The following is a 114,064-nucleotide window of genomic DNA, read 5'->3' on the forward strand; positions in this document are numbered from 1 at the left end:
GGCTGGCATACGCGACCGTCTTGTGCGTGACGGCGGCGGCGCTGAAGGTTGCACCCAGCTTGGCTGCCTGCTTGAGCAAGACCATGCCCGGTGCATTGTCGCCGGCCGGATCGCGCGCCTGCGCGTCGTGGTTGACGAGGTAGCTGGAAATCAATAGGCCGGCACCGGCCCGCACGGCGCCGTAAGCGTCCGTGCGCAGCTCGGCGCCCGTGCCGCGCAGGCTGCCCCGGTAATTGTCGGCCGCATGGATCAGGTGGCCAAGATTGAGTTCGCTTGCCGCATGGCTGCTCTTGAGCTGGATGCGCCCTTGCTGGTCGGTATCGTCGAACAGCAACTGGTTGTAGCCAGAGCCGGAGCCGGCGGCGCCGAATTCCTTGCTGCGGATGCCCCATTGCGCCGCGCCGTTGCGGTGGCCCGCGCTGCCGCCAGCCGCGCCATGCCAGAGCGGACTGTTGCCGCCAGCCACGTTGCCCTGCGCCGATGGCGCATGGTCGCGCGCCGGCTCGAAGACGCTGGCGTCCGCGGGCTTGTCCGTGATGCCGCCCGGCGTGGGCGCGACGCCACCCTCGCCTTGCCCGTTGTACAGGGCGCCGACGATGATGGGCCGGTCGATATCGTTTTCCAGGAATTGCACCAGCACTTCCTGGCCGATGCGCGGCAGGAACTGGCTGCCCATGCCGCCGCCGGCCGAGCGCTGCGCCACGCGTACCCAGCAGGTGGCGCTGCCGTCAAGTTGCCAGTGGAAACGGATGCGCACCCGGCCCAGCTTGTCGCAATGGATTTCGCTGCCGCCGCTGGCGCCGCCGTCGGCGCCGACGACGATAGCGCTCTGGCTGCCGCAGGCCGTCGGTTTCGGGTGGTGGCGCGCGTCGCCGCCGTCATGCACGGGGCGCCATGGCGTTGCCGCGGCAAGCATCTCGATGCAGTTGGCGTAACCGCTGGCTTTCGCCTGGGCAATCGCGGCGGCAAAGTCGGCAAAGCCGTCGCCCAGGCCTGGCATGGCTTCTTCCAGCAATTCGGGCACTGGGCCGAACAGTTCTGCCAGCGCCTGCGACGCGGGCGCCGGCAGGTTGTTGATGCCGATGCTGGCCACGCGGAGCACGACATAGTCGGACGCGGCACCATCGGCCTGCGGCAACGGCCCCTGCGTCAGGGTGAACCGCGTGCCGGCGCGCAGGGTGCGTACCGTCGAGCGCGCCTGCCACAACTGGGCGCGCGCTTCGCGCGACTGCATCTGCAACGCGGCATAGTGCTGCGCCTGCGCGCCATTCGCATACCAGTACTGGCCCGGCGTATCGTAACTTTCCAGCACGGGGGCATGCTTGCCGCCGATGGCCAGATTCGTCGGCACGCTGGCGGCGACCGCCTTCTTGGCCTTGTAATCGTAGCTCAGCACGCTACTCAGCCCGACGTGCAGGCTGCGCCGCGCACACAGCGCTTGCACGCTGTCGCTCGCTTCGCCGGCCCTGGCGCCATGAAAACGCAAGCCGCCGCCTTGCGCGCTGCTGGCGTCCTCGGGCGTGGCGCAGGGCTGGCTGCTGTCGGCGAACAAAATTAGCGTGTGCGCCTCGAAGCGCCAGGCGATGCCCTCTTCCGTCAGCAGCCGGCGCACGAAATCGAAGTCCGATTCCCGGTACTGGCAGCAATAGCTGCGCTCGCCCGCCTGCCGCATGCACTGCGCCACCTCGTCGCTCCATTGCCACAGGGCATGCGGCGCATAGGCTTGCAATACCTCGTCGACGATGGCCGTCACGCTCCGGTCTTGCCATACGCGGCTGTTACGCACTTGCGTCAACAGCCACAGCCAGGGCGTGATGCGCAAGCGGTAGCGCGCCAGGCCGCCATTGCTGCCCAGCATGGCCGCTGCGCTGATATAGCCGGAAAACTGCGTGCGCGTGCCGTCGGCCAGGCTGATATGCAGGCTGGCAGGCTGGCCCAGCAAGGAGGCCAGCGCAACATGGGCATTCGTGGACAAGGCGATAATCTCGCGCGCGCCAACCTCCTGCAGCCGTTCATCGGCGGCAAAGGCTTCGACCAGCAAGCCGCTGTCCTGGCCATCGTCGCCGATGGACAATGCATACAGGCGCGTCGCGCCATTGAAGGCGGCTACCGCGCTAACGATATCTTGTGTCAAAGGATGCTCTTCATCTGGAAAGTGGCATCGCACATTGCTTATCAAAACAATGTGCAAAATAAACAAGTCCAGGCAATTATGCGCGAGTTCTCAAAAAAGCAAGATTCAATTGAACAAGTAGTGCGCGGGGAAGACAATAGTCGATGCTTCGGGCAATGGATTCGGTACAATACTCCGGCAAGCCCATTCACTCTTTCCCGTGCAGCCATGAACCAACTCGAACAACTGAAGCAATTTACTACCGTGGTGGCCGACACCGGCGACTTCCAATCGATCCAGGCTTACACGCCGCGCGATGCGACGACGAATCCGTCGCTGATCCTGAAGGCCGTGCAAAAGGATGAATACAAGCCGCTGCTGGAAAAGGCCGTGCGCGACCATCCGAATGCCTCGACCGCCGAAATCATCGACCGCCTGCTGATCGCCTTTGGCGTGGAAATCCTGCAAACCATCCCCGGCCGCGTCTCCACCGAAGTCGATGCGCGCCTGTCGTTCGATACAGAAGGTACTGTCGCCAAGGGCCGCGACCTGATCGCCCTGTATTCGAACGCCGGCATTCCACGCGAACGCGTGCTGATCAAGATCGCTTCCACCTGGGAAGGCATCCGCGCCGCCGCCATCCTGGAAAAGGAAGGCATCCGCTGCAACATGACCCTGCTGTTCTCGCTGGCCCAGGCCATCGCCTGCGCCGAAGCGGGCGCCCAGCTCATTTCGCCGTTCGTCGGCCGCATCTACGACTGGTACAAGAAATCGACGGGTATTGACTACATGGGCGCGGAAGATCCGGGCGTGCAATCGGTACGCCGCATCTACAATTACTACCGCAAGTTCGGCTACAAGACCGAGGTGATGGGCGCGAGCTTCCGCAACACGTCGCAAATCCTCGAACTGGCCGGCTGCGACCTGCTCACCATCAGCCCCGACCTGCTGCAAAAGCTGGCCGACAGCGATGCGCCGGTGGAACGCAAGCTGAGCGCCGAAGCGGCGCCATCGACCAACATCGTGCAAATGTCGCTGAACGAAGAAGCCTTCCGCTTCATGATGAATGAAGACGCGATGGCGACGGAAAAACTGGCCGAAGGCATCCGCGCCTTCTGCGTCGATTCCGGCAAGCTGAAACAGATGATCGCGGCACTGCGCTAATCACGACGTGCGTAAAAAAAGCGGCGTCCGTGCAGTGCACGGCGCCGCTTTTTTCATGCCCGCGTGATCAGGAACAACGGAATGTGGCCACACCCTGGTAATTGGCGCCATTTGCCAGTTGCGCCTTGTAAGCGGCGATCAGCAGATAGCGGCCAGCGCCGCCGTCGCCCAGCATCAGCTGCGCGCCCGTGCCATTCGACAGGTAGCCGCCGGTGATGCTGCTCGACGCGGCCGAAGCCATGGTCGTCGAAGCCGCTACTTTACCCGTGCTGCCGCCTGCGCTGGCGTCGATGGTCAGCGCTATTTTGGCGCCGGAGGCATCGAAGGACATGCTGGCATTGCCGCTGGCGGTACCGAAGTTAGCGGTCGACGAGACGCTGCTGCCACCCGTATAGCTTGGCGCCGTGAACGTGCCTGCATCGCAGGTGAACGTGCCGGTCGCTGGCAGTGTGGCGAGCACGTTATAGGCGACGTAATGCGCACTGGCATTGTTGCCGCTCAACGTCGTGGCGCCAGAGCTATTGCTGAATGAGCCCTTGAACCAGCGTCCCTGCGCAAAGCTGGCGTCGCCGCTGATTTCACGCGTCACGGCCGGGTTGCCCGTCAAGACGATGCTGCCGATAGTGCTCAAGGCGCCGGAGGTATCCTGCACCAGCGTGCTGGCCTTGCCATTGCTCTGCAAGCCGATCGACGTAAAGACGAAGCGGCTGTTGTCGCCATTGACGAAACGGGCGCTGACGGTGCCCGTGTTTTCGCCAGTGGCGGTCGGCGTGACAGGCACCACTGGCGGCGTAACAGGCGTCACGGGTGGATTCACGGCGACTACCGGGTCAGCTGGGGAGGACGAGCCGCCACCGCCGCAGGCAACGAGAGAGCCAGCGATGAGGGTCAGAACAAAAGCGTGATTCAGTTGCATAAAATTCCAATCAAAAAGCAAGACATAAGGAATCCTTGGCACATGCCAAAAATTCAACGTCCAATATTATGCAACATTTCTCAAGAGAATGGTTGCCTTAAAGAAATTTATTAATACTAACAATGTGACTATGGCGAGTGCGATTGTGTCGTGGCGCCACGCTGGCGGTAAAATACGCGGCTACAGGCCGCTAACAACAACTCATGCAATCACCGATCACCATCCGCCTGGGCCGCCGCGCCCGCGCCCGCATTGCCGGAAACGGCTTGTGCGCGAGCGACATCGCCATCGTCCCTGCCGCCGCAGGCGGGCCGAAAGGCTTGATCCTGCACCAGCTCGATTGCTGGCTGTTCGGTGATTTTCTGGCGCAAGCGCCGCGCCCGCGCCACTTCGTCGGCGCCTCGATCGGCGCCTGGCGCATGGCCGCCGCCGTGTTTCCCGACCCGGTGGCCGCGCAACGCCGCCTGGTGCGCGCATACGTGGGCCAGCGCTATCCAGACAAGCCCGAGGCGGCGCACGTCAGCCGCACTTGCCGCGCCCTGCTCGATGCCGTCCTCGATGGCCAGGATGCGCAGCTGCTACGGCATGCGCAACATAGTCTGTCGGTGCTGGCCGTGCGCGGCATCGGCGCGCTGGCGCAGCCGGGCAAATGGCGCGACCGGCGCGGCTTCCTGCTGGCGGCCGCCGGCAACGCCGTGGCGCGGGCGCGTCTGGCCGCCTCGCTGGAACGAACCGTGTTCCATGCCGGACCGGACGGTGCCAGCTGGCTGCGCTCGCGCTTCGACGCCTTTCATTCCCACTTCGTGCCGCTGGCGCAGGACAACCTGCGCGACGCGCTGCTCGCTTCCGGCTCCATCCCGCTGGTGCTTGACGCCGTGACGGACATCGCCGGCGCCCCGCCCGGGCGCTACTGGGACGGCGGCCTGGTCGACTACCATCTGCACCTGCCCTACCAGCGCGAACCGGATCTGGTGCTGTACCCGCATTTTGCCGACCATATCGTGCCGGGCTGGCTGGACAAGGCCATGCCCTGGCGCCGCGCGCGCAGCGGCGATAGCGCACTCGACAACATGATCCTCGTCTCGCCCTCGCCCGCCTTCGTGGCCAGCCTGCCGAATGGCAAACTGCCGGACCGGCGCGACTTCCCGCACTACGGCCAGGATCATGCAGCGCGCATGCGCGACTGGCGCCGCGCCATCGCGGAAAGCGAACGCATGGCGGCCGCCTTCGCCCGCTGGGCCGAGCAGCCGAACCTGCGCCAGGCGCTCGACCTGTAGCACGGGCGAGACTGCAACAGGCTCGAAAACAAGCGTGCTTTTCCCTCGCCTATTGGTCACTTATCAGTGCATACTATGTCGCACAGGCAATTAAATCCCCTCTGCGACAGGAGCTCCAACCATGCACGCCCTCTCCCACCTTCGTATCGGCACGCGCCTGGCTGCAGGCTTCGCGCTGGTGCTGCTGCTGTCCGTGATTTCCACCTCGTACGCGCTGTACAGCGCCAGCGTGAACGCCGAAGCGACGCGGCAAATGATGGAAAAACCGCTCGCCAAGGAACGCCTCGTCTCGGACTGGTACGTGCTGATTTACTCGGCCATCGCGCGCACCTCGATGATCGCCAAAAGCACGGATGAAACGCTGTCGAGCGTGTTTGCCGACACCATCGCCGACAGCACGAAACAGGGCAGCGAACTGCTGAAGAAAATCGAGGCGCTGCTCGACAGCGACGAGGAAAAAGCCATCTTCAAATCCTCCATCGCCGAGCGCGTCAAATACCAGGACGCCAAGACCCTGGTGATGAATGCGCGCAAGGCCGGCGACGCGGCGCAGGCGGAAAGCACTTACCGCGACAGCTTCGCGCCCGCCGCCGCCAAGTACCAGAACAATGTCAAGGCCCTGCTATCGCAGCAGCGCCAGGCCATCGACGCCACGGCGCAAGCGATCGAGGCGGCCAACGGGCGCAGCTTCACCCTGCTGCTGACCTTGTGCGTGCTGGTGGTGGCGCTGGGCAGCGTCTGCGCCTGGCTGATCACGCGTTCGATTACGCAACCGTTGAAGGCCGCCGTGAAGGTCGCCGAAACGGTGGCCGACGGCGACTTGCGCACGCACTTCGGCACGCCCGCCAGCGATGAAATCGGCGACCTGATGCGCGCGCTGCACGGCATGAACGAGGCACTGCGCAAGGTAGTGTCGGAAGTGCAGACGGGTACCAATGCGATTGCCACGGCGTCGGGCGAAATCGCCGCCGGCAACCAGGATCTGTCGGCACGCACGGAGCAGCAGGCCAGTTCGCTGGAAGAGACGGCATCGTCGATGGAAGAACTGACCAGCACCGTGAAGCAGAATGCGGACAATGCGCGCCAGGCCAACCAGATGGCGGTGGCCGCCTCCGGCGTGGCCGAACGGGGCGGCAGCATCGTCAGCCAGGTGGTCGACACCATGGGCGCCATCGATACGGCATCGACGAAAATCGTCGACATCATCGGCGTCATCGACGGCATCGCCTTCCAGACGAATATCCTGGCCCTGAACGCGGCCGTCGAAGCGGCGCGCGCTGGCGAGCAGGGACGCGGCTTTGCCGTCGTCGCCACGGAAGTGCGCAGCCTGGCGCAGCGCTCGGCCGCGGCGGCGCGCGAAATCAAGACCCTGATCGGCGACTCGGTGGAGCAGGTCAACAACGGCACGCGGCTGGTGCAGCAGGCCGGCAACACCATGGGCGAAGTGGTCGACAGCGTGCGCCGGGTCACCGACATCATGGCCGAGATCACTGCCGCCAGCGCCGAGCAAAGCATGGGCATCGACCAGGTCAACCAGGCCATCGCGCAGATGGACCAGGTGACGCAGCAAAATGCGGCCCTGGTGGAAGAAGCGGCGGCAGCCGCCGAAAGCATGCAGGACCAGGCCGCGCGCCTGGCGCAAGTGGCGGCCGGCTTCCAGCTCGAACACATGGCCGCAGCGGCGCCGGTACGCACCGCACGGTCGGCGCCCACCCGGCTGGCCAAGCCGGCGGCCAACAGCACCACCGCCAGGCAGCCCAGCATCGCAACCAGGAGCGCGCCTGCTGCGCGCAAGCCCCAAGCGCAGGTGGCTGGCGAGCAGGATTGGGAAGAGTTTTAAGGCGGGCAACAGGGTCCGTCAAAAGGGTTTGACAGCGCCCTGGCGCGCGAGGATACTGGCTTCAGGTGGCATGGCGCTCCACCGGCAGCGATACGTGTTGCGCCTGACATCGTTTTGCGGGAGCACGAACATGAAAAGTATCCGCCGCGTCAGCGAACAGCTGCGCCTGGGCTTCCTGCCCCCCTTGCTGCTGTGCGCAGCCCTTGCCGGCTGCGCCACTGCGCCCACGATCCAGCTGCCGCCCAACCTTTTCAACGATGCCAGCTTTGCCGCGCCGGCCGTGCCGGTCGACCCGCAGCAGGCGTTTGCCATGAGCGAGGCCATGCGGCACTATGTGCGTGTCGATATCGCGCGCGAAGCGCGTACCAAAAATCCCCGCCGCGCGCTGGCCGATGCCCTGCACAACCGGGCGGGGCTGCAACTGGAATATGATGCCGCCATCACGCGCTCGGCGGCACAGGCGTTCGATGCACGCAGCGGCAACTGCCTGTCGCTGGTCCTGATGACGGCAGCACTGGCCAAGGAGATGGGACTCGACGTGCACTACCAGGTGGTCCTGGGAGAAGAAAACTGGAGCCGCAGCAGCGGCATGTATTTCGTTGCCGGCCACGTCAATCTCACGCTGGAACGCCGCGCCATCGGCAATACCGCCGGCTACGAGGCCGATTCCATCCTGCTCATCGACTTCCTGCCTGGCGAAGACCTCACCGGTCAGCGCACGCAGGAAGTGCGCGAAGCAACCATCCTGGCCATGTACCTCAACAATCGCGCCGCCGAAACCATGGCCAACGGCGAACTCGACCAAGCCTACTGGTATGCCCGCGCCGCCATCCAGCAAGACCCCACGTTTGCGGGTGCATTGAATACCTTGGGTATCATCCAGCTGCGCCACGGCGATACCGAACCGGCCCGGCGCACGCTCGCTTACGCACTGGAACGCTCGCCATCGAACACCGTGCTGCTGTCCAACCTGGCGCAGGCACTCGACGGCCTGGGACGCGCGGAGGAAGCGCAGCTGCTGCGGCGCAAATTGCTGGCCCTGCAGCCGGAGCCGCCCTTCCACTTTTTCAACCAGGGCCAGCGCGCCATGGAAAGCGCCAACTACCAGGAAGCGGCACGCCTGTTCAAGCGCGAGATCGCGCGTGACCCCTATTACCATGAATTCCACTTCTGGCTGGCGCAGGCGTATGCGCGCATGGGACAACCCTCGCTGGCGGACAGGCAGCTGGAACTGGCGATGGACAACAGCACCACGCGCGGCGAGCACGGGCTGTACGCAGCCAAGCTGCAGCGCCTGCGCGCCGCCAGCGCGCATTAGCGCATCAGGCAGCGTCAGTCTTCCAGGAACATCTGCTGCAGGTCATTCAGGAAGGACAATCCCAGCGCCGTCGGATGGATGACCTGGTGGTCGCGGTACAGCAAGCCTTTCGCTTCGGCCGCATTCAGCGGCTGCTCGATGGCGTTGAGGGCCAGACCCGTGCGCTCGGCGAACAGGTTCGGCGAAAAACCCTGCGTCAGGCGCAGGGTATTGAGCATGAATTCAAAACCCATTTCCTCGCGCGCCAGTTCGCGCTCTTCCTGCACGGGGCTACCGGCCAGTACCGCGTCCATGTAGGCGCGCGGCTGCTTGTAGCGGGCCTGGCGCAGCACGCGGTGCGGGAACGAGATTTTACTGTGCGCGCCCGCGCCGATGCCCAGGTAGTCGCCGAATTCCCAGTAATTGCGGTTGTGCTTTGCCTGGCGGCCCGGCTGCGCATACGCCGACACTTCATAGCGGCCATAGCCCGCCTGCGCGGCGCGCGCGGCCACCATGTCGGCGATGTCCGCGCTCTCGTCATCGTCTGGCAGCACCGGTGGATACTTGGCGAACAAGGTGTTCGGTTCGAGCGTCAGGTGGTACAGCGACAAATGCGGCGGCGCGAACGACAGCGCCGTGTCCAGGTCCTGCTGCGCTTCGGCCAGGGTTTGCGTGGGCAGCGCATACATCAGGTCGAGATTGAAATTGTCAAAGTTGGCGTGCGCGATCTCCACCGCGCGGCGCGCTTCGTCATCGTCATGGATGCGGCCCAGCGCCTGCAAATGGCGGCCATTGAAACTCTGGATGCCGATCGACAGGCGGTTGATGCCGCTGGCCCGGTAAGACTTGAATTTTTCCGCTTCGAAGGTGCCCGGATTGGCTTCCATGGTGATTTCGCAATCGGGCTCCAGTGGCAGCAAGGTGCGCACGTCCGACATCAGCCGGTCCAGGCCCGCCGCCGACATCAGGCTGGGCGTGCCGCCGCCGATGAAGATGGTGTGGATCTTGCGGCCCCAGATCAGCGGCAGCGCCATTTCCAGGTCCAGGCGCAGGGCGGCCAGGTATTCGGCTTCCGGCAAGTCGCCGCGCACCTCGTGCGAATTGAAGTCGCAATACGGGCATTTTTTCACGCACCACGGGAAATGGATGTACAGCGACAGCGGCGGCAGGGCCGTCAGGTTCAGCGCGCCCGGCTGCAGGTATTTCAGGGCCGCTCCGGCCGCGCCGGAAATGCCTTCCTGCGGCGCGGGAGCGGTATTCGGCTTGGCTGCCGACCTGGCAACGGCGCCCACCAGTTTGATCGGGATCATCGCAGCTTTTCCACCAGCGCGCGCAGGGCCTGGCCACGGTGCGACAGCGCGTTCTTTTCATCGGACGTCAGTTCGGCCGCGCACTTGCCCAGCGCGGGAATGAAGAAGTGCGGATCGTAGCCGAAGCCACCCTGGCCGCGCGGCGTGGCGATCATCTCGCCATTCCAGCGGCCATCGGCGATCACGGGCTGCGGGTCGTCCGCATGGCGCACGTACACCAGCACGCAGTAGTAATAGGCGGATTTGTCGGCATGCGCTTCCAGGTCGGCGATCAGCTTGGCGCTGTTGGCCACATCCGATTTCGGCTCGCCCGCATAGCGGGCCGAGTACACGCCTGGCGCGCCGCCGAGCGCATTGACGCACACGCCGGAATCGTCGGCCAGCGCCGGCAAGCCCGTCAGGCGCGACGCGTGGCGCGCCTTTTGCAACGCGTTTTCAACGAAGGTGTGGAATGGTTCGTCGCTTTCCGGCACGGCGTACTCGCCCTGGGCGTGGACGGAAAAACCGATGATCGAGAGCAGCTCGTTGAATTCCTTGAGCTTGCCGGCGTTGTTGGAGGCGAGGATGAGGCGTTGGGTCATGTCAGTAGTCCGGTTGAAGTGCCGACATTGTAAACCTTTTGCGCTCCCCTCACCTTGGCCCGCCGCCGAGTTCAACGGCGGCAAGTGTGGGCTTTTTGCCCGGCGCGGCGGGCAGCGATGTGTAAATCTATGTAAAGATCAGATCCCCAAAGCCTGCTTCTGCAGGGCGATCAGGTCGGCGATGCCGCCCTGTGCCAGGTCCAGCAAACGGTTCATGCCGGCGCGGTCGAAAGCGGCGCCTTCAGCCGTGCCCTGCACTTCGATGAAGTGGCCCGCTTCCGTCATGACCACGTTCATGTCCGTGTCGCAGCCCGAGTCTTCCACGTAATCGAGGTCCAGCACCGGCATGCCCTGGTAGACGCCCACCGAGATGGCGGCGACGAAGCTTTTCACGGGAATGGCGGTGATCGCGCCGCGCGCCTGCAGCTGGGAAAACGCGTCATACGCGGCCACCATGGCGCCCGTGATCGAGGCCGTGCGCGTGCCGCCGTCGGCCTGGATGACGTCGCAATCGAGGTGCAGGGTGCGTTCGCCGAAGGCCTGCAAATCAAAGGCGGCGCGCAGCGAGCGGCCGATCAGGCGCTGGATTTCCTGCGTGCGGCCGGACTGCTTGCCGCGCGCCGCTTCGCGGTCCATGCGCGTGTGCGTCGAGCGCGGCAGCATGCCGTACTCGGCCGTCAACCAGCCCTGGCCCTTGCCTTTCAGAAAACCCGGCACCTTGTCTTCGATGCTGGCGGTGCAGATGACCTTGGTGTCGCCGCACTCGATCAGCACCGAGCCTTCTGCATGCTTGGTGTACTGGCGGGTGATGCGGATGGCGCGCAGCGCGTCGACGGCGCGGCCGCTCGGGCGGGATTCAAATGTCATGGGATGTCCTGTGTGATTGGGGTTGCGGCAGCGATTTTACCACCGCGCGCCCGTGTATTTGCAGTCATGCAACAGCGCAGGACGCAATGGCGAGCCGCGCACACATGATCCCTACAATCCTGCCCCGCCAAACACAATTTTCTTTACAATGCCGTAAAACGCACACTATTCAGCAATTTTCAGGCCATCAGACCATGCGGTTCTGTTTTTGCGGCGCGGGCGGTATTGCCTGCGCTGGCTGATTAAGTGTATAAGTGACTGTATACAAGACCAAATCGGGGAATCCTTTGAGCATTTCAAGCATGACAGGCTACGCGGTTGCCACCAGCGAAGGTGCTGCAGGCACACTGACAATTGAAATCAAGAGCGTCAACTCACGCTTTCTCGACCTGCAATTCCGGATCAACGACGATCTGCGGGCCCTGGAGCCTGACTTGCGCGCCGCCGTCATGTCCGCCATCACGCGCGGCAAAGTCGAGGTACGCCTGAGCTTTGGCCGCAAGGCCGCCACAAACGGCACGCAAGCGCTGAACCTGCCCCTACTGGCAGAACTGGCGCGCCTGCAAAACGAAGTGGGCCAGCATTTTGTCTCCGCTCCCGTCATGACGGTGGCCGAACTGCTGCGCTGGCCTGGCGTCATCGAAGAAGCGCAAGTGGGACAGGAGTCCCTGCAGGCGGACGTGGGCGCGCTGACCCGCCGCACCGTGGCCGCCTTCGTCGACAGCCGCAAGCGCGAAGGCGCCGCGCTCGAAGCGGTGCTGGTGTCGCGCATCGAGGCGATGGAAGCCATCGTCAAGCGCATCACGCCATTGATTCCGCAAGTGGTGGCGGCCTTCCAGCAAAAAGCCATCGAGCGCATGCAGGACGCGCTGGGCCTGGCCAGTCAGGGCTCGAATTCGGCCCTGTCGCGCCAGGACGCCATGGAGCGCATCCGCCAGGAAGTGATTTTGTACGGCATCCGCATCGACGTGTCGGAAGAGCTGGCGCGCCTGTCGGCCCACCTGGGCGAAACGCGCCACATCCTCACCAAGGGCGGGCAAGTGGGCAAGCGCCTCGACTTCATGATGCAGGAACTGAACCGCGAAGCCAACACGCTGGGCGCCAAGGCGTCCGTCAAGGAACTGGCCGACGCCTCGATGGACTTGAAGCTGCTGATCGAGCAGATGCGCGAACAGGTACAGAACCTGGAGTAAGCGCCCTTCAGGCCAGGCGCGCTCCGGCGCGCCCCTTGTCGCTGGCAGCGATGACGACGCAGGCGACAAACAGCACGATGCTGTATTCCACGCCGCCGGCGCCATGCTCGCCCACGAACCATCCCTTGGCCGCATGCACGATGGCGATGCCGCCGATGCAGATCACCATCAGCCCGGCCGCCGCCCAGCGCGTGTACTTGCCGACGATGAGCAAACTGCCGCAAACGATTTCGACGACGGTAATTGCCCACACCACAGCCAGGCCGTAAATGAATCCCTTGTCTTCCAGGAACCCGGCAAAACGGGGGATGGTGCCATTGGCGATGCGCGTGATGGCGTGCGCCATGAACATCACGGCGATGGCCACGCGCAGCAGCAACATGGCCTGGGCAACACTGAGAAACGGAAAATTCTTCATGCGCGCATCCTGTCGGTAAATAGTTATCAAGAAAAAACCATTCCAAATTAAATAACTATTTCCTCAAGATAACAAGCAAAATATGTGCAAGCCTGGCGGCAAGGCGCATCGCGGGGCTGGCTCGCCGCCTTGCCTCTTGGTAAAATACCGAATTGGGCGGCGCCCATGCAAGTGCACACGCCGCCATCACACGCATATGGAAAGATCCGCATGAGCCACCCTACCGCCTTCTCCGGCAGCCTGTTCGTGGTCGCCGCGCCATCGGGCGCCGGCAAATCGACACTGGTCAATGCATTGCTGGCGCAAGAGCCCGGCATCAAATTGTCGATCTCGACCACCACGCGCGCCCCCCGTCCGGGCGAGCAGCATGGCCGCGAGTACTATTTCACGACGGCGGAAGACTTTGTCGCGCGCGCCGACCAGGGTGAATTCCTGGAATGGGCAGAAGTGCATGGCAATTACTACGGCACTTCGCGCATCATGGTGGAACAGCAAATGCTGGCCGGCACCGATATCCTGCTGGAAATCGACTGGCAGGGCGCGCGCCAGGTGCGCAAGCAATTTCCCCGCGCGGCCGGCATTTTCATCCTGCCGCCATCGATCGATGCGCTGGAAGAACGCTTGAACAAGCGCGGCCAGGACGAGCCGCACGTGATCACGCGCCGCCTGCTGGCGGCCGGCGGCGAAATCGCACACGCTCCCGAGTTCGAGTATGTTATTATCAATGAAGAGTTTACGGTCGCTTTGTCCGAACTGAGCGCGATCGTGAGAGCGGCCCGTTGCCGGTTTGCGCAACAAGCGGCCCGCAACGCATCGCTATTCGCCCAGCTGGGCCTGCACGCAGAATAATCGTCTCTGCACGCCAGTTCACACAGCGCCCCGCACCACGCACACAATTTAGGAGTTACTATGGCCCGTATCACAATCGAAGATTGCCTGAAGCAGATCCCTAACCGTTTCCAGCTGACCCTGGCTGCGACTTATCGCGCACGTCAGTTGTTGCAAGGCCACACCCCCAAGGTCGAAGCCAAGGACAAGCCTACCGTTGTCGCACTGCGTGAAATCGCTGCCGGTAAAGTCGGTATCGAAATGCTGAAAAAGGTCCCGATGTAGTGGGAACCCGCGTGCCGGAACAGTGCTGACCCCTGGTTCTACCGTATCCTTTATTCACACTGTGAAGCAACGCGACGTTTTATGAGTCTGACCCCAGCCGACACGACTTCCGCAGCACTGCCGCCCCTGGCCTCGCGCCAGGCGGCAAAACCACAGGGCGCTTCCGCGCCCGGCGCCGGCACGTCCGGCAGCAACACCCCCGCAGCACCGCCAGCGCCCGCCCTCGGCGTGGCCTCCGTCAGCCACCTGGCCGACAAGCTGGCCGAATACCTGTCTCCCGCCGACCTGAAAAAAGTCAAGGAAGCCTACCGCTTCTCCGACGAAATGCACCTGGGCCAGATGCGCCGCTCGGGCGAGCCGTATATCTCGCACCCGATCGCCGTCGCCGAAATCTGCGCCGACTGGAAGCTCGACGCGCAAGCCATCATGGCCGCCCTGCTGCATGACGTGATGGAAGACCAGGACGTCAAGAAGGATGAATTGATCGAACGCTTCGGCGCGCCGGTGGCGCACCTGGTCGATGGCCTGTCGAAACTGGAAAAGATCGAATTCCAGAGCCAGATCGAAGCGCAGGCGGAAAACTTCCGCAAGATGCTGCTGGCCATGGCGTCCGACGTGCGCGTGATCCTGATCAAGCTGGCCGACCGCCTGCACAATATGCGCACCCTGGACTTCATGACGGCGGCAAAAAAACGCCGCATCGCCAGCGAGACCATGGAAGTGTACGTGCCGATCGCGCATCGCCTCGGCCTGAACAACATCTACCACGAGCTGCAGGACCTGTCGTTCTCGCACCTGTACCCCATGCGCTACCGCACGCTGGCGAAAGCCGTCAAGGCGGCGCGCGGCAACCGGCGCGAAGTGGTCAACAAGATCATGGAAGCGGTGAAAAGCACCTTGTCCATGGCCGAGCTCGAGGCCGACGTCACTGGCCGCGAAAAGACCCTGTACGACATCTATAAAAAGATGCGCAGCAAGCATTTGTCGTTCTCGCAAGTGCTGGACGTGTACGGTTTCCGCGTGGTGGTGGGCAGTTTTGCCGACTGTTACGTGACCCTGGGCACCCTGCACAGCCTGTACAAGCCCATGCCGGGCAAGTTCAAGGATTACATAGCGATCCGCAAGCTGAACGGCTACCAGTCGCTGCACACGACCGTCATCGGCCCCTACGGCACGCCCGTGGAATTCCAGATCCGCACGCAGGAAATGCACCGCACGGCCGAGTCCGGCGTGGCGGCGCATTGGCTGTACAAGAGCGGCGAATCGAACCCGTCCGACTTGCAGCAGCGCACGCATGCGTGGCTGCAATCCTTGCTCGACATCCAGCAGCAGACGGGCGACTCGGCCGAATTCCTCGAACACGTCAAGGTCGACCTGTTCCCCGATTCCGTCTACGTGTTTACGCCGAAGTCGAAGATCATCGCCCTGCCGCGCGGCGCCACGGCCATCGACTTCGCCTATTCGATCCACACGGGCATCGGCGACCAGACCGTGGCCGTCAAGATCAACAACGAAACCTCGCCCCTGCGCACCGAGCTGCACAATGGCGACATCGTCGAAATCATCACCGATTCCTCGTCGCGCCCCAGCCCGACCTGGCTGTCGTTCGTGCGCACCGGCAAGGCCCGTTCGGCCATCCGCCACCATTTGCGCACGATCAACCTGCCCGAATCGATCGCCCTGGGCCAGCAATTGCTGTCGCAGGCGCTGCAGACCTTGAACATCGACGCCGACCTGCAAGCGCCATTGGTCGAACGCCTGCTCAACGAGTCGAGCGCCAATTCCATGGACGAGCTGTACGCGGACATCGGTATCGGCAAGCGCATGGCCACCCTGGTGGCGCGCCACATCTTCGGCTTGATCGGCGGCGAAGCGGCCAGCATGCCGGTGGAACACAATAGCGGCAGCGAACTCGACCCGGTCACCATCTGCGGCAGCGAAGGCGTCTCCGTGCAACTGGCGCCATGCTGCTTGCCGATTCCCGGCGACCAGATCATCGGCCAGCTGCGCCGCGACCAGGGCTTGCTCGTGCACACCAGCGACTGCTCGCAAGCGAAACGCCAGCGCGCCAAGGAACCGGACCGCTGGATCGCCGTGCGCTGGGGAACCGAACTGAACCGCCGCTTCGACTGCCGCATCAAGGTGCTGATCAACAGCGAGCGGGGCATCCTCGCCCGCGTGGCCGCCGAAATCGGCGAGTCCGACGCCAACATCATCTATGTGGGCATGGACGAAGACAAGGACAACGTCCTCGACCAGCTGCGCTTCACCGTGCAAGTCAAGGACCGCGTCCACCTGGCCGCCCTGCTGCGCAATGTGCGGCGGGTAGCGGGTGTCAATAGAATATTGCGCGAACGAAATTAAAAAACGGCTGGCCAGATTCTCTGCCCAGCCGTTTTTTCATACCGATCACATCACTTCAAGCCTCCCCCGGCGCCGGATACGTCACTTCCAGCAACTCCAGTTCCTGCTCGCCCAGCGGCGTGGTGAGGGTGATCACGTCGCCTTCGCGCGCCTTGGTGATGGTGCGGGCCATGGGCGAGACCCAGCTGATCTTGCCGTTCAGGGGATCGAATTCATCGATGCCGACGATGGTGATGGTATGCGTTTCGCCGTCGCTGGTGCGGTAAGTCACCGTGGCGCCGAAAAACACCTGGTCGTTGCCATGGTGCACGCTGGGGTCGACGATGGCGGCCAGGTCCATGCGCTTGGTGAGGAAGCGGATGCGGCGGTCGATTTCGCGCAGCCGGCGCTTGCCGTAGATATAGTCGCCATTTTCCGAACGGTCGCCATTCGACGCGGCCCAATGGACGATGCGCACCACTTCCGGACGGTCGACGTCGATCAGCTGCAGCAGCTCTTCCTTGATGCGCTGGTAACCGGCCGGCGTGATGTAGTTCTTGGCGCCGGCGGGAATGGCCAGCGCCAGCGCGGCCGCTTCTTCATCGTCGTCGTTGTCGGATTCTTTTACAAAGGCTTTATTCATCTGTCTATTGTAGCCCCGCCAGGGAGCCGCAGGCACACGCGATGCGGGGGCAAACGGGCTTTTTTGACGTATCATCGTGGCAATCGCGGCAAACCGGCGCCGCACACGGAGACGGATGAAAAAATTCTACAGAGTCAGGCGCTGGCTGTTTGCGCCGCTGGTCTACCTGGCCGCCATCTTCCTGCTGATCGAGGAATGGCTGTGGGCGACCGGGGCGCGCATCATGCAGGTGATCGCGCAATTTCCGCCCCTGCATGCGCTGGAAGCGTGGATCAAGCGCCTGCCGCCGTACTGGGCGCTGGCCATCTTCGTGCTGCCGGCCGTGCTGCTGTTCCCCGTCAAACTGCTGGCCCTGCTGGCCATCGCGCGCGGCCATGCATTTTCCGGCATCGGCGTGATCGTCATCGCCAAGCTGGGCGGCGCGGCCGCCGTGGCGCGCCTGTACAGCCTGACGCGCCCTACCCTGTTGAGTCTGCCATGGTTTGCGCGCTGGCATGGCCTGTTCATGGAAACCAAGGACCGCTGGATCGCCCGCCTGCGCGCCACGCGCCCCTGGCGCCGTGTCAGCCGCCTGTCGGCCGCACTGGGCCGCGCCCGCCGTGCCTGGTGGCAACGCTTGCGCAAGGGCACGCCAGGACGCCATAACTCCCGCCCGGCCAGGGTGCTGCGCCGTTTCGCCGCCTTCTGGCGCGCCCGCCGCTGATGAAGAAAGGCCACTCCATGCACGACACTCCCCGGCTGGCCCCCGCCATGCGCGCGGCGGCGCCGGAAATTTACCTGTACGACGCGGCCAGCTTGCAATTGCTGGACGCCAACGATGCCGCCTGCGACAACTTGCAGTATGCGCGCAAGCAATTGCTGGCGATGACGCCCTACACTCTGGCGCCGCAGCTGGACGCGCAGCAACTGGCCGCCGTGCTGGCGACCCTGGACGACAGCATCGGCGCGCAGGCCTTGCTGCACGTACAGCAGCGCCGCCGCGATGGCAGCCTGTATTCGCTCAGCCTGCACCTGTCGCGCGCCAGCCGCCAGGGACGCGCCCTGCTGCTGGCCGAGGGCGAAGACTTGCGCACGCCGCAGGCGACAGCCGCCGCCCTGGCGCAAGTACAGTCGCGCTTTAACGCCATCGTCTCGAATACGCCGGGCCTCGTGTACCAGTTCTGCCTGCATGCGGATGGGCGCGCCGCCTTCCCCTACCTGAGCGATGGCTGCCAGGCCCTGCTGGGTTTGGGGCCGGCACAGCTGCACGCGCGCCCGGAACTGTTTTACCAGTTGATCCTCGCTGACGACCGCGCCTCGTATCTGGAATCGATGCAAGCCTCAAAAAGCGCCTTGTGGAGCTGGAACTGGGAAGGCCGCATCTGGATCGATGCCTGGAAGGATGTCAAATGGATCAACCTGCGCTCCACGCCGCGCGCGCTGGCCGACGGCACGGTGCAGTGGGAAGGCATCATGACGAATATCACGGAAAGCCGGCTCGAGCAGATCGAAGTGCGCCAGTCGCGCGCCCGCCTGGCCGAACTGACCGCGCACATCGACAAGGTCAAGGAACACGAACGCACGCGCCTGGCGCGCGAACTGCACGATGACCTGGGCGGCAATTTGACGGCGATCAAGATGGCGCTGGCCATGCTGGCGCGCCGTTTGCCGCCGGACGACCCGCAACTGCAGGAAAAGGCCGACTATGTCGATGCCCTGGTCGACCGCAGCATCGACGCCGTGCACCGCATTTCGCTGGACTTGCGCCCCTCCATGCTGGACCTGGGCCTGGTCGCCGCGCTGGACTGGCAAGTGAAGGAATTCGCGCGCCAGGCCGGCATCGAATGCCAGTTCATTTCAAACCGCCAGCACATCGAACTGGAACTGGACCAGGCGACCAGCCTGTTCCGCATCGCCCAGGAGGCGCTGACGAATATCGCCAAGCATGCGCAGGCAAGCAAGGTCAGCGTGCGCCTGGCCCGGCAGCGCCAGCATATCAGCCTGTCGATCGCCGACAATGGCGTCGGCATGCGTCTGTCAGACCGCGCCAAGCCGCAATCGTTCGGCATCCGCGGCATGGCCGAGCGCGCCAGCGCGCTGGGCGGCACCCTGAGCCTGATGGACGGGCCGGACGGCGGCACCATCCTGAGCATAAAAATCCGGCTGACCACGCCGCGAGAGGCGATAATAGCGGCTGCAGCCAGCGCACCAGCGCAGAGCGGATCGCCATAAGGCCACAGGGCCGCCGCAGGGCGCAGAGATTCAGATAGGAAACAACGCAGTCATGAAAGAAAAAGCCACCATCCGGGTATTCATCGCCGACGATCATGCGATCGTGCGCGAGGGCTTGAAGCAAATCCTCGCCGACACGAAAGACATCATCGTGGCCGGCGAGGCCGAAAATGGCCACGACGCCATCAAGCTGTTCCGCGGCTCGAAATGCCAGGTGTTGCTGCTCGACATCTCCCTGCCCGACCGCAGCGGCATCGAGGTGCTCAAGCAGATCAAGAAGGAAAAGCCGGAACTGGCCGTGCTGATGCTCTCCATGCACCGCGAGGATCAGTACGCCATCCGTTCGCTCAAGGCGGGCGCGGCCGGCTACCTGACGAAACAGAGCGCGCCGCGCGAGCTGGTCACGGCCATCCGCCAGGTGGCACAGGGCTTGAAATACATCAGCGCCTCGCTGGCGCAGGAACTGGCCAACACGGTGGGCGAAGACCACGAAACGGCCTTGCACGACACCTTGTCGGACCGCGAATACCAGACCCTGGTCATGATCGCCTCCGGCAAGGCCGTGGGCGCCATCGCCGAAGAACTGAAATTGTCCGTGAAAACCGTCAGCGAATACCGCGCCCGCTTGCTGGTCAAGATGAAACTCAAGAACAGTGCCGAACTGACGCATTACGCCATCCGCAACCAGCTGGTGGATTGACGGCAAAGTGGCATGCACGCTGGCATCGGGCGAATTGAAAGGACTTCTCCTTGCTTCTCGCACAATAAGTTCTTTGCCAACTCGCATATCATGAGGATAATTAGAAATATCTAAAAAGGCTGTGCCTACATGTCCAGTAAATTGCCAACTTCACCAGCAAGCGCTCCCGCTGGCGCCACGACGACCGCCGCCGCTGCGGCGATGAACCCTGCCGATATCGCCCGCGAAGCGTTTCGCCGCCTGGCCACGCGCCGCATCGCCCCGACGCCAAGCGCCTACCGCGATATCTATAATGAAATCGCCGGCATCAGCGAACAGGCGGAGACGCCCGGCGCGCCCGCCGCCGTGTTGGCCGCCAGCGCACCCACGGAAAGCGGCGCGGAGAATGTCCTGACGCAGTTTGCCGCCAAGATGAGCGAATCGGCGGGCGAACTGGGCGACTTTGGCCGGCGCTTCCAGCGTGCCCTGAAAGCGCGCGACTGGGACAGCTATGCGCGCACCCTGGCGCAGCTGGCGGAAAAACAGGTCAAGAAAGGCGGCGGCATCGAATTGCCGCCCCTGCCGGACGGCGAACAGACGCGCACCCTGCGCGAGTTGCTCAGCCGCACCCTGGGCTTTGCCGTCGCCACCTTGCTGACGGGCACGCCCGCACTGGTGGAGGAAGCCGAATCGCTGGGCGCGGCCATCAAGCTGGCCCACACGGAAGAAGCGCTGAACGAAGCGGCCCTGCGCCTGAAGCAGCTGTGCTACCAGATCGAATTGAAAAGCGGCGACACGGCCGAGCAGCAGGAACTGCTGCTGCGCCTGTTCAAGTTGCTGCTGGATAACGTCAGCCAGTTGCTCGACGACGACAGCTGGCTGCGCGGCCAGGTCGATGCCGTGCAAAACCTGATCGCCGGCCCGCTCGACCAGCGCGCGCTGGAAGACGCCACGCGCAGCCTGAAGGAAGTCATCTACAAGCAGGGCCAGCTCAAGCACAGCCTGTCCGACGTCAAGCTGACGGTCAAGAACATGATGATGACCTTCATCGACCGCCTGGGACAAGTGGCGGCCAGCACGGGCGATTTCCATGAAAAGATCGGCGGCTATTCGGAAAAGATCAGCCAGGCGGAAAATATCAGCGAACTGAACAGCGTTCTCGACGAAGTCTTACGCGAAACGCGCATGGTGCAGAACGAAGCCTTGCGCGCGCGCGACAAGATGGTGCTGGCGCGCCAGGAAGTGCAGGATGCGGAACAGCGTATCCACACGCTGGAAGCGAAGCTTCAGCATATGAGCGAACTGGTGCGGGAAGACCAGCTGACGGGCAGCCTGAACCGCCGTGGCCTGGACGACGTGTTCGAGCGCGAGACGGCCCGCTCCGACCGCCGTGGCACGCCGCTGTGCATCGCCATGCTGGACCTGGACGATTTCAAGCGCCTGAACGACACCTACGGCCACCTGGCCGGCGATGCGGCGCTGAAACACCTGGTCAAAATCGTCAAGGAAACCCTGCGCTCGATGGATGTCATCGCCCGCTTCGGCGGCGAGGAATTCCTCATCCTGCTGCCGGAAACGACGGTCGAGGCCGCCTCATCGACGATGACGCGATTGCAGCGCGAGCTGACCCGGCATTTCTTCCTGCACGACAACGAAAAAGTCTTGATCACCTTTTCTGCCGGTGTGGCCCTGCGCCTGCCCAACGAAGACCAGGCCGAACTGGTCAAGCGCGCCGACCGCGCCATGTACCAGGCCAAGCAGACGGGCAAGAACCGCGTGGTGGTCGCGGACTGAACCCTGGCGCTTCGCCGCATGCCGTCCCGCCACCCGGCCGGACGGCACAATCATGGCAAAAACAATAATATCCTTCCCCCTCCGGCACGCCGCCAGCCTCCGCAACATATAAAAATAAAACTATTTTTACCCTCAAGTTTCTTTAAATTATGTCGTCTAGCGCGCGGCCGGCGGCAAACTGAAGGGCTAAAAATTAAAATTTAAAGCACTTTTCGCCATAAATTTTCCCGCAGAGCAACCGTTACCCTAAACAACAGCGGCTTGATTGTCCCGGAACAGCGGGGCAGGCCAAAGTGACTAGCACATAGCGCAATGTAGTACCTGTTTGGAGAATTATCATGGCTGCAGTAATTAATACCAACATCTCGTCCCTGAATTCGCAACGCAATCTGTCGACCTCGCAGTCGGCCCTGAGCACCTCGCTGCAACGCCTGTCCTCCGGCATGCGCATCAACAGCGCCAAGGATGACGCCGCTGGTCTGGCAATTTCCGACCGTATGACGTCGCAAATCCGCGGCATGACCCAAGCAACCCGCAATGCAAACGACGGCGTTTCGCTGGCTCAAACGGCTGAAGGCGCGTTGGCAAGCTCGGGCGACATCCTGCAACGTATCCGCGAACTGGCCGTGCAATCGTCGAACGCCACCAACTCGTCGAGCGACCGTCAGGCGCTGCAAACCGAGGTAGGCCAGCTGGGTTCGGAACTGAACCGTATCGCCCAAACCACCTCGTTCAACGGCCAGGCGCTGCTGGACGGCACCATGGGTACGGCCAACTTCCAGGTCGGCGCAGATGCCAATCAGCTGATTTCCGCCAGCGGCGCGAACTTCCTGACCAACACCTACGGTAACAACCGTATCGCCAACGATGCATCGGCCGTCAAGAAAGATGCGCTGGGTAATGCAGTCGTCGGCAAGCTGACGATTTCCGGCTCCATCGGCACCGCGACCGTCGACACGACGGCAGCAGCCGCCGGCGTCAAAGGCAGCACGGCCAAATCCGTCGCCGCCGACATCAACAGCCAAACGGCGAAAACGGGCGTGACGGCAACGGCACAAACGGACGTCAACCTGAACCTGGGCGCAGAATCGTATTCGTTCGCCATCAATTCGGACAACCCAAGCACAGCGCCAGTCACCGTATCGTTTGCCGTCAGCGGCACGGCGTCGACCGCCGCCGACTATGCCGCAGGCATCAACGCCATCAATGCCCAAACGGCAAAGACCGGCGTCACGGCCCAGTACGACAGCATCAACAAGGGCATGAAGCTGACCAATGCATCGGGCGAAAATATCAACCTGACGCAAGGCACGACGGCCAACACCAAGTTCGACGTCGATGGCTACAAGGCCGATGGCAAGGTCCAAGCCGCATCCCAATCGATCATCACCGCAGCCGCCGCTGCCACGGTCAACGGCCGCGTGACTTTCGACTCGCAAAACAGCTTCTCGGTGACGGAAAACACCCCTACCGGCCTGGCAGTTGGTAAAGCAACGGCACAAGGTTCGACCCTGAACTCCGTGTCGACCCTGGACGTGACGACGTTTGACGGCGCGCAACTGGCACTGAAAATTGCCGATGCAGCACTGGCAACGGTGAACGGTCAACGCGCCCAGTACGGTGCTTTGCAATCGCGCTTCTCGTCGGCGATTGCCAACCTGCAATCGACCACGGAAAACCTGTCCGCATCGCGCAGCCGCATCGTCGATACCGACTTTGCATCGGAAACGGCCAACATGACCCGCGGCCAGATCCTGCAACAAGCTGGTACGGCCATGCTGGCGCAAGCGAACTCGCTGCCAAACGGCGTCCTGAGTCTGCTGCGCGGCTAATCTCCGATTAGTCAGGCAACAGCGCAGGACTCGATTCCCCTGCCGGATTTTTTCGGCAGGGGAATTTTCACTAGGAGAGCACCATGACTATCGACACGATAGCGGCCGCCTCCGCGGCCAGGATAGACAAGAGTTATGTGTCTGCGGACACGCCGGCGGCGCGCCCGGCAGCACCACGCAACGCCACGGAAAACGCTACGGTTGCGCCACAACAAGCCAGCAAGGAGCCCAGCCGCGAGCAGCTGGACAAGGCGGTATCGGAGCTGAACCAGTCGTCGCAGATGAAGACGCAAGGCCTGGAATTTTCCATCGACGAAGACAGCCAGCGCACGGTCGTCAAGGTCATCGACCAGGAAACCAAGGAAGTACTGCGCCAGATTCCTACCAAGGAAGCCCTGGAATTGTCCAAGACCTTCGATTCGGCCAAAGGTTCGCTGATCAGTCAAAGCGCATAGCGATGGCATGGCACACGGACATGCGACATCGTGGCAATACGCATCGGCATGACCACGGGGTCCGATAGCCTGGCTATCCGGCCCCGATTTTATTGCAACCAACACAACACGTCCCCGCCCCTTTCCCGCTTTTTCGCTCCCGCTGAAAACAGCGCGGTAAATCCCCCTCTCAAGTCCTGATTGATTCTGCCGATAACAGCTTATATTAGCGTTTTCCTAGGAGTATTCAGTGGCCATCACACCTACACTTTCATCCATCGGCATCGGCGCCGGCGCCAGCGGCCTGGATGTGAATGCCATCATCGACAAGCTGATGACGGCCGAAGCCGCACCGCTGGGTACTTTTGACAAGAAAACGGCCTCCTACCAGGCCAAGCTCAGTGCGATGGGCACGCTCAGTGGCGCCGTCAGCACCTTCCAGAATTCACTGTCGGCCCTGTCGAATACCAATAACTTCCGCGCCGTCAGCGCCACGCCCGCCGATCCCCTGGTATTGACGGCCAGCGCCGGCGCCAAGGCCGTGGCCGGCAACTACAACATCAACGTCACCCAACTGGCCCAGTCGCAGACCCTGATGTCGGGCGGCATGGCCAGCAAGTTGTCGACCATCGGGCTGGGCAGCAAGACAACGATTTCCTTCCAGCTGGGCGCGCTCACCGGCGGCACCTTCGGTTTGAACGGCACCGCCCTGGGCGCCACCACGGCGCAGACCGGCATCAGCAACGGCTCGCTGATACTCAACGGCACCGCCATCCCCACCGATGCCAGCACCAAGAGCGCGCGCGCCCTGGCCGACGCCATCAACGCCAAGAGCAGCACCACGGGCGTGACCGCCACGGCCCAGCCGACGTCGAGCAGCGCCACCATGTTCGCCGGCTTCGGCAGCGTCGAAACGGGCGCGGATGGCACCTATTCGCTGTCGGTGGGCGGCATCGAGATCGTTACGCAGGGCAACGGCGTGGCCGCCAACGGCGGCATCACGGCCGCCTCGCTCGATACGACGCTCGAAGGTCCGAATGCCGTCTCGAATGCGCTGGCCGCGGCCAACATCACCGTCACCGGCAAGGCCGCCGACGGCACCCTGAAATTTACGCGCGCCGACGGTTCCAACCTGAACATCGAAGAAGTGGTGACGGGCTCGGTCAAGGGCGGCATCGGCCACGCCTCGAACTCGGTCAATGACGGCTCGAACGTGACGCTGACCAGCACCATCAACCTGGCCTCGAGCAATGCCAGCCCGATCACCATCGCCGGCAGCAATCCGGCCGCCGCCGGACTGACGGCAGGCTCGGGTGGCGCCTACATGAACACCAACTTCACCCAGGACGGCACGCAGGCGACGGGCACGGTGGTGATCGACGCCACCAACAACACCTTGCAAGGCATCCGCGACGCCATCAATAACGCGGGCCTGGGCGTGACCGCCAGCATCGTTTCGGACGGCACGGACAAGCCGTTCCATCTGGTCTTGAGCTCGTCGAAGACGGGCGCCAACTCGTCCATGAAGATCTCACTGAGCGGCAGCGACGGCCTGCCCCCGGACAGCGCCCTGAATGACTTGCTGTCCTACGATGCGAGCGGCACGCAAAACCTGAAACAGAACAGCGCCGCGCAAAACACCAACTTCAGCGTCAACGGCATCGCCATCACCAGCGCGTCGAACAGTGTCGATACGGCCATCGAAGGCGTGACCCTGGGCATTGCCAAGGTCGGCAGCACCAGCTTGTCGGTGCAGAAAGATACCTCCACCGTCAAGACCAGCATCAATACCTTCGTCAAGGCGTATAACGACCTGAATACGGCGATGGCCAAGATGACGGCCTATGATCCGGAAACCAAGAAGGGCGGCGTCCTGCTGGGGGACTCCACCGCGCAATCGATCCAGAGCCAGTTGCGCAAGCAACTGGGCGCGCCCATTACCGGCTTGAACAGCAGTTTGAGCACCCTGAGCCAGGTCGGCATTTCCTTTCAGAAAGATGGCAGCCTGACCCTGGATTCCAGCAAGCTCGACAAGGCCATCAGCGCCAACTTCACCGACATCGCCGGCCTGTTTTCCGCGCTCGGCAAGGCCACCGACAGCAACGTCGCCTTTACCAGCTCGACCGCAGCAACCAAGCCAGGCAGCTATGAATTGACGATCACCACGATGGCCAGCCAGGGCTCGATCACCTCGGCCGCCGTGATGCCGGCCACCACCACGATAGGCAGCGATACCACGTGGAGCATCACGCTGAACGATACCGAGCCCAGCGCTGCCAAGAATACGGCCCAGGTCGTCATTCCTGCCGGGACGTACACCCCGGCCCAGATGGCGTCCATCATCCAGTCATCGATCAACGGCGTGAAGTCGTTTTCCGACAACGGCTCCACCGTGTCGGCTTCCGTCGATGGTGCGGGCAAACTGGTACTGGCGTCGAGCCGCTATGGTTCCGTCTCGAATATCGCCATCAGCAGCGGCACCGGCACGGCACCAACCGACCTGTTCGGCGCATCCGCGCCCGTCAAGGGCACGGACGTGGCTGGCACCCTGGGCGGACAACCGGTGATCGGCTCGGGCCAGACCCTGACGGGCGCCGCCGGTTCGCCGGCCGATGGCCTGAAGATTGAAGTCACGGGCGGCACCACCGGCTCGCGCGGCACCGTCAGCTTCTCGCAAGGCTATGCCTACCAGTTGAATAACCTGGCCACTTCCTTCCTCGGCACGGACGGCATGATCACCAACCGCTCCAAGGGCCTCAACGAAACCATCAAGAGCATCGCGACGCAGCGCGACAAGTTCAGTGACAAACTGAACGACATCGAAGCGCGCTACCGCGCCCAGTATTCGCGCCTGGACGTGTCCCTGAATAAATTGCAGGGCATGCAAAGCTATTTGACCCAGCAGCTGGCCGCCATCGCCGCCAACCGTTAAGCCCAATCATCAGGAGAATTAAATGTTTGGAACCCAACAACGCGGCGTCAACGCCTATGCCAAGGTCGGTCTGGAAACGGGCATCGTTTCGGCCTCGCCGCACAAGCTGATCGTGATGCTGTACGACGGCGCCCTGGTGGCCGTGCTCAGCGCGCAGATGCACATGAAATCGGGCAATGTGCCGGAAAAAGGCAAGTCCATCTCGAAAGCCATCCAGATCATCGACAATGGCTTGCGCGCCAGCCTGGACAAGGAAGCGGGAGGCCAGATCGCCGAAGGCCTCGACGCCCTGTATGAATACATGAGTGCACGCCTGCTGACGGCCAACCTGCACAACGATATTACCCTGCTGGAAGAGGTGCAGCGCCTGCTCACCGACTTGCGCGAAACCTGGAACGCCATAGGCGCCACCCCCGCCGCCATGCCTGGCGCCGATCTGAAACGTATGCCCAGCCTTGCGAGCGCCTGACCCATGATGACGAATCAAGAAGTCCTGACCACTTACGAAGCCATGCAGACCCTGACGGGCCAGATGGTCACCGCCGCCACCAACGCCGACTGGGATGCGCTGGAAGCGCTGGAACAGCGCATCAGCACGCATGTGGCCGCGCTGAAGGCGAATGAAGAAAAAGTCGTGCTGGAAAGCGCTGGCCGCCAGCGCAAGGTCGCCCTGATCAAGCAGATCCTGGAAGACGACCGCAAGATCCGCGACCTGACCATGCCGTGGATGGCGCAACTGTCCAAGCTGATCAGCAGCACCGGCACGGAGCGGCGCCTGGCCAACGCCTACGGCGCGTAAGCGCCCACGGGGCAAGGTCAGCTATCATGTTGCCGAAGATGGATGCGATCGGCATGACGCCCCTGACCCCGGTCAAGGCCACGCGGACGGCCGACGCCGTCGCCGACCCGCGCCAGGCCGAGTTCCAGCGCTCGCTGCAGGGCCTGATCGGCAAATCCATGCAGGGACAGGTGCTGGCCCGCATGGGCGACGGCAGCTTCCTCGTGCGCGTGGCCGGTACGCCGGCCCGCATGCAACTGCCCGCCGGCGCCCAGCCGGGCACGGAAATCCCGCTGACCTTGATCGGCATCAATCCCCGCCCCTCTTTTCAAATCGGCAATAGCCGCGACCAACCCGCCAGCGCCCTGCTGACGTATGCGGACGCGGAAGCCGAGCCCGACGCTGCCGAAGCGCGCGGCCCCCAGGCCGGCGCCGCCCAGGCGGGCACGCGCGCCAGCAGCACGGCCGCCACCCTGCTCAGCCGCGCGCCCCTGACGCCCGCCAATCTGCTGCCCGCCCTGGCAGGCGACACGCCTGCGCCCGAACTGAGCACCACCGCGCGCGCCATCAGCAGCGTGCTCAGCCAGGCGGAAAGCGTGCCCGGCGCGCCCCTGTCCCTGGTCGGCAAGACGCCACTGATGGCCACGCCGGGCGCCGCCCCGGCCCAGGTAGCTCAGAACCTGCGCGATGCCGTCGGCAGCAGCGGCCTGTTCTATGAATCGCATGTGGCCGAATGGGCCGAAGGCAAGCGGCCGCTCGCGTCGCTGCTGCTGGAGCCGCAAATGCAGAAGGCGGCACAGGGCGACATGGCCAGGACGGGGACCGACCTGGCCTCAGCGCAACTGATCAATTTACAGCTGCACACACACGAACAGGCGCGCGTGCAGTGGCAGGGCGAAGCGTGGCCCGGCCAGAAGATGCAGTGGGATATCAGCAAGGATGCGCCGGAAGGACAGCAGCACGATGGCCGCGATGGCGACGAGGAAGCGACGGCCTGGCGCAGCAATGTGCGCTTCCAGTTTCCCCTGCTGGGCGACCTGGCCGCGCACGTAGTCTTGCAGGGTGGCCGCGTGGCCATCCAGTTGCAAGCGGGCAGCGAAGGCAGCGCCGGCACCTTGCGCCAGCATGCGGCGGCGCTGGAAGCGTCGCTCGATGCGGCCGGCTGGCCCTTGTCGTCGTTGACGATCGCCGGCAAGCCCGAGGCAGCCGAGCCAGCGGAAGCGGATGATGCTTGACGACACCAAGCGCAAGGTACCGCAGACGGCCGTCGCCCTGGCTTACCAGAGCGGCACGCCGGCGCCCAAGGTGGTGGCCAAGGGCAGCGGCCTGATCGCGGACCAGATCATCAGCACGGCGCGCGAACACGGCGTCTTCGTGCATGAATCGAAGGAATTGGTGGCGCTGTTGATGGATGTCGACCTGGACCGTCAGATTCCGCCCGGCCTGTATCGGGCGATTGCGGAACTGCTGGCCTGGTTATATCATATTGAATCTGCGAATGGCGGGCCGATCCCGCCACCGCCCGACACCAGCGTCAACCTCACCGATACATAGACAGGCATCAATGCAAGCACATATTATGGATTCCGGCCTCGAAAACTGGCATGATTTTGAAGTGGAATCGCGGCGGGAAATCATCGCCTTGCTACGCAGCATCAGTGAAAAGAACCAGCTGATCCGCATGTTGATCCACGGTGAATCCGATGTGTGCGTCACTTCCATCCTGGAAGTCGATGCCGAGCACGATACCGTCATCCTCGACCGTTCCGTGAACGCCGACCAGAACCGGCGCATGCTGGCCGCCAAGGGCATTTCGTTTGAAACCTCGCTCGACAAGATCCGCATCCTGTTTGCCAGCGCCCTGGTGGAAGAGTGCCATTTCGGCGGCACGCCCGCCTTGAAAATTGCCATTCCAGAAACACTGATCCGCCTGCAGCGGCGCGAGTATTACCGCATGACGACGCCCGTGAGCAATCCCGTGCGCGTGGCGATCCCCCTGCCGCCCTCACTGGGTGGCGCCGACACCCTGTTCCCGCTGGCCGACATCAGCTGCGGCGGCATCGCCATCCTCGACAATAAACTGATGCTGGGCGAGACCATCGGCAGGGATTATCCCGGCTGCCGCATCGACTTGCCCGACGTCGGCATCGTCACCGCGACTTTGCAAATTCGCAATTCGCTGGACATGACCTTGCTGAACAACAAGCTGAACCGCCGCCTCGGCTGCCAGTTCGTCGACCTGCCGCGCAGCATGCTGGCGCACGTGCAGCGCTATATCACGCGGCTGGAGCGTGAGCGCAACGCCCGCATGGCGGGGTTGGGTTAACACCTTACAAACCTACTGCGCGTCGCCATTTGCGGCCTGCGATGCTCACTGTACTAGAGTACAGTTCCGCTTCTCGGCCACAACTAGCTTCCGCTCGCTACGTTTTGTAAGGCGTTCGTGACGTAGCAATACACTTGCCTGTATCAAACCTGCATATTCATGATCTCGTGATATGCAGAAACCAACTTGTTTCTCACCTGCACCGTCGCCTGGAATTCGATGCTCGACTTTTGCATCGACACCATCACGTCCGACAGGCTGACCTTTTCGTCGCCCATGGTAAAGCGCTGGCCCAGGGCCGACGAGGCCTTTTGCGCGCCGCTCACGGAGTCGAGCGCGCTCTTGAAGGCATCGGCAAAATTCACCTTTGCCGCTGGCAGCTCGGTCTGGATCGCCGGTATTTTCGCCTCCGGCCGCGTGGCCGCCGACTTCAGTTGCGCGATCATCGCCTCGATCCTGCTGCTATCGATACCGCCTGTTTTCACTTTGCCTCCCGATTCTGGTCTGCTTCATATCTGTTCCATGCCTGTTGCACCCAGAGAACAAAACCCTGGCTTGCAAGGCAACGACGGGTACAATAACTTCCGTCACATGTTGCCAGGGTTCCACAATACCAGCGCCAACGCCAGCCGCTCGGCCGAGCAGGCGGCAAAAGCGCCTTCTATTTGGACGATTGAAGCGCGTGACAGTGGCGGATAATTCTGCATATCGCCCCTCCTCCCGAGGAAGCGGCCCCCGCTCATTACCAAACATACGCGCCCTGGAAGGCAATCATGGCTGTAGCCGAAGAAATCGATGTGAACCGCATACCCCCGGAACCGGCGCCTGCCCGCTCGCCCGTGGAGTCCGTGCAAGCCTTCGCCAAGACGCCGATGGGCAAGAATTTCCTGCGCGGCCTGGGCGTGGCGGCACTGGTCGCCATCGGCGTGGCCTTGTACATGTGGAACCAGCCGCCCGAATACAAAGTCCTGTTCTCGAACTACACGGACCGCGACGGCGGCGCCATCACCGCGTCGCTGGACCAGCTGGGCATCAAGCACAAGTTTTCCGAAGGCGGCGGCGCCATTCTCGTACCGTCCGAGCAAGTCCACGACGCGCGCCTGAAACTGGCCGCGCAAGGCTTGCCGAAGGGCGGCAACGTAGGCTTCGAGCTGATGGAAAACCAGAAGCTGGGCGTGTCGCAATTCCTGGAACAGGTCAATTTCCAGCGCGCGCTGGAAGGCGAACTGGCCAAATCGATCGAATCCGTCTCCGCCGTCGACACGGCGCGTGTCCACCTGGCGCTGCCCAAACCATCCGTCTTCGTGCGGGAACAGCAAAAACCGACGGCGTCCGTGCTGCTGAACCTGCATCCGGGCCGTGGCCTCGATCAGTTGCAGGTGAGCGCCATCGTGCACCTGGTGGCTTCCAGCGTGCCGGAGTTGCTGCCGATCAATGTCACCGTGGTCGACCAGGCCGGCACCCTGCTGTCGAACCAGGAAAAGGACAAGGACCGCGCCAACGGCATCAAGAGTCTGGACCCGAACCAGCTGAAGTACGTGCAACAATTGCAGCAAAGCGTGATCAAGCAGGTCGAATCGATCTTGCTGCCCATCGTCGGCGAAGGCAATGTACGCGCCGAAGCGACGGCCGATGTTGATTTTTCGCAAAGCGAGCAGGCGGCTGAAACCTACAAGCCGAACTCGCCGCCGGAAGCGTCCACCATCCGCAGCCAGCAAACGAGCGAATCGACGGGCGCCGGCAATGCCAACCCTTCCGGCGTGCCGGGCGCGCTGTCGAACCAGCCACCAGGCGTGGCGACGGCCCCGTTGACGGCCGAAGCGCCTGGCGCACCGGGCGGCGCGCCGACGGCACCGACACAGAAGGAATCGACGACGAATTATGAAGTCGACAAGACCGTGCGCTACGAGCAGAAATCCATGGGTGGTTTGCGCCGCCTGTCGGTGGCCGTCGTCGTCAACTACCGCCGCAGCTTCGACAAGGATGGCAAGGTTACGGTCAAGCCAATTTCCCCTGCCGAAATGGTCCAGATCAATAATCTGGTCAAGGAAGCGATGGGCTACAACAAGGAACGCGGCGACAGCTTCAGCGTGGCCAACTCGCCCTTCGACGGCATCGACCGCGCGCCGGAAGGCAAGCTGGAGTGGTGGCGCGACCCGGCCAACTTGCCGCTGGCCAAGGAACTGGCGAAATTCCTCATCACGGCCCTGATCCTGCTGTATATCTTCATCAAGATCGTGCGTCCGATGCTGCGCCCCGTGATGCGCAAGATCGACGATTTCGGCGCCCCGCCGCCCGTCATCGAGCCGGAATTGAGCAAGGACGGCGAAGAAAACGAAGTCCTGCTCAGCGAAGCGGAGCTGGAAGAACTGGAAGAAGATACGGCCCGCGGTTATCGCGAAAACCTGGCGATGGCCAGGAAACTGGCGCAGGAAGACCCGCGCGTCGTGGCCAACGTAATCAAAGCATGGATAGGCAATAATGACTGAGACAACGGGACTGCAAAAAGCATCGATCCTGATGCTGGCACTGGGCGAGAGCGAAGCGGCCGAGGTCATGAAATTCCTCGGGCCGCGCGAAGTGCTGAAACTGGGCGCCGCCATGGCCACCATGAAGGGCATCGCGCACGAGCAGGTGGTCGAGGTGCTCGGCGACTTCCGCGCGCAGACGGAACTCAACTCCACCGTCGGCCTGGATTCGGACGAATACATCCGCCAAGTGCTCACCAAGGCGCTGGGCGACGACAAGGCGTCCGTGCTGCTGTCGCGCATCCTGGGCGGCAAAGATGCGTCCGGCATCGAATCGCTGAAGTGGATGGATTCGCAATCCGTGTCCGAGCTGATCCGCAACGAGCACCCGCAGATCATCGCCACCATCCTCGTCCATCTGGAACGCGACCAGGCGTGCGAAATCCTCGGCCACTTCACGGACCGCCTGCGCAACGACGTCGTCTTGCGCATCGCCACCCTGGACGGCGTGCAGCCAGCCGCCTTGCGCGAACTCAACGACGTGCTGACGAAACTGCTGTCCGGTAATGAAAATATCAAGAAATCGTCGCTGGGCGGCGTGCGCGCGGCGGCCGAGATCCTGAACTTCATGAGCGGCGAGCAGGAAGGCTCCGTCATGGACAATATCAAGAACTACGACAATGACATGGCGCAAAAGATCATGGACGAAATGTTCGTGTTCGACAACGTAATCGATATCGACGACCGCGGCATCCAGTTGCTGCTGCGCGAAGTGCAGTCGGAAATGCTGATCATCGCCCTGAAAGGCGCCTCGCAGGAGCTGCGCGACAAGATCTTCAAGAACATGTCGCAGCGCGCCGGCGAGATGATGCGCGAAGACCTCGAGTCGAAAGGCCCCGTGCGCCTGTCGGAAGTGGAATCGCAGCAGAAACAGATCCTGCAGATCGTGCGCCGCCTGGCGGACGAGGGGCAGATTGTCCTAGGCGGAAAAGGCGAGGATTCGTTTGTCTAACTTGATTCCCAAAGAGCAGCAAACCGCCTACCAGCGCTGGGAAATGACCTCGTTTGGCGACGAGCGTCCCAGCGTGGTGGCGGCGCGCAAGCTGCTGGAACCGGATCCCGAACCGGAGTTCGACCCCTTTGCCGAACTGCACGAGGAAGAGCTGGCCCCGCCGCTCGAATACCCGACGCAGGAAGAACTCGACGCCATCCGCGAGGAAGCGCGCGCCACGGCCTTCGACGAAGGCCGTGCGGCCGGTTATGCGGAAGGCCACGCGGCCGGGCATGCCGATGGCCATGCCGAATCGTATGCGCAAGGCAAGGCGGCGTCCGCCGTGGAACTGGCGCACCTGCAAACCATCGCCGTCGACTTCGGCACGGCCGTGCAGCAGGCCGACGACCTGATCGCCAATGACGTGATGGAGCTGGCCCTGCAGCTGGCCAAGGGCATGCTCAAGACGGCCTTGCCCGTGCGCCCCGAACTGATGCTGCCGATGGTGCGCGAAGCCATCGAATACTTACCCGTGCTGCAACAACCAGCCTTGCTGATGCTCAACCCGGAAGACGCGCAAGTGGTGCGCGACGGCATCGGTGATGAGCTCGACAAGGGTGGCTGGCGTGTCATCGAAGACCCCAGCGTGGAACGCGGCGGTTGCAAGATCGACACGGCCAGCAACCAGATCGACGCGCAGACATCCACCCGCTGGCACCGCCTGACGCACGCGCTGGGCAAAGACCTGGACTGGCTGGCGCCGTGAGCGAGCCCGTCAAAGGCCCGACTGCCCATGCGGCGCGCTGGCGCGCCTACCTGAACGACTGTTCGGCCGTGGTCGGCTTTGTCGAACCGATGCAGATTTCAGGCCGCGTCACGCGCGTGGCCGGTCTGGTGATGGAAGCCGTGGGCTTGCGCCTGGCCGTCGGCGCCGCCTGCACCGTGCCGCTGCCGAATGGCGGCCGGGTCGAGGCGGAAGTGGTCGGTTTTGAGGGCGAACGCCTGTTCTTGATGCCGCAAAGCGATGTCGAGGGCATCGTGCCCGGCACGCGCGTGTTTTCCGTCGAACCGGCCATTCCCCGCCCCGGCAGCGTGGCGCACCCGCGCCGCCGCCCCAGCGACCGCGCGCGCCACCTGCCCGTGGGTCCGCAACTGCTGGGCCGCGTGCTCGACGGTGCGGGCCGCCCGCTCGACCAGCTCGGTCCGTTGCACACGACCGATAGCGCCCCCATCAATGTACGCCCCGCCAATCCGCTGGGCCGCGCCCCCATCGTCGACACGCTCGACGTGGGCGTGCGCTCGATCAACGCCATGCTGACCGTGGGCCGTGGCCAGCGCATGGGCCTGTTCGCCGGTTCCGGCGTCGGTAAAAGCGTGCTGCTGGGCATGATGGCCCGCTACACGGAAGCGGACGTGATCGTCGTCGGCCTGATCGGCGAACGGGGACGCGAAGTAAAAGAATTCATCGAACAAATCCTCGGCCCCGAAGGCCTGGCCCGTTCCGTTGTCGTGGCCGCGCCGGCCGACACGCCGCCGCTGATGCGCCTGCAGGGCGCAGCGTATGCGACGGCGATTGCCGAACACTTCCGCGACCAGGGGCAAAACGTGCTGCTGATCATGGATTCGCTGACCCGCTACGCCATGGCGCAGCGCGAAATCGCCCTGGCCATCGGCGAGCCACCGGCAACCAAGGGCTATCCGCCATCCGTCTTCGCCAAGCTGCCCGTGCTGGTGGAGCGGGCCGGCAATGGCGAGGAAGGCGGCGGCTCGATCACGGCTTTCTACACCGTGCTGACCGAGGGCGACGACCAACAAGACCCGATCGCCGACTCGGCGCGCGCGATTCTTGACGGCCACATCGTGCTGAACCGGCGCCTGGCCGAAGCGGGTCATTATCCCGCCATCGACATCGAGCAATCGATTTCGCGCGCCGCCCACTCGATCACCACGCACGAACACCAGCAGCAGGCGCGCAAGCTGAAACAGCTGTATTCGCGTTATGAACGCAGCCGCGACCTGATCAGCGTGGGCGCCTACAGCGCCGGCACCGACCCCGTGCTGGACCAGGCCATCGCCCTGCATGAAAAGATCGAGGCGTTTTTGCAACAGCAAATCACGGAGCGGGTCAGCATGGACGAGAGCTTGGGGCAACTTACCGCTCTATTCGACTGATTAGGGCTTGCATAGCGGGAATATAATCAGCCATGGCTTCTCCTTCCCAACTTGCAACCCTGATCGACCTTGCCCAGCGCGAAACGGATGACTGCGCCAAGCGCCTGGGCGCGGCCCTGAAAGCGCTCGACGATTGCCGCCAGAAGCTCGACATGCTGTCCGGCTACCGCGACGACTACGCCAAACGCTTCGAGGCAAGCATGAGCAGCGGCATTACGCCCATGGCTTACCGCAACTTCCAGGCCTTCATGGTCAAGCTCGACAGTGCCATCCTGGGCCAGCAGCAAGTAGTCGAACATGCGCAAGCGCGCAGCGACAATGAAAAGATGCGCTGGCAACTGGCCGAACGCAAGCGCATGTCGTACACCACCCTGAACAACCGGGCGCAGGAACAGGCGCTGAAGCTGGAAAACAAGCGCGACCAGAAAGCAATGGATGAGCACGCGGCGCGACAAGCCTATTACAAACGCTAAGCAACACTGAGGCAGCATCATGCAAACCCAGCCAACACCGATTTCCCAGATTATCTCGCCCAACGCCACGCCGGGCGCCGCCAACCGCAGCCAGCCGTCCACCAGCAGCACGGCGGGCGACTTCCAGCGCACCCTGAACCGCCAGATCGAGCAGCGCCAGGTCAGCCGCAATATGGCGCAAGCGCAAATACAAACGCCGGCGCCGGCACCGGCAGCTCGTCCCGCCAGCCCCGCCGCCACGCAGGCACCCGCCCAGGCGCCAGCCAGCGAAGCGAAAGCGGCGCAAGCAGGCACCGAACAGGCGGCCAGCAGCGAACAGCCGCCCGCGCAATCGAGCGAGGCAGCGACACCAGACACCGCCGACAGCGCCCCGGCCGAGGCCAGCGTGCCTGCCGCCCCCGCCGCGACAGTCACGCCGCCAGCCGATCCGGCCGCCGAAATGCTGGCCCTCGTAGGCAGCATCCAGCTGGCCATCCAGCCACCGGCAGCCGCCGCCGCCAAGGCCGCGCCGGAACTGCCGGCGCGCGCCAGCGTCAAGGCCGAGGGCAAGAATCCGGCAACAGGCCCCCTGCTGGCAGTGGGCCAGGGCAGCGGCAAGGCTGCCGCCACCGCCGCCGCGCAAGCCGACAGCGGCGACTTTGCCGACAGCCTGGGCCAGGCCCAGGGCAAGGCAGCCGCCACACCGGGCGCCAGCGTGCCGACCGGCAAGGCCGAACCGGGCAAGCTGGCCATCGACGCCCAGCTGGCAGCCACCGCCAAGGCGGGCGCCGCCGTGGCCGAACCGATCCTCAAGGAAACACCTGCCGACCTGAACCGCCTGGCGGCCCAGTTGCAGCCGGGCGCGCTGCAGCAGGCTGCGGCCGCCGTGGCCGTGCCGGCCGACAAGCTGACGGGCCGGGTCGGCACGCCGGCCTGGGACCAGCAGCTGGGACAGAAAGTCGTGTGGATGGCGGCTGGCGGCGACCAGAGCGCCACCCTGACCCTGAATCCGCCCGACCTGGGACCCGTGCAAGTGGTACTGACAGTCACCAATGACCAGGCCGATGCCGCCTTCATGTCGGCCCAGCCGGAAGTGCGCCAGGCGCTGGAAGCGGCCATGCCGCGCCTGCGCGAGATGATGAGCGAAGCGGGCATCGCCTTTGGCAGCGCCACCGTCTCGGCCGGCACGCCGGAACAGCAGGACCAGGGTAACCGGGAAGCATCTGGCGGACGCCGTGGCAATGGCCAGGGTGGCGGCGCATCGGGTGGCGAGATCGCCATCGCGCCGGCGACAGGCGGACGCAGCCGGCCCAGCCTGAGTGCCGTGGATACCTTTGCCTGAGGTCAATTCGTCGTCCGCAAGCCACTGGCGCGCCCCACGGCGTAACTTTTCGTCTAAAAACAGCGAGTTGAGGGCGCTTCCGCCCTCTTTTCACTGCATCCTTCTGCGCAGAATTTGCCGATAATGACATAATGGCGTCGTGATCCACTTCCATGCACTCGAGTACCATTGAAAGCAAATCCAAAAATGAAAGCAGATCCGAAAGCAGATGCAGGCCTGGCTCCCGCCGGCGCCTCGAAAAAGAAGCTTCTGATCATCGTGCTGGCCTCGGTGCTGGTGGCTGGCGGTATCGGTGGCGGTGCCGCCTGGTACTTCCTGCATGGCAAGGCCGATAAAGAAGAATCGGCACCGAGCAAGAAAAAACATGCCGCTTCCAAGGCAGGTCCGCCCGTCTTCGTGCCCATCGATGCCTTCACCGTCAATTTGCAGCCGGAAAATGGCGAGCAATACTTGCAAATCGCGTTTACCCTGCAGGCCAGCAGCCCGGAAGAAATGGACTTGATCAAGATCAACATGCCGAAAGTGCGCAGCCGCTTGTTGCTGCTGCTGTCCGGCAAGAAGGCGTCCGAACTCAATACCGTGGAAGGCAAGCAGCAACTGGCGGCCGAAATCATCAATCAGGTGAACCAGCCGTTCGAGGACAAAGGGCCGGAGCAAGACGTGACGGACGTATTATTTACCGCATTCATCATTCAATAAGCAGCCATGGCCGATAATTTCCTCTCCCAGGAAGAAGTCGATGCCCTACTCAAGGGCGTCAACGGAGACCAGGACGACGCGCAGGCGCCGGAAGATGTCACGGGAGTTCGTACCTACAACTTGGCAACCCAGGAGCGCATCGTGCGCGGCCGGATGCCGACGTTGGAAATTATCAACGAGCGTTTCGCCCGGCTGCTGCGCGTGGGCCTGTTCAACTTCCTGCGCCGCAGCGCCGAAGTGTCGGTCGGTTCCGTGCGCGTGTCGAAATACAGCGAGTTCATCCGTAACCTGGTGGTGCCGACCAATCTGAATCTGGTGCACATGAAGCCGCTGCGCGGCACGGCCCTGATGGTCTTCGATCCGGGCCTCGTGTTCCTGCTGGTCGACAACCTGTTCGGCGGCGACGGGCGCTTCCATACGCGCGTCGAAGGGCGCGACTTTACGCAGACGGAGCAGCGCATCATCCTGCGCATCCTCGACATCGTCTTCGAAGCCTATACCAAGTCGTGGGAACCGGTCTTCCCCGTCGAGTTCGAATATATCCGTTCAGAAATGAACACGCAGTTCGCCAACATCGCCACGCCGAACGAGGTGGTGGTGGCGTCCACGTTTACGGTGGAATTGGGCTCCGTTTCCGGACAAATCCACTTCTGCATGCCGTATTCGATGATCGAGCCGATCCGCGATTCGCTGACCTCGAGCCTGCAGGGCGAGGCGCTGGAAGTGGACAAGCGCTGGATCCGCCTGATGACGCAGCAGATCCAGATCGCCGAAGTCGAGCTGGTGGCCTCGCTGGGCACGGCGCGCGTGTCGTTCGATGAAATCCTGAACATGAAGGTGGGCGACATCATCCCGCTGAATATTCCCGAACTGATCGCCGCGACCGTCGACGGCGTGCCCGTGATGGATTGCACGTATGGCGTGTTGAACGGACAATATGCCTTAAAGGTTGAAAAGTTGTTGGCCAATGCCGATAACATGAATAACCACTAAATAAATACCCGGGCCGCGTTGCGGTCCGTATCTGTACAACAGGAGAAACACATGTCTGACAACCAAGACGACCAAAGCGCGGAAGACGATTGGGGCGCGGCCATTGCCGAGCAGGCCAAGGCGGAAGCCGAAGCGCTGCAGAACCAGGCCGCCAATACGGCCAGCGCGGCCAGCGCCGCCGTGTTCAAGGACTTTTCCAAGCAGGCATCGAAGTCGGAAACGCACAACGATATCGATTTCATCCTCGATATCCCGGTGCAGCTGACGGTCGAACTGGGCCGCACCAAGATCGCCATCAAGAACCTGCTGCAGCTGGCACAGGGTTCCGTGGTCGAGCTCGACGGCCTGGCCGGCGAACCGATGGACGTGCTGGTGAACGGCTGCCTGATCGCCCAGGGCGAAGTGGTGGTGGTGAATGACAAGTTCGGCATCCGCCTGACCGACATCATCACGCCTTCCGAACGCATCCGAAAATTGAATAAATGAAGCCTGGCCTGTTGATTTCCACTGTGCTGCCGCTCCTGGCGGCATGCAGCATTGCCCTGGCTGAAGCGCCAGCCGCGTCCGCACCAGCGGCGGCCAGCGCCGCCAGCGCTTCCGTCGCGCTGGCAAGCGAGACACCGCCTGCCGCAGCGGCGCCAGCAGCCTCACCTGCCACTACAGCTGCTGCCTCGCCTGCCGCCGCCCTGCCGGCCATGCCGCCAGGCGCACCGATGACGATGGCGCCGACCAGCTCGGCCGGCAGCCTGCTGCAAACTATCTTCGCGCTTGTGTTCGTGCTGGCCCTCTTGATCGGCCTGGCCTGGTTCATGAAACGCTATGGCCCCAAGGTGATGGGCGGCAACAACAAGATGCGCGTCGTCAGCTCGCTCAACCTGGGCGGACGCGAACGCATCGTCCTCGTCGAAGTGGCCGACCAGTGGATCGTCGTCGGCGCCTCGCCCGGCCGTATCAACGCGCTGGCCACCATGCCGCGCCAGGAAGGCGATCTGCCGCAACTGGCCACGGCGCAAAACGGCCCCGCGGCCGCCAATTTTTCCGAGTGGCTGAAACAGACCATCGAAAAACGCAATGGGAAATAAGCAGCAGATGGCGTGGTCCACCTTGAAGACTCCCCTGACCTGGCTGCTGGCGGCAGCCGCCCTGGCCTTGCCGCTGTGGGCCATGGCCCAGCCGGGCATCCCGGCCTTCAACAGCACGCCGGCGCCGGGCGGGGGACAGAATTATTCCTTGCCAGTGCAGACGCTCATCCTGATGACGTCGCTCACCTTTTTGCCGGCGGCCTTGCTGATGATGACCTGCTTTACGCGCATCATCATCGTGCTGTCCTTGCTGCGTCAGGCCATCGGCACGCAATCGGCGCCGCCGAACCAGGTGCTGGTGGGGCTGGCCCTGTTCCTGACTCTGTTCGTCATGGGTCCCGTGTTCGACAAGATTTATACGGATGCCTATCTTCCTTATCAGGAAAACAAAATCACCATGCAGCAGGCGATGGACAAGGGCGTCGATCCCCTGAAAACCTTCATGCTCAAGCAGACACGCCAGGCCGACCTGGCCCTGTTTGCCAAGATGTCGCGCTCGCCGGCCCTGCAAGGCCCGGAAGACGTGCCGCTGCGCATCCTCGTGCCCGCCTTCGTCACCAGCGAGCTGAAAACGGCGTTCCAGATCGGCTTTGCCATCTTCATCCCGTTTTTGATCATCGACATGGTGGTCGCCAGCGTGCTGATGTCGATGGGTATGATGATGATGTCGCCCGCGACGATTTCGCTGCCGTTCAAGCTGATGCTGTTCGTGCTGGTCGATGGCTGGCAGTTGCTGCTGGGCTCGCTGTCACAGAGTTTTTACTAGGGGAAGTACGATGACACCCGAAAGCGTCATGACCCTGGGCCGCCATGCGATGGAAATCACGCTGATGGTGGCCGCGCCCATGCTGCTCGTCGCCCTCATCATCGGCTTGATCGTGAGTATCTTCCAGGCGGCCACGCAGATCAACGAGGCGACCCTGTCCTTCATTCCCAAACTGGTCGGCATTTTCGTCGCCCTCGTCGTGGCCGGCCCGTGGATGCTGTCCGTCATGCTCGACTACATGCGCCAGGTGTTTACCGGCATCCCGAACCTGGTGGGCTAGTGCAGTCGCTGTTGCCATGCTGACCCTGTCCAGCATCGAACTGAACACGTGGATCGCAGCACTGCTGTGGCCACTTAGCCGCATCCTGGGCCTGATCGCGGCCGCCCCCCTGTTCGGCAACGCGGCCGTGCCGGCCACCGTCAAGGTGACCCTGGGCGCGCTGCTGGCCATGATCATCGCCCCCACCGTGCCGGCCTTGCCTGCCGTCAACCCGATGTCCTTGCCAGGCTTGTTGATTCTCACGCAAGAGATGCTGGTGGGCCTGGCCATGGGTTTTTCCATCCGCATCGTGTTTTCCGCCATCGAAATGGCCGGTGAAATCAGCAGTCTCACCATGGGCCTGGGCTTCGCCTCGTTCTTCGACCCGCAAACCAAGGGCCGCTCTTCCGCCATCAGCCAGTTCCTCGTCATGCTGGCCACCTTGATGTTTCTGACAGTCAACGGCCACCTGGTCTTGCTGGCGGCGCTGGCGGAAAGCTTTGTCAGCCTGCCGATTTCATCGAGTCCCATCAGCGGTGGTGGTTTCCAGCAATTGGCGGCCTGGGGTGGGGAAATCTTTCGTTCCGGCCTGCAAATTTCGCTGCCCATCATCGCGGCCCTGCTGCTGACCAACGTGGCGCTGGGCATCCTGACGCGGGCCGCGCCGCAGCTGAACATTTTCGGTATCGGTTTTCCCGTTACCCTGGGCGTGGGCTTGCTGGTGATCGGCATGGTCCTGCCCTACCTGGCCACGCCGTTCCAGAACATGTTCCTGCGCGGCATAGAAACGGCGCGTTTGCTGCCACGCGGCTTTGCCACGCGCGACCGGCCTGCGCCGCCCGTACCACCGAATCCCTTGCGCCCGGCGCCACCGGCACCGCTGCCAGCCGCGCGCTGAACAGAAGTATCAGCCCAGCGCGTGGCGCAGCAGCAGCGCCGACAGCACGAACATGGTGATACCAATCAAGCCATCGAGCACTTGCCAGGCCCGGGGCCGCGCAAACCACGGCGCCAGCCAGCGCGCGCCAAATCCCAGGGAGGCAAACCACAGCAGGCTGGCCGCGCTGGCGCCGGCAATAAACCAGGCGCGCAACGCGCCCGGCTGCTGCGCGCCGATACTTCCCACCAGCAATACCGTATCCAGATACACATGCGGGTTGAGCAAGGTAAACGCCGCCGCCTGCGCCAGGATGGCAGCCAGGCCCAGTTGCGCCCCGCCTTCGGCCGCGCGCAACTGCTGCGGCCGGCGCGCGCGCCGCAGGGCCTGCCAACCGTAGACGGCCAGGAAAGCGGCGCCGCCCAGCGCCAGCGCGCTGGCCAGCAGGGGACGCTGCCCCAGCGCACTGGCCATGCCCAGGACGCCGGCGGCAATCAGCGCCGCGTCGGCCAGGGCGCAAAACAGCACGATGGCGCCCACGTGTTCGCGGCGCAAGCCTTGTCGCAAGACAAAAGCGTTTTGCGAACCGATGGCAACGATGAGTCCCAAGCCCAGGGTCATGCCTTGGAGAAAGACGGAAAAAACCAGTGGTGTGGTGGCGGTCGGGAGTGTCATGCGGCGATCTTGCCAGCCCCACGAAATGAAGGCAAACTACCTTTTCTACAGCCAGTTAAGGAAAACTTCATTCATGCTCGATTATGCCGCCCTCGCCGCGCTGGCCGCCGTCATCCGCGAAGGCAGTTTCGAGCGCGCGGCGCGCGCCTTGCACGTGACGCCATCGGCCATTTCGCAGCGCATCCGCCTGCTGGAAGAGCGCGTCGGCTGCGCGCTGGTGATACGCGACCAGCCCTGCCGCGCCACGCAAACGGGCCGGCGCCTGTGCCAGCACGTGGACCAGGTGCAATTGCTGGAGCAGGATTTGCAGGGGACCTTGCCGGCGCTGGCAGCGCAAGGCCCCTCGCGCGCCAGCGTGCCCGTCGCCGTGAATGCCGACAGCCTGGCCACCTGGCTGGCGCCCGCCATCGCCGCCTTCGCTGCCGAATACCCGGTGCTGCTACAGGTGGCCGTCGACGACCAGGACCATACGGCCGAGTGGCTGCGCAGCGGTGCCGTGCTGGCGGCCGTCAGCGCCACGGCCCGGCCCGCATCAGGCTGCAACAGCCGTCCGCTGGGTGCCATGCGCTACCTGGCGGCCGCCAGTCCCGCCTTCGTGCAGCGGCATTTTGCCCACGGCGTGGGCGCCGCCAGCCTGGCGCTGGCGCCCAGCCTCGTCTTCAATGCCAAGGACGAGCTGCAATCGCGCTGGGTGCGCCGCCTGTGCCACCGGCACGTGGAATTGCCGCGCCATGCCCTACCTTCGTCGCACGCCTTCGTCACGGCAGGCCTGGCCGGCATGGGCTGGGGCTTGCACCCGCAGGCGCTGATCCAGCCCCATCTCGACAATGGCACCCTGGTGGAACTGCTGCCCGCTACGCCATTGGACGTGCCCCTGCACTGGCATACGGCGCGTGCCGCGTCCAGCCTGCTCGATGGCTTGAGCGGCGCCATCCTGGCCGCCGCCCGCACAAGCCTGCTGCAGCCCTGATTGGCAGCCTCAGGGCTGGTCACTGCTGAGCGCGAAGCGCCAGCGCCGCAGGTCGACATTCAAACGCAGCTGGTGATGCTTGACCAGGTAGCGCACGCCGACCAGCGCCGCCGCCAGGCCCGAGAGTGCGCCTATACCCAGCGCCCAGCGCGGGCCGAAGGTATCCGCTACCCAGCCCACGATGGGCGCGCCCAGCGGCGTGCCGCCCGCCGAGATGGCCAGCACGATGGCCATGACCCGGCCCCGCATGGCGGGCGCCGTCGACAGTTGCACGCTGCTGTTGACGCTGGTGGTAAAGGTTTGCGCGGCAATGCCGATGACCACCAGCATCATGCCGAACAGCCAGTAATTGGGCATCACGGCGGCCAGCGCGCACGCCAGGCCGAACAGCGCTGCGGCGCCCAGCAGCAAGGCCAGGGTGGGCTGGCCGCGCCCCGCCGCCAGCAAGGCGCCGGCCACGGAGCCGCAAGCCATGATGGAACTGAGCACGCCATACTGGCCGGCGCCCGCATGGAAGGCCGTCACGGACATGGTCGACAGGAAAATCGGGAAGTTCAGGCCGAAGGTGCCAATCAGGAACAGCATCAGCAAAATAGCCATCAGGTCGGGCCGCTGGCGCACGTAGCGGAATCCCTCGCCCAGGCTGGCGCGCGTGGCCTTCAGGCGCGGCGCGCGGCGCAGCAATTCCACGCGCAGCAGCAACAGCGATCCGATCACGGCGGCAAACGAGACGGCGTTGATGATGAAGACCCAGCCGCTGCCGACGCTGCTGATCAGCAAGCCGGCGACCGCCGGGCCCAGCATGCGCGCCGCATTGAACGAGGTGGAATTGAGCGCCACGGCGTTCGTCAAATCTTCCTCGCCAACGATTTCGGCAACAAAAGTCTGGCGCACGGGCGAATCGAAGGCCGTCACGCAGCCCAGCAGGAAAGCAAACACGTACACGTGCCACAGTTGTACCAGGCCGCTGATGCACAGCAAGCCCAGGCCCAGCGCCAGCAAACCCATGGCCGCCTGCGTACACAACAACAATTTCCTGCGATCCAGCAAGTCGGCCGCCATGCCCGTCAGGGGCAGCAACAGCAGTTGCGGGCCAAATTGCAAGGCCATGACGATGCCGACGGCGCTGGCATTGTGCTGCGTCAACTCGCTCAGCACCAGCCAATCCTGCGCCGTGCGCTGCATCCAGGTGCCGATATTCGACACGAGGGCGCCGCCGGCCCAGATACGGTAATTGGGAATGCGTAGCGAACGGAATGTGTTGTTCATCTGGGCGTGCGGGCTCCTTGCCGGGGTCGTGGTGAAAAATTCAGCGGATCACTCCGCCAAGCGTTTGAGTAATGCCACCGCATGGTTCAGTTCGATGACTTCGTCCGGCGTGAGCCGGGTTTCAATGGTGCGCGCCAGCCAGTCTTCGCGCGCGGCGCGGCTGGCCGCTATCCAGGCGCGGCAGCTGTCCGTCAGGGTCAATAGCGTTTGCCGGCCATCAAGCGGATCGGGCGAACCCGTCACCATCTGCGCTTCCGTCAAGGCTTGCACGGTGGCTGCCATCGACTGGGGCCGCATGCCTTCGGCGCGCGCCAGGCTGCTGGCAGTGGCCGGGCCGTCGCGTTCAAGACGGCTGAGCACGGATGCCTGCGACATGCTGACATCGCCCAGGTGCGCCTCTTCGCGCAGGCGGCGGCGCAACTTGCCGACCAGGATGCGCAATTCGCCGGCCAGTTGCAGGACTTGTTCGTGGTCTTCTTGCGGGGTGGTCATGGTAGCCGTGTGGTGGATCAACGGCCCCTACTATAACACATATGCAGGTAGACTGCACAGTTTGCCTGCATATCTTATCAAGACGGCCATCTTGCGGACGCAAAAAAGCCGGGGCGGGAGATCTCCTCCCTGCCCCGGCTTGCCGGCCATCCGATGCGGATCGCTTAGCTGATGTAGTTGAACAGCGACAAGCCCGAGATGGAAGTGAAGGACTTCTGCGCCGCCTGCAGGGTGATCTGCTGCTGGCTGAACAGGGAAATCGCCTTCACCATGTCCAGGTCCTGCAAGCCGGACAGGGTGCTCGCATATTGCAGGTCGAGGTCGTCGCCGGCGCTGTCGAGCGTGTCGAGCTCCTTCAGGCGCGAACCGACTTCCGCGCGCACCGACAGCACGTTATCGTAGGCCGTATCGAGGATATCGTGCGCCGCGTTCAGGCTGGCCGTCAGGCGCGCCTGCCCTGCGTCGCCCGAGGCAGGTTCACCTAGTGCTCCGATCAGGTTGGTAATCGTGGTAAAGATCGATTCCTTGCCGCTGGGCTCCAGGGTGAACTTGTCCAGGTCGGCCGGCTTGCCCGCGACATTGACTTGCTGGCCGTCAAAGTTGATGGCGTCGCCCGATTTATAGGCCACCGGTACGGCGGGATTCGGGATGGTCTGGCCCAGGGTCACGTCCGTCACGGTATAGGTCGTCTTGGCATCCGTGCCCGTGCCCGTCACCTGGAAGTCGATCGTGTACTTGTGGCCCGTCAACTTGGTGGGATCGGTGACGGTGCCGCCGGAAATGATGCCGGCGCCGCCGCGCGTGAAGTTGCCTGGATCGGCCGCCGTGGTGAACTTGCCGTTGCCCGTCAAATTGTTCTCGAACACTGCCGCGCCCGAGTCGCTGGTGGCCAGGAAGCGGGCCGACCCCACTTGCAGCTCGCGCTGGCCCTGGTCGCCCACGTAGGTGGCGCCGCCCGGCGTCTGGCTGAACGGTTGCGTCGTCGATTTGTAGCCGGAAAACAGATAGCCGCCCGCGTTATCGGACGTGTTGGCGATGCCCATCAGGTCCGTCAAGCGACCCTTCAGCTCCGTGGCCAGGCTCTGGCGGTCGATATCCTTCAAGGCCGGATTACCGGCCTTCAGCACCAGGTCCTGCACGTCGGCGATCAGCGAGGTGGTGCTGGCCAGGGCCAGCTCTTCCTGCGAGAGAAAATTCTTGGCATTCGAGCGGTTCGTCACGAATTGCGTGTTGATCGATTGCGATTGCGTCACTTCCAGCGCGCGCGCCGAGGCGATCGGATCGTCGGCCGGCGTCAGGTTGCGGCGATTCGCCGACAGCTGCATCTGGGTGCGGTTCAAGGCACCCTGCAGATTGTTCAGCTGCGTGCTGCCCGCGTCATAGATCATTTTGGTACTGATACGCATGATGCTGCCCTTCCTGATGGCGGCGGGGCGCTATGCGCCGCCGCCTGAATAATTAACGTCCGAGGCCGATGACCACGTCGAACAGGGTGCTGGCGATCTGCATGACCTTGCCGCAAGCCTGGTAGGCTTGCTGGTAGCGCAACAGATTGGCCGCCTCTTCATCGAGGTTGACGCCGGAGACGGCTTGCTGCTGCGTGCTGGTTTGTTGCAACAGTGCAAGACTGGCCAGGCCGCTGACTTGTACTTCGCGCGTCTTGTTGCCGACATAGCTGACAGTTTCCGCGTACGAACCCTGGAACGTGGCCTTGCCTCCATCGAGAATGTTTTTCGTCTGCAAGCCCGCCAGCAAGGCGGCATTGCGGTTGTCGCCCACGCCGCCCGAGTTCGGCGCGATGGTGAATTTGTCGCCCTGCGCGGGCGCGCCCGTCATGTTGAAGTTGATGCCGCCAAAACTGAAGCTGTCGCCTTCCGTGTACGGAATATTCGCCGTACCGGCCGGATACGTGGTGGTCGCGCCGTTCAAGCCTTTCACCGTCACGGCCTGGCCCGCCGGGAAACCCGACAGCGAGGTGGTCGCCTTGTCGTACGTCAAGGTGACGGTACTCGTCAAGGCATTACCCGGCGTCAAATACGCCTTGTCCACGCTACCTAGGCCGAGCTTGCCGCTGCCCGTGTTGCTGACGGGCGCGCCCGTGGCGATCGGCGCGCCGGCGGCCAGTTTGTTGCGGTCGGTAATCGCCACGGCCAGGTCGGAAGCCCCGTGCGCGGTTGGTCTGACCATGAAGTTATCGCCTTCGGCAGCCGCACCCGTGATCGAGAAATCCACGCCGTCGATGGTCTGCGGCACGGTTTGCGGATACGGGTTGATGGTCGTTTTCGCGCCGTCGCTCTGGCGCGTCACCACGTAATTGGCGCCGTCATACTTGACGGCATAGTCGCTGGCCGTCAGCTTGGTCGGATCGCTGACCTTGGCCGACAGCGTGGTCGTGCTGGTCGCATTGTTGCGGTAATCCGCGCCGATGACGGGATCGGGCAACTTGAAGAAGTCGGCCCCCATGTCGCCATTCAAGTCCTGGCCCAGCTTGTGCTGCTCATTGAAGGTGGAAGCCAGTGCGATGGCGACCTTGCCCAGCGAATTCTGGATACGGTCCAGGCTGCCGCTGCGGAATTCCAGCAAGCCGCCCAGCGAGCCGCCGCTGAGGGAGCTTTCCGACAGCTTGGTGATGCTCGAACCCGTCACATAGCCGACATCCAGGCGGTTCGGGTCCGTCGGCGACGGCGTGGTGGCCAGTTCAAAGTTCTTGTCGCCCACCACCAGCGGCTGGCCCGAACCGATCGAGACGGTAATCGAATTGCCGGCGCCCGGCTGAACCGTTGCCTTGACGTATTTGTTCAGTTCCGTGATCAACTGATCGCGCTGGTCCAGCAAATCGTTGGGCTGATTGCTTTCATTCACGGTCAGGTTGGTAATCGAGGTATTCAGTTCCGCGATCTGCTTGGCGTAGGAATTGATCACCTTGACGTTCGAGGTGATCTGCGAATTGACGCCGTCGCCGATTTCCGTCAGGCGGGCGCTGAGGCCCTGGAAGCGCGCGGTCAGCGAGTTTGCGCTCGACAGCAATGCCTGGCGCGACGACACGGACGAGGGATTCGAACTGAAATCCTGCACGCCCTTGAAGAAATCGGCCATCGCCGGCGACAGCCCGGCCGTGGGGTCGGCCAGCATATTGTCGATCTGGCTGATCTGCGTGTAGTACGCGTCGAGCGAGCTGGTGGCCGACTGCGCACCATTCACCTGGGCCGCCATGAAACCGTCGTACTGGCGCTTGACTTGCGACACCTCGGTACCATTGCCAACAAAGCCATAACCGGCATTGTTGAACTGCGCCGTCTGCTGCAGCACCACCTGGCGGTTGTAACCGTCCACGTTGGCATTGGTGATGTTATGCCCGGTCGTCGACAGGCCCACCTGCGCTGCAAGCAAACCGCTCTTACCGATGCTGAGTAGATTCGAAGTCATGGTGTCTTATTGGTTACCGTCAAATGTATTTACGGCAGCCGCGGCGAAAACTTGAAGCGCGCGGCCTGCACAGGGGTATGGCGGTGGCTTAACCGACCAGCGAATTTTTAATGATTTTTGTCAATTTAGCAGCGTAATTCGGGTCCGTCGCGTAGCCGGCTTTCTGCAAGCCGTGGGCGAACGTGCTGGCGTCGCCCGCGCTGGCCAGGACTTTCTCGTAGCGCTTGTTGTTCGTAATCAACTGCGCATAGTCCTTGAAGCTGTCCGCGTAGCTGTCGTAGGCGCGGAATTTTTCCACCTTGCGCTGCGCCTTGCCATTCACGTATTCCGTGGTGACGGCTTCCGTGACCTTGCCCTTCCAGTCGCTGGATGCCTTGATGCCGAACAGGTTGTGGCTGCTGCTGCCGTCCCGGGCGATGATTTCGCGCTTGCCCCAGCCCGTTTCCAGTGCCGCCTGGCCCAGCATGAACTTGGCCGGGATGCCGGTGGCACGGCTGGCTTCTTCCGCATGCACGCCCAGTTTTTCCTGGAAGGCGCGCACGTGCGGCGCCTGCGTGGCGTTGGCCTTGTCGCTCAGGGTCTTGCCGGTGGCGGCGGCGCTGCCGGCGCCATCCGTCAGGGCGCCCTGCTGCTGGCGGAAGGCGGCCAGCGCCTGCGCCATGCTCGATGACCGGGGCGACGGCGCTTCGGCGCCATCGGCGGCCAGCGCCTGGTTCGACGACGACAGCTGGCGGATCAGCACGTCCGCCAGGCCCGTGCCACGCTTGGCCAGGTTCTGGCTCGTCTGCTGGTCCAGCATCGAGGTGTACATCTTGCTTTGCTGGCTATCCATGATGCCGTCTTGCGGCGTCGCTTCGCGCATGCTTTTCATCATCATGTTGATGAACATGGCTTCGAATTGCGTGGCCGCCTCTTTCAGGGCGGCGGGGTCCTTCGCCTTGGCGGACTGGCGCAAGCCATCCATGCCTTTCACGTCATAGGCGGCGGTATTGCTGAGGTCGGTTTGACTGATCATGGCGTGTCCATCAAATGATTTCAAGTTCGGCGCGCAGCGAACCGGCCGCCTTCATCGCCTGCAGGATGGCCAGCAAGTCTTGTGGCGAGGCGCCGATGGCGTTGAGGGCTTTCACCACGTCGGACAGCGAGGCGCCACCCTTGACCAGCATGACCTTGCCCGGTTCCTTCTTGATATCGATCTGCGCCGTCTGCGTGACCACCGTGCGTCCGCCCGACAAGGGCGCCGGCTGGCTCACTTGCGGCTCGACATTGATGGTGACGGACAGGTTGCCGTGCGAAATGGCGCACGTTTCCAGGGTGACGGACTGGTTCATCACGACGGAACCGGTGCGCGCGTTCATGATGACCTTGGCCGCCAGGCGGGCCGGGTTGACTTCGATGCTTTCCAGCTGGCCCAGGAAGGACACGCGCTGGTCGCTGCCGCTGGGCGACTGCACCTGAATCACGCGGCCATCGAGCGCGGCGGCCGTGCCGGCGCCGTAGCGGCTGTTGATGGCGTCGACCACGCGGCTGGCGGTGGCAAAATCGGTGGCGTTCAATTCCAGGCGGATGGTGTTGTTGGCGCCCAGCACTGACGGCACGCTGCGCTCGACGGTAGCACCACCAGAAATACGTCCCACGCTCAGGTGATTGATGACAACGGAGCTGCCGGCCGCCTGCGCGCCCACGCCGCCCACCAGCACGTTGCCTTGCGCCATGCCATACACCTGGCCATCGGCGCCCTTCAAGGGCGTCATCAATAAAGTGCCGCCGCGCAAGCTTTTCGCATTACCCATCGACGACACCGTCACATCGAGCAACTGGCCCGGCTGGGCAAACGCGGGCAAGGCCGTCGTCACCATCACGGCGGCCACGTTTTTCAGCTGCAAACTGGTGCCTTGCGGCAAGTTGATGCCCTGCTGCTGCAGCATCGCCGCCACGCTCTGGATGGTGAATGGGGTTTGCGTGGTCTGGTCGCCGCTGCCGTCGAGGCCGACGACGAGGCCATAGCCCATCAGCTGATTCTGGCGCACGCCGGCGATGCTGGCCAGGTCCTTGATGCGCTCGGCCTGCGCCATGGGCGCCAGCAGAGAGATGGCCAGGCCGAAAATGGCGGCAAAGCGGGAAAAGGTAAAAGTTGCCATGATCAGAAAGGTAGCAGGCTGAGGAAGAAGCGCGAGGCCATCGAAGCCATCTCGGCGCGGTCGATCTGGCTGTTGGTGCGGTATTCGACGCGCGCTTCGGCCACCTGGGTCGAGGGCACGACATTGCCCGTGCCGATGGTGTCCGGATTGACCATGCCCGAGAAGCGGATGAATTCCGTGCCCTTGTTCATGGCGATCTGTTTTTCGCCGGCAACGATCAGGTTGCCGTTTGGCAATACCTCGATCACCGTCACGCCGATCGTGCCGCTAAAAGTGTTGCTGGCGGACTGGTTGTCGCCATCGGCAAATTTCGTCGCGCCATTTGCCGCCACGGTGCCGCCGAAACGGCCTTGGGCGAAGCCGGGCGTGCTGAAGCCCACGCTGCCCGACTTGTTGCCGGAACTGGCGCCCGCCTTGACGGCATTCGTGCGCTCGGTGATGGCGATCGTCATGGTGTCGCCCACGTGGCGCGCGCGGCGGTCTTCGAAGGCGGGACGGTAGGTCGACGGCTGGTAGATGGAGCCGTTGTTGACGACCACGGGTTCCGGCATCGGCGCGCGCGTGGTGGTCGGGTATTGCACGATGGACGTAGGCGTGATGGCGCAGCCGGACAGCAGGACTGCAGAGAACAAAGCGATGATGGGGTATTGCATGGCGAACCTCCGCTGCCATCCGGCGGCGGATGGCATGACGACTATGAAAATTAAAGTTGCGACAATTTCTGCAGCATTTGATCGGATGTGGTGATGGCCTTGCTGTTGATCTCGTAGGCGCGCTGCGTCTGGATCATGTTGACCATTTCCTCGGCCACGTTGACGTTCGACGTCTCGATATAGCCCTGCATCAGCACGCCAGCGCCGTTCGTGCCCGGGGTGTTGGTTTGCGCCACGCCGGAAGCGCCCGTTTCCATGTACAGGTTTTCGCCCTTCGATTCCAGGCCGGCCGGGTTGACGAAGGTGGTCAGCTGCAACGAGCCGATTTGCGATGGCGCCACCGTGTCGGGCAAGGTAACGGAAACGGTGCCGTCGCGCGCCACGGTCAGGCTCAGCGCATTGGTCGGCACGGTGATGGCGGGCTGGATGACGAAACCTTCGGAGGTCACCAGCTGGCCGTTGGCATCCGTCTGGAACGAGCCGTCGCGCGTGTAGGCGGTGGCGCCGTCCGGCATCAGCACCTGGAAGAAACCCGTGCCGTTGACCATCACGTCGCGCGAATTGCCCGATGCCTGGGGATTGCCCTGCGTATGGATGCGTTCGGTAGCCACGGTGCGCACGCCCGTGCCGATCTGCAAGCCCGATGGCAGCTGCGTTTGCTGCGACGATTGCGCGCCCGGCTGGCGCACGTTTTGATACAGCAAGTCTTCAAACACGGCGCGCGACTTCTTGAAGCCGGTGGTGCTGACGTTGGCCAGGTTATTGGCGATCACGTCCATCTGCGTCTGTTGCGCTTCCAGGCCGGTTTTGGCAATCCAAAGGGAACGAATCATGATTTTTCTCCAATAACAGCGCTAACCAGCCCTGTAGACTATTTCTATGTGACCATTATGCGGTGGCCCCTATCAATTCAAAGCGAGGATCTGGGTGGCTTTCGCCGCGTTATTCTCGGCATTCTTCAACAGGCTCATTTGCGTTTCGAACTGGCGCGCCAGGGCGATCATGCTGACCATCGAGTCGACGGGGCTGACATTGCTGCCCTCCAGGGCACCGGTGGTCAGCTTGACGGCCTGGTCGGCCTGCGCCACCGTGCCATCCTTCAGGCGGAACAGGCCGTCATCGCCGCGCACCAGTTGCTGCTCGGGCGGATTGACCAGCTTGATGCGCCCCAGCACCGTCGACGGGCCCGGCGGCACGTCCGTGGAAATCGTGCCCACCGTGCCGTCGCTGGCAATGGCCACCGTCACGCCGGGCGGAATGGCCATCGGGCCCGTATCGCCCTGCACCATCAGCCCCGACTGCGTTTGCAGCATGCCATTTTCATTGAGTTTCAAGGCGCCGTTGCGCGTGTAGGCTTCGGAACCGTCGGCCGACTGCACCGCGATCCAGCCGCCATTTTCCACCGCCACGTCGAGCGCGCGGCCCGTGTGCTGCATCGGACCTTGCGTGAAATCGGAACCGACCGTCGAATCGACGACGAAGGTGCGCGTCGGCATCATGCCGTCAGCCACCACGGGCACGGCGCGGAACGAGTCGAGCTGGGCGCGAAAACCCGTGCTGGTGGCGTTCGCCAGGTTATTCGCCGTGGTCGCCTGCTTGTCGAGGATGTGCTTGGCGCCCGAGCCGGCGGTGTAGATGAGACGGTCCATGTGTTTTCTCCGTGCAAAACGAAAGCCGGGAGCCATCCGGCAGAACGGCTCCCCTTACTCTTAACGCAGGTTGACGAGGGTCTGCAGGACCGAATCCTGCGTCTTGATGGTCTGCGCATTCGCCTGGTAGGCGCGCTGGGCCGTGATCATGTTGACCAGTTCCGCCGTCAGGTCGACGTTCGACACTTCCACCGCCGAGGCGCGCAAGTTGCCCAGGTTGCCCGTCTTGGGCTCGGCCGTGACGGGCTTGCCCGAAGCCGAGCTTTCCACCCAGGCATTATTGCCCAGCGGTTCCAGGCCGTTCGGGTTAACAAAGTTGCTCAACACCACTTGGCCCAGGCTGCGCGTCTTGCCATTGTTGTACTGGCCCTGGATGATGCCGTCGTCGCCCACGATGAATTGACTCAGCTGGCCGGCCTTGTAGCCGTCCGCTTCCGTTTTCTTTTCCGCCGTGGCGCTGCCCAGCTGGGAAGACTTGGTGAAGTCGACCTGGACCGACAGGGTCGGATTCGCGCCCGTGGCCGGGAAGATCGGCAGGTTGACGGTGACGGGCAGGGTTTGCGGCGGCGTCAGGGCCAGCATGGCGGCCCGGTCCAGGGTACCGACGGTGTTGAAGACCAGCGAACCGGTCTTGACGGCTGGCACATTGGTGACGGCGCGGATGGCCGCGTCGATCTGGTCGGGCGTGCGGCTTGAGTTGATGCCATTCGGCACGGCACTGCCATAGGTGGCGGCGATGGCGGCCAGTTGCGCCGGTGTGGCGCCTGCGGCGGCGGCGGCGGCCGAGACGGCGGCACCGGCAGCATTGCCATAGGCGACGGCGGCGGCCGTCACATTGGCCGGCACCAGCGGCACGGCCGTGGCGGCGGCCTGGTAGGCGGCGCGCGCGGCCAGCGAGGCGGCGTCCGTCTGCAGGGCGGCCGCTGCCTTCATGCTGGTCACTTCCGTGCCGTCCATGGCCGAGTAGACATCCCAGGTGTTGGTGCCCGTCTTGACGTAGAAATTCGACATGATGTGGGAATTACCCAGCGAATCGAAGACTTCCACGGGAAACGACTTGCCGTACGAGGTGTCTTCCGTTGTCTTGAACGGCACCGTGGTCGGCATGGCCGTATTCGAATTGAGGTTGACTTCCGTGCTGATCTTGGTCGTTGCCTGGGGCTTCATGTCCGACTGGTCGATCTGCAGGGGCACCATGGCGCCGGCGACGATCTTGCCGTTGGCGTCGGCCGGATAGCCGGTCAGCTGCGCCAGCTGGGCGTTGACGATGAAGCCGCTCTTGTCGACCTGGAACTGGCCATTGCGTGAGTACTGGATGGCGCCGTTGACGCTGGTACGGAAGAAGCCGGCGCCATTGATGGCGATGTCGAGGGGATTCGACGACGATTCCAGGTTACCCTGGTTAAATTGCTGGGCGATTTGCGACACCGACACGCCGATCCCCGCCTGGTTGCCGCCCACGCCATACAGCGAGTTGGCATAAATGTCGGCGAACTGGGCCTGCGACTGCTTGAAACCTACGGTCGACGAGTTGGCGATGTTGTTGCCGATGACGTCCAGCGATTTGGCGGCGCCATTCAAGCCGCTCAGGCCTTGTTGGAAAGACATTGTGTTCTCCTGGTAGAAATTAGGGGTAGAGGGTCACGCTCAGGGTAAGCGGCTTACAGAATCTGTTTCACGTCGGCCATGGTGATGCTGCCCACGCCCGGCACATTCAATTTCACGCCATTCGCGCCCGTCGACACGCTAGCGACCGATCCGAACATCAGCGCCGTTGCATCCTTGAGCTTTGTGCCACCGCGCGACGCTTCCACCGTGAAGGTGTAGGCGCCGTCAGCCAGCACGACCGGCTTGCCATCCTTGTCGAGATCGGCGGTGGAACCGTTCCAGCCCAGCGGCAAGGTGCCCGCCGCCTGTGCGCCCAGGTCGATGGAATGGACTTCCTTGCCATCCTTGTAGATGACGACCTTGACCTTGTCGGCTGGCGTGGCCAGGTCCACGCCCAGCAGTGCGGCGCTCTTGCTCAGGTTGATATCCTTGCCCGCCGTCAACACGCCATGGCCGATGATGTTGGCCGCCTGCATCGATTCGGCTTGCTGGTAGCTGGCTTTCAAGCTTTCCACGGTGGTATTGAGCTTGTTGACGCCCGTTACCGTCGACAGCTGAGCCAACTGGCTGGTCAATTGCGCATTGTCCAGCGGATTCATCGGATCCTGATTTTTCAGCTGGGTGACCAGCAGGGTGAGGAATTTGTTCGTTTCCGCTTCGACACTGCCTGGCTCGGCCGTCGTCTTCTTCGGATTCATCGTCGCCATCAGGTCGGTGATTTTAGAGGTACTGGTATCGATGGTTGCCATAATGATCAGTCAGCCTTATTGGCCGAGGGTGAGGGTTTTCAGGAGCAGCGACTTGGCCGCGTTCATGGTTTCCACGTTGGTCTGGTACGAGCGCGAAGCCGACAGCATGTTGACCATCTCGTCGACCGTATTCACGTTGGGCATGGTGACGTAGCCCTTCTCGTCGGCCAGCGGGTTCTTCGGGTCGTAGACCAGCTTCATCGGCGACGGGTCTTCGATCACCTTCTGCACCTTGACGGCCGTGGCGCCATTGGCCATGGGCACGGCTTCAAACACCACCTGCTTGGCGCGGTAGGCTTCGCCCGTGGCGCTGGTGGCGCTGTCGGCATTGGCCAGATTGCTGGCCACCGTGTTCAGGCGCTGCGCCTGGGCGCTCATGGCCGAACCGGAAACATTGAAGATATTAAATAGCGACATGATTATTGTCCTCCCTGGATGGCCGTCAGCATGCCCTTGATCTGCGAGTTGAGGAACGTCACGGCCGCCTCGTAGCGGATGGCGTTGTCGGCAAAGGCATTGCGCTCGAGATCCATGTCGACCGTATTGCCATCGACGGCGCCCTGGGCCGGCGCGCGGTACAGCAACGGCGTGCCGTCGGCCAGGGTCTCGACCTTGCCGCCACCGGCTGCGCCCGCTGCGGCGGCCACGCCCTTGCCCGGCATATGCTGCGGCGCCGTGCCCTTCAGCGCAGGCGGCACGCCGTCCTTGCGCGCCATCGCGCCCTTCAGCGCGGCGGCGAAATCGACATCGCGCGCCTTGTAGTTGGGCGTGTCGGCATTGGCGATGTTCGAGGCGAGCAATTCCTGGCGCGTCGAGCGCAGGCTCAGCGCCGTCTCGTTGAAGCGCATGTAATCGTCGAGTTTCCCTATCATGTCAGGCTCCGGAAAGATCTGCCACTGGCGCCCGAGATGGCGGAAGGATGGCGGTATAGTGATGACAGGAAACATAGTACGGCGCCCACCAGCAAGACCATCGCCGGATCAGACCGTACTTTTACCCCTTAATCGGCGCTTCGAACGGGGCGGCGCGCACTATCATGGCAGTATTCCAGAGGCCTATCACCATGAAAACACCGCTCGCTTTCTTCTTTGCTTTTGCCGCCCTGCCACTGCTGGCGCAGGCGCAAAACGCCGGCCGGCAAACGCCGGAAGCGCTGCGCAACAGCGTGGACCAGTTCCTGCAGGTGCAAAGCAACGGTTTGCCGGGCAAGGTGACCATCACCGTCGGCGCCGTCGATCCGCGCCTGAACCTGGCCGCCTGCCCCGCGCCGCAAGCGTTCATGGCGCCGGGCGCGCGCGCCTGGGGCAAGACCACCGTCGGCGTGCGCTGCACGGCGCCCTCCATCTGGACCATTTATTTGCAAGCGAACGTGGCCGTCGTGGGCGACTACGTGGCCAGCGCCGTGCCGCTGGCGCAAGGCCAGGCCATCGACGCCAGCCAGCTGGTGACGATGCAGGGCGACCTGGCCGCATTGCCGGCAGGCATCGCTACCGACATGGCGCAGGTGGTGGGCGCCAGCACGAATATTTCCTTGCCGCCAGGCACGCCGATGCGCCTCGACACCCTGCGCCGCAAGCCGGTGGTGATGCAGGGCCAGCTGGTGCGCGTCGTTTCCAGTGGCAATGGTTTCCAGGTGGCATCAGAAGGACGCGCCATCGGCAGTGCCGGCGATGGCCAGACGGTGCAGGTACGCACGCAGAGCGGCCAGCAGATCAGCGGCGTGGCGCGGGCTGGCGGCATGGTGGAGGTGGCGTTCTAAACACGGATGGACAGCGATATTGTGGTCTGGCGCACTAAAGTTTCGGAAGAAGGTGCCGATAATGACACATATCCCGGAGTTTTTTGACTTCGACCAGACGAGGATCACGCTGTGAAAATTACCGACAACACCATTAAAAGCAATCCCGGCCTGCCGGTGGCGCCCGCGAGTACCTCCGGCGCCCGGAATGCCGAGAAAGCCCAGGCAACACCGACAACGTCGGACAATGTACGCCTGTCGCCGCAAGGACAGGCATTAGCGGCCAGTGCAACTGCCGGCAGCGGCGCCGTGTTCGACACGAAAAAAGTCGAACGCATCAAGCTGGCGATCGCCGACGGCCAGTTCCAGGTCAACTCAGAAAAAGTGGCGGACGGTCTCCTCGACACGGTCAAGGACTTGCTGCACTCACGAAATAGATAGGTTCCCTCATGCAATCAGTGACTCCGTTTTCCAGCCTGCGCGACGAGCAACAGCTCATGACCACATTGCTGGCATTGATGAAAGAAGAACAGCGGCATCTGGTTGCGGCTGACATCGATGCAATCACGGAGCTCACCGTACGCAAGACGGCACTCGTAGGACAATTGAGCCAGCTGGCGGCGCAACGCCATCAGGCGCTGGCGGCAGCCGGCTTCATGGCCGCCGAAGCGGGCATGGAAGACTGGCTGGTCGGCGCCAATGAAGCCGAAGCGGCGCCCCTGTGGAAAGCCCTGCTCGAGACGACGCGCGAAGCCAAGGAACAGAACCGCCTGAACAGCCTGCTCGTCAACAAGCACATGGTACATACGCAAGGCGCCCTGAACGCCATGCGCCCCCCGGCCCAAAGCGGCAATTTCTACGGCCCCAGTGGCCAGCCAACGACCAACACGGCCAGCCGGCGCGTCGTCATCGGCTAGTTTCCCTTATTGACCAGTTCAACCGTGCGCGGGACGCCCCGCGTGCTGGCGATATTTCGCCACGATGGCTTGCGCCCTGGCGCTGGCGGCCGCTTGCTGCTCCGGCGTCAGTTCGGCCTGCAGCCAGTGCCAGTACTCGTCCTGATACGGATTCGTGACGCCGGGCGCCAGGATATCGTCGTAGACCTGGCGCAGGGCCAGCAGGTAGCCATACGCTTGCGGCGCATCCTTCTGCACCACCTCGCCATCGCGCAGGTAGGCCATCATCAGGGTAGCCACGCTGCTCAGCTCCGCCGCGTCCGCCTGCGCCGTCAGCTGGGCGATGGCTTGCCGCTTCCACGCCTGCACCAGCGGATCGTCGGGACGGTTGCGCAGCGCGCTGCGGTCGCCGAACGGCCCTTCCGACAGGAACAGGGTGGCCGCACCGGGCACGCCGCCTTGCGCGGCGGTGGCCAGGTAGCCGAGGCGATCCTCGCGCTGGCGCTGCGTCAGGCCCCCGCACAGCTGCTGCTGGGCGGATTTTTCTTCCGCCGTCATCTCGCGCCCCAGCTCGAATTCCATGCCCGGCAAGCGGCTTTCGCGCTGGAAGACGATGCAGTCGTCGATCAGGTTGAAGGCCGCATACGCGTCTTCCGCCCTGCCGCTGGCGCCCAGGCGTTCGAGCCGTTGCGCCAGGGAAACGACAACGGGCATTTCAGCCGCAGGGACGGAAGCATCGATACTCAAATACGATTCCAGGCTGCGCCCCGGCGCAGCGCTGGCCACAGATTCCGGCGCGCCGCCGTCGGGTGCTGGCCAGTACACGAGCGCCAGCACTGCCGCGATGGCGGCGGCGATGGCGATGCTGGTGAATTTGACGTTCATGGTGAGGATGCGCGTGGATGGGAAGCGCACGTTACCACAGGCGCGCGGCAGTGGGCCGCACGCCTGTGCACTCTCAGCCGCCGGCCTTTTTCGCCTGGTGGCCCAGTTTGGCCAGCGCGGCCAGGATGGTGTCCACATGGTCGCCCTGCACTTCGATCACGCCATCCTTGACCGTGCCGCCCGAACCGCACTGCGTGCGCAACTGCTTACCCAGCAGGGCCAGCGCAATGGCGTCCAGCGCCAAGCCTTTTACCACGGTGACGCTCTTGCCGCCGCGGCCCTTGGTCTGGCGCGACACGCGCACCACGCCGTCTCCGGAGGGCGCCGCCTTGGCTTGCGCCTTGCACGCGCATTGCGCCAGCGGCTGTCGGCAGGCGGGACACATACGGCCCGTTTCGGTGGAATAGACGAGACCGTCCAGGGAGCTGCTTTTCATGAGGAAGAGATAAAAAGAGAGAAGGCCGCGATTGTACCAAGCGGCGGCGTTCAATTGGCTGGTGCCACCGGCGCCGTCGGCACTTCCGTCACCGTTTCGGGGATGCCCGACAAAATCGTCACGGCGACCCGGCGGTTACGCGCGCGCCCTTCCGCCGTTTCGTTGGGCGCCACGGGAATATTGTCGGCGTGGCCCACGGCCGTCAGGCGCGAAGCCTTGACGCCGCTGGCGATGAACAGGCGCACCACGGCGCTGGCGCGCGCGGCCGACAATTCCCAGTTCGAGGCAAAATTGGAATTGCTGATCGGCTGCACGTCCGTATGCCCTTCCACCTGCACGTCGTGCGTGTCGTCCTTGAGCAGCACGGCCACGGCGCGCAAGGCCTGGTCCGACTCAGTCGTCAGCCGCGCCGCGCCCGGGTCGAACAGCACGCTGGCATTGATTTCCACGCTCACGCCGCGGCTCGTCTGCGTGACGCGCACCTTGCCCTCCTTCACCAGCGGCGCCAGGGTCGACGTCAGGTCCTGCGCCAGGCGCGTCATGTGTTCGCGCTCGCGGCGGATGGCTTCCGTGCGGCGTTTCAGGGCGGGGTTCGGCAGCGGGATGGCCTGTGGCGCTTCCATGATGATGGGCGGCGCGCCCTTTTCCAGGCTGAAGGCCTGGCCGATGGCGTTCTGGAAGACGCGGTATTTGCCCTCGTTGACTTGCGAAATCGCATACATCACGACGAAAAAGGCGAACAGCAGGGTGATGAAGTCGGCATACGAGATCAGCCAGCGGTCCTGGTTGTCCGGTTCCTCGTCATACTTTCTGCGCGCGCGCCGCATCATGGTCAGTGCTCGCTCAGTGCTCGTGAAGCAGGCTGGCGACGCGCTCTTCGATGATGCGCGTATGGTCGCCCGTGGCGATGTCGTACAGCACGGCGGCCGTGATTTCGTATTGCAGCACCCGGCGCGAAACAATGGCCTTGAGTTTATTCGCCACCGGCAGGAACAGCAGGTTGGCCAGGCCCACGCCATAAATCGTCGAGACAAACGCCACGGCGATGCCGCTGCCCAGCTTGCTCGGGTCGGTGAGGTTTTCCATGACGTGGATCAAGCCCAGCACGGCGCCCAGGATGCCGATGGTGGGCGAATAGCCGGCCGCCGATTCCCACACCTTGACGGCCTGGCGCTCGGCCATTTCGTAGGCGGAAATTTCCACGTCGAGCAGCTGGCGCAGCTTGTCGGGCGCGATGCCGTCGACGATCATGCGCAAACCCTTGGCGTTGAAGCGGTCGGCCGTGTTTTCCATCAGGCGCTCGAGCGCCAGCGGGCCGTCGCGGCGCGCCGTCAGACTCCATTGCCCGATGTCGCGCGCCAGCGCGGCGCGCGTGTCGGACGGCGGCAGGAAGACCCAGCGCAACATTTCCAGGCCACGCACAAAAGTGCGCAGCCGCGTTTGCAGCAGCACGGCGCCGAAGGTGCCGACGATGACGATGGCAAAGGCGGCCGGCTGCAGCAGGGAGGCCATCTTGCCGCCTTCCAGTGCCTGGCCGACCAACAGGCCCGCCAGCGCCAGCGCCAGCCCGATTACGCTGGACCAGTCCACGCCAGCTCCCTCAAGGTTGCGCGCAGGCGCGCGACGGCCTGGGTATGCAGCTGCGAGACGCGCGATTCCGACACGCCCATCACCGCGCCGATCTCCTTCAGGTTCAGCTCTTCTTCGTAGTACAGGCCCATGAGTATTTTCTCGCGTGGCGGCAGCGCGTCGATGGCATCGATCACGGATTGCCGGAAATCGGTATCGAGCAGGGAACGCAAGGGGTCGCTGTCCTCGTCCACGCAATGGCGGTCGAGGAAGCTGTCATTGCCGTCCGGGTCATGAAAGTCTTCGTAGTACACAAGCTGGTGGCCGCCGCCGTCGCCCAGCATTTCCTGGTAGTCGGCCAGCGACATTTTCAGCAGTTTCGCCACTTCCGACTCCGTCGGCGGGTGGCCGAGGCGCTGCTGCAAGGTGCTCATCGCCTCTTCGATCTTGCGCATGTTCTGGCGCATGCTGCGCGGCAGCCAGTCGCTGGTGCGCAATTCGTCGAGCATGGCACCGCGGATGCGCAGCACGGCATACGTCTCGAACTGCGCGCCATGCGTCTCTTCATAGCGGCTGATGGCATCGAGCAGGCCGATCATGCCGGCCTGGATCAGGTCATCGACCTCGACCGAAGGCGGCAATTTCGCCTTCATATGGTGCGCCAGACGCTTCACCAGCGGAATGTGCTCCGTCAGCAAATAGTCCTTGTTCGATTTCCCTTTGACCGTGTACATAGGCTGCTTATTGTTTTCTCATCTTATCTGGTGCTACGGTTGGCTTCAGGCGCTGAACTGGTGTGGGCTCCCCGTCTGGTACAAGGTGCCGCCAAGTACCGGCGCCGCCGAACGGGCCAGCCGCTCGGCCAGTCCGCGAAACGCCACCGACGCGCCCGCCAGCGGAAACGCATCGACCACGCTGCGGCCCAGGCGCGCCGCGCGGTGCAGATACTCATCGGCAGGCACCGAACCCATCGAGGTCAGCTTCACGGCCAGATAGCGGCTCGCCGCCTGCGCCATATTATCGTATACCACTTTTGCTTCGGATTCGGAAGCGCCGGTGACGAGAATGCCGAAGGGACGGCGTCCCAGTTCCTGGCTCAGGCGCTTGATCAGGCAGTACGCCGCCTTGATCGAGGTGGCGCTGGTGGACACTTGCACGACGATATCGGACGAAGCCATCAGCGGCACGGGGAAACAGGCGCCCTCGTCAGCCACGACGCCGTCGACCAGCACGATGCCGCTCTGGCGCGCCAGCACGTCGAAAGTCTTGCCCAGGCGGCGCAGTTCGTCCTCGCCCGCATAGTCCATGCTGTCCATCAAATGGTTGCGCGCGCCAAGGCTGGCCACGCCGAAGCCTTGCGGCACCTGGTGGATGACCTGGTTCAAGCCGCACTGCTGGCGCGCCACGTCGCGCAGGCTGGCGCCGTGCGCCAGGCCCAGGCGCGCAGCCACGCCATCGCTGCCGCCGCTGGCGTCGAGCAGCAGCACGTCATTGCCGCCGTAGACGAGCGAAGCGCCCAGGTTGACCAGCATGGCGCCCTTGTCGTCCTGCGGCGTGGCCGAGAGGAACGTCATGACGCGCGGCTGCGGGCCGGCCAGCATGCGGCGCAAGCCTTCGGCCTGGTCGAAATCGAAATTAGCCAAGGTGCACCCCGCGCGCTTCATTGTTGCGGGCGGCCGCCTGCGCCATCAGCAGCGGCAGTTCGGCATCGGAAAACTGCGTGGCCGCCGAATCGCGCTTGAGCTTGAAGGCGCGGTCGATCAGGTAGCCGCGGTCGGCAAGGTACAGGTCTTCCGGCACGCGCTGGCCGTTCGACACATAAAACAGGTTCAGCTTCTGGCGGATCACCACGTCGAGCACGTTGCCGATCGAGGCCGCTTCATCGAGCTTGGTCATGATGCAGCCGGCCAGGCCGCTGCCCTGGTAGGCGCGCACCACTTCGTTCAACGTTTCCTGCGTCGCCGTGGAATTGAGGCACAACAAACGTTTCACGTCGGCGCCGGCGCCCGACAGCATGGCCACCTGTTCCGTCACCATCTGGTCGCGCTGGCTCACGCCCACCGTATCGATCAGCACCGTGTGCTTGTTCTTCAATTCCTTCAGGGCGATGCGCAAGTCCGCCTCGTCCTTCACCGAATGCACCATCACGCCGAGGATCTTGCCGTAGATGCGCAGCTGTTCGTGCGCGCCGATACGATAGGCATCCGTGGTGATCAGGGCCAGCTTTTCCGGGCCGTGGCGCATCACGCAGCGGGCCGCCAGCTTGGCCGTGCTGGTGGTCTTGCCGACACCGGTCGGGCCGACCAGCGCAAACACGCCGCCCTGCTCCAGCATGGCGTCTTCATTGGCCACAGTATTCAGGTTGCGGCTCAGGACGGTCTTGATCCAGCGCATGCTTTGCGCGCCATCGAGGCCGGCCGGCAACTTGTCGATCAGGTAGCGCGCCAGGCTGGCCGAAAAACCGGCGGCCAGCATTTCGCGCAGCACGACGGCTTTTTGCGGCTCGCGCTGCTGCGTCGAACCCCACGAGATTTCCGCCAGCTGAGTTTCCATCATGCCGCGCATGGCGCGGATTTCATTCATCATGCCGCTCATCTCGGCGGCGGCGTTCTCTTTGACGTGCGCCAGCGCGCTGGCCATCATCTGCTGCATGCGGGCCATGTCCACTGGCTCGGAGGCAGCCTGGCGCGGCGCGGCAGGACGTGGCGCGGCCGGGCGCTGGGCCGGGGCGGCAGGACGCTGCGGCGTGGCGAACTGGGTCTGCAACTGGGGACGGGGCTGGGCCATTTCGGAGGCGGCCGGCGGCGACGCCAGCGAAGCGGCATCGTCATTGGCCAGCGCGAGGATTTCCACCACGCCATCGGCCTGGCGGTTCGACAGGATCACGGCGTCGGGGCCCAGCGCTTCGCGCACCTTGCGCAGCGCATCGCGCGACGAGGCGCCCGTAAATTTCTTCACATTCATGACCGGCCTCCCAAGGCGGGGGTGGCGCAATATTGGCTGAACTGTGTGACCATCGTCGACTCCTGTTGCTTGAGTGCTGTCTTCCACATGGACACAGATCACCCGGACAGTTTCCATTATTAGCGATGCTTACAGGAAATGATCGAAGGAACAGGACGGGAAAGTACCCGTTATTCAGTTTGCCGGGAGGAAATTGATGTTTATTTGACCAAAAGCAAGGATCGAGGGTCGATCCCGCCGGGACCGCCCCTACGTGCCGCTTAACGCAACTACTGCGCGCCCACCAGGGCCGTGACGCGGATCGTCTTGGTTTCCGGCACTTCCGCATGCGACAGCACTTTGAGCTGCGGCAAGGCGCGGCGCAGGAAGCGCGACAGCAGGGCGCGCAGCGGCGCCGGCACCAGCAGCACCGGCGTCAGGCCCAGCGCTTCCTGTTGCTGGGCAGCCAGGCCCGCCTGGTGCGCGATGGTGTCGGCCAGGCCCGGCTCGATGCCGGCGCCATCGCCGCCATTGCCCATCGCTTGCATCAGCAGCCGCTCCAGGCGGCTGTCCAGGGTCATCACGGACAGTTCGGCCGAGCCGGGGAACAATTGCTGCACGATGGCGCGGCCCAGGGCCACGCGCACCAGCGCCGTCAGTTCATTCGGGTCTTGCGTGCTGACCGTATGCTCGGCCAGGGTTTCGATGATGCTGCGCATGTCGCGGATGTGCACGCCCTCGGCCAGCAGGTTCTGCAGCACCTTTTGCAAGGTCGACAGCGACAGCATCTTCGGCACCAGATCTTCCACCAGGCGCGGGGCATCCTTGCCCAGGTGGTCGAGCAGCGACTGCACTTCCGCGCGGCCCAGCAGCTCGGAAGCGTGCGAGGTGATCAGGTGATTCAGGTGCGTGGCCACCACGGTGCCCGCATCGACCACCGTGTAGCCCATCGATTGGGCCTGGTCGCGCAGGCTGGCGTCGATCCAGGTGGCGGGCAAGCCGAAGGCGGGGTCGTTGGTGGCCACGCCCGGCAAGGTGCCGCTGGCCATGCCGGGGTTGATCGCCAGGAACTGGCCGTTGAACGCTTCGCCCACGCCCACTTCCACGCCCTTGAGGGTGATGCGGTAGGCGGACGGTTTCAATTCCAGGTTGTCGCGGATATGCACGGGCGGCGCCAGGAAGCCCACTTCCTGGGCAAACTTCTTGCGGATGCCCTTGATGCGTTTGAGCAATTCGCCGCCCTGCGTCTTGTCGACCAGGGGAATCAAACGGTAGCCCACTTCCAGGCCCAGGGTATCGACGGGCATGATGTCTTGCCAGCTGGCTTCTTCCTGCTCGGGCGCCACGGTTGCCTGCGGCACTTCGGCCGGCTTTTCGGCCGCCTCTTTTTCCTGCGTGCGTTTTTTGCTGATCAGATAGGCGGAACCGGCCAGCAGCGACGCCAGCAGGATGAAGACCATGTTCGGCATGCCGGGAATCAAGCCCATGCCGCCGATGATGCCGGCGGTAATATATAGCACTTGCGGTTTCGCAAACAATTGCCCTACCAGCTGGGTGCCGATGTCCTGTTCGCTGGCCACGCGCGAGACGACGATACCGGCCGCCGTGGAAATGATCAGCGAAGGAATCTGCGCCACCAGGCCGTCACCGATGGCCAGCAGGGTGTAGTTCTTGAGCGCATCGGCAAAGCCCATGTCGTGCTGCAGCAAGCCCACCAGCAAGCCGCCGACGATATTGATGACGGTGACCATGATGCCGGCGATGGCGTCGCCGCGCACGTATTTGCTGGCACCGTCCATGGCGCCATAGAATTCCGCTTCCTGCGCCACTTCCGTGCGGCGGCGGCGCGCTTCGTCTTCGCCGATCAGGCCGGCGTTCAGGTCGGCATCGATGGCCATCTGTTTACCGGGCATCGCGTCCAGCGCGAAGCGGGCGCCCACCTCGGCGATACGGCCCGCGCCCTTGGTCACGACGGTAAAGTTGATGATCGTCAAAATAATGAAAACCACGATACCGACCGTGTAGTTGCCGCCGATCAAGAAGTGACCGAACGCTTCAATCACTTTACCGGCCGCGTCGGCGCCCGTATGGCCTTCCGTCAGCACCACGCGCGTGGACGCCACGTTCAGCGACAGGCGCAGCATGGTCGACACGAGCAAAATGGTCGGGAACGCCATGAAGTCGAGCGGCTTGACCGTGTACAGCGCCGTCAGCAGCACGATGATGGACAGCGCGATATTAAAACTGAAGAAGATGTCGAGGATGAAGGCCGGCAACGGCAGCACCATCATCGCCAGCAGCATGATGATGATGATAGGCGCGGCGATGCCCTTGCTGGCGTTGCCACCCATTCCACTGAGCCAGGCTGGCATTCTCAGGCCGTTCATGGTGTACTTCCTTTATTCTTGTCTGCTGCGCCAGTTGCGGGCGGTGTCTGTGATGCGGGATTCTGCGGGTCGAGCTCGGGCGGCACGTCGAGTTTCTTCGGCTTGTCGGGACGCTCGCCCTGGCCCTTGCCATAGCTGCGCAGCTGGAACACATAGGCCAGCACTTCGGCCACGGCGCCATACAGCGCTTCGGGAATCTCGTCGCCGATGTCCGTATGCTTGTACAGCGCGCGCGCCAGGGCCGGCGCTTCCAGGATGGCGACCTTGTGCTCGCCGGCCAGTTCGCGGATCTTCGCCGCCACCTCGTCGATGCCCTTGGCCACCACCTGCGGCGCGCCGCGCGAATTCTCGCCATATTTCAAGGCCACCGCGTAGTGGGTAGGATTGGTCACCACCACGTCGGCCGTCGGTACATCGGCCATCATGCGGCGGCGCGACATTTCATGCTGCATCTGGCGTATCTTCGCCTTGATCTGCGGATTGCCGTCCGATTCTTTCGACTCTTGCTTGACTTCCTGCAAGGACATTTTCATCTTGTTGGCGTAATGCCACATCTGGTATGGACCGTCGATGGCGGCGATCAGGCCCAGCGCGCCGACGATCAGCAAAAAGGCCGTGATCAGCAGGCTGATCAGATGAGCCGAGCCGGCGCGCAGGGATTCCACCGACAAGCCCAGCACGGCATCCTTTTGATGCTGCATCACCATCCAGGCGACGACGCCGACGACGAGGGTCTTGGCGATGGCCTTGAGCAATTCCACCAGCGCATTCTTCGAAAACATATTGCCCAGGCCGCGAATCGGGTTGAGCTTGCCAAAATTGGGGGTGAACGCCTTGGAACTGAACAGCCAGCCGCCCACCAGCACGGGCGAGGCCAGGGCCACGAGCATGATGGCCAGCGCGTACGGCAGGCAAGTCAGCAAGACGGAGCCCACGTCGTAGCCGATGCGCAACATCATCGCGTCGGGATTGAGGATCTGCTCGCGATCCAGGGTCAGGCCGGAAACCATGACAGCCGTCAGCCGCCGCACGATGGCGTCGCCGGCAAACCACAGGCAGCAGCCGGACGCCATCAACACAGTGAACGTTGCCACTTCACGCGATCGCGGAACGTCGCCTTCCTCACGCGCCTGCTCGAGGCGCTTCGGTGACGCGGCTTCGGTCTTTTCTGCGTCGCTGTCTTCCGACATCAATCAACTCCGGTGAAGTCCTGCAGCCTGGCTAGGCGCAATACGGACTGGGCATGGAGCATTATCGAGTCAAGTGCCTGCTTGCCATCGGCGGAACAGGGGGGCAAATCCCCTGCATTTCCTTTACTCTCAAGTAACCTTAGCGGGACTTCCTCGCTTCCGCCTGCTTCACGGTCTGCTCGATGGCGCCAAACAAGGATTTACCGTCATCACCGAGCATTTCCAGCCGGACCACATCACCAAACAACAGGAATGGCGTGCTGGCGATGCCATCGGCGATCATCTCCTGGTTACGTCGCTCAACGATGCTTGAAAATCCCTTCTTGACTTCCTTGTTGGCGACCCCGCCCGCGCTGACCACGCTGCCGGCGCGCGCGTTGCGCGTCTGGCACAGATGGGCGAGCAATTGCGGATAATTGAAGGCCATGTCGGCGCCCGCGTGGGGCTGGCCCGTCAACTTGCCGTTCAGGCTGCAGCGCAGGGCGTAATGCACCTTGCCGCCGCGCCAGGCGTCGCCCAGCTCGTCCGGCGTGATGGCCACAGGCGAGCAGGCCATGGCCGGTTTCGCCTGCAGGAAGCCGTAGCCACTGGCTTGCTCGTCGGGCGCCAGGTTGCGCAAGGTGATGTCGTTGACCAGCATCAACAGCTTGATATTCAGGTGCGCCTGGTCGGGCGTGGAACCCATGGCCACGTCGTCCGTGATGGCGGCGATGCCTGCCTCGTAATCGATGCCCCACTGCTCGTGCGCCAGGGTGATGTCGTCATGGGCGCCGAGGAAATCGTCGCTGGCGCCCTGATACAGCCGTGGCGCCTCGCGCAAGTTGGCGGGCACATCAACGCCAGCAGCCTTGCAGGCGCGCTCGATCTGCTGCAGATAGGACGCGCCGGCCACGCGCAAGCTGCTGCGCGGCAAGGGCGCCATGCAGTTGGCCGGGTCGAACTCGAAGGCGCGATGGCCGCGGCCGCTATTGATGGTCTGGTACAGCAAATCGAGCTGGGGCGCGATGAAACTCCAGTCATCGAGCGCCTTTTGCAGGGTCGGGGCGATGCCATCGGCCAGGTGGGCCGTTTTCAGGTCGCGCGAGACGACAGCCAGCTGGCCGTCGCGCGTGCCATCCTTCAGGGTTGCTAATTTCATGTGCGGGAAACTTCGTCAAATGCAGGCAGTGGAAACTAAAGACGCAAAAAAGCCGGCAAATACCGACATTTAGCGGTCAAGAAGAGAGGTGCAACACCAGACAAAACCGTAGCGAGCGGCAGTGATTTGTGGCCGAGAAGCGCAGCCGTGCTAAAGCACGGTGAGCATCGCAGGCTGCAAAGCACGACGCGCAGTAGGTTTGGCCTGGTGTTATTACGCCAGCAGCGCGATCTGCTCGGGTGTCAGATAGCACCACTCGCCTTCGGCGAGGCCCAGCGATTCCAGGGTCAGGCTGCCGATGGCGGAACGGTGCAGCGCGCTGCAATGGTTGCCGGCGGCGGCCAGCATGCGCTTGACCTGGTGGTATTTGCCTTGCTCGAGCACAATTTCCAGCTGGTGCTCGCCGCGCTTGACGCAGACGAGGGCCGCCAGCGGGGCCGGTTCGTCGTGCAATTGCACACCAGCCAGCAACAGGGCCACCAGTTCATCCGTCACAGGCTCTTGCGTGGTGGCCTGGTAAATCTTGGGAACGTGGCGCTTCGGCGACGATTGTGCATGGATAAACGGGCCATCGTCAGACATCAGCAGCATGCCGGTCGTATCGTGGTCAAGCCGGCCGACGGGCTGGACTTCGCGCCAGGTGAATTGTTCCGGCAGCAAGGTCAATACGCCAGGATGATGGCTGGGCTTGCGCGAGCATTCGAAGTTGGCGGGCTTGTTCAGCGCCAGGTACAGGTGCGTGCGGACCACCCACTCTTCTTCGAACACGTGCAGCACCAGGCCTTCGGTCTCGACGGTGGTGCGGTAATTGGTCTGGGTGACGCCATCGATGACGACATCGCCATCCTCGATGAGGGAACGACAATATTTACGGGTGCCAAAACCCTGCGATTGCAGGATGCGGTCTAGGGATAATTTACTCATGGGCGTGACTTTACCAGAAGCGGCTGGCAGCGTGAAGCGGCGGCAGCTGGCGTCCGCGCGGCGGTCCAGGCAGCGCGAAACCATGCTGCACGCAGAAATACCAAAAAGTACAAGGTGAGAATTGGCGAGAAATGGTTGATTCTTTTGAGAAATATCAAGCGCTCGGAATATCGCGTTGATAGACTGAAACTTCGTTAGGAATCCGCCTAACGAGCTTTAGGAATAATAACCAGGCAACGACCCACAAGGACATTGTATGAAGCATACCGATACCATCGCCTTACAAGGCAGCATCGCCGACATGCGCCAGCGCATCGCTGCGGAACAGGCGGCCATGCACAAAGTCAGACTCGGCGTGGCGCGCTGGAGCAACGCTCCTGCGCCGCAGGATGCGGACGCGCCGCCATCGCCAGCCAGTCAGACGCACTGGCATGCCGAGGCGCAATGTCAATTCATGTGCTGGCTGGAACTGGGCGGTTTTGCGCACGCCGATGCGGAAACCGACACCACGAGCGCGCCTCCGCCCGACACCAGCGCCATTGCCAGCGACGGCGCCAGCATGAGCATCAATGCGGCGGCGGCCAGGCAGTCCTCGCACTGCAACGGCTGCGCCGTCTGAGCGCGCCCCATCCGACCAGCCATGCCCCGCCCTCGCATGCCTGCCTTGCCAGCACGCCCCGACACAACAGCCGGCGACCCCGGCCCATCCGGCACACACAAAAGGAAACGGCGGCATTGCGCCGCCGTTTCCAAGCCCCATCGGGACTTTAGTGAGGAATGTAAATTCACTCAAAACCACATCTGCGATGCGGCGAGTAGTTCCAAGACTTGCCAATCAAGTTAGTACTGACAACATAGTTGATATATCGCCCCTCCTTGAAAAGAACTACGCTTTCACTATAGCCCAAGCAGCCCCATTTTCAAGTCAATTTACCACCTTATTGAAAATCATTCTCGACTGGCTTGTCTGCCAGCCAAGAGTGATGTTCTCAGCGCAACGCCGGTTGTGACTGCTGCACGGCTGCCTTCATGGCGCCCGCGCCCATGGCGGCGCCAAACTTCTTCAGCACCCGTTCCGGCAAGCCTTCATGCTGCGTGTAGTCGACGATGTCTTCCGCCTTGACGACGTCGCGCGCCACGCTGTCGACCGTGCCGAAATCGTCGGCCAGACCCATTTCCACGGCTTTCGCGCCCGTCCAGTACAGGCCCGAGAAGGTATCGGCCGTTTCCTTCAGGCGCTTGCCCCGTCCCGCGCGCACGACGTCGATGAATTGCTGGTGGATTTCATTGAGCATGCCTTGCGCATACGCCTTGTGTTTTTCCGTCAGGGGGCTGAACGGGTCCATGAAGCCCTTGTTCTCGCCTGCCGTCAGCAAACGGCGCTCGACGCCGACCTTTTCCATCACGCCCGTAAAGCCGAAGCCATCCATCAGCACGCCGATGGAACCGACCACGCTGGCCTTGTTGACGTAGATGCGGTCGGCGGCGGCCGCGATGTAATAGCCGCCCGAGGCGCACATTTCATCGACCACCACATACAAAGGCTTGTCCGGATAGCCCTTGCGCAGGCGCTGCATCTCGTCGACGATCATGCCGGCCTGCACGGGACTGCCGCCCGGACTATTAATATGCAGCACCACGGCCACGGAGCCGGCATCGGAAAACGCCTTGTCCAGCGCGGGGATGACGACGGCGGCCGAGCCGCTGCCTTCGGACTCGATGGCGCCGCTGATGTCAATCAGGGCCGTGTGGCGACCCAGGGTTTCGCTGTCGTCGGCCGTGTTGTAGTCATAAAACACCCACAGGGCGAACAGCACGATCAGCAGGCTGAAGACCTTGAAAAAGATGCTCCAGCGGCGGTGCGCACGTTGCTCTTGCAAAGTGGCAAATACCAGCTTTTCCAGCACGTCGCGCTCCCAGTGTCCCGCAGGGGCGCCGTGGCCGGCGGCTGGCGCGCTGCTGTCCAGCTTGTCATTCGTGTTATCGCTCATGGTTCACTTTGCTTAAATTACAGAAAGCCTGCCCCGGCCTCACGCCGGCAGTGGCTGGACATACTCGTCGGGTTGCCAGTACAGCTGGCCATCGCGCTCGGCCACGGCGATCGGACGCAAGCGCCCGCCCTTGCAGGGGCCGCCCGCGCACAGACCGCTTTCCGGCACATAGATGGCGCCATGCGTCGAACACATCAGGTACAAGCCGCTGGATTCGAAAAACTCGCCTTCCGCCCAGTCCAGCTCGATCGGCACGTGGGCGCAGCGGTTCAGGTAGCCATACGCCTTGCCGCCATGGCGCACGACAAAGCCCGTGGTCGCTTCGCCACCGGCCGAGACGGGAAAGCGCACGCCCTTGCCGCCATCGGCCACGGCGTCGGCGGCGCAAATGAATACATCGACAACATCGTTCATCATGCGTGCTCGCTCAGCCATTGATGCAGCTCGGCCACCGTGGCGGCCGAATACAGGGGATTGCAGGCTTGCAACTGCTCCACGGGATGCGCTCCATACTCTACGGCAATACTGGCCGCACCTGCATTGCTTGCCATCAATAAATCATGACTGGTGTCGCCAATCATCACGGTGCGGCGCATATCCTGGCCCAGTTCACGCGTCAGTTCCTGCAGCATGGCCGGATGGGGCTTGGAAAAGGTTTCGTCAGCGCAACGCGTCGCATCGAACAGCGACAGCAGCTTGACGGCATTCAAGGAGCGGTTCAGGCCAACGCGGCTCTTGCCCGTGGCGACGGCAAGAAAGTACGCCTGCTGCGACAGATCCTGCAGCATTTCGTAGACGCCGGGAAACAAGGCCAGCTCATGGTCGCGCGACAGGTAGTGATAGCGGTAGCGTTCCGCCATGCGAGCATGGTATTTCGGCTCCACGTCGGGCATCACCAGCTGCATGGCTTCCTGCAAGCCCAGGCCGATCACGTGCGAAGCGAGCAACTCGGTGGGAATTGGCAAGCCCAGGTCTTTGGCCGACGCCTGGATGCACTTGACGATGGTCGAGGTACTGTCTATCAGGGTACCGTCCCAATCGAAGACGATCAGATCAAATTGCTTTCTTGCCATGTTTCCCGACGGCATAGCCGTCGGCTCCTTGAGAATGAATGATGGCGACTGACTACCTTGTGGGTAGTGTCACGCGCACGCGTCGAATTTTATCGTGCGGCAACGGCCAATGGTTTGCCCAAGCTTACCAAGAAACGCTCGCATTCGGCAGCCAGCGGCGCGTTCAGGGTCATCGTCTTGCCCGTCTCCGGATGCGTAAACGTGATCTGGTGCGCGTGCAGGAACATGCGCTTCAGGGCGCCGCGCGTGCTGTCGGCTTTCAACAGGGCACGGTTGAGGGCAAAGTCGCCATATTTATCGTCGCCGGCGATGGGGAACCCGGACGAAGACAGGTGCACGCGGATCTGGTGCGTGCGTCCCGTCTTCAATTCCGCTTCCAGCAAGGCGAAGTTGTGATATTTATGCAACAGTGAAAACACCGTGTGCGACGCCAGTCCATCGGCTTGCACGGCCACCCGGCGCTCGCCTTCCGCCGTCGTATATTTATGCAATGGCAACTTGATATGCTGGCGCGCATTCTTCCAGTCGCCGGCCACCAGCACCAGGTAGCGCTTATCCGTGACGCCGTCGCGCATCTGTTCATGCAAGTTCGTCAACGCCGTGCGTTTCTTTGCCAGCAACAGCAAGCCGGACGTGTCACGGTCCAGGCGGTGCACCAGTTCCAGGAACTTGGCGTCGGGGCGCGAAGCGCGCAATTGCTCGATCACGCCGAACGAGACGCCCGAGCCGCCATGCACGGCCACGCCGGCCGGCTTGTCGATGACCAGCAGCTGCGCATCTTCGAAGATGATCTTGAATTCGGCGGCCGGCGCGCCCGTGGGCGCCTTTTCGGCCACGCGCACGGGTGGAATGCGCACCACGTCGCCGGCGGCGAGACGGTACAGCTGATCGATACGGCCTTTATTAACCCGCACTTCTCCCGATCGCAAGATCCGGTAGATGTGGCTTTTAGGCACTCCCTTGCACACTCTTAATAAGTAGTTGTCGATGCGCTGGCCTGCTTCTTCCTCGGCGATCGTTACGAATTGGGCTTGCGGCTGAACCGGGGGTGTTGAAGGGGGAACAACATCATTTTGACTCTTCATTTACTATGTCTTCCCAGAAATCTCTCTAAGTCCTTCATTTTGAATATATAATTGTTTTTGCTGCGGCCCTGGCTGCTGCGAGTGTAAGAATAAAAGCACATTTTACACAGGGGCGTCTCCACCGGCCTCGCCAAATTGCAAATTCGGTGGAAAAAAATGTATATGCACCATCCCTGCGCGAATCAAGGTTGCACCGTAGTTGTAATCGGATAACGCGTGGAGATGCTGAAGTGAGTGTGGGATTATAAGGATAAGTACCCGTTAGCGCGACTTATCGAGTCGGGCTCGCGGGTTGATGAAGTTGATAACGCTTGCCGTTTTCGCCAAACCCCGTATGTGGCCAAATACTGAGGGTTGTCGATGATAGGCTGAGGCCAAGCCTCGCCATCGCGATCCCTGTAATGAGCCGGCTAACGATTTTGGCTCTGAATTTGCTGACCACTTGCATTCTCTGTCCCCGATGCAGTTCATTCTCATCCGGGTTGTTTCAGATGAGTTGCAAGTGTCCTGTGCACTCGGCATGACGATCGACCTCACCGCGCCTGTTGCGGCCGTAACGTATACCTCGTACGCGTTGTTGCTCCGCACGCCTGGGCATTTCCCCCGCCAGCACTCCCGTTCTCGCATATATCCCTGTACTTCGCCGCTTCCCCGGAAGCGGCTTTGAGATGGCCTACGGGTCGCGGAGTTATAAAAATGAAACGCATGTTGTTTAATGCCACGCAGCAAGAAGAACTGCGCGTAGCGATTGTCGACGGACAAAAACTGATCGACATCGATATCGAGACAGCCGGGCGCGAACAGCGCAAATCCAACATCTACAAGGGCGTGATCACGCGCATCGAGCCATCGCTCGAAGCGTGCTTCGTCAGCTATGGCGAAGACCGCCACGGCTTCCTGCCTTTCAAGGAAGTTGCCCGCACGTATTTCCGCGAAGGCGTTGATGTGCGTAACGCTTCCGTCAAGGAAGCGCTGCGCGAAGGCCAGGAAATCATGGTCCAGGTTGAAAAGGAAGAGCGCGGCAACAAGGGCGCTGCCCTGACTTCCTTCGTTTCGCTGGCCGGCCGTTACCTGGTATTGATGCCGAACAACCCGCGTGGCGGTGGCGTATCGCGCCGCGTGGAAGGTGAAGAGCGCCAGGAATTGCGCGAAACCATGGATAAACTGGACTTGCCAGCTGGCATGTCCGTGATTGCCCGCACGGCAGGCATCGGCCGCAACGTCGATGAACTGCAATGGGACTTGAATTACCTGATGCAACTGTGGCGCGCCATCGAAGGCGCCGGCAAGTCGGCCAACGGCGCTTTCCTGATCTACCAGGAATCCTCGCTCGTCATCCGCGCCATCCGCGACTACTTCCAGCCCGACATCGGCGAGATCCTGATCGACACCGACGAGATCTACGACCAGGCGCACCAGTTCATGAGCCACGTGATGCCCGACATGGTGCACCGCGTAAAACGCTACAGCGACGACGTGCCGCTGTTCTCGCGCTTCCAGATTGAACATCAAATCGAAACGGCGTACAGCCGCACCGTGCCGTTGCCATCGGGCGGCGCCATCGTGATCGACCACACCGAAGCGCTGGTCTCCGTCGACGTCAACTCGGCCCGCGCCACGCGCGGCTCGGACATCGAGACAACCGCCTTCAATACCAACTGCGAAGCGGCCGAAGAAGTGGCCCGCCAGCTGCGCTTGCGCGATCTGGGCGGCTTGATCGTCATCGACTTCATCGACATGGAAGTGGCGAAAAACCAGCGCGAAGTGGAACAGCGCCTGAAAGACGCGCTGCACCATGACCGCGCCCGTGTACAAATGGGCAAGATTTCCCGCTTCGGCCTGATGGAACTGTCGCGCCAGCGCCTGCGTCCTTCGCTGTCCGAAGGCTCGCACGTGACGTGCCCGCGCTGCTCCGGCACCGGCCACATCCGTGACACGGAATCGTCCGCCCTGCAGGTGCTGCGCATCATCCAGGAAGAGGCGATGAAGGAAAACTCGGCCACCATCCACGTGCAAGTGCCCGTGGACGTGGGCGCCTTCCTGCTGAACGAAAAGCGCGGCGAAGTACTCAAAATCGAAAACCGCCACCGCATCGCCGTGATCCTGATCCCGAACAAGCATCTGGAAACGCCGCACTACAAGCTGGAACGCATCAAGCACGACGATCCGCGTCTGGAAGACAGCCAGGCCAGCTACAACCTGGCTGAAAGCGCTGAAACCGACATGGCTTACAGCAAGCGCCAGAAGGAAGAAGCCAAGCCGCGCCAGGAAGCCGTCGTCAAGACGATCACCCCTGACCAGCCGGCACCGCTGGTCGAGCGCAAGCCCGTCGAAGCAAAACCGGCTCCGGTGGCCGCGCCTGCCGCGCCGCAAGGCCTGATCGCCAAGATCATCAGCTTCTTCACCGGCGCCCCGGCACCGGTGGCACCGGCACCTGCCCCAGTCGCCCCAGCCAAACCGGCCGGCGCCGACCGTGGCGACCGCAACAGCCGTGGCCCGCGTGGCCGTGGCCGCAACGGCAAGCCAGGCCGCGAAGAGCGCGAACCGGGCCAGGGCCGTCCAGCCCAGGACGATGCAGCAACGGAAGCACTGGAAAAGGCGGCCCGTCCGCCACGCCCACCGCGTCCGCCACGCGAACCGCGTGAAGCGCGCGAAGGTGGCGATGCAACGACGGCGCCACGCGAACGCGGTGAGCGTCCGGAACGCGCGGAACGTCCTGAGCGCGCAGAGCGCCCGGAACGCGCCGAACGTCCGCCACGCCAGCCACGCGAAGGCCGCGAACCACGCGCCGACAAGGCTGTTGTTGCTGAAGTGAAAGCTGATGAGCTGGCCCTGGTTGGCGCCACCGCCAGCGCGGTGAATGTCGTCGTGCCGTCAAACGGTCCTGAATCCGACGCCGCACCGGCGAACTTGCTGAAAGCACCGGCAAATGCCGGTCCTGAAGGCGAAGAGACGGAAAACGACGTGGAAGGCGAAGAACCGCGCCGCCGCCGTCGTCGTGGTGGCCGCAACCGCAACCGCCGCGACCGCGAAACGGGCGAGCTGATCGAATCGGCAAACGGTGAAAATGAAGGCCAGGACGCGCCAGTGATCAGCTTTACGGTTGCTCCGGCGCCGGAAGCTGCCGCTGATGCGGCTCCAGTAGCCGTCGTGGCTGCCGACGCTGTCGTCGCCGTCGCTGCGCCAGTGGAAGCGGCATTTGATGCCGCTCCTGCCGTCGTGGCTGACGTAGTCGAAGCAGTGGAAGTGGTCGAAGTCGCCAAGGTTGAAGAAGCCGCTCCTGCTGCTGAAGCTGCACCAGTTGCTGAAGTTGCTGAAGTTGCTGAAGTGATCGTGCCGCCAGCTCCTGTCGAAGCCGTCGTTGCTGCAGTGCAAGCTGAACCAGCCGCTGCCGAACCAGCACCAGCTGCCGAGTACAGCTTTGCCGAGAAAGCGGAAGCGGCGCCAGCGCCTGCTCCAGCGGAAGTCATCGTCGAAGCGGCGCCAGTCGTGGAAACGGTTGCTGTCGTGGCGGAAGAAGCGCCAGTCGCCGAAGCGGCACCTGCCGTGGTGGAAGCCGCCCCGGTGGTTGCCGAAGCGGCTCCCGCCCCTGCACCAGCGCCGGCACCTGTCGTTGCTCCTGCTCCGGCAGCACCAGTGGCCGCGCCGCTGGACTTGAGCGCAGTGCTCGGTTCGGCCGGCCTGACCCTGGCTGCCACCGATCCGGAAAAACTGCGCCTGGCGCAGGAAGCGGCTGCCAAGGCAGTTGCTCCCGTACGCAAGCCGCGCGAACGCAAGCCATTGCCGCCGCAATCGGATGAGCCGTTGATCCAGGTCAACACGCAACGTCCATAAGCGGGCCGGGTTCGCCCAGCCGCCAATGATGAAAGGGGGAGCTCAGGCTTCCCCTTTTTTACGTCCACACCTTTGCCAGCCATCCGCCATGCACGAGCACGCCCCTCCTTCCCCCGTCAGCCTGCGCAGCGCCTTCTGGTACTGGCTCAAGCTGGGCTGCGTCAGCTTTGGCGGCCCGGCCGGGCAAATCACCATGATGCATGCGGAACTGGTGGAAAGGCGGCGCTGGATTTCCGAGCAGCGTTTCCTGCACGCCTTGAATTACTGCATGCTGCTGCCGGGGCCGGAAGCGACCCAACTGGCCATCTACATCGGCTGGCTGATGCACCGCACGCGCGGCGCCCTGGTGGCGGGCCTGCTGTTTTTGCTGCCTTCGCTGCTGCTGCTGATCGCCCTATCCTGGCTGTACATGGCATATGGCCACGTGGGCGCCATCGCCGGCGTCCTGTACGGCATCAAGCCGGCCGTCGTCGCCATCGTGCTGGCGGCCGCCTGGCGCCTGGGCCGGCGCACCTTGCGCAGCCCCGGCCTGATCGCCATCGCGGCGGCCGCATTTGTCGCCATCGCCGTGCTACATCTCCCATTTCCGCTGATCGTGCTCGTCGCAGCCCTGCTGGGCATGGCGGGCGGGCGCTGGCTGCCGGGCCACTTTCATATTGGCGCCACGCAACATGGCGGCGCGGCCCGCTACGGCGCCGCCCTGATCGATGACGACACGCCCACGCCGGAGCACGCGCGTTTCAGTTGGCCGCGCCTGCTTGGCACGGCCGCCGTGGGCCTGGCGCTGGCCTTCCTCGCCTGGCTGGGCCTGGCGCTGGCGGGCGGCGCGGAGCAGCCGCTGGCGCAGATGGGCGTGTTTTTCAGCAAGGCGGCCCTGCTGACGTTCGGCGGTGCGTATGCCGTGCTGCCCTACCTGGTGCAGGGCGCCGCCGACCACTACCACTGGATCAGCAGCGCGCAAATGATAGATGGCCTGGCGCTGGGCGAAACGACGCCCGGCCCCCTGATCATGATCGTCGCCTTCATCGGTTTTGTCGGCGGCTGGAGCCATGCCGTGACAGGCGAGCACCTATGGCTGGCGGGCGTGTGCGGCGCGCTCGTCGCCAGCTGGTTTACTTTCCTGCCCTCGTTCATCTTCATCCTGGCCGGCGCGCCGCTGGTGGAAGCATCGCGCGGCAATTTGCGCCTGAGCGCGCCCCTGACGGCCATTTCGGCGGCCGTGGTCGGCGTCATCGCCAGCCTGGCTCTGTTCTTTGGCCGCCACGTCTTCTGGCAAGCAAACCCGCTGCCGCACTGGGACTGGCTGGCGATATTCATCGCGCTGGCGGCCGGCGTGGCGCTGATCCGGTTTCAAGTTGGCACCATCAAATTGCTGCTCGCCTGTGCCATCTTCGGCCTCGTGCTATCGTATCTGCCTTGACCGATTTAACGTAAGTGGTATCACCTTTCATGGCTGACAAGATTATCTACCTCGCCGAGGCCCGCAATGGGGCTTTGGTGATCCCCGCGCAGCTGGAAAGCCCGAGCGGCAACGTGGCCGACAGCCTGGGCCGGCCCCTGCACGACTTGCGCATCTCGATTACCGACCGCTGCAATTTCCGTTGCGTGTATTGCATGCCGAAGGACGTGTTCGACAAGAACCACGTGTACCTGCCGCACACGGATTTGCTGTCGTTCGAGGAAATCACGCGCGTCGCGCGCCTGTTCGTCGCGCACGGCGTGGAAAAGATCCGCCTGACGGGCGGCGAACCGCTGCTACGCAAGAATATCGAAAAGCTCATCGCCATGCTGGCCGCCCTGCGCACGCCGTCGGGCCAGCCGCTGGACCTGACCCTGACGACCAACGGCTCCTTGCTGGCAAGGAAAGCGCAGGCGCTCAAGGATGCGGGCCTGAACCGGGTCACCGTGTCGCTCGACTCGCTCGACGACGCCACCTTCAAGCGCATGAACGACGTGGACTTTGCCGTGGCCGACGTGCTGCACGGCATCGATGCGGCGCACGCGGCCGGCCTGGGCCCCATCAAGATCAACATGGTCGTCAAGGCCGGCATGAACGAGCAGGAAATCGTGCCCATGGCGCGCCACTTCAAGGATACGCCCTACATCCTGCGCTTCATCGAATACATGGACGTGGGCGCGTCGAACGGCTGGAACTTGCAGGAAGTCATCCCGTCCGCCGAAGTCGTGCGGCGCATCGCCGCGCACATGCCTTTGCTGCCCATCGACCCGAACTACACGGGCGAGACGGCGGCGCGCTGGCGCTATGCGGATGGCAGCGGCGAGATCGGCCTCATTTCCAGCGTCACGCAAGCATTCTGCGCCGACTGCAGCCGCGCCCGCCTCTCGACCGAGGGCAAGCTGTACACGTGTTTGTTCGCCAGCAGCGGCCACGACTTGCGCAGCCTGCTGCGCGGCGGCCGCAGCGACGCGGAAATTTCCTCGGCCGTGGCGCAGCTGTGGCGCGGCCGCGGCGACCGCTATTCGCAATTGCGCACCAGCCAGACGGATTTGACGGGCGGCGCGCTTGAGCACGGTAAAAAGAAAGTGGAAATGTCGTACATCGGCGGCTGAATCGGGCGCGGCGCGGGCCCCGCGCTGCTACCATGGCGCATGCACCCACTTTTTACCTGACATGATCAACAAACACGACATTACCGGCCTGATCCTGGCCGGCGGCCTCGGCACGCGCATGGGCCAGCGCGACAAGGGCATGCTGCCCCTGCATGGCCAGCCCCTGGCCCGCCACGTGCTGCAGCGCCTGGCGCCGCAAGTGGGCCAGCTGGCCATCAGCGTCCACGCGGATGCGGGCGATTACGCAAGCTTCGGCCTGCCCGTGTGGCCGGACTCTCTGCCGGGCCAGTTGGGGCCGCTGGCGGGTTTGCACAGCGGCATGCAACATGCCACCACGCCCTACCTGCTGACGGTGCCGTGCGATTCGCCATTGCTGCCGCCCGACCTGGCCGCGCGCCTGGCGGCCGGCCTGGCCGAGAACGATGCCGACCTGGCCATCGCCGTCACCGAGGAAATCGACCCAGCGACGGGGCAAACTGTGCGCCGCCCGCACCCCGTCTTTTGCCTGGTGAAAACCTCTGCCCTGCCCCAGTTAGACTCGTACCTGCGCGGCGGAGAGCGCCGCATGCGCACCTGGCACGGCCCCCTGAAGCTGGCCGAAGTACTCTTCGAGAACAATAGCGCGTTCGGCAACATCAATACCCCGGACGAGCTGGCCGCCCTGCAGGCGCAGGGCTTGTCTGTGCCGATGGCGCAAGCCATCCTGGCCGACACGGTCGCACCCGTCGCCGAGATCGAGGAACTGCCGCTGCCGCAAGCGTTCGAGCGCATCCTGGCAGCCGACATCGTCTCGCCCATCAGCGTGCCCGCGCACGACAATTCCGCCATGGATGGCTATGCGCTGCATGGCGACGACCTCGGTGGCGACACGCCCGTGACCCTGGCCGTGGTCGACACCATCCTGGCCGGCCGCCCGGGTACGGTCACCATACAGCGCGGGCAATGCGCGCGCATCATGACGGGCGCCGTCATGCCGGACGGCTGCGACAGCGTGGTGCCGCAGGAACTGGTACAGCAAGCCAGCGCAAGCAGCATTACCGTGGCGCCCGACTGCATCCGCCCCGGCGACAACCGCCGTTTCAAGGGCGAAGACTTGATGCAGGGCCAACCTGCGCTGCTGCAAGGCAAGACACTCGGGCCGGCCGAACTGGGTTTGCTCGCCTCGCTGGGCATCGCCACGGTACCCGTGCGCCGCCGCCTGCGCGTGGCCTTCTTTTCCACCGGCGACGAATTGCGCTCGATCGGCGAGCCGCTCGATGCCGGCTGCATCTACGACAGCAACCGCTACACCCTGCTGGGCATGCTGACCCGCCTCGGCTGCGAGGTGCTCGACATGGGCATCGTCAAGGACAATCCGCAAGCGCTGGAAGCGGCCCTGCGCGGCGCCTGTGCCTCGGCCGACGTCATCGTCACCTCGGGCGGCGTGTCCAGCGGCGCGGCCGATTTTACGCGCGATATCCTGGCGCGCCTCGGTGAAGTGGCCTTCTGGCAAATCAACATGCGTCCGGGCCGCCCCATGGCCTTTGGCCGGATTGCCAGCGAGGGCGACACGGCTTTGCTGCTGGGCCTGCCTGGCAATCCCGTGGCCGTGATGGCGGCGTTTTATTTCCTCGCCCGCCCCACCCTGCTGCGCCTGATGGGCGCCGATGCGGACACGGCCGCCCTGCCGCTGCTGCAGGTGGCGGCGCAAGCGGCGATCCGCAAAAAACGGGGCCGCACGGAATATCAGCGCGGCATCGTCGAACGGGGCCCGGACGGACGCCAGCACGTGCGCTTGACGGGGGCGCAAGGCTCGGGCATCCTGCACTCCATGACGCAAGCCAATTGCATTATCGTGCTACACGAAGCGCAAGGCCATGTGGCCGCCGGCGACCTGGTCGATATCGTACTATTCCATGGACTGATATGAAACTGATACTGACACTGGCCCTGCTGCAGGGCATGACGGCGTACGCGGGCGAAGTCCACAGCAATGGCTACACGGTGCGCTTCGACGAGCGCATCGAGGAAGCAAGCGGTGACTTGCACGGCGAAACCGTGGGCCGCGTCAGCATCGTGCGCACCAGCGACCAGGCGCTCGTGTGGCAGGAAAACACGCCCTTGCGCCCCGATTGCGGCGTCGTTGCAGCCGTCACCGCCATCAACGACCGCTTCGTGGCCGTGTGCGGCCACCTGGGCGGGCGCCACTACACGCAAAAGATTATCTTTATGCAGGGTAACGCACTGTCCATGGTCAGCGTGGACCAGTACGACTCGCCCAGTCCCGTGCGCGTGGAGCGCAACGGATCGCTGACCATCGACGTCCAGCGGCGCGACCGATTCCCAGGTGAACTGACGGGTCCGCATTACTTTCCCACCGTGTACCGCTTGCACCACGATGACGCCACGTTCGGCTTCGTCCCCAGCTTTGACGGCGATGCCGCCGAGCGCTACTGGCAGCACTACCGCGCCACGCGCCAGCTGGCGCCGGCGGCGGCCGTGCTGCCGGAACTGCTGGCCTCGCTGCTGGCGGCCCAGGCCGGCAAGCAATCGATCTGCGCGGAGCTCGATACGCTCGCCGCCGACTTACAGCGAGGACGGCAGGACGATGCGCAAGGCGCGCGCACCTTGATGCGCACGTGGCTGCACAAGCTGCCCGCCATCGGCTATCCCGCCTTCGATACGCAAGCCTGCCCAGGCCGCATCTAACACCCATCGTTGCACCGCCGCCTGCCGGCGGCGCATCCCTCAAAACCCTCCGCCCTCCAAACGGCCCGCCTTGCGCGGGCCGTTTGCATTGCCCCTTCGCAATCAATTTCCCCATGCGACAACTGCTCGCCTATCGAGATAAAAATATTAATTATTTCGTTAAATAACATATCAACAAACACAACACAAATTGTAATAATTTTATTTATTTGTTGATATGAGAGTTTCTTCGGTGATAACATCCGATCTCGCATAAAAATTCAATTTTGATATTGTTTTCATGAGGAAACTAATAATGAGACACCGTTCATGGATCGCGGGCGCCGGCATGCTGGGAGCGGCTTGTCTGCTCGGCATGCTGTCGCTGGCGCCGCTGCCCGCTGATGCCAAAGGGGCTCCACGGGCCGATGTGCTGGAACACTGCAGCTGGAATCGCCCGGGCGTCGACCCGTTCATGGGGGATGTCGTTGCCGCCGTGGACCGCTACCCGGACATCGCGCCGCAGGTGCGCGAGCAATTGAAGGCGCGCATGCGCGCGCGCCAGTATGATGAAATCGTCGTGATCAGCCGCGACGCCATCCGCGGCAAGGGCAATTACGATGCACGCATCAGCGACATGCATTTCGGGCCGGGCCGCGTTTGCCGCAATGTCACGCGTGCAGGCTGGAGCGAGCAGATGCAGGAACGGGGACTCGTGTACTGCGTGCAGGGCGCCTGCATCCTCGTGCCCACCGTGTGCCGCAATGTCAGCCGCATCACGCAGGCGGCGGCCGGGCCGCGCGGCGCCGGTGCTGCCCCTGGCGGAGCTGCGCCAGGCGGCGCAACGCCGGTGGCCGCCACACCTGCGGCAACGCCTGCCACGGCGGGCGTGCCCGTCATCGAGCATCCCGCCGGCGCGCATGGCGGTTCGTTCACGGGCGTGCCGCCGGCCGTGGTGGCCAGCCTGCCCCTGCTGGTCTTCGATGTCGTGCGCACCGGCAACGACACGATGCTGCCGTCGAGCATAGGCGGTGGCCAGCCACCACGCGGCGGCAGCATCATCGCCGAGCCATTCGTCCCCACCGTCATCCTGCCCTCGCTGCCGCCCACCGACCTGTCCGTCCTGCCGGCCGTGCCGGAACCGCACACCTGGGCCATGCTGCTGGCGGGACTGGCGCTGCTGGCCGGCGCCACGCTGCGCCGCCGACCGGCGGCAGCGGCCTGAACGCGGGCGGCGCTATTCGCCGTCCGCCTCGGCGGACAGCCCAGCGTCCGCCTTACCCAGCAGCAAGGCGGCCGCCTCGCCCGGCAAGGCTTCCACGGATTTCAATTTGCGCGCCATCTGCCGGCTGCGCACTTCCGCGCTTTCGATATTCTTCGCCGCCTTTTCCAGGGTCAGGCGCGTTTGCGACAGCACGTCGCCGAACTTGCCAAATTCCGTCTTGACGGCGCCCAGCACTTGCCACACTTCCGACGAGCGTTTTTCCAGCGCCAGGGTGCGGAAACCCATCTGCAGGCTGTTGAGCAAGGCAGTCAGGGTGGAAGGCCCGGCGATGCTGACCCGGTGCACGCGCTGCAATTCGTCGGCCAGGCCCGGACGGCGCAGCACTTCCGCATACAAGCCTTCCGTGGGCAGGAACAGGATGGCGAAATCCGTCGTTTGCGGCGGCGCCAGGTATTTCTCGGCAATGGTTTTCGCCTCGCCCCGCACGGCCCGTTCCAGCTCGCGTCCGGCCAGGGCCACCCCGTCGGCATCGGCGCGCTCGGCCGCTTCGACCAGGCGCTCGTACTGTTCCTTGGGGAACTTCGCATCGATCGGCATCCACACGGGCGGCCCGCCATCAAGCATGCCCGGCAACTTCAGGGCGAATTCCACGCGCGCGCCGCTGCCCGGCACCGTTTCCACGTTCTTCGCGTACTGGTCGACAGTGAGTACCTGCTCCAGCAGCATTTCCAGCTGCACTTCGCCCCAGGTGCCGCGCGTCTTCACATTGGTGAGCACCCGCTTCAAATCGCCCACGCCCAGCGCCAGCTGCTGCATTTCGCCGAGGCCTTGGTGGACTTTTTCCAGCCGCTCCGACACTTGCTGGAACGAGGCCGTCAAACGCGTCTCCAGCGTCGCGTGCAGTTTCTCGTCGACCGTCTTGCGCATCTCTTCCAGGCGCGCGCCATTATCGGCCTGCAAGTCGCGGATCTTGTTTTCCAGGGTGGCGCGCACTTCCAGCATGCGCTGCGCATTCGATTCCGTCAGCTGCGCCAGCGTCTGGTTGGTGCTGTCGGCAAAGCGCGCCAGGCTTTGCGCCTGCTCTTCGCGCCCGACTTTCCCCTGCGCCTGCATCTGCGTGCGCAGGCTGTCGAGCTGTTGCAAGGTCGCCGCCTGGAATTGCGCCAGGCTGGTAGCCAGGTCTTGCCGCGTGGCTTGCGCCGACGCCTGCAGTTGCAGCCGCACTTCGCGCTCGACCCGGTCGATGCGTTCCAGGCTTTGTTGCTGGTGCTGCTGCACCAGGGCCAGGGTGGTGGCGCCATCGCCGGCCGCGCCGCGCGGGCGCAGCAAGATCAATAGCAATAAAACGATGGCGACGATGGCGGCGCCCAGCAGGCTGTAAAACTCGATAGGGCTCATGGGTGTCAGTCAGGTTTGTTGCGCATCCAGTCGGCCGTCTGATAGAACGATTCCATCAGGCGCACGCGCAAGGACTCTTCGATGCCCGTGTCTTCCATGGCCCAGGCCATGGCGCGCAGCCACTGGTCGCGCTCGCTGGTGCCGATGGCGTAGGGCAAGTGACGGGCGCGCAGGCGCGGGTGGCCGAATTTCTCGATATACAAGTCCGGTCCGCCCATCCAGCCCGTCAGGAAGAAATACAGCTTGTCGCGCGAACCGTCCGTCGACGGTGGATGCATGACGCGGATGCCGGCGAACTCGGTTTCGAGCTCCATCAAGTCATAAAAACGGTCGACCATTTCGCGCAGCACGGGGGCGCCGCCGATGGTCTCGTACAGGGTAGGGGCAGTGGTATCAGTCATGGCCGCCATGATAGCGCAAGCGCCGGCGGCCCATGCGGCGCCGGCGCCTCTACCACAATAAAAAGCAATATACTTGACTACTCAAGCTTATATCAACTACCATGCAATCTTTAAACACGGACAAAACCACCATGTCGACCACCGCAGAATCGCATTTGCTACGCAATACCAATTTCCGCTGGCTGCTGGGCGGCGGCCTCGTGTCCATGCTGGGCGACCAGTTCAGCATGCTGGCCCTGCCCTGGCTGGTACTCAGCCTGACGAACGATAGCCTCAGCCTGGGCATCGCCGTGGCCCTGATGGGCGCGCCGCGCGCCGTGCTCATCTTGTTCGGTGGCGCCATCGCCGACCGCTACTCGCCCCGGCGCGTGCTGCAGCTGAGCAAATATGCGAACGCCGCCATCCTGCTGGCGCTGTCCGGCCTGCTGATGCTGGACCAGGCCAGCCTGGCGCTCGCGTATGCGGCCGCGCTGGCGCTGGGCATCGCATCCGCCTTCGCCATTCCCGCCGGCACGGCCATCCTGCCGCAAGCCGTGCCGCCGCCATCGTTGCAGAGCGCCAATGGCTTGCAGATGGGTGCGCGCCAGTTGTCCTTGCTGGCCGGCCCCCTGCTGGCGGCGCTCGTGCTCGGCGCCCACGGGGGCGGGCAGAAAACCGCTATGGCGGCGCTGGCCGCCGCCTTTGCCATCGATGCGCTGACGTTTCTGTTTTCCGCCTGGACCTTGCGGCAAGTCAAGCTGCGGCCACTGGCAGCGGCCACTGCGCAGGGCATGTGGCGCGACATGGCGGCGGGCCTGGCCATGGTGTGGCGCGACCTTCCTTTGCGCAGCTGCTATGCCTACTGGGCCGTGGTGGCGTTCTTCGTCATGGGTCCGCTGCAAGTGGCCTTGCCCGTGCTGGCCGGCGAGCGCCTGCACGGCGCTGCGGCGTTGGGACGGCTGATGGGCGCACATGGCGCCGGCACCCTGGCCGGCATGCTGGCGTCCAGCCTGGGCGGCGCCTGGCTGCGGCGCCGCTTCGGCGCTACCCTGCTGCTGGTCGATGCGGTCGTCGGCCTGCTGCTGATGGGGCTGGGACAAGTCGACACGGCCTGGCAAGGCGCGGCCCTGCTGGCCGTGACGGGGCTGCTGGGCGGCTACTTGCAGGTGGCCATCTTTACGTGGATACAGCGGCGCGTGGCGCCCGCCATGCTGGGCCGGGCGATGGCGCTGTTCATGGGCATCTTCCTGGGCCTGGCGCCGCTGTCGGCGGCCGCCACGGGCGCGCTGCTGCGCCACGTCACCGTGGGCGAACTGTTCTGCGGCGGCGGCGCCCTGCTGCTGGCCGCCGCCGTGGCCGCCGCCCTGCTGACCGGTATTCCCCGCATCGGGGAAGCCGATTGCGTCATTCAACCTTGAGAAAGTTTCACTATGGATAAAAAACAGCAAGCAGCCCTGAAAGCGGCTTACCGGCAACAGCCACCGCCGCTGGGCATCATCGCCCTGCAGCACTTGCCCAGCGGGCGCACCTTGCTTGAAAGCAGCCGCAACGCGCCCGGCATGCTGAACCGGCACCGCTTCGAACTGAACCTGGGCAAGCACCGCAATGCGGCGCTGCAGGCGGACTGGCGGCGCGACGGCGCGGCGGCCTTTTCCTGCGCGGTCATCGATACGCTCAAGCTCCCCGACGATCCCGCCTTCGATGCGGACGCCGAACTGGGCGCTCGGCTGGATCTGCACCGCGCGCACTGGCTGGAACAGGGGCAGCCACTGTATTGAGCTGCGGTGCATTACACTTGCATACTCAAGCACTTCGCAGCAAAACAAAGGATGGCATGAACGATCACACTCCCCTCTCGCCGGACGGCGATGGCGCGCTGGACTTTTGCCTGCGCCTGGCGCGCGCCCAGGCGCTCATCGTGCGCCGCTTCGACAGCACCCTGGGCAATTTGCATGGCCTGAGCTTCAGCGACTATCAATTGCTGTACCAGCTGCAGCGCGCCCCCGGTGCGCGCCTGCGCCGCATCGACCTGGCCGAGCGCCTGGCGTTGACGGCCTCTGGCGTCACGCGCTCCCTGATGCCGCTGGAAAAGATTGGCCTGGTGGCGCGCCAGGCCGATGCGCGCGACGCACGCGTCGGCTATGCCGTGCTGACGGCCGCCGGCCAGGAATTACTGGGACATGCCAGCACCACGGCGCAGGCGGTGGGACGCGAATTGCTGCAGGACGCGCCGGCGGAACAACTGGCGGCGCTGTCGGCCATCCTGGGCAAGCTGGCTGGCTGACGCTGCCAGCCTGCCTGCCGCTTAGACGAGCGCCAGCTTGCGCAGGCGCCGCGTCGACTGCCACTGTTCCACGCCCGCTTCGGCGCGAATGGCGGCGCAGCCCGCGAGCACCCGGTCGATGGCCGCCTCGTCGAGTCCCGCGTTCAGGGTCAGGCGCACGAGGGCGCGGTTCTTCGCCGTTGCCGGAGCGCAAAACATGGCGCCGAAAATACCTTGCCGTTCCAGCGCCTGGCGCAGGGCCAGGGTGGCCGGTTCGCCGCCCGCCTCCAGCGCCACGATCTGCTCCGTGCCATCGCTGACGTTGTAGCCCAGTTCGCGCAAGCCTTCGCGCACCTGCAGCGTATGGCGCCGCAAGGTGGCGCGCCGCCCATCGGCGGCCATGATGAAATCGAGCGCCGCGCCCAGCCACGCCAGCTCATGCGCCAGCAGGCAGGAACTGAAGATGGCGGGCCGTGATTCGGACAAAAAATAGCCCTTGAAGCGGCTGGAACAGCTGATGAAGCCGGCCCGGCCCGCGAAGGCCTTGGCCAGCGACGCCGTGCGGAAATGCACGCGGTGGCCCAGGCCCCACGCTTCCACCAGGCCCGCGCCCTGCGGACCATGCGTGCCCAGCGAGTGCGACTCGTCGACCACCACCACGCAGTCGCTGCGCTCGGCGATTTCGAGCAATTCCAGCAGCGGCGCCAGACTGCCGTTGGTGCTGTACAGGGCGTCGACGACGATCACGCCGCGGCCATGCTTTTCCACCTGCCGCCGCAGGTGGGTCATGTCGTTGTGCAGGAAAGGCACGGCCTGGGCCTGCGCCGACAGCACGCCTTCCCACAGCGAGGCGTGGGCCTGCATGTCGAGATAAACGGGTATGCCGGGGCTGGCGATACACTGGATCAAGCCCACGTTGGCCGCCATGCCGGACTGCGCCAGGATGCCGTCCTCGCAGCCCATGAAACGGGCCAGCCGGCTTTCCAGCCGGTGCTGTTCACTGCCTTCCTGCAAGTACACGGCCGACATCAGCATGCCGCCCGCATGCGCCTGCAAGGATGCCACCTGGGCCGCCACCAGCGCCGGCTCCGCGGCGATGGACAGGTAGTCGTTGCCGGCCAGGAAAATGGCATGGGCCGGTGTCGGTTGCCAGGCGTGGGGATGTTGGCCGCCCAGCAATTTTTCGATGCGCGTGATGTGATGCGCATCCATGCGCCGCACGATGTAGTCTGGCAGGCAGTGTTCGGCACGGGCGAACGATGGGATGGGCAAGCTGGTAGCGATGGTCATGAGTTTTCTCCTAGGGAAATGTTTGCTGCGGATTAAAGCCTTGACCGTCTCGCCAACCCATCCATTGACGTATATCAATGTCCGGCGAGATAACCGTTCAACCAGGAAAATTTACGCGATGATAATGTTCTAAAGAGAATCAAGGCAGAGTCATGACGCAGCAATTGCAAGCACGATGGACATACTGGCGCAGGCGCCTGCTCCATTCGCTGCTGCATGAGCGCATGCCGCATGAAAACCTGGCCGGCAGGGTCGCCATGCTGGCCGCCGTGGGCACGGTGGCGATGCCGCTGTACTATTTGCTGTGGCATTACTTTTTTCCGCAAGCTTATGAAAACCTGACCTTGCGCCTGACGGGCGTGGGCATCTGCGTGGCCGGCCTGTTTGCCCGCCGCTTCTCGGCCCGCTGGCTGTCGCGCTACCTGCTGTTCGCGCTCAGCTACATCCTGCCCTTCTTCTTTACCTTCATGTTTGTGATGAACCATGCTTCGTCCATCTGGAGCGAATCGCTGCTGATCGGCCTGGTCGTGCTGTTTCATTTCGAAACGAAACTGGCTTGCCGCGCCTACCTGATCGGCACCAGCGCCGCCTGCCTCGCCGTCATCCTGCAAGGGGAAGGCGGCTTCCTGCTGCAGCGTGAAGTGCTGCAGCAACTGCCCGTGCACTGGTTCACCATTGCCGCGCTGTCCGTGGTGAAAGTGGGCAGCAAGGTGCTGGAACGGGAACGGCTGGCAGGCCTGGCGGCCGGACTCGGTTCCGTGGCGCACGAGCTGCGCACGCCGCTGACCAGCGTGGAGGCCAATGTGCGTGGCATGCGCCGGCTGCTGCCGCAGCTGGCCGGCCAGGTGGACGACATGCCCCCGCTGCAGGAAGCCCTGACACGCATCCAGTTCGAAGTGCGCCACATGCAGCACATGATCGATTTGTTCCTGATGAGCGCCAGTGCCGTGAACCGCAACCTCCAGCCCAGCCAGGCACTATCGATGCTGGCCATGGTCAGCTCCGTGCTCAAGCGCTACCCATTTACCGGCAACAACCAGCGCAGCAGCGTCAAGGTGGACGTGCGCGCCGACTTCCAGTTCGCGGGCCAGGACGAACTGTGCGTGGTGATCCTGCTGAACCTGCTGAGAAACGCGCTGAAAGCCATCCAGCGGGCCGGCAAGGGAAGAGTGCGCATCGTCATCGACGGCGCCCGTCCCGTGCCCAGGCTGCTGTTCATCGACACGGGCTGCGGCATCGCGAAGAACCGCCTGCCGCTGATCTTCGAGCGTTTTTACTCCTATCCCGTACACAACGGCAGCGGCATCGGCCTGGCCCTGTGCCAGCAGATCGTCACGGCCTGGCAGGCGCGCATCCGCTGCGTGTCGCGCGAGCACGCGTATGCGATTTTCATCCTGGAGTTTCCCCAGCCTATGCCGGCCCGCTTCCAATCCTCTTTCCCCGCAAGGTGACGCATGCAACTGCCCGTCTACACCCATCCGACCCTGACCGTCCTGATCGACGACAGCGATTCCTTCCTGAAAAGCCTGGCGTTCCAGCTCGATCCCGGCCTGGCGCGCAAGACCTTCCACGACACCAGCAGCGCCCTGCACTGGCTGCGCCAGAGCGCGCAACCGGGCGAAACGCCGCTGCACGTCAATTTCGACACGCAGAACCTGCCGCCCGACCAGTGCAACGTGGCGCTCGACATCGAGCGTATCTGGCGCATCAGCGGCCAGGCGCAGCGCTTTGCCGTGCCCTCCGTGCTGGTGGTCGATTATTCGATGCCGCAGATGAATGGCCTGGAATTTTGCCAGGCCGTGCGCGACTTGCCGTGCAAGAAGATTTTATTTACGGGCGCGGCCGATGAAAAGGTGGCCGTGACGGCCTTCAACCGGGGCTTGATCGACCGCTACATCAAGAAGAGCGACGACGATGCGCTCGACATCCTGGAACAGGAAGTCCATGCCCTGCAGCGCGAATTTTTCCTGCAGCAATCGGACACCGTGCGCGACCTGCTGATGCTGCACGACTACAGTTTCCTGCAAGACGAAGCGCTGGCCGCCGTCGTGCACGAGCTGTGCCGGCGCCATGGTTTTGTCGAATACTATATTTTTCCCAATCCCAGCGGCATCCTGTTTTTCACGCGCGACGGCCAGGCCAGGCTGATGATCATCGAGACGGAACGCAGCCTGCACACGCAGTACGAAATGGCGCGCGACAGCGACGCGCCCGAATCCCTGCTGCTGGCCTTGCTGGAAATGCGCGTGATTCCCTACTTTTCCGACGCCGACAGCGACGGCATGTATGCGGCGCACATCGGCGAAAACTGGTTCCGCTACTGCGCCGCGCCCACCATCTGCCTGGGCCGCGTGACGTATTTCTGGGCCCTGTTCGACGTGCCGCCACACCAGCTGAGCCAACCGGTCATGTCCTACGCGCAATTTTTACGCGCGCAGGCGGACGACAGCGTGGGCGCTTAGCCTTCCCTTAGCGTTTGCAGCGGCGGATGCTTCAAGACATTGCGCAAGCCCAGCCAGCCGCCGGCAATCGCGCACAGGGCGCCGGCCAGCAGGCCGAACGCCCACACGCCGGGCGCGAAGCTCCAGGCGAACTTGAACTGGTAGGTGGCCAGCGCCCAGCCCATGGCCGCCGCGCCCGTTGCCGCCAGCAAGCCGGCCAGCGCACCGACGAGCGAAAACTCGATCAGCTGTGCCTGCGCCAGCTGGCGCCGCGTGGCGCCCAGCGCGCGCAGCAGGCCCGCTTCGCGCGTGCGCTCGTCCTGCGAGCCCATCAGGGCCGCATACAGCACCAGCAAGCCCGACGCCAAAGTGAAGGCGAAGAGGAATTCGACGGCCGTCACGACCTGGTCCAGCACGCCCTGGATCTGCTTCAGCACGCCGCCCACGTCGACCACCGTCAGGTTCGGATAGTCGCGCAGCAAGGCATTGCCCAGGTCCGCCTGCGCGGGCGGCAGGTGAAACGCCGTGATCCACGTCTGCGGCGTGTCCGCCATGGCGGCCGGATTGATAATGACAAAGAAATTGACGCGCATCGAGCCCCATTCCAGCTTGCGCAAACTCGTGATCGCCGCTTCGACGGGCTGGCCGGCGATGTCGAAGCGCAGCTTGTCGCCCAATTTCAATTTCAAGGTCTTGGCGATGCCCTCCTCCACCGACGCCTCGGCTGGCGCACCGGGCGCATTGCCGAACCACTTGCCGGCCACCAGCTTGTTTTCTTCCTGCATCGTAGCCATCGTCGACAGGTTGAATTCGCGGTCGGCCAGGCCCTTGGCGCGGTCATCCTCGTAGGTGGTTTCCGTGATGGCATTGCCGTTCACGGCCACCAGGCGCCCGCGTATCATCGGATACAGGGGCGCGTTGGCCACGCCGGCCTGGGACAGGCGCGCGGCGATCGGGTCTTTCTGTTCCGGCAGGATATTGATCATGAAGCGGTTCGGCGCGTCGGGCGGCGTGGCGTTGCGCCAGGCCACCATCAAGTCGCCGCGCACCACCGTCAGCAGCAGCAAGGCCATCAGGCCCAAGGCCAGGGACACCACCTGGATGACGGTGGCGCCCGGCCGGCGCTGCAAGGACGTGACGGCAAAGCGCCAGCCCTGATGATTGAAAGCGCCGCGCAGGGTTTTCAGCGACTTGATGCCCAGCCAGCCGGCCAGGCCGAACAGGGCAAAGCCGCCGAGGAAGCCGGCCGCCGTCAGCAGCGCCAGTTTCACGTCGCCGGCCTGCCACAACAGCAGCACGACGAAGGCGGCGATACCGAGGCCATACGTGGCCAGGGCCAGCGCCTGCGGCGGCTCCTGCTCGCGGCGGATCACGCGGTTGTGCGGCACATTGCGCAACTGCAAAATCGGCGGCAGGGCAAAGCCCAGCAACAGCAGCATGCCGGTGGCCACGCCTTGCAGCGCGGGCAGCATGGAGACGGGCGGCAAGTCGCTCTGCACCAGTTTCCCCAACAGCTCCAGCAGCACCAGGTGGCCGCCGAAGCCCACCATCACGCCGACCACGCTGCCGGCCAGGCCGACCAATAAAAATTCGATCACGTACATGGCCGTAACCTGGTTTTGCGTCAAGCCCAGGCAGCGCAGCATGGCGCACGCATCGAGGTGGCGCAGCATGAAACGGCGCGCCGCCATGGCCACGGCGACGGCCGCCAGCATGGCCGACAGCAAGCCGACGAGCGACAGGAAACGGTCGGCACGGTCCAGCGTCGATTGCATCTGCGGGCTGCCCGATTCCAGCGATTCGATGCGCACGCCCTTGATGGCCTGCGTCTTGATCTGGCTTTCCAGCCAGGCTTGATATTGCGCAAGCTCGGCCGCCTTGGCGGGCGGCGCCGACAGCAGCAAGCGGTACGACACGCGCGAGCCATTCTGCACCAGCGCCGTGGCGGCCAGGTCGCCCAAGGGCAACATCACGCGCGGCGCGAAATTCAAAAAGGAAGCGCCGCGGTCCGGTTCGCTGGCGATCAGTTGCGTGACCGTAAATGCCTTGTCGCCCAGGGTCAGGGTGTCGCCCAGTTTCGCGTTCAGGCTGGACAGGATGGCCGCATCGACCCACAGGGTGCCGGGCGCCGGCACCTGATCCGTCGGCCGTCCCACGGCATCCTGCGCTTCGCTCAGTTTGGTCGTGATTTTCAGCTTGCCCCGCTGCGGGTAGCCGGCCGAGACGGCCTTGATGGACGCCAGTTGCGACAGCGATTGCTCACCCTCGCCCGCCTGCGCCATGCTGGGAAACGTCACCGTGTCGGCCAAGATAAAACCGCGCTTGAGCGCTTCGGCGCGCCAGGCCGCATTGACGGGCTGGTCGGCGCTGATGACCAGGTCGGCCCCCAGCAGCTGGTGCGCGTCGCGGTTCAGGCCCGCGCGCAGGCGGTCGACGAAGAAGCCGACGGCCGACAGGGCCGCCACGGCGACGATCAGCGCGACGAGCAGGAAACGCAGTTGCCCGGCGCGCCAGTCGCGGCCGGTCATTTTCAGGGAGAGGCGGAACATGGGCGGCGGGTCTTCAGGTAGAGTTATTGCGTTGCGCCGTGGGCGGCGGCGTGCTGCGCGAAATACGCATCGACGGTGGCGAGGAAGGCGTCTTTCTGCGCCTGCGGCAGGAAGGCGGCAATGAAACCGTTGCGCGCCAGGCGTTGCGCGTGGGACAGGCCCAGCGGCAGCGCGTCGAAGATGGCGTCGAAGTTGTCGTTCATGTAGCCGCCGAAATACGCGGGATCGTCCGAGTTCACCGTCACCAGCAGGCCGGCGTCGAGCAGTTGCACCAGGTTATGGTCATGCATCTGGTCGAACACGCGCAGCTTGGTGTTCGACAGCGGGCAGACGGTGAGCGCGATCTGTTCGCGCGCCAGGCGGGCCGTCAGGTCCGCGTCTTCCAGGCAGCGCACGCCATGGTCGATGCGCTCGACTTGCAAGTCGTCGAGCGCCGTGCGGATGTAGGCTGGCGGGCCTTCCTCGCCCGCGTGGGCCACCAGGTGCAGGCCCAGCTCGCGGCAACGGGCAAACACGCGCGAGAATTTCTCGGGCGGGTTGCCCACTTCCGACGAGTCGAGGCCGATGCCGATGAATTTGTCGCGGTGCGGCAAGGCGTCTTCCAGGGTCTCGAACGCTTCTTTCTCGCTCAGGTGGCGCAGGAAGCACAGGATCAGGGCCGCGCTGACGGGGCTGTCCTGGCAGGCGCGGTGGATGCCGTTGATCACGTCGGCGATGGCCACGCCGCGCGCCGTGTGGGTTTGCGGGTCGAAGAAGATTTCCGTGTGCAAGACGTTGTCCGCTTCGGCACGGCGCAGGTAGGCTTGCGTCATGTCATAGAAATCCTGCTCTTTCAAGAGCACGCTTGCGCCAGCGTAATAAATGTCGAGAAAAGACTGCAAATCCGTAAAAGCATAGGCGCTGCGCAAGTGTTCCACCGATTCATAGCCCAGCGGCACGCCATTGCGCTCTGCCAGTGCGAAAATCAGTTCTGGCTCCAGCGAGCCTTCGATATGGATATGCAGTTCGGCCTTCGGCATGCCGCGGACGATCGCGCGCAATTGGGAGTTCATCATGGGTGTTCCTTATAGGGTGACGATAACAATGCTGGCCCGCGCACGCACGGCGCGCGGGGCCATCAGACATGCAGGCATCTTAGCGCAAGATGGCCAGGCTCACCGGCGCCCGGCCGCCATGACGCCCGCTGCGGCGGCGCTACGGCCGGCTCCGGCACGCGCTGGCGAATTGTCGTATGATGATTTAAAAGGTACAAAATAGTTCATTGGAATCGATGAAAAATTTGATGATTTATCCAATTAAATCAACAATTTACAAACAAGTATTAAGGATATGCTGACATATCTTTTGACTTCCTGATCCTTTAGAGCAATAATAAATTTCATGGGGTAATGGTAGGTGCAACAAGCGCTATCAACAGTGAAAAAAAGCCGGCTGGCCACGTCAGCACACGGCATCAAGCGCCAGTTTTTTGGTCCGGGCAATCCGGACTCGCAAAGACAGCCGGGCTTGAAACAACAATAAAAATCGATACGGGGTACAGGAAAAATTCAAGCGGCAAGCCCAGGCGAGTGCCAGGCGGGCGGCCATGGTGACTGGCAGTACAGGTTTACATTAAAGGACATTGACATGACCATTTTTGATAACTATGCAGCACGCTACGAGCGCACCCGCGAAGAGGAAATGTCGCTCACCGAATACCTGGCCCTGTGCAAGAAGGACAAGCTGACGTACGCCAGCGCGCCCGAACGCATGCTGGCCGCCATCGGCGAGCCGCAGCTGGTCGACACGCGAAACGACACGCGCCTGTCGCGCATCTTCGCCAACAAGATCATCAAGATCTATCCCGCCTTCCGCGAGTTCTACGGCACCGAGGAAGTCATCGAGCAGGTCGTCTCGTATTTCCGCCACGCGGCGCAAGGCCTGGAAGAACGCAAGCAGATCCTGTATCTGCTGGGGCCTGTCGGCGGCGGCAAGTCGTCCATCGCGGAAAAGCTCAAGTCGCTGATGGAGCATGTGCCCTTCTATTGCCTGAAAGGCTCGCCCGTCAACGAATCGCCGCTGGGCCTGTTCAACGAGGAAGAGGACGGCACCATCCTGGAAGAGGATTACGGCATCCCGCGCCGCTACCTGCGCAACATCCCCAGCCCGTGGGCCGTGAAACGCCTGCATGAATACAATGGCGATATCAACCAGTTCCGCGTCGTCAAGCGCTACCCGTCCGTGCTGAAACAGATCGCCATCTCGAAAACGGAGCCGGGCGACGAGAACAACCAGGATATTTCTTCGCTGGTGGGCAAGGTCGACATCCGCAAGCTGGAAGATTATGCGCAGGACGACCCGGACGCCTACAGCTATTCGGGCGGCCTGTGCCTGGCCAACCAGGGCCTGATGGAATTCGTGGAAATGTTCAAGGCGCCCATCAAGGTCTTGCATCCGCTGCTGACGGCCACGCAGGAAGGCAATTACAAGGGCACGGAAGGTTTCGGCGCGATTCCGTTCGACGGCATCATCCTGGCCCACTCGAACGAGTCGGAATGGAAAACCTTCAAGAACAACCGCAACAACGAGGCGTTTCTAGACCGTATCTATATAGTCAAGGTGCCGTACTGCCTGCGCGTGTCCGACGAAATCAAGATCTACGACAAGCTGGTGGCCAATTCCTCGCTGGTCAAGGCCCCGTGCGCGCCCGGCACCCTGCGCATGATGGCGCAGTTCGCCATCCTGTCGCGCCTGAAAGACCCGGAAAATTCCAGCATCTTCTCGAAGATGCTCGTCTACGATGGCGAAAACCTCAAGGATACGGACCCGAAAGCCAAGTCCATGCACGAATACGTCGATTACGCGGGCGTGGACGAAGGCATGAACGGCCTGTCGACGCGCTTTGCCTTCAAAATCCTGTCGAAAGTGTTCAACTTTGACAATTCCGAAGTGGCTGCCAATCCCGTGCATCTATTATATGTACTGGAACAGCAGGTCGAGCGCGAGCAGTTCGCGCCGGAACTCGAGCAGCGCTACTTCTCCTATATTAAAGAGCACCTGGCGCAGCGCTACGTGGAATTCATCGGCAAGGAGATCCAGACGGCGTACCTGGAAAGCTATTCGGAATACGGACAGAACATTTTCGACCGCTACGTGACGTTTGCCGATTTCTGGATACAGGACCAGGAATACCGCGATCCGGACACGGGCGAAAGTTTTGACCGCGAATCGCTGAACAATGAACTGGAAAAGATCGAGAAACCGGCGGGCATTTCCAATCCGAAGGATTTCCGCAACGAAATTGTCAACTTCGGGCTGCGCGCGCGGGCCTCGAACGGCGGCAAGAATCCCGCCTGGACCAGTTATGAAAAGTTCCGTACCGTGATTGAAAAGAAAATGTTTTCGAATACGGAGGAATTGCTGCCGGTGATATCCTTCAATGCCAAGGCCAGCGCCGACGATGCCAACAAGCACGCCGACTTCGTGGCCCGCATGGTGGAAAAAGGCTATACGGCCAAGCAGGTACGCCTGTTATGCGAATGGTACTTGCGCGTGCGCAAGTCGTCATAGCGCGGACAGCGGAGGCGCGCTCCCGCCCGGTGACTGGCGGAGCGCGCAAGACGAGAGGCAAGGAGGCACCCTTTGACATACCTCATCGACAGGCGCTTGCAAAGCAAGAATAAATCCGCCGTCAACCGCGAGCGTTTCTTGCGGCGTTACAAGGGCCAGATCAAGGATGCCGTGGGGCGCGCCATCAAGGGGCGCTCGATCACGGACGTCGAGAATGGCGAGAAGGTCAGCATCCCCGTCAAGGACGTGGGCGAACCGTCGTTTGGCCACGCGCATGGCGGCGTGTGGGAAGTGGTCAATCCCGGCAACAAGGAATACCTGAAAGGCGACCAGATCGCCCGGCCGAAAGGCGGCGGTGGCGCCGGGCGGGGCAAGGCGGGCAATAGCGACGAGACGACGGAAGACGATTTCATCTTTGAATTGTCGCGCGAAGAATTCATGAATTATTTCTTCGAAGACCTGGAATTGCCGCACATGGTGAAAACCCAGCTGACGGCCACCACGGAATTCAAGAACCAGCGCGCCGGCTACAATATGTCGGGTACGCCATCGAATATCCACGTGCTGCGTTCCCTGCGCGGCGCGCTGGGGCGGCGCATCGCCGTCGGCGGCGGCGCCCGCAAGCAGCTGGCGCAGGCCGAGGAAGACCTGGCGACACTATTGCACGAAGGCGCGCCCGACAGCGACCCGCTCGTCACGGAGCTGCGCCGCCTGATCCACCACCTGCACACGCGCCTGCTGGCCATTCCCTTCATCGACCCGTTCGACTTGCGCTACAGCAACCGCATCAAGGTGCCCAAGCCGATGACGCAGGCCGTCATGTTCTGCATCATGGACGTCTCCGGCTCCATGGACGAATCGCGCAAGGACACGGCCAAGCGCTTCTTCATCCTGCTATATCTGTTCCTCAAGCGCGCCTACGACAAGATCGAGGTGGTCTTCATCCGCCACCATACGGCGGCGGCCGAAGTGGACGAACATGAATTCTTCAACTCGCGCGAGTCCGGCGGCACCGTCGTGTCCTCCGCCCTGCACTTGCTCAACACCATCATCGATGAACGCTATGGCGCCGGGCAATGGAACAGCTATGTGGCGCAGGCCTCCGACGGCGACAACTGGGACAACGATTCCGTGCTGTGCCGCCAGTTGCTGATCAACACCATCATGCCCAAGGTGCAGTACTACACCTATGTCGAGATCACCGACGGCCCGCAGCAAAACCTGTGGGAGCAATATGCGGGCGTGCTCGACCATCACGCCCATTTCGCCATGCAAAAGATCGTCACGCCGGCCGATATCTACCCGGTCTTCCGCGAACTGTTCAAGAAACAGGTGAAATGATGAGTGCAGCCTTTGACCGCGCCAGCAACACCCCGGGCGAACCGTTCGTGCGCCTGCGCCACCCGAACGCCCTGCCCGAGCAGTCAGAATGGACGTTCGAGCTGATCGAGCAAATCCACGAGGAAATCCGCCGCGTGGCGAAACAGTTTGGCCTCGACACCTATCCGAACCAGCTGGAAATCATCACGGCCGAGCAGATGATGGATGCCTACACCTCGGTAGGCATGCCCGTGTCATACAACCACTGGTCGTTCGGCAAGCACTTTCTGTCTACCGAGAAAAGCTACAAGCGGGGCCAGATGGGCCTGGCCTACGAGATCGTCATCAACTCGAACCCGTGCATCGCCTATCTCATGGAGGAAAACAGCCTGACCATGCAATCGCTGGTGATCGCGCATGCGGCCTACGGTCACAATTCCTTCTTCAAGGGCAATTACCTGTTCCGCGCCTGGACCGATGCGGACGCCATCATCGACTATATGGTGTTTGCCAAGAATTACATCGCCGAATGCGAGCAGCGCCATGGCGTCGATGCCGTGGAATTGCTGCTCGACTCGTGCCACGCCATCCAGAACTATGGCGTGGACCGCTACAAGCGCCCGGCGAAACTGTCGATGGCGAAGGAATATGCGCGCCAGAAAGAGCGCGAAGCCTATGTGCAGTCGCAGATCAACCAGCTGTGGCGTACCCTGCCCCGCCGTGAAGACGACGAGGAAGAGGACGACCAGCGCAAGGCCGCTCCCCGCTTTCCGCCCGAACCCGAGGAAAACCTGCTGTACTTCATCGAAAAGTACGCACCGCTGCTGGAACCTTGGCAACGCGAGATGGTGCGCATCGTGCGCAAGATTTCCCAGTACTTCTACCCGCAGCGGCAAACCCAGGTCATGAACGAGGGCTGGGCCACCTTCTGGCATTACACGATATTGAATCAGCTGTATGACGAAGGCGTGGTGGGCGACGGCTTCATGATGGAATTTCTGAAAAGCCATACCAACGTGGTCTACCAGCCGCCCATCGACAGCCCCTATTACAGCGGCATCAACCCGTATGCGCTGGGTTTTGCCATGATGAGCGACATCCGCCGCATCTGCGAGCACCCGACGGACGAGGACCGCGCCTGGTTCCCCGACATGGCCGGCACGGACTGGCGCAAGAGCCTGGACTTTGCCATGCGCAATTTCAAGGATGAAAGCTTCATTGCCCAGTATTTGTCGCCGCGGCTGATCCGCGAATTCCACTTCTTTGCCGTGCTCGACGACGACAAGAATGAAAAGCTGGCCATTTCCGCCATCCACGACGATGCCGGCTACCGCTACGTGCGCCAGCAGCTGGCGGAACAGTACAACCTGGGCAACCGCGAGCCGAACATCCAGGTCTGGTCCGTGAATACGCGCGACGACCGCGCCCTGACCCTGCGTCACACGCAGTTCCAGCGCCGCCCGCTGAACCAGCAGGCCGTCGAGGTGCTCAAGCATGTGGCACGGCTGTGGGGCTTCGATGTGCACCTCGATACGGTCGATCCGCAGGGGGTGGTGCTGGGCACCTTGAATTGCCGGCGCGAGAAGCGCAACCGGCGCGATGACCCGGTTGTCCGGCCATGAAATGATTTGTTGATAATAATCAATAGCAAGAATATAAGCGCTTCCTATGCCTATATAGGAATTCCGTATGGCCTGGCGGCGTCGAAACGGCTGTCAGGAGCGTCTTTTTTGACCTGGGTGAAGTGCGTTCCGCACCCGTTTGGTGCGCGCGGCGGGCTAAGTGGTCTGGTTCCGAGTCAAAACATTTCCAAAAAGAAAGATTTTTCTCCAAATTTAGCAGTTTCCATATTGAATATCACGAAATATAATTCCGCCATATAGGCACATCGGAGAACTTAGCAGCGGTCGCCCAAAACGGCTGTAAAAAACCGATAAGACCGCCTTTTTTTCTGTCCGAAAGCGTGCAAAGATGACATAAGCAAGTACGTTTTCAGGGCGCAAAAGCGCCAAAAATTTAACCGGTTTTAGGCGTTAAAAATCTGTGTAAAATAAAGAATTCGTATGTATAATTCGGCGACGTCCCGGATACGGCTGGAGCTTTGTGTCGTCATTTTGGGGTTCAGTTGCAAGACAAGAGATGGTATTTGGAGAAAGCAGGCATGAATTTTTCGAACGAGAAAAGTCCCAAGAACTACACAGGCATCACTATCGTTGTCCTGCTGCACGTTCTCGCGGCTTACGGGATCGTGACGGGCTTGGGCAAGCGGTTGGTCACCAAAATGATGGAACCGGTTGAAACCAAGATTATCGAGGAAGTCAAACCGCCTCCACCGAAGGATCTTCCACCGCCACCACCGCCGCCAGAAATGAAGGCGCCACCGCCGCCATTCATTCCGCCAGTCGAGGTGAACGTGCAGCAGCCGCCACCACAGCAGAACGTGATTGCAAATGCGACTGCCGTGAAGCCAGCCACGAATGTATTGGCACCGCCATCGCCGCCTGCACAGCCTGCGCCAACTCCTGGACCAGCCAAATCGGTGCGTACACCGGCCGTGGTTGACTTCAGTGTCTGCGAAAAACCGGCTTATCCAAAGTCGTCGCAGCGCAACGAGGAAACCGGTGTGGTGACACTGTCGTTCCTGATCGGTGTAGACGGCAAGGTCGCTGATTCGAAGATCGTGAAGTCCAGCGGCTTCAGAGACCTGGACAAAGCCGCGGTGCAAGGTATCAGCCGCTGTACATTTAAGCCGGCAACAGTTGACGGCAAGCCGGAACAAGGCTGGCAGCAAATGCAATACGTTTGGTCGCTGGATTAAAACCCGAGACAGTTATCCCCTGTCTCACACTATGATTTCGTTGTCATTACGTTCAGCGATCTGTTATTTTTAATTTTGGAGGAAGCATGTTTAAGAATACCCGTTTGTCCGCATTTTTTGCCGCGGTTCTGTTGTCCGTTACCGCTACTACCGCTCTGGTAGCAGCTCCGGCATTCGCTGACGCGCCAGCATCGGCTGCCGCTTCGGCTCCTGCGGCAGACGCTGCACCAGCACCGGTTGCTGCAGATGCCGCCGCTCCAGCAGCAGACGCAGCAGCAGCTCCAGCCGCTGATGCAGCCGCTCCAGCCAAAACCGAAGAAGTGCACAACCCGTTCGGCCTGCAAGCAGTGTGGGACGGCGGCTTCGTGCCACGCGCCACCCTGATCATCATGGTCATCATGTCGATCGGTACCTGGTACATCATCATCACCAAGCTGATCGATCAAATGAAGATCTTCAAGCAAGCTAAAGAAGCCGCTGCCAAATTCTGGAAAGCTCCTTCGATCGCTGCTGGTTCGGCAACCCTGGAAGAAGGCTCGCCATTCCGCTTCATCGCTGAATCGGGCACCAAGGCAACGGCTCACCATGACGGCGCCCTGCTGGAACAAATCGATCTGTCGACCTGGGTGACGATGTCGATCCAGCGCGCTTCGGACAAAGTCCAATCGCGTCTGCAAGATGGCCTGTCGTTCCTGGCAACCGTTGGTTCGACCGCACCGTTTATCGGTCTGTTCGGTACCGTTTGGGGTATCTACAACGCACTGACCGCTATCGGCATGACCGGTAACGCATCGATCGACAAAGTTGCAGGTCCAGTTGGTGAAGCACTGATCATGACCGCTTTCGGTCTGCTGGTCGCTGTTCCTGCCGTTCTGGGTTACAACTGGTTGGTTCGTCGTAACAAAACCGCAATGGAAGACATCCGCTCGTTCAGCGCCGACGTTCACTCGGTTCTGGTTTCCGGCGTAATGTCCACCAGCGAAGCTGGCCGTGCTGCCGGCGCTAAAAAGATCGGATAAGTCATGTCGATGTCCGTCGGCTCCGACAGCGGAGAACAAGATCAGGTAATGTCAGAAATCAACACGACGCCGCTTGTCGACATCATGTTGGTTTTGCTGATCATTTTCTTGATTACGAGTCCGGTTGTCCTCAAGCTGCAGAAAATCGATCTGCCGATTGAGACGAACCAAGCCCTGCAAACCAAGCCGCAAAACGTTAACATCGTTGTTAACAAGGATGGCGAGATTTACCTGGGCCAGACCAGACTGAAAGACACGAACGAGCTGTTCGATTATCTTAAAGTTGAAGCAGTGAAAGTACCGCAGCCGGAAGTACACGTTCGTGGCGACCAAGAAACACGCTACGAATCGATCGGCCGGGTTATTTACACGACCCAACGTGCCGGGATCCAGAAGGTCGGCTTCATCACCGAACCACCTGACAAGAGCTGATAGCGACTGACAGCGGCGCCCCGGCAACACGGGGGCGCCACTGAAGGAAGCTTGCCGGGCGGCAGTTTCGCCCGGTGCTTCGTTGGACTTCTTAAAGGAAACACTATGAGTATGAATGTCGGTTCGGGAAGCGCAGCAGGCGCGGATCCGGAACCAATGATGGAACTGAACATGACGCCCCTCATCGACGTGATGCTGGTGCTGATTATCATGTTGATCATCACGATTCCTAAGCAAAACCACTCGGTGAACCTGAACATGCCGGTCGGCACCCCGCCGCCACCGACAACCGAACCAGTGGTCGTCACGATCGATGTCGATTTTGATGGCACTATCTTGTGGGACAATCAGGTCGTACCTGATCGTAATACGCTGGAAGCCAAGCTGAGCAACGTTGCTGCGCAAGCAGATCAGCCAGAAGTGCATCTGCGTCCTAACAAGCTGGTGGAATACAAAGTCGTCGCCGGTGTGATGGCGTCGGCGCAGCGTCTGGGCGTGACCAAAATCGGTCTGGTCGGCAACGAGCAATTCCAGTAAGCTGTAGCAATCAGGTTATCTTTACATCCGAATAGGCAGGACTTCCTGCCTATTCGCTTTTTACTGAAAGACTTTCTCATGTCCAAGTTTCGTCTCGCTCATCTCGGCCTCGTCATGGCCGCTATCGGTTTTACCGCAGCAACTCCTGTAATCGGCCTGGGCTCGCTGGCATATGCCGCGGACACCGTGCGCGCCGAAGTCGGCAAGCCACTGCAAGAAGCACAAAAACTCGCTAGCAGCGGCAAAAACAAGGAAGCGCTGGCCAAACTGCGTGAAGCAGACAGCGTCGGCGGCAAAACCGCCTTTGAAAGCTACCAGATCGAACGCGTACGCGCTTCGGCCGCCGCCGCCGCTGGCGACAACGGCACGGCCATCAAGGCTTTTGAAGCCGTCATCAATTCCGGCCGCCTGAGCGCCGCCGAAGCCCCCAAATTCACGCAAGCGCTGGCAGGCATGTACTACCGCGCCAAGGATTGGCCAAACACCATCACCTGGATCAAACGCTCGCTGAAAGACCGCGAAGATCCACAGATGCGCGAACTGCTGATCCAGACCTACTACGTCAGCGGCAACTACGCCGAAGCGGCAAAAGAGCTGCAAGCGCGCGGCGGCAACTCGGAAGCAAGCCTGCAAATGCTGGCCAACATCCAGATGAAGCAAAACGACAAGGGCGGCTATGTCGCCACCCTGGAAAAACTGGCATCGAGCTATCCGAAAACCAGCTACTGGGCCGACCTGCTGAACCGCGTTTCGGGCAAACCTGGCTTCTCGCAACGCCTGGGCCTGGACGTCCAGCGCCTGCGCCTGGCCAACGGCCTGTTCAGCAAGCCTTCCGAATACATGGAAATCAGCCAGCTGGCCCTGCAAGCAGGCAATCCTGGCGAAGCGCTGAGCATCATCGAGCAAGGCTACAAAAAAGGCGTGCTGGGTACCGGCGCCGATGCACCACGTCACCAGCGTCTGAAAGACCTGGCCCTGAAAACCCAGGCTGACCTGAAGGCCAACGCAGCCAAGTCGGAAGCGGAATACACCAAGAACAAGGACGCCGACAGCTTGAGCAAGCTGGGCTTCGCCCTCGTCTACGACGGCCAGGCGGAGAAAGGTTTGGGCTTGATGAACGACGCCGTGAAATTGGGCACCGCCAAGTATGCGGAAGAAGCCAAGCTGCACCTGGGCATCGCCTACATCCACGCCGGCAAGAAGTCCAACGCCACGACGGCACTCAAAGCCGTCAAGGGCACGGATGGCGCGGCTGACCTGGCCCGTTACTGGACCTTAATGAATAAATAAGACAACGCCTCCCGGGGAGTTGCAGGCAGCTAGTCGAGTGCCACCAAAAGCGTTGCCAGCACACCCGCCGGCAACGCTTTTTGTTATTTCAGCAGTGAAATTCACCCTGCGCCCGCCCTGCCGGGTGTGCATCCCTGAAACAGTCCGTATAATCCCCCTTTTGGCACAGTTTTTCATCAGATTCCTATGAAGGTATTCCGCGGACTTCCCAATGCCCAGGCACGAGCGCCTTGCGCTCTGACCATCGGCAATTTTGACGGTGTCCACATCGGCCATCAGGCCTTGCTGGCGCGCGTGCGCGGCGCCGCGACCGAACTCGGCATTGAAGCGGCCGTGATGACGTTCGAACCGCACCCGCGCGAATTCTTCGCGCAGCGCGCGGGCGACCTGTCCAAAGCCCCGCAGCGCATCGCCAACTTGCGCGACAAGCTGCAATCGCTGGACGACGCCGGCATCGACCGTGTCGTCGTCGAGCACTTCAGCGCCCAGTTCGCCGCCTTGACGCCGCAGGAATTCACGGAAAAAGTCCTCGTCGACGGCTTGCACGTGAAATGGCTGATGGTCGGCGACGACTTCTGCTATGGCGCCCGGCGCGCCGGCGACGTGGCCATGCTGCAGGAAGCGGGCCGCCAATATGGTTTCCATGTAGAAACATTACCTACTGTGATGAACGGCAGCACGCGCATCTCGTCGTCGGCCGTGCGCCTGGCGCTGGCCGCCGGCGATTTCCCGCTGGCCACGCAGCTGCTGGGCCATCCATACGCCATTTCCGGCCACGTGATCCACGGCCAGAAGCTGGGCCGCACCCTCGGCTTCCCCACCCTGAACCTGCGCGTGGCGCACCGCCCCGCCCTGTCCGGCGTCTTCATCGTGCAAGTGCACGGCCTGGCACCGCAACCGCTGCCAGCCGTGGCCAGCCTCGGCGTGCGCCCTACCGTCGACGACAGCGGCCGCGTCTTGCTGGAAGTACATCTATTTGATTTTAATCAATCCTGCTACGGCAATCTGGTGCGCGTGGAATTCCTGGAAAAACTGCGCGACGAAGAAAAGTACGACGATTTGCCCACCCTGACGGCCGCCATCGAGCGCGACTCGAACCAGGCGCGCGCCTATTTTGAGCAGCGCAGCGGCGCCATTACCGCCACCGACCGAATTTGACGCCGGCCAACTCCGCCGCCTGGCGGCTCCCGCCGCCGCAAACCATTCAATATCATTAAAGAAGATTATGTCCGATCAAAACAAGCCAGCCACGCCCAAACAGAACAAGAAGCCTGAAAGCAAATACCCGGTCAACATGACGGAAACCCCGTTCCCGATGCGCGGCGACATGGCCAAGCGCGAGCCGCAATGGGTACAGCAATGGCAAGACAAGAAAATTTATGAGCGCGTGCGCAAGGCTGCCGCCGGCCGTCCAAAATTCATCCTGCATGACGGCCCGCCGTACGCGAATGGCGATATCCACCTGGGCCACGCCGTCAACAAGATCCTGAAAGACATGGTCGTCAAGTCGCGCTCGCTGGCCGGCTTCGACGCGCCGTATGTGCCGGGCTGGGATTGCCACGGCATGCCGATCGAGATCCAGATCGAAAAACTGCACGGCAAGAACCTGCCGACGGCCGAAGTGCTGGAAAAGGCGCGCGCCTACGCCAACGTGCAGGTCGAGCGCCAGAAAAAGGACTTTATCCGCCTGGGCGTGCTGGGCGAGTGGGACAACCCATACCTGACCATGGCGCATGGCAATGAAGCGGACGAATTGCGCGCGCTGGGCAAGCTGCTGGAAAAAGGCTATGTCTACCGCGGCCTGAAACCCGTCAACTGGTGTTTCGACTGCCAGTCGGCGCTGGCCGAGGCGGAAGTGGAATACGCGGAAAAACGCGATCCCGCCATCGACGTCGGGTTCAAGTTCGCCGAGCCGGAAAAACTGGCGGCCGCCTTCGGCTTGCCATCGCTGCCGACCGATAACGGTTTCATCGTCATCTGGACCACCACGCCGTGGACCATCCCGTCGAACCAGGCGCTGAACGTGCACCCGGAAGTGAAATATTCGCTGGTGAAGACCGAGCGCGATGGCCAGCCATTGCTGCTGATCCTGGCGCAAGACCTGGTCGTGTCCAGCCTGGCGCGCTTCAAGCTCGATGGCACGACCATCGCCACCTGCGACGGCGCGGCCCTGGCCGGCATCAGCTTCCGCCACCCGCTGCATGCGGCCGACGCTTTCTACGACCGTCTGTCGCCTTTGTACCTGGCCGAATACGTGACCACGGAAAGCGGCACGGGCGTGGTGCACTCGGCGCCAGCCTACGGCCTGGACGACTTCATCTCGTGCAAGGCGCACGGCATGAAGGATGACGACATCATCAAGCCCGTCATGGGCGACGGCAAGTTCGCCTCGACCCTCCCCCTGTTCGGCGGCATGACCATCTGGGAAGCTTCTAAGCCGATCTGCAACGCCCTGCGCGAAGCGGGCGCGCTGTTCGAAGTCAAGATGTTCGACCACAGCTACATGCATTGCTGGCGCCATAAGACGCCAATCATCTACCGCGCCACCTCGCAGTGGTTCGCCGGCATGGACGTGACGCCAAAGGACGGCGGCGCGACCCTGCGCGAGACGGCCTTGAAAGGCATCGCCAATACCGAGTTCTTCCCGGACTGGGGCCAGGCGCGCCTGCACGGCATGATCGCCAACCGTCCCGACTGGACCCTGTCGCGCCAGCGCCAGTGGGGCGTGCCGATGGCCTTCATCGTGCACAAGGAAACGGGCGACCTGCATCCGCGCACGCCGGAACTGCTGGAGCAAGTGGCCAAGCTGATCGAAAAAGACGGCATCGAGGCATGGCAGGCGCTGGACTTGCAAGACCTGATCGGCGACGAAGCGGCCATCTACGCGAAGAACAAGGACACGCTGGACGTATGGTTCGATTCCGGCGCCACGCACCAGACGGTGCTGGGCGGCCCGCAAGGCCACGGTTCGCACTCGACGCAGCTGCAATTCCCGGCCGACCTGTACCTGGAAGGTTCGGACCAGCATCGCGGCTGGTTCCACTCGTCGCTGCTCGTGTCGTCGATGCTGAATGGCCGCCCGCCATATAAAGCTCTGCTGACGCACGGCTTCACGGTCGATGGCGAAGGCAAGAAGATGTCGAAGTCGCTGGGTAACACCCTGGCGCCGCAAAAGATCTCGGACACCCTGGGCGCGGACATCCTGCGCCTGTGGATCGCCTCGACCGACTACACGGGCGAGCTGTCGATCTCCGACGAAATCCTGAAACGCGTGACGGAATCGTATCGCCGCATCCGCAACACCCTGCGCTTCCTGCTGGCCAATACGTCGGACTTCAATCCGGCCACGGACGCCGTACCTGTCGCGGAAATGTTCGAAATCGACCGCTATGCGCTGGCCAACATGGCCTCGCTGCAAACGCAGATCGAGAACAACTACGCGCGCTACGAATTCCACCCGGTGGTCTCGAAGCTGCAGACGTACTGCTCGGAAGACCTGGGCGGCTTCTATCTGGACATCCTGAAGGACCGTTTGTACACCTCCGGCCTGACGTCGCACGCGCGCCGTTCGGCGCAGACGGCCCTGTGGCACATCACGCAAAGCCTGCTGCGCCTGATGGCCCCGGCCCTGTCGTTCACGGCCGAAGAAGCGTGGGCCGTCTTCGCCGGAGCGGATGCCTATGCCGCCAGCGATGAAACCATCTTCACGCAAACCTGGTGGCAACTGCCGGAAGTTTCGGATGCGGCCGACCTGCTGGAGAAATACACGGCCCTGCGCGCCGTGCGCACGGACGTTACCAAGCAGCTGGAAGACTTGCGCACCTCGGGCGCCATCGGTTCGTCGCTGCAGGCGGAACTGACGATCAAGGCCGCGCCGATGAAGTACAAGCTGTTGACCACCCTGGGCGACGACTTGAAGTTCGTCTTCATTACCTCGCAGGCAACCGTGGCCGAAGTGGCTGACGAAGCGGCCGAGGAAGTGGTCGTGGCCGCGTCGACGGCGCCGAAGTGCGAGCGCTGCTGGCACTACCGTGCGGACGTGGGCACGGACGCCGCGCATGCTACCCTGTGCGGCCGCTGCGTCAGCAATCTGTTTGGCGCGGGCGAGAAACGCCGCTTCGCATAAAACGGCGCGGGACAGGTTCCTGCGCCGCTTCCCACCGCCGCTGCCCGCAAGGGCAGCGGCGGCATTATCTTCCCTGGAAAAATATGGCCACTAAAAACCGTTTTTCATCGAAATCGTCGTCCTCGGCATCGCTCGTGCCCTGGCTGGGCATTGCCGCCATCGTCATCCTGTTCGACCAGATCACCAAGATCACGATCCTGAAGACCTTCCGCTATGCGCAAGAGATGGTCATCACCTCGTATTTCAACCTGGTGCTCGCGTATAACAAGGGCGCCGCGTTCAGCTTCCTGTCGGACCAGGGCGGCTGGCAGCGCTATTTCTTCACCGGTATCGCCCTGGCGGCCGCCGTCTACATCATCTACCTGCTGAAAAAGCACGCCGGCCAGCGCATGTTCTGCTGGGCTCTGGCGCTGATCCTGGGTGGCGCGCTGGGCAACGCCATCGACCGTCTGGTCTACGGCCACGTGGTCGACTTCCTCGACTTCCACTGGAAAAGCTGGGGCCATTTCCCCGCTTTCAATATCGCCGACAGCGCCATCTGCATCGGCGCGGCCCTGTTCATCATCGATGAACTGCGCCGGGTAAACAAATAAACACGCAGGAGAACGGCATGGAATTGTCCGGCAAAAAAATCGTCCTGGGACTCTCAGGCGGCGTCGCCTGCTACAAGGCGGCGGAACTGTGCCGCGCGCTGACAAAGGCCGGCGCCTCGGTGCAAGTGGTGATGACGGATGCGGCCAGCCACTTCATCACGGCCGTCACGATGCAGGCCCTGTCCGGCCACCCCGTGCACACGAGCCAGTGGGATGCGCGCATCGCCAACAACATGGCGCATATCGATTTGACGCGCCATGCGGACGCCATCCTGATCGCGCCGTGTTCGGCCGATTTTCTGCGCAAGCTGGCGCATGGCGTGTGCGACGACCTGCTGTCGACCCTGTGCCTGGCCCGTCCCTCCCACCTGCCCCTGCTGGTGGCGCCGGCCATGAATGTGGAAATGTGGAAGAACCCCGCCACACAGCGCAATGTGCAGCAGCTGCGCGACGACGGCATCAAGCTGTTTGGCCCGGCCGCCGGCGAACAGGCGTGCGGCGAAACGGGCCTGGGCCGCATGCTGGAACCGGAGCAATTGCTGACGGAGCTGATCGCCGCCTTCCAGCCGAAGGTATTGGCGGGCAAGCGCGTGCTGGTCACGGCCGGCCCCACCTTCGAGGCCATTGACCCCGTGCGCGGCATCACCAATCTGTCCTCGGGCAAGATGGGCTATGCGGTGGCGCGCGCGGCGCGCGAAGCGGGCGCCGAGGTGCTGCTCATTTCCGGCCCGACGGCCCTGGATGCGCCCTTCGGCGTGCGCCGCATCGACGTGCAAAGCGCGCAGCAGATGCACGATGCCGTGCTGGCCCACGTCGACGGCCAGCATGTCTTCGTCGCCGTGGCCGCCGTGGCCGACTGGCGCGTGGCCAACGCCAGCGAACAAAAGATGAAAAAGCAGGCCGACGGCTCCGTGCCCGAACTGCAGTTCGCGCAAAATCCCGACATCCTGGCCACCGTGGCGGCACGCACCAACCTGGCCGGCTATCCCTACTGCGTGGGCTTTGCCGCCGAATCGGAAAACCTGGTGGAATTCGGCTCGACCAAGCGCGAGAAAAAGGGCATCCCCCTCCTGGTCGGCAATATCGGCCAGAACACCTTTGGCCAGGACGACAACACCATCATCCTGTTCGACGAAGAAGGCCATACCGTGCTGCCGCGCGCCTCGAAACTGAACCTGGCGCGCCAGCTGATTTCGGAAATCTCGAAGCGGCTGGCAAAAAATTCACTGCTCAAATAATCCATTTTTAGACGACTTAGCTTCAATGAAAAATATCGACATCAAGATCCTCGACGCCCGCATGAAAGAACTGCTGCCGGCCTACGCCACACCGGGCAGCGCCGGCCTGGACCTGCGCGCCTGCATCGATGAAGCGATCACCATCGAAGCCGGCCAGACCGTGCTCATTCCCACCGGCCTGGCCATCCACATCGGCGACCCGTCGTATGCGGCCATGATCCTGCCGCGCAGCGGCATGGGCCACAAAAACGGCATCGTATTGGGGAATCTGGTAGGCTTGATCGACTCCGACTACCAGGGCCAGCTGATGGTATCGACCTGGAACCGGGGCCAGAGCGCTTTCACGCTCAACCCCATGGAACGCCTGGCGCAACTGATTATCGTGCCGGTACTGCAAGTGGGCTTTAACGTCGTCGAGGAATTCGGCGACAGCGAACGCGGTGTTGGCGGTTTCGGCAGCACCGGCAAACATTAAGGATTTTCTTATGCCAGGTTTCCGCCATCTGATCCCAGCCCCGACTTCGCTGCGCCATCTGGCCTCGCCACTGCTGGTGGCTTGCGTTGCCCTTCTCTCTGCCTGCACCACGCCAACGACGAATGTCAGCGGCCCGTTCAACGTGGTGCCGGCGCCCGATGCGCCCGCCCCGACGGCGCAGCAAAAGGCGGCGCAGGACGAACTGGTGAAGATGGTGGCGCTGCAGGACCGCCTGTCGAAAGTCTCGGCGCCCCTGCTGATCAACAATGCGGACCTGTGCAAGACGTATGCGCGCAACCTGCTGGGCTTCACGGCGCAGAACAAGTATTCCTACCCTGGCATCTATGCCGACGCGGCGCAGGCGGCCCTCGGCTACGGCGAACAGATGCAGGTTTCCGGCGTCTTGCCGGGCAGCGGCGCCGCGCGCGCCGGCTTGCGCAAGGGCGACGGCTTGCTGGCCGCCGAAGGCAAGCCGCTGCCGGCCGGCCCGAAAGCGGAAGGCCCGTTCGGCGCCATCGTCGGCCCGCTGGCCTCGAAAAGCGCGAGCCTGAACATGACCATCGCCCGCGACGGCCAGCAGCAGGACCTGAAAATTCCCGTCACGCGCGCCTGCGCCTTCCGCGTCGCCCTGGGCAATGCGGACAATATCAACGCCTACTCGGACGGCGCGCGCATCATGCTCACGCGCGGCATGGTGAATGCGGCGCAAAACGACGAAGGCATCGCCTTCGTGATCGCCCGCGAAATGGCGCACAACATCCTCGACCACGCGCGCAGCCAGCGCACGGCAGGCACGGCCGGCAGCATCATCGACAGCCTGGGCGCCGTACAGCCTGATGTATCGATGCTGACGGGTGCCGCCGGCATCAAGGCCATGCCGCAGGAACTCGACGTGCAAGCCGACACCCTGGCCATCTACCTGCTGGCGCGCGCCGGCTACAACGTCGACAACGCCGCCCGCTTCTGGCAACGCCTGGCCGCGCAAGTGCCGGCCACGGTCGCCAATGGCTACACGGCCCTGCACCCTGGCACCAACTCACGCATGGCCGCCGTCAACCGCGCCGTCATCGACGTGCGCGCCAAGCAGGCAGCGAAAAAGCCGCTGAAGCCTTAACGCAGCAGGTTTGGTCAGGCGCCGGGGAAGTTCGGGAAGTAGGTGCCCATGACCCATGTGAGGGCGCCGCAAAATACCACTGCCAGGAACAGGGCGATGAGCAGTTTGCCAAACTTGGGAATGCCGTCGTCTTGCGTCTTTTGGTCGTTCGACATGAAAACTCTCCGCAGGCTGTTGGAGAGCGTAGTATAGCCACAATATTGAAGAATATTCCATACTTTGCCGCCTACCTGCGGCTTTCCTTTCGCGGCCCATGGACAGCATCGACCTTGAAGTTCTGAAAACCAGCGCCGCCTGGCTCGCCGCCGGCCACCGCTGCGAACTCGTCACCGTCATCAAGACCTGGGGTTCCAGCCCCCGCCCCGTGGGCGCCACCCTGGCCATCTGCGACGATGGCACGGTAGTCGGTTCCGTCTCCGGCGGCTGCATCGAAGATGATTTGATCGACACCGTGCGCGTGCACGGCATCGTGCGCACACAGCCCGACATCGTCAGCTACGGCATCAGCGCCGACGAGGCGCACCGCTTCGGCCTGCCCTGCGGCGGCACCATCGAGCTGGCCATCGAGCCGCTGCATGCTGACAGCCGCGTGGCCGAACTGCTGGCGCGCCTGGAAGCGCATGAACTGGTCGAACGCCGCCTCGACCTGCACAGCGGCGCCGTCACCCTGCAGCGCGCCACGCCGGGCGCCGTGCTGGCCCTGGAAAACGGCGTACTCACCACGCAACATGGCCCGCGCTGGCGCTTGCTGATCATCGGCGCCAGCCAATTGTCGCGCTTCGTGGCGCAGATCGCCACGGCCATGGATTACCACGTCATCGTCTGCGACCCGCGCGAGGAATACCGGGGCGGCTGGAACGTGCCGGGCGTGCCCCTGCTGCACGCC

Annotated in this window: 107 protein-coding genes (1 of these 107 cut by a window edge); 64 read left to right on the plus strand and 43 right to left on the minus strand. The window is 63.0% G+C overall.

Annotated features, from left to right (window positions below):
- On the minus strand, positions 1-2,134 hold a 2,134-nt coding region (locus CSQ93_RS09915; RefSeq protein WP_099377921.1), incomplete at its 3' end, for a type VI secretion system Vgr family protein.
- Positions 2,135-2,341: 207 nt separating this feature from the next.
- On the opposite strand from CSQ93_RS09915, the gene tal reads away from it, so the two are divergent.
- The gene (gene tal / locus CSQ93_RS09920; RefSeq protein WP_034753971.1) at positions 2,342-3,277 is read left to right on the plus strand and encodes a transaldolase; all 936 of its coding nucleotides are present in this window, start codon (positions 2,342-2,344) and stop codon (positions 3,275-3,277) included.
- Between the two features lie 67 nt (positions 3,278-3,344).
- Here the strand turns inward: tal and CSQ93_RS09925 are convergent, their stop codons facing one another.
- Positions 3,345-4,193 (minus strand): hypothetical protein, encoded by an 849-nt coding sequence (locus tag CSQ93_RS09925; RefSeq protein WP_158301190.1) that lies wholly within the window; start codon positions 4,191-4,193, stop codon positions 3,345-3,347.
- 203 nt (positions 4,194-4,396) lie between these two features.
- Here CSQ93_RS09925 and CSQ93_RS09930 point away from each other — a divergent pair, with 203 nt between their 5' ends.
- The 3 genes from CSQ93_RS09930 (at position 4,397) to CSQ93_RS09940 (ending at position 8,628) form a co-directional block, all read left to right on the plus strand.
- Entirely contained in the window at positions 4,397-5,470 is a 1,074-nt protein-coding gene (locus tag CSQ93_RS09930) for a patatin-like phospholipase family protein (RefSeq protein WP_099377923.1), read from the plus strand.
- Positions 5,471-5,591: 121 nt separating this feature from the next.
- On the plus strand, positions 5,592-7,310 hold the full coding sequence (locus tag CSQ93_RS09935) for a methyl-accepting chemotaxis protein (RefSeq protein ID WP_099377924.1): 1,719 nt from the start codon (positions 5,592-5,594) through the stop codon (positions 7,308-7,310).
- A 130-nt stretch (positions 7,311-7,440) separates the two neighbouring features.
- Complete coding sequence (locus CSQ93_RS09940) at positions 7,441-8,628, plus strand: tetratricopeptide repeat protein (protein WP_099377925.1); 1,188 nt, start codon at positions 7,441-7,443, stop codon at positions 8,626-8,628.
- Between the two features lie 14 nt (positions 8,629-8,642).
- Here the strand turns inward: CSQ93_RS09940 and hemW are convergent, their stop codons facing one another.
- The 3 genes from hemW to rph form a co-directional block, all read right to left on the minus strand.
- Positions 8,643-9,917: a radical SAM family heme chaperone HemW gene (gene hemW / locus CSQ93_RS09945; protein ID WP_099377926.1), complete on the minus strand. Its 1,275-nt coding sequence runs from the start codon at positions 9,915-9,917 to the stop codon at positions 8,643-8,645.
- Positions 9,914-10,498 carry an RdgB/HAM1 family non-canonical purine NTP pyrophosphatase gene (gene rdgB, locus CSQ93_RS09950; protein ID WP_099377927.1) on the minus strand — a complete coding sequence of 195 codons (585 nt, stop codon included), beginning with the start codon at positions 10,496-10,498 and terminating at the stop codon, positions 9,914-9,916. Before rdgB ends, hemW begins: the two co-directional genes overlap by 4 nt.
- A gap of 138 nt (positions 10,499-10,636) precedes the next feature.
- A complete protein-coding gene (rph, locus tag CSQ93_RS09955) occupies positions 10,637-11,365 on the minus strand; it encodes a ribonuclease PH (RefSeq protein WP_035821321.1) in 729 nt (242 codons plus the stop codon).
- Positions 11,366-11,667: 302 nt separating this feature from the next.
- Between rph and CSQ93_RS09960 the strand changes: the two genes are divergently transcribed.
- Positions 11,668-12,558, plus strand: coding sequence for a YicC/YloC family endoribonuclease (locus CSQ93_RS09960; protein WP_099377928.1), 891 nt, complete (start codon positions 11,668-11,670; stop codon positions 12,556-12,558).
- A gap of 7 nt (positions 12,559-12,565) precedes the next feature.
- Here the strand turns inward: CSQ93_RS09960 and CSQ93_RS09965 are convergent, their stop codons facing one another.
- Positions 12,566-12,976: a DoxX family protein gene (locus tag CSQ93_RS09965; protein ID WP_099377929.1), complete on the minus strand. Its 411-nt coding sequence runs from the start codon at positions 12,974-12,976 to the stop codon at positions 12,566-12,568.
- Positions 12,977-13,186: 210 nt separating this feature from the next.
- Here CSQ93_RS09965 and gmk point away from each other — a divergent pair, with 210 nt between their 5' ends.
- The 3 genes from gmk (at position 13,187) to CSQ93_RS09980 (ending at position 16,453) form a co-directional block, all read left to right on the plus strand.
- Positions 13,187-13,825 (plus strand): guanylate kinase, encoded by a 639-nt coding sequence (gene gmk / locus CSQ93_RS09970; RefSeq protein WP_077407781.1) that lies wholly within the window; start codon positions 13,187-13,189, stop codon positions 13,823-13,825.
- A gap of 60 nt (positions 13,826-13,885) precedes the next feature.
- Complete coding sequence (rpoZ, locus tag CSQ93_RS09975; protein ID WP_010400723.1) at positions 13,886-14,089, plus strand: DNA-directed RNA polymerase subunit omega; 204 nt, start codon at positions 13,886-13,888, stop codon at positions 14,087-14,089.
- A gap of 81 nt (positions 14,090-14,170) precedes the next feature.
- A complete protein-coding gene (locus CSQ93_RS09980) occupies positions 14,171-16,453 on the plus strand; it encodes a RelA/SpoT family protein (protein WP_099377930.1) in 2,283 nt (760 codons plus the stop codon).
- A 55-nt stretch (positions 16,454-16,508) separates the two neighbouring features.
- On the opposite strand, the gene greB is transcribed toward CSQ93_RS09980, so the two are convergent.
- Positions 16,509-17,075, minus strand: coding sequence for a transcription elongation factor GreB (gene greB / locus CSQ93_RS09985; RefSeq protein WP_099377931.1), 567 nt, complete (start codon positions 17,073-17,075; stop codon positions 16,509-16,511).
- Between the two features lie 115 nt (positions 17,076-17,190).
- Here greB and CSQ93_RS09990 point away from each other — a divergent pair, with 115 nt between their 5' ends.
- From CSQ93_RS09990 to CSQ93_RS10045, 12 genes are all read left to right on the plus strand, one after another.
- Positions 17,191-17,778, plus strand: a complete 588-nt coding sequence (locus tag CSQ93_RS09990; protein WP_034753995.1) for a membrane protein — start codon at positions 17,191-17,193, stop codon at positions 17,776-17,778.
- Between the two features lie 17 nt (positions 17,779-17,795).
- A complete protein-coding gene (locus tag CSQ93_RS09995) occupies positions 17,796-19,286 on the plus strand; it encodes a sensor histidine kinase (RefSeq protein WP_233516130.1) in 1,491 nt (496 codons plus the stop codon).
- Between the two features lie 52 nt (positions 19,287-19,338).
- Positions 19,339-19,986, plus strand: coding sequence for a response regulator (locus CSQ93_RS10000; RefSeq protein ID WP_034753998.1), 648 nt, complete (start codon positions 19,339-19,341; stop codon positions 19,984-19,986).
- Positions 19,987-20,187: 201 nt separating this feature from the next.
- On the plus strand, positions 20,188-21,759 hold the full coding sequence (locus CSQ93_RS10005) for a GGDEF domain-containing protein (protein ID WP_099377932.1): 1,572 nt from the start codon (positions 20,188-20,190) through the stop codon (positions 21,757-21,759).
- A 338-nt stretch (positions 21,760-22,097) separates the two neighbouring features.
- Positions 22,098-23,591 (plus strand): flagellin N-terminal helical domain-containing protein, encoded by a 1,494-nt coding sequence (locus CSQ93_RS10010; RefSeq protein ID WP_099377933.1) that lies wholly within the window; start codon positions 22,098-22,100, stop codon positions 23,589-23,591.
- Between the two features lie 83 nt (positions 23,592-23,674).
- Positions 23,675-24,046 carry a flagellar protein FlaG gene (locus tag CSQ93_RS10015; RefSeq protein ID WP_099377934.1) on the plus strand — a complete coding sequence of 124 codons (372 nt, stop codon included), beginning with the start codon at positions 23,675-23,677 and terminating at the stop codon, positions 24,044-24,046.
- A 229-nt stretch (positions 24,047-24,275) separates the two neighbouring features.
- The gene (gene fliD / locus CSQ93_RS10020) at positions 24,276-26,957 is read left to right on the plus strand and encodes a flagellar filament capping protein FliD (protein WP_233516131.1); all 2,682 of its coding nucleotides are present in this window, start codon (positions 24,276-24,278) and stop codon (positions 26,955-26,957) included.
- A gap of 22 nt (positions 26,958-26,979) precedes the next feature.
- Entirely contained in the window at positions 26,980-27,426 is a 447-nt protein-coding gene (gene fliS / locus CSQ93_RS10025) for a flagellar export chaperone FliS (RefSeq protein WP_077407797.1), read from the plus strand.
- A 3-nt stretch (positions 27,427-27,429) separates the two neighbouring features.
- Positions 27,430-27,756 carry a flagellar protein FliT gene (locus tag CSQ93_RS10030; RefSeq protein ID WP_099377935.1) on the plus strand — a complete coding sequence of 109 codons (327 nt, stop codon included), beginning with the start codon at positions 27,430-27,432 and terminating at the stop codon, positions 27,754-27,756.
- 26 nt (positions 27,757-27,782) lie between these two features.
- Entirely contained in the window at positions 27,783-28,970 is a 1,188-nt protein-coding gene (gene fliK, locus CSQ93_RS10035) for a flagellar hook-length control protein FliK (RefSeq protein WP_099377936.1), read from the plus strand.
- Positions 28,963-29,289: an EscU/YscU/HrcU family type III secretion system export apparatus switch protein gene (locus CSQ93_RS10040; protein ID WP_035821344.1), complete on the plus strand. Its 327-nt coding sequence runs from the start codon at positions 28,963-28,965 to the stop codon at positions 29,287-29,289. Before fliK ends, CSQ93_RS10040 begins: the two co-directional genes overlap by 8 nt.
- Positions 29,290-29,299: 10 nt before the next feature.
- Complete coding sequence (locus CSQ93_RS10045; RefSeq protein WP_233516132.1) at positions 29,300-30,061, plus strand: flagellar brake protein; 762 nt, start codon at positions 29,300-29,302, stop codon at positions 30,059-30,061.
- A gap of 143 nt (positions 30,062-30,204) precedes the next feature.
- Here the strand turns inward: CSQ93_RS10045 and fliE are convergent, their stop codons facing one another.
- A complete protein-coding gene (gene fliE, locus CSQ93_RS10050) occupies positions 30,205-30,507 on the minus strand; it encodes a flagellar hook-basal body complex protein FliE (protein ID WP_217916886.1) in 303 nt (100 codons plus the stop codon).
- A gap of 327 nt (positions 30,508-30,834) precedes the next feature.
- On the opposite strand from fliE, the gene fliF reads away from it, so the two are divergent.
- From fliF to fliR, 13 genes are all read left to right on the plus strand, one after another.
- Positions 30,835-32,550, plus strand: a complete 1,716-nt coding sequence (gene fliF, locus CSQ93_RS10055) for a flagellar basal-body MS-ring/collar protein FliF (RefSeq protein ID WP_099377938.1) — start codon at positions 30,835-30,837, stop codon at positions 32,548-32,550.
- On the plus strand, positions 32,543-33,541 hold the full coding sequence (gene fliG / locus CSQ93_RS10060) for a flagellar motor switch protein FliG (protein WP_034754023.1): 999 nt from the start codon (positions 32,543-32,545) through the stop codon (positions 33,539-33,541). Before fliF ends, fliG begins: the two co-directional genes overlap by 8 nt.
- Positions 33,542-33,584: 43 nt before the next feature.
- Positions 33,585-34,286: a flagellar assembly protein FliH gene (locus CSQ93_RS10065; RefSeq protein WP_099378174.1), complete on the plus strand. Its 702-nt coding sequence runs from the start codon at positions 33,585-33,587 to the stop codon at positions 34,284-34,286.
- An 89-nt stretch (positions 34,287-34,375) separates the two neighbouring features.
- On the plus strand, positions 34,376-35,692 hold the full coding sequence (gene fliI, locus CSQ93_RS10070; RefSeq protein ID WP_233516143.1) for a flagellar protein export ATPase FliI: 1,317 nt from the start codon (positions 34,376-34,378) through the stop codon (positions 35,690-35,692).
- 32 nt (positions 35,693-35,724) lie between these two features.
- Positions 35,725-36,165: a flagellar export protein FliJ gene (gene fliJ / locus CSQ93_RS10075; RefSeq protein WP_035821358.1), complete on the plus strand. Its 441-nt coding sequence runs from the start codon at positions 35,725-35,727 to the stop codon at positions 36,163-36,165.
- Between the two features lie 19 nt (positions 36,166-36,184).
- Complete coding sequence (locus CSQ93_RS10080; RefSeq protein WP_099377939.1) at positions 36,185-37,486, plus strand: flagellar hook-length control protein FliK; 1,302 nt, start codon at positions 36,185-36,187, stop codon at positions 37,484-37,486.
- A 186-nt stretch (positions 37,487-37,672) separates the two neighbouring features.
- Positions 37,673-38,185 carry a flagellar basal body-associated protein FliL gene (gene fliL / locus CSQ93_RS10085; protein ID WP_035821361.1) on the plus strand — a complete coding sequence of 171 codons (513 nt, stop codon included), beginning with the start codon at positions 37,673-37,675 and terminating at the stop codon, positions 38,183-38,185.
- Positions 38,186-38,191: 6 nt separating this feature from the next.
- Entirely contained in the window at positions 38,192-39,178 is a 987-nt protein-coding gene (fliM, locus tag CSQ93_RS10090; protein ID WP_034754035.1) for a flagellar motor switch protein FliM, read from the plus strand.
- 51 nt (positions 39,179-39,229) lie between these two features.
- Positions 39,230-39,664, plus strand: coding sequence for a flagellar motor switch protein FliN (gene fliN, locus CSQ93_RS10095; RefSeq protein ID WP_034754038.1), 435 nt, complete (start codon positions 39,230-39,232; stop codon positions 39,662-39,664).
- Positions 39,661-40,260, plus strand: coding sequence for a flagellar biosynthetic protein FliO (gene fliO / locus CSQ93_RS10100; RefSeq protein ID WP_099377940.1), 600 nt, complete (start codon positions 39,661-39,663; stop codon positions 40,258-40,260). Before fliN ends, fliO begins: the two co-directional genes overlap by 4 nt.
- A gap of 7 nt (positions 40,261-40,267) precedes the next feature.
- The gene (gene fliP / locus CSQ93_RS10105) at positions 40,268-41,026 is read left to right on the plus strand and encodes a flagellar type III secretion system pore protein FliP (protein ID WP_369812289.1); all 759 of its coding nucleotides are present in this window, start codon (positions 40,268-40,270) and stop codon (positions 41,024-41,026) included.
- Positions 41,027-41,036: 10 nt separating this feature from the next.
- Positions 41,037-41,306 carry a flagellar biosynthesis protein FliQ gene (fliQ, locus tag CSQ93_RS10110; RefSeq protein WP_035821365.1) on the plus strand — a complete coding sequence of 90 codons (270 nt, stop codon included), beginning with the start codon at positions 41,037-41,039 and terminating at the stop codon, positions 41,304-41,306.
- Between the two features lie 16 nt (positions 41,307-41,322).
- Positions 41,323-42,183, plus strand: a complete 861-nt coding sequence (fliR, locus tag CSQ93_RS10115) for a flagellar biosynthetic protein FliR (RefSeq protein ID WP_099377942.1) — start codon at positions 41,323-41,325, stop codon at positions 42,181-42,183.
- Between the two features lie 9 nt (positions 42,184-42,192).
- On the opposite strand, the gene CSQ93_RS10120 is transcribed toward fliR, so the two are convergent.
- Positions 42,193-42,837 (minus strand): LysE/ArgO family amino acid transporter, encoded by a 645-nt coding sequence (locus tag CSQ93_RS10120; protein ID WP_099377943.1) that lies wholly within the window; start codon positions 42,835-42,837, stop codon positions 42,193-42,195.
- Between the two features lie 73 nt (positions 42,838-42,910).
- Here CSQ93_RS10120 and CSQ93_RS10125 point away from each other — a divergent pair, with 73 nt between their 5' ends.
- On the plus strand, positions 42,911-43,807 hold the full coding sequence (locus CSQ93_RS10125) for a LysR family transcriptional regulator ArgP (protein WP_099377944.1): 897 nt from the start codon (positions 42,911-42,913) through the stop codon (positions 43,805-43,807).
- Between the two features lie 9 nt (positions 43,808-43,816).
- On the opposite strand, the gene CSQ93_RS10130 is transcribed toward CSQ93_RS10125, so the two are convergent.
- The 13 genes from CSQ93_RS10130 to flgB form a co-directional block, all read right to left on the minus strand.
- Positions 43,817-45,076 carry an MFS transporter gene (locus CSQ93_RS10130; RefSeq protein ID WP_099377945.1) on the minus strand — a complete coding sequence of 420 codons (1,260 nt, stop codon included), beginning with the start codon at positions 45,074-45,076 and terminating at the stop codon, positions 43,817-43,819.
- A 48-nt stretch (positions 45,077-45,124) separates the two neighbouring features.
- A complete protein-coding gene (locus tag CSQ93_RS10135) occupies positions 45,125-45,568 on the minus strand; it encodes a MarR family winged helix-turn-helix transcriptional regulator (protein ID WP_099377946.1) in 444 nt (147 codons plus the stop codon).
- Positions 45,569-45,732: 164 nt separating this feature from the next.
- Complete coding sequence (gene flgL, locus CSQ93_RS10140) at positions 45,733-46,974, minus strand: flagellar hook-associated protein FlgL (protein ID WP_199534339.1); 1,242 nt, start codon at positions 46,972-46,974, stop codon at positions 45,733-45,735.
- A 52-nt stretch (positions 46,975-47,026) separates the two neighbouring features.
- The gene (flgK, locus tag CSQ93_RS10145) at positions 47,027-48,994 is read right to left on the minus strand and encodes a flagellar hook-associated protein FlgK (RefSeq protein ID WP_099377947.1); all 1,968 of its coding nucleotides are present in this window, start codon (positions 48,992-48,994) and stop codon (positions 47,027-47,029) included.
- A gap of 88 nt (positions 48,995-49,082) precedes the next feature.
- Positions 49,083-50,009: a flagellar assembly peptidoglycan hydrolase FlgJ gene (gene flgJ, locus CSQ93_RS10150; protein WP_099377948.1), complete on the minus strand. Its 927-nt coding sequence runs from the start codon at positions 50,007-50,009 to the stop codon at positions 49,083-49,085.
- A gap of 10 nt (positions 50,010-50,019) precedes the next feature.
- On the minus strand, positions 50,020-51,135 hold the full coding sequence (locus CSQ93_RS10155; protein WP_099377949.1) for a flagellar basal body P-ring protein FlgI: 1,116 nt from the start codon (positions 51,133-51,135) through the stop codon (positions 50,020-50,022).
- A gap of 2 nt (positions 51,136-51,137) precedes the next feature.
- Positions 51,138-51,788, minus strand: coding sequence for a flagellar basal body L-ring protein FlgH (locus CSQ93_RS10160; RefSeq protein WP_099377950.1), 651 nt, complete (start codon positions 51,786-51,788; stop codon positions 51,138-51,140).
- Positions 51,789-51,838: 50 nt separating this feature from the next.
- Positions 51,839-52,621: a flagellar basal-body rod protein FlgG gene (gene flgG, locus CSQ93_RS10165; protein WP_034754070.1), complete on the minus strand. Its 783-nt coding sequence runs from the start codon at positions 52,619-52,621 to the stop codon at positions 51,839-51,841.
- A 72-nt stretch (positions 52,622-52,693) separates the two neighbouring features.
- A complete protein-coding gene (locus CSQ93_RS10170; protein ID WP_035821385.1) occupies positions 52,694-53,437 on the minus strand; it encodes a flagellar basal body rod protein FlgF in 744 nt (247 codons plus the stop codon).
- Positions 53,438-53,497: 60 nt separating this feature from the next.
- Entirely contained in the window at positions 53,498-55,045 is a 1,548-nt protein-coding gene (locus CSQ93_RS10175; protein ID WP_099377951.1) for a flagellar hook protein FlgE, read from the minus strand.
- Between the two features lie 53 nt (positions 55,046-55,098).
- On the minus strand, positions 55,099-55,794 hold the full coding sequence (locus CSQ93_RS10180; protein WP_099377952.1) for a flagellar hook assembly protein FlgD: 696 nt from the start codon (positions 55,792-55,794) through the stop codon (positions 55,099-55,101).
- Positions 55,795-55,809: 15 nt separating this feature from the next.
- Positions 55,810-56,211: a flagellar basal body rod protein FlgC gene (gene flgC / locus CSQ93_RS10185; protein WP_071075845.1), complete on the minus strand. Its 402-nt coding sequence runs from the start codon at positions 56,209-56,211 to the stop codon at positions 55,810-55,812.
- Positions 56,212-56,213: 2 nt separating this feature from the next.
- Positions 56,214-56,666, minus strand: coding sequence for a flagellar basal body rod protein FlgB (gene flgB / locus CSQ93_RS10190; RefSeq protein ID WP_034754084.1), 453 nt, complete (start codon positions 56,664-56,666; stop codon positions 56,214-56,216).
- Positions 56,667-56,857: 191 nt separating this feature from the next.
- Here flgB and flgA point away from each other — a divergent pair, with 191 nt between their 5' ends.
- From flgA to CSQ93_RS10205, 3 genes are all read left to right on the plus strand, one after another.
- The gene (flgA, locus tag CSQ93_RS10195; protein ID WP_099377953.1) at positions 56,858-57,553 is read left to right on the plus strand and encodes a flagellar basal body P-ring formation chaperone FlgA; all 696 of its coding nucleotides are present in this window, start codon (positions 56,858-56,860) and stop codon (positions 57,551-57,553) included.
- 111 nt (positions 57,554-57,664) lie between these two features.
- Positions 57,665-57,973 (plus strand): flagellar biosynthesis anti-sigma factor FlgM, encoded by a 309-nt coding sequence (gene flgM, locus CSQ93_RS10200; protein WP_034787161.1) that lies wholly within the window; start codon positions 57,665-57,667, stop codon positions 57,971-57,973.
- A gap of 8 nt (positions 57,974-57,981) precedes the next feature.
- Entirely contained in the window at positions 57,982-58,449 is a 468-nt protein-coding gene (locus CSQ93_RS10205; protein ID WP_099377954.1) for a flagella synthesis protein FlgN, read from the plus strand.
- Positions 58,450-58,467: 18 nt separating this feature from the next.
- Here CSQ93_RS10205 and CSQ93_RS10210 read toward each other — a convergent pair whose 3' ends face one another.
- From CSQ93_RS10210 to CSQ93_RS10260, 11 genes are all read right to left on the minus strand, one after another.
- Positions 58,468-59,343: a hypothetical protein gene (locus tag CSQ93_RS10210; protein WP_099377955.1), complete on the minus strand. Its 876-nt coding sequence runs from the start codon at positions 59,341-59,343 to the stop codon at positions 58,468-58,470.
- 43 nt (positions 59,344-59,386) lie between these two features.
- Positions 59,387-59,749: a translation initiation factor Sui1 gene (locus CSQ93_RS10215; protein ID WP_099377956.1), complete on the minus strand. Its 363-nt coding sequence runs from the start codon at positions 59,747-59,749 to the stop codon at positions 59,387-59,389.
- A 50-nt stretch (positions 59,750-59,799) separates the two neighbouring features.
- The gene (motD, locus tag CSQ93_RS10220) at positions 59,800-60,576 is read right to left on the minus strand and encodes a flagellar motor protein MotD (RefSeq protein ID WP_099378177.1); all 777 of its coding nucleotides are present in this window, start codon (positions 60,574-60,576) and stop codon (positions 59,800-59,802) included.
- Positions 60,577-60,592: 16 nt separating this feature from the next.
- Positions 60,593-61,339 (minus strand): flagellar motor protein, encoded by a 747-nt coding sequence (locus CSQ93_RS10225; RefSeq protein WP_099377957.1) that lies wholly within the window; start codon positions 61,337-61,339, stop codon positions 60,593-60,595.
- Positions 61,321-62,052 (minus strand): RNA polymerase sigma factor FliA, encoded by a 732-nt coding sequence (locus tag CSQ93_RS10230; RefSeq protein WP_035821402.1) that lies wholly within the window; start codon positions 62,050-62,052, stop codon positions 61,321-61,323. The genes CSQ93_RS10225 and CSQ93_RS10230 overlap by 19 nt, the downstream gene beginning before the upstream one ends.
- 45 nt (positions 62,053-62,097) lie before the next feature.
- The gene (locus tag CSQ93_RS10235; RefSeq protein WP_099377958.1) at positions 62,098-62,961 is read right to left on the minus strand and encodes a MinD/ParA family ATP-binding protein; all 864 of its coding nucleotides are present in this window, start codon (positions 62,959-62,961) and stop codon (positions 62,098-62,100) included.
- Complete coding sequence (gene flhF / locus CSQ93_RS10240; protein ID WP_034754102.1) at positions 62,954-64,282, minus strand: flagellar biosynthesis protein FlhF; 1,329 nt, start codon at positions 64,280-64,282, stop codon at positions 62,954-62,956. Before flhF ends, CSQ93_RS10235 begins: the two co-directional genes overlap by 8 nt.
- A gap of 269 nt (positions 64,283-64,551) precedes the next feature.
- Complete coding sequence (gene flhA, locus CSQ93_RS10245) at positions 64,552-66,648, minus strand: flagellar biosynthesis protein FlhA (protein ID WP_099377959.1); 2,097 nt, start codon at positions 66,646-66,648, stop codon at positions 64,552-64,554.
- Positions 66,645-67,838 carry a flagellar biosynthesis protein FlhB gene (gene flhB / locus CSQ93_RS10250; protein ID WP_099377960.1) on the minus strand — a complete coding sequence of 398 codons (1,194 nt, stop codon included), beginning with the start codon at positions 67,836-67,838 and terminating at the stop codon, positions 66,645-66,647. Before flhB ends, flhA begins: the two co-directional genes overlap by 4 nt.
- 139 nt (positions 67,839-67,977) lie before the next feature.
- Entirely contained in the window at positions 67,978-68,976 is a 999-nt protein-coding gene (locus CSQ93_RS10255) for a fumarylacetoacetate hydrolase family protein (protein WP_099377961.1), read from the minus strand.
- A gap of 213 nt (positions 68,977-69,189) precedes the next feature.
- Positions 69,190-69,900, minus strand: a complete 711-nt coding sequence (locus CSQ93_RS10260; protein WP_099378178.1) for a pseudouridine synthase — start codon at positions 69,898-69,900, stop codon at positions 69,190-69,192.
- A gap of 256 nt (positions 69,901-70,156) precedes the next feature.
- Between CSQ93_RS10260 and CSQ93_RS10265 the strand changes: the two genes are divergently transcribed.
- Positions 70,157-70,519 (plus strand): hypothetical protein, encoded by a 363-nt coding sequence (locus CSQ93_RS10265; RefSeq protein ID WP_099377962.1) that lies wholly within the window; start codon positions 70,157-70,159, stop codon positions 70,517-70,519.
- A 370-nt stretch (positions 70,520-70,889) separates the two neighbouring features.
- On the opposite strand, the gene CSQ93_RS10270 is transcribed toward CSQ93_RS10265, so the two are convergent.
- The 4 genes from CSQ93_RS10270 to CSQ93_RS10285 all read right to left on the minus strand — a co-directional run bounded on the left by CSQ93_RS10270 (position 70,890) and on the right by CSQ93_RS10285 (position 74,049).
- Positions 70,890-71,891, minus strand: coding sequence for a S49 family peptidase (locus CSQ93_RS10270; RefSeq protein ID WP_099377963.1), 1,002 nt, complete (start codon positions 71,889-71,891; stop codon positions 70,890-70,892).
- Positions 71,892-71,930: 39 nt separating this feature from the next.
- Positions 71,931-72,308 carry a Rieske (2Fe-2S) protein gene (locus CSQ93_RS10275; RefSeq protein WP_092608465.1) on the minus strand — a complete coding sequence of 126 codons (378 nt, stop codon included), beginning with the start codon at positions 72,306-72,308 and terminating at the stop codon, positions 71,931-71,933.
- Positions 72,305-72,964, minus strand: a complete 660-nt coding sequence (locus tag CSQ93_RS10280; RefSeq protein WP_099377964.1) for an HAD-IA family hydrolase — start codon at positions 72,962-72,964, stop codon at positions 72,305-72,307. The genes CSQ93_RS10275 and CSQ93_RS10280 overlap by 4 nt, the downstream gene beginning before the upstream one ends.
- Positions 72,965-73,053: 89 nt before the next feature.
- Complete coding sequence (locus tag CSQ93_RS10285; protein WP_034754116.1) at positions 73,054-74,049, minus strand: RluA family pseudouridine synthase; 996 nt, start codon at positions 74,047-74,049, stop codon at positions 73,054-73,056.
- A gap of 696 nt (positions 74,050-74,745) precedes the next feature.
- Here CSQ93_RS10285 and CSQ93_RS10290 point away from each other — a divergent pair.
- The 6 genes from CSQ93_RS10290 to CSQ93_RS29180 all read left to right on the plus strand — a co-directional run bounded on the left by CSQ93_RS10290 (position 74,746) and on the right by CSQ93_RS29180 (position 84,346).
- A complete protein-coding gene (locus tag CSQ93_RS10290) occupies positions 74,746-77,883 on the plus strand; it encodes an Rne/Rng family ribonuclease (protein ID WP_099377965.1) in 3,138 nt (1,045 codons plus the stop codon).
- Positions 77,884-77,971: 88 nt separating this feature from the next.
- Complete coding sequence (chrA, locus tag CSQ93_RS10295; RefSeq protein ID WP_099377966.1) at positions 77,972-79,303, plus strand: chromate efflux transporter; 1,332 nt, start codon at positions 77,972-77,974, stop codon at positions 79,301-79,303.
- A gap of 29 nt (positions 79,304-79,332) precedes the next feature.
- Complete coding sequence (moaA, locus tag CSQ93_RS10300; protein WP_099377967.1) at positions 79,333-80,454, plus strand: GTP 3',8-cyclase MoaA; 1,122 nt, start codon at positions 79,333-79,335, stop codon at positions 80,452-80,454.
- 61 nt (positions 80,455-80,515) lie between these two features.
- Positions 80,516-82,363 carry a molybdopterin molybdotransferase MoeA gene (gene moeA, locus CSQ93_RS10305; protein WP_099377968.1) on the plus strand — a complete coding sequence of 616 codons (1,848 nt, stop codon included), beginning with the start codon at positions 80,516-80,518 and terminating at the stop codon, positions 82,361-82,363.
- A complete protein-coding gene (locus CSQ93_RS10310; RefSeq protein WP_099377969.1) occupies positions 82,360-83,142 on the plus strand; it encodes a hypothetical protein in 783 nt (260 codons plus the stop codon). Before moeA ends, CSQ93_RS10310 begins: the two co-directional genes overlap by 4 nt.
- A gap of 295 nt (positions 83,143-83,437) precedes the next feature.
- Positions 83,438-84,346: an MHFG family PEP-CTERM protein gene (locus tag CSQ93_RS29180; protein WP_199534341.1), complete on the plus strand. Its 909-nt coding sequence runs from the start codon at positions 83,438-83,440 to the stop codon at positions 84,344-84,346.
- A gap of 12 nt (positions 84,347-84,358) precedes the next feature.
- Here CSQ93_RS29180 and rmuC read toward each other — a convergent pair whose 3' ends face one another.
- Positions 84,359-85,744: a DNA recombination protein RmuC gene (gene rmuC, locus CSQ93_RS10325; protein ID WP_099377971.1), complete on the minus strand. Its 1,386-nt coding sequence runs from the start codon at positions 85,742-85,744 to the stop codon at positions 84,359-84,361.
- A gap of 5 nt (positions 85,745-85,749) precedes the next feature.
- A complete protein-coding gene (locus CSQ93_RS10330) occupies positions 85,750-86,145 on the minus strand; it encodes a group II truncated hemoglobin (protein WP_099378180.1) in 396 nt (131 codons plus the stop codon).
- A 131-nt stretch (positions 86,146-86,276) separates the two neighbouring features.
- Here CSQ93_RS10330 and CSQ93_RS10335 point away from each other — a divergent pair, with 131 nt between their 5' ends.
- Genes CSQ93_RS10335 through CSQ93_RS10345 form a run of 3 tightly spaced genes read left to right on the plus strand, consistent with a single transcriptional unit; the run spans position 86,277 to position 88,408 of the window.
- Complete coding sequence (locus CSQ93_RS10335) at positions 86,277-87,542, plus strand: MFS transporter (RefSeq protein ID WP_099377972.1); 1,266 nt, start codon at positions 86,277-86,279, stop codon at positions 87,540-87,542.
- Positions 87,543-87,554: 12 nt separating this feature from the next.
- Positions 87,555-87,902, plus strand: a complete 348-nt coding sequence (locus CSQ93_RS10340) for a GIY-YIG nuclease family protein (RefSeq protein ID WP_099377973.1) — start codon at positions 87,555-87,557, stop codon at positions 87,900-87,902.
- A gap of 56 nt (positions 87,903-87,958) precedes the next feature.
- On the plus strand, positions 87,959-88,408 hold the full coding sequence (locus CSQ93_RS10345; RefSeq protein WP_099377974.1) for a MarR family winged helix-turn-helix transcriptional regulator: 450 nt from the start codon (positions 87,959-87,961) through the stop codon (positions 88,406-88,408).
- Between the two features lie 21 nt (positions 88,409-88,429).
- On the opposite strand, the gene cqsA is transcribed toward CSQ93_RS10345, so the two are convergent.
- A complete protein-coding gene (cqsA, locus tag CSQ93_RS10350; protein ID WP_099377975.1) occupies positions 88,430-89,677 on the minus strand; it encodes an alpha-hydroxyketone-type quorum-sensing autoinducer synthase in 1,248 nt (415 codons plus the stop codon).
- Between the two features lie 152 nt (positions 89,678-89,829).
- On the opposite strand from cqsA, the gene CSQ93_RS10355 reads away from it, so the two are divergent.
- Entirely contained in the window at positions 89,830-91,128 is a 1,299-nt protein-coding gene (locus CSQ93_RS10355) for a sensor histidine kinase (protein ID WP_099377976.1), read from the plus strand.
- A gap of 3 nt (positions 91,129-91,131) precedes the next feature.
- Positions 91,132-92,139 (plus strand): response regulator, encoded by a 1,008-nt coding sequence (locus CSQ93_RS10360; protein WP_099377977.1) that lies wholly within the window; start codon positions 91,132-91,134, stop codon positions 92,137-92,139.
- Here CSQ93_RS10360 and CSQ93_RS10365 read toward each other — a convergent pair.
- Entirely contained in the window at positions 92,136-94,667 is a 2,532-nt protein-coding gene (locus tag CSQ93_RS10365) for an ABC transporter permease (RefSeq protein ID WP_099377978.1), read from the minus strand. The two genes, CSQ93_RS10360 and CSQ93_RS10365, sit on opposite strands and share 4 nt — an antisense overlap.
- Positions 94,668-94,690: 23 nt before the next feature.
- Positions 94,691-95,722 (minus strand): adenosine deaminase, encoded by a 1,032-nt coding sequence (locus CSQ93_RS10370; protein WP_099377979.1) that lies wholly within the window; start codon positions 95,720-95,722, stop codon positions 94,691-94,693.
- A gap of 571 nt (positions 95,723-96,293) precedes the next feature.
- Here CSQ93_RS10370 and CSQ93_RS10375 point away from each other — a divergent pair.
- The 14 genes from CSQ93_RS10375 to CSQ93_RS10440 all read left to right on the plus strand — a co-directional run bounded on the left by CSQ93_RS10375 (position 96,294) and on the right by CSQ93_RS10440 (position 113,178).
- Positions 96,294-98,216, plus strand: coding sequence for a PrkA family serine protein kinase (locus CSQ93_RS10375; RefSeq protein ID WP_034785249.1), 1,923 nt, complete (start codon positions 96,294-96,296; stop codon positions 98,214-98,216).
- A 72-nt stretch (positions 98,217-98,288) separates the two neighbouring features.
- Complete coding sequence (locus tag CSQ93_RS10380; RefSeq protein ID WP_099377980.1) at positions 98,289-99,557, plus strand: YeaH/YhbH family protein; 1,269 nt, start codon at positions 98,289-98,291, stop codon at positions 99,555-99,557.
- Positions 99,557-101,158 carry a SpoVR family protein gene (locus CSQ93_RS10385; RefSeq protein WP_099378181.1) on the plus strand — a complete coding sequence of 534 codons (1,602 nt, stop codon included), beginning with the start codon at positions 99,557-99,559 and terminating at the stop codon, positions 101,156-101,158. Before CSQ93_RS10380 ends, CSQ93_RS10385 begins: the two co-directional genes overlap by 1 nt.
- A 539-nt stretch (positions 101,159-101,697) precedes the next feature.
- Positions 101,698-102,354: an energy transducer TonB gene (locus CSQ93_RS10390; protein WP_099377981.1), complete on the plus strand. Its 657-nt coding sequence runs from the start codon at positions 101,698-101,700 to the stop codon at positions 102,352-102,354.
- A gap of 86 nt (positions 102,355-102,440) precedes the next feature.
- Positions 102,441-103,373, plus strand: coding sequence for a MotA/TolQ/ExbB proton channel family protein (locus CSQ93_RS10395; RefSeq protein WP_199534342.1), 933 nt, complete (start codon positions 102,441-102,443; stop codon positions 103,371-103,373).
- Positions 103,374-103,376: 3 nt separating this feature from the next.
- Positions 103,377-103,805, plus strand: a complete 429-nt coding sequence (locus CSQ93_RS10400) for an ExbD/TolR family protein (protein WP_035821469.1) — start codon at positions 103,377-103,379, stop codon at positions 103,803-103,805.
- Positions 103,806-103,910: 105 nt separating this feature from the next.
- Positions 103,911-104,342 carry an ExbD/TolR family protein gene (locus CSQ93_RS10405; protein WP_170840419.1) on the plus strand — a complete coding sequence of 144 codons (432 nt, stop codon included), beginning with the start codon at positions 103,911-103,913 and terminating at the stop codon, positions 104,340-104,342.
- 78 nt (positions 104,343-104,420) lie between these two features.
- Complete coding sequence (locus CSQ93_RS10410; RefSeq protein WP_099377982.1) at positions 104,421-105,632, plus strand: hypothetical protein; 1,212 nt, start codon at positions 104,421-104,423, stop codon at positions 105,630-105,632.
- Positions 105,633-105,818: 186 nt separating this feature from the next.
- Complete coding sequence (locus CSQ93_RS10415; protein WP_099377983.1) at positions 105,819-106,790, plus strand: bifunctional riboflavin kinase/FAD synthetase; 972 nt, start codon at positions 105,819-105,821, stop codon at positions 106,788-106,790.
- 67 nt (positions 106,791-106,857) lie between these two features.
- A complete protein-coding gene (gene ileS / locus CSQ93_RS10420) occupies positions 106,858-109,758 on the plus strand; it encodes an isoleucine--tRNA ligase (RefSeq protein ID WP_099377984.1) in 2,901 nt (966 codons plus the stop codon).
- 83 nt (positions 109,759-109,841) lie between these two features.
- Positions 109,842-110,351, plus strand: coding sequence for a signal peptidase II (gene lspA / locus CSQ93_RS10425; protein WP_035821479.1), 510 nt, complete (start codon positions 109,842-109,844; stop codon positions 110,349-110,351).
- 17 nt (positions 110,352-110,368) lie between these two features.
- The gene (gene coaBC, locus CSQ93_RS10430; protein WP_099377985.1) at positions 110,369-111,589 is read left to right on the plus strand and encodes a bifunctional phosphopantothenoylcysteine decarboxylase/phosphopantothenate--cysteine ligase CoaBC; all 1,221 of its coding nucleotides are present in this window, start codon (positions 110,369-110,371) and stop codon (positions 111,587-111,589) included.
- A gap of 25 nt (positions 111,590-111,614) precedes the next feature.
- On the plus strand, positions 111,615-112,064 hold the full coding sequence (dut, locus tag CSQ93_RS10435) for a dUTP diphosphatase (protein ID WP_034785229.1): 450 nt from the start codon (positions 111,615-111,617) through the stop codon (positions 112,062-112,064).
- A gap of 10 nt (positions 112,065-112,074) precedes the next feature.
- Positions 112,075-113,178 (plus strand): M48 family metallopeptidase, encoded by a 1,104-nt coding sequence (locus tag CSQ93_RS10440; protein ID WP_099377986.1) that lies wholly within the window; start codon positions 112,075-112,077, stop codon positions 113,176-113,178.
- A gap of 14 nt (positions 113,179-113,192) precedes the next feature.
- Here the strand turns inward: CSQ93_RS10440 and CSQ93_RS29185 are convergent, their stop codons facing one another.
- Positions 113,193-113,333, minus strand: coding sequence for a hypothetical protein (locus CSQ93_RS29185; RefSeq protein WP_162995759.1), 141 nt, complete (start codon positions 113,331-113,333; stop codon positions 113,193-113,195).
- 98 nt (positions 113,334-113,431) lie between these two features.
- Between CSQ93_RS29185 and CSQ93_RS10445 the strand changes: the two genes are divergently transcribed.
- On the plus strand, positions 113,432-114,064 hold the 5' portion of the coding sequence (locus CSQ93_RS10445; protein WP_099377987.1) for an XdhC family protein. 375 nt of this gene lie beyond the right edge of the window; only the first 633 of its 1,008 coding nucleotides appear in the window; the start codon lies at positions 113,432-113,434; its stop codon lies beyond the right edge, outside the window.

Origin of the sequence: Janthinobacterium sp. BJB426 (assembly GCF_002735705.1) — a bacterium.
Classification (GTDB): domain Bacteria; phylum Pseudomonadota; class Gammaproteobacteria; order Burkholderiales; family Burkholderiaceae_D; genus Janthinobacterium.

Bases quoted from the DNA above. Each gene is read 5' to 3' on its own strand.
- lspA (WP_035821479.1), top strand. From the start codon at position 109,842: ATGGCCACTAAAAACCGTTTTTCATCGAAATCGTCGTCCTCGGCATCG.
- CSQ93_RS09980 (WP_099377930.1), top strand. From the start codon at position 14,171: ATGAGTCTGACCCCAGCCGACACGACTTCCGCAGCACTGCCGCCCCTG.
- flgK (WP_099377947.1), bottom strand. From the start codon at position 48,994: ATGACTTCGAATCTACTCAGCATCGGTAAGAGCGGTTTGCTTGCAGCG.
- flgC (WP_071075845.1), bottom strand. From the start codon at position 56,211: ATGTCGCTATTTAATATCTTCAATGTTTCCGGTTCGGCCATGAGCGCC.
- CSQ93_RS10410 (WP_099377982.1), top strand. From the start codon at position 104,421: ATGTCCAAGTTTCGTCTCGCTCATCTCGGCCTCGTCATGGCCGCTATC.
- fliG (WP_034754023.1), top strand. From the start codon at position 32,543: ATGACTGAGACAACGGGACTGCAAAAAGCATCGATCCTGATGCTGGCA.
- gmk (WP_077407781.1), top strand. From the start codon at position 13,187: ATGAGCCACCCTACCGCCTTCTCCGGCAGCCTGTTCGTGGTCGCCGCG.
- fliS (WP_077407797.1), top strand. From the start codon at position 26,980: ATGTTTGGAACCCAACAACGCGGCGTCAACGCCTATGCCAAGGTCGGT.
- rpoZ (WP_010400723.1), top strand. From the start codon at position 13,886: ATGGCCCGTATCACAATCGAAGATTGCCTGAAGCAGATCCCTAACCGT.
- fliQ (WP_035821365.1), top strand. From the start codon at position 41,037: ATGACACCCGAAAGCGTCATGACCCTGGGCCGCCATGCGATGGAAATC.
- CSQ93_RS10370 (WP_099377979.1), bottom strand. From the start codon at position 95,722: ATGATGAACTCCCAATTGCGCGCGATCGTCCGCGGCATGCCGAAGGCC.
- coaBC (WP_099377985.1), top strand. From the start codon at position 110,369: ATGGAATTGTCCGGCAAAAAAATCGTCCTGGGACTCTCAGGCGGCGTC.
- CSQ93_RS10340 (WP_099377973.1), top strand. From the start codon at position 87,555: ATGGATAAAAAACAGCAAGCAGCCCTGAAAGCGGCTTACCGGCAACAG.
- CSQ93_RS10175 (WP_099377951.1), bottom strand. From the start codon at position 55,045: ATGTCTTTCCAACAAGGCCTGAGCGGCTTGAATGGCGCCGCCAAATCG.
- CSQ93_RS10405 (WP_170840419.1), top strand. From the start codon at position 103,911: ATGAGTATGAATGTCGGTTCGGGAAGCGCAGCAGGCGCGGATCCGGAA.
- CSQ93_RS10395 (WP_199534342.1), top strand. From the start codon at position 102,441: ATGTTTAAGAATACCCGTTTGTCCGCATTTTTTGCCGCGGTTCTGTTG.
- fliR (WP_099377942.1), top strand. From the start codon at position 41,323: ATGCTGACCCTGTCCAGCATCGAACTGAACACGTGGATCGCAGCACTG.
- fliM (WP_034754035.1), top strand. From the start codon at position 38,192: ATGGCCGATAATTTCCTCTCCCAGGAAGAAGTCGATGCCCTACTCAAG.
- CSQ93_RS10265 (WP_099377962.1), top strand. From the start codon at position 70,157: ATGAAGCATACCGATACCATCGCCTTACAAGGCAGCATCGCCGACATG.
- CSQ93_RS10345 (WP_099377974.1), top strand. From the start codon at position 87,959: ATGAACGATCACACTCCCCTCTCGCCGGACGGCGATGGCGCGCTGGAC.
- fliE (WP_217916886.1), bottom strand. From the start codon at position 30,507: ATGATCGCGCAACTGAAGTCGGCGGCCACGCGGCCGGAGGCGAAAATA.
- CSQ93_RS10215 (WP_099377956.1), bottom strand. From the start codon at position 59,749: ATGAAAAGCAGCTCCCTGGACGGTCTCGTCTATTCCACCGAAACGGGC.
- rmuC (WP_099377971.1), bottom strand. From the start codon at position 85,744: ATGAGCCCTATCGAGTTTTACAGCCTGCTGGGCGCCGCCATCGTCGCC.
- CSQ93_RS10120 (WP_099377943.1), bottom strand. From the start codon at position 42,837: ATGACACTCCCGACCGCCACCACACCACTGGTTTTTTCCGTCTTTCTC.
- CSQ93_RS10155 (WP_099377949.1), bottom strand. From the start codon at position 51,135: ATGGCAACTTTTACCTTTTCCCGCTTTGCCGCCATTTTCGGCCTGGCC.
- CSQ93_RS10270 (WP_099377963.1), bottom strand. From the start codon at position 71,891: ATGAGCGATAACACGAATGACAAGCTGGACAGCAGCGCGCCAGCCGCC.
- flhB (WP_099377960.1), bottom strand. From the start codon at position 67,838: ATGTCGGAAGACAGCGACGCAGAAAAGACCGAAGCCGCGTCACCGAAG.
- flgG (WP_034754070.1), bottom strand. From the start codon at position 52,621: ATGATTCGTTCCCTTTGGATTGCCAAAACCGGCCTGGAAGCGCAACAG.
- CSQ93_RS10130 (WP_099377945.1), bottom strand. From the start codon at position 45,076: ATGAACAACACATTCCGTTCGCTACGCATTCCCAATTACCGTATCTGG.
- rdgB (WP_099377927.1), bottom strand. From the start codon at position 10,498: ATGACCCAACGCCTCATCCTCGCCTCCAACAACGCCGGCAAGCTCAAG.
- flhA (WP_099377959.1), bottom strand. From the start codon at position 66,648: ATGAACGGCCTGAGAATGCCAGCCTGGCTCAGTGGAATGGGTGGCAAC.
- CSQ93_RS10365 (WP_099377978.1), bottom strand. From the start codon at position 94,667: ATGTTCCGCCTCTCCCTGAAAATGACCGGCCGCGACTGGCGCGCCGGG.
- CSQ93_RS10275 (WP_092608465.1), bottom strand. From the start codon at position 72,308: ATGATGAACGATGTTGTCGATGTATTCATTTGCGCCGCCGACGCCGTG.
- CSQ93_RS10180 (WP_099377952.1), bottom strand. From the start codon at position 55,794: ATGGCAACCATCGATACCAGTACCTCTAAAATCACCGACCTGATGGCG.
- CSQ93_RS10385 (WP_099378181.1), top strand. From the start codon at position 99,557: ATGAGTGCAGCCTTTGACCGCGCCAGCAACACCCCGGGCGAACCGTTC.
- CSQ93_RS10415 (WP_099377983.1), top strand. From the start codon at position 105,819: ATGAAGGTATTCCGCGGACTTCCCAATGCCCAGGCACGAGCGCCTTGC.
- flgB (WP_034754084.1), bottom strand. From the start codon at position 56,666: ATGATAGGGAAACTCGACGATTACATGCGCTTCAACGAGACGGCGCTG.
- CSQ93_RS09940 (WP_099377925.1), top strand. From the start codon at position 7,441: ATGAAAAGTATCCGCCGCGTCAGCGAACAGCTGCGCCTGGGCTTCCTG.
- CSQ93_RS10135 (WP_099377946.1), bottom strand. From the start codon at position 45,568: ATGACCACCCCGCAAGAAGACCACGAACAAGTCCTGCAACTGGCCGGC.
- CSQ93_RS10355 (WP_099377976.1), top strand. From the start codon at position 89,830: ATGACGCAGCAATTGCAAGCACGATGGACATACTGGCGCAGGCGCCTG.
- motD (WP_099378177.1), bottom strand. From the start codon at position 60,576: ATGCGGCGCGCGCGCAGAAAGTATGACGAGGAACCGGACAACCAGGAC.
- CSQ93_RS10040 (WP_035821344.1), top strand. From the start codon at position 28,963: ATGCTTGACGACACCAAGCGCAAGGTACCGCAGACGGCCGTCGCCCTG.
- CSQ93_RS10360 (WP_099377977.1), top strand. From the start codon at position 91,132: ATGCAACTGCCCGTCTACACCCATCCGACCCTGACCGTCCTGATCGAC.
- flhF (WP_034754102.1), bottom strand. From the start codon at position 64,282: ATGAATGTGAAGAAATTTACGGGCGCCTCGTCGCGCGATGCGCTGCGC.
- CSQ93_RS10045 (WP_233516132.1), top strand. From the start codon at position 29,300: ATGCAAGCACATATTATGGATTCCGGCCTCGAAAACTGGCATGATTTT.
- CSQ93_RS10125 (WP_099377944.1), top strand. From the start codon at position 42,911: ATGCTCGATTATGCCGCCCTCGCCGCGCTGGCCGCCGTCATCCGCGAA.
- CSQ93_RS10290 (WP_099377965.1), top strand. From the start codon at position 74,746: ATGAAACGCATGTTGTTTAATGCCACGCAGCAAGAAGAACTGCGCGTA.
- CSQ93_RS10010 (WP_099377933.1), top strand. From the start codon at position 22,098: ATGGCTGCAGTAATTAATACCAACATCTCGTCCCTGAATTCGCAACGC.
- CSQ93_RS09990 (WP_034753995.1), top strand. From the start codon at position 17,191: ATGAAAAAATTCTACAGAGTCAGGCGCTGGCTGTTTGCGCCGCTGGTC.
- rph (WP_035821321.1), bottom strand. From the start codon at position 11,365: ATGACATTTGAATCCCGCCCGAGCGGCCGCGCCGTCGACGCGCTGCGC.
- CSQ93_RS10390 (WP_099377981.1), top strand. From the start codon at position 101,698: ATGAATTTTTCGAACGAGAAAAGTCCCAAGAACTACACAGGCATCACT.
- CSQ93_RS10230 (WP_035821402.1), bottom strand. From the start codon at position 62,052: ATGTACACGGTCAAAGGGAAATCGAACAAGGACTATTTGCTGACGGAG.
- fliJ (WP_035821358.1), top strand. From the start codon at position 35,725: ATGGCTTCTCCTTCCCAACTTGCAACCCTGATCGACCTTGCCCAGCGC.
- fliP (WP_369812289.1), top strand. From the start codon at position 40,268: ATGGCGTGGTCCACCTTGAAGACTCCCCTGACCTGGCTGCTGGCGGCA.
- CSQ93_RS10255 (WP_099377961.1), bottom strand. From the start codon at position 68,976: ATGAAATTAGCAACCCTGAAGGATGGCACGCGCGACGGCCAGCTGGCT.
- fliN (WP_034754038.1), top strand. From the start codon at position 39,230: ATGTCTGACAACCAAGACGACCAAAGCGCGGAAGACGATTGGGGCGCG.
- CSQ93_RS10330 (WP_099378180.1), bottom strand. From the start codon at position 86,145: ATGACTGATACCACTGCCCCTACCCTGTACGAGACCATCGGCGGCGCC.
- flgJ (WP_099377948.1), bottom strand. From the start codon at position 50,009: ATGATCAGTCAAACCGACCTCAGCAATACCGCCGCCTATGACGTGAAA.
- CSQ93_RS10375 (WP_034785249.1), top strand. From the start codon at position 96,294: ATGACCATTTTTGATAACTATGCAGCACGCTACGAGCGCACCCGCGAA.
- CSQ93_RS10280 (WP_099377964.1), bottom strand. From the start codon at position 72,964: ATGGCAAGAAAGCAATTTGATCTGATCGTCTTCGATTGGGACGGTACC.
- CSQ93_RS09995 (WP_233516130.1), top strand. From the start codon at position 17,796: ATGCACGACACTCCCCGGCTGGCCCCCGCCATGCGCGCGGCGGCGCCG.
- moaA (WP_099377967.1), top strand. From the start codon at position 79,333: ATGGCTGACAAGATTATCTACCTCGCCGAGGCCCGCAATGGGGCTTTG.
- CSQ93_RS10310 (WP_099377969.1), top strand. From the start codon at position 82,360: ATGAAACTGATACTGACACTGGCCCTGCTGCAGGGCATGACGGCGTAC.
- CSQ93_RS09960 (WP_099377928.1), top strand. From the start codon at position 11,668: ATGACAGGCTACGCGGTTGCCACCAGCGAAGGTGCTGCAGGCACACTG.
- CSQ93_RS10440 (WP_099377986.1), top strand. From the start codon at position 112,075: ATGCCAGGTTTCCGCCATCTGATCCCAGCCCCGACTTCGCTGCGCCAT.
- CSQ93_RS10080 (WP_099377939.1), top strand. From the start codon at position 36,185: ATGCAAACCCAGCCAACACCGATTTCCCAGATTATCTCGCCCAACGCC.
- tal (WP_034753971.1), top strand. From the start codon at position 2,342: ATGAACCAACTCGAACAACTGAAGCAATTTACTACCGTGGTGGCCGAC.
- cqsA (WP_099377975.1), bottom strand. From the start codon at position 89,677: ATGACCATCGCTACCAGCTTGCCCATCCCATCGTTCGCCCGTGCCGAA.
- fliO (WP_099377940.1), top strand. From the start codon at position 39,661: ATGAAGCCTGGCCTGTTGATTTCCACTGTGCTGCCGCTCCTGGCGGCA.
- flgA (WP_099377953.1), top strand. From the start codon at position 56,858: ATGAAAACACCGCTCGCTTTCTTCTTTGCTTTTGCCGCCCTGCCACTG.
- fliF (WP_099377938.1), top strand. From the start codon at position 30,835: ATGGCTGTAGCCGAAGAAATCGATGTGAACCGCATACCCCCGGAACCG.
- chrA (WP_099377966.1), top strand. From the start codon at position 77,972: ATGCACGAGCACGCCCCTCCTTCCCCCGTCAGCCTGCGCAGCGCCTTC.
- fliL (WP_035821361.1), top strand. From the start codon at position 37,673: ATGAAAGCAGATCCGAAAGCAGATGCAGGCCTGGCTCCCGCCGGCGCC.
- flgL (WP_199534339.1), bottom strand. From the start codon at position 46,974: ATGCGTATCAGTACCAAAATGATCTATGACGCGGGCAGCACGCAGCTG.
- CSQ93_RS10205 (WP_099377954.1), top strand. From the start codon at position 57,982: ATGCAATCAGTGACTCCGTTTTCCAGCCTGCGCGACGAGCAACAGCTC.
- moeA (WP_099377968.1), top strand. From the start codon at position 80,516: ATGATCAACAAACACGACATTACCGGCCTGATCCTGGCCGGCGGCCTC.
- CSQ93_RS10335 (WP_099377972.1), top strand. From the start codon at position 86,277: ATGTCGACCACCGCAGAATCGCATTTGCTACGCAATACCAATTTCCGC.
- CSQ93_RS09930 (WP_099377923.1), top strand. From the start codon at position 4,397: ATGCAATCACCGATCACCATCCGCCTGGGCCGCCGCGCCCGCGCCCGC.
- CSQ93_RS10065 (WP_099378174.1), top strand. From the start codon at position 33,585: ATGACCTCGTTTGGCGACGAGCGTCCCAGCGTGGTGGCGGCGCGCAAG.
- greB (WP_099377931.1), bottom strand. From the start codon at position 17,075: ATGAATAAAGCCTTTGTAAAAGAATCCGACAACGACGACGATGAAGAA.
- CSQ93_RS10000 (WP_034753998.1), top strand. From the start codon at position 19,339: ATGAAAGAAAAAGCCACCATCCGGGTATTCATCGCCGACGATCATGCG.
- fliK (WP_099377936.1), top strand. From the start codon at position 27,783: ATGTTGCCGAAGATGGATGCGATCGGCATGACGCCCCTGACCCCGGTC.
- CSQ93_RS10285 (WP_034754116.1), bottom strand. From the start codon at position 74,049: ATGAAGAGTCAAAATGATGTTGTTCCCCCTTCAACACCCCCGGTTCAG.
- CSQ93_RS10170 (WP_035821385.1), bottom strand. From the start codon at position 53,437: ATGGACCGTCTCATCTACACCGCCGGCTCGGGCGCCAAGCACATCCTC.
- CSQ93_RS09935 (WP_099377924.1), top strand. From the start codon at position 5,592: ATGCACGCCCTCTCCCACCTTCGTATCGGCACGCGCCTGGCTGCAGGC.
- CSQ93_RS10160 (WP_099377950.1), bottom strand. From the start codon at position 51,788: ATGCAATACCCCATCATCGCTTTGTTCTCTGCAGTCCTGCTGTCCGGC.
- CSQ93_RS10260 (WP_099378178.1), bottom strand. From the start codon at position 69,900: ATGAGTAAATTATCCCTAGACCGCATCCTGCAATCGCAGGGTTTTGGC.
- CSQ93_RS10030 (WP_099377935.1), top strand. From the start codon at position 27,430: ATGATGACGAATCAAGAAGTCCTGACCACTTACGAAGCCATGCAGACC.
- CSQ93_RS10400 (WP_035821469.1), top strand. From the start codon at position 103,377: ATGTCGATGTCCGTCGGCTCCGACAGCGGAGAACAAGATCAGGTAATG.
- ileS (WP_099377984.1), top strand. From the start codon at position 106,858: ATGTCCGATCAAAACAAGCCAGCCACGCCCAAACAGAACAAGAAGCCT.
- CSQ93_RS29180 (WP_199534341.1), top strand. From the start codon at position 83,438: ATGAGACACCGTTCATGGATCGCGGGCGCCGGCATGCTGGGAGCGGCT.
- hemW (WP_099377926.1), bottom strand. From the start codon at position 9,917: ATGATCCCGATCAAACTGGTGGGCGCCGTTGCCAGGTCGGCAGCCAAG.
- fliI (WP_233516143.1), top strand. From the start codon at position 34,376: ATGCAGATTTCAGGCCGCGTCACGCGCGTGGCCGGTCTGGTGATGGAA.
- CSQ93_RS09965 (WP_099377929.1), bottom strand. From the start codon at position 12,976: ATGAAGAATTTTCCGTTTCTCAGTGTTGCCCAGGCCATGTTGCTGCTG.
- CSQ93_RS29185 (WP_162995759.1), bottom strand. From the start codon at position 113,333: ATGTCGAACGACCAAAAGACGCAAGACGACGGCATTCCCAAGTTTGGC.
- CSQ93_RS09925 (WP_158301190.1), bottom strand. From the start codon at position 4,193: ATGCAACTGAATCACGCTTTTGTTCTGACCCTCATCGCTGGCTCTCTC.
- CSQ93_RS10005 (WP_099377932.1), top strand. From the start codon at position 20,188: ATGAACCCTGCCGATATCGCCCGCGAAGCGTTTCGCCGCCTGGCCACG.
- CSQ93_RS10015 (WP_099377934.1), top strand. From the start codon at position 23,675: ATGACTATCGACACGATAGCGGCCGCCTCCGCGGCCAGGATAGACAAG.
- dut (WP_034785229.1), top strand. From the start codon at position 111,615: ATGAAAAATATCGACATCAAGATCCTCGACGCCCGCATGAAAGAACTG.